Here is a 114,826-nt window from a genome sequence, read left to right as displayed (position 1 = left end):
CGGCGATCGCGAACGCACCCTGACCATCATGAAGGACCCGCGCAGCGGGCCGATCGCCGTGGTCACCCTCGGCCTGGTATTGCTGCTCAAGTTCACCGCCCTGGTGGCGCTGATCGAGCAGCACAACGGCGCGGCACTGATCCTCGCGCCGCTGATCGGGCGTGCGTCGATGCTCGCGCTGTTTCTCACCACGCGCTATGTGCGTGCCGGAGGATTGGGCCAGGCATTGTCGGACCACTTACCAAGGATTGTCGGCCAGCAGGTGCTGATCCTCAGCGGCCTGGCCTGCCTGCTGATCGGTGGTTTCAGCGGTGGGATCGCGGTCCTGCTCGCGGCGCTGTGTTTTATCGGCTTGCGTCAGTTGATGGTCAGGCGTCTCGGCGGCACCACCGGGGACACCGCTGGCGCCCTGCTGGAGCTGCTGGAAGTGGCGGTTGTGGTCGGATTGGCGCTGTAACACTTGCTTGCATTTCCTTAATCGCGGGTATATACACGTTCCATGCTTGCCTCCCAATGTTTATGCACCAACCTGCGACGTGCCGCCCGTGGCGTCAGCAGGCATTACGACGGCGCTCTCGACGGCTTCGGGATCAACGTCGCCCAGTATTCTCTGCTGTGCAATTTGCAGCGTCTCGATCAACCGAGCATTTCCAGCCTGGCCGACGCCATGGGCCTGGATCGCAGTACCTTGGGGCGCAACCTGCGCGTGCTGGAAGGCGAAGGCCTGGTGCGGTTGGTCGAAGGCGACGATCTGCGCAACCGCCTGGTGCTGTTGACCGAAGCCGGTGCCGAACGACTGGCCGCAGCGTTGCCAGCGTGGGAAGCGGCGCAGCAGAAATTGATTGATCGGCTGGGCGCGGAAAAACGCGAAACCCTGTTGGCCTTGCTGGATGAACTTGCCTGAGCGCGGGTTTGTCCGACTACAAGCGGGTATATACCCGTAAATGGAGAATAAGAAATGACTTCGATGTGGCGCACCAGTGGCTGGATTCTTGTGGGAAGTGCGCTGATCCTGGCGTTGTCGCTGGGTGTACGGCATGGCTTCGGTCTGTTCCTGGCACCGATGAGCGCCGAATTCGGCTGGGGCCGTGAGACGTTTGCCTTCGCTATCGCCCTGCAGAACCTGATCTGGGGCCTGGCGCAGCCGTTCACCGGCGCCCTGGCCGACCGTTTTGGGGCGAGCAAGGCCGTGCTGGTTGGCGGGGTGTTGTACGCCGTCGGCCTGGTATTGATGGGCATGTCCGACTCGGCCTGGTCACTGTCGTTGAGCGCCGGTTTGTTGATTGGTATCGGCCTGTCCGGCACTTCATTCTCGGTGATCCTGGGTGTGGTCGGCCGTGCGGTACCGCCGGAAAAACGCAGCATCGCCATGGGCATTGCCAGCGCTGCCGGTTCTTTCGGCCAGTTCGCCATGGTGCCGGGCACCCTGGGTTTGATCAGTTGGTTGGGCTGGTCGGCGGCGCTGCTGGCGTTGGGCTTGATGGTGGCGCTGATTCTGCCGCTGGTGAGCATGCTCAAGGATCGGCCGCTGCCCGTCATGGCCGGCCAGCAAACCTTGCGTGAAGCACTGAAGGAGGCCTGTTCTCACTCCGGGTTCTGGTTGCTGGCGTTCGGTTTTTTCGTCTGCGGTTTCCAAGTGGTGTTTATCGGCGTGCATCTGCCGGCCTACCTGGTCGATCAGCATTTGCCGGCGACTACCGGCACCACCGTATTGGCCTTGATTGGCCTGTTTAACATCGCCGGCACCTACACCGCCGGCTGGCTCGGCGGGCGCATGTCCAAGCCGCGCCTGCTGACCGCTTTGTATCTGTTGCGCGCGGTGGTGATCGTGCTGTTCCTGTGGGCGCCGGTGACTGAAGTCACGGCCTACCTGTTCGGTATGGCGATGGGCTTCCTGTGGCTGTCCACCGTGCCGCTGACCAACGGCACGGTCGCCACGCTGTTTGGTGTGCGAAACCTCTCGATGCTCGGTGGGATCGTGTTCCTGTTCCATCAGCTCGGTTCGTTCCTCGGTGGCTGGTTGGGCGGGGTGGTCTATGATCGAACCGGCAACTACGATTTGATCTGGCAAGTGGCGATTCTCTTGAGCCTGCTCGCCGCCGCTCTGAACTGGCCGGTGCGCGAGCGGCCGGTGGCGCGGTTGCAGACGCAGATGGAGGCGGCATGAGTTCCAATGGGTATTGGTTCGTTGGGGCAGCGGCGGCAACGCTGCTGCTGCTTCTGGCATGGTGGGGCTGGCAGCGCGGTGGGCTGGCGTTGATGCAACTGGGTATGTCGATCTGTTAAGTTCGTGGTCTGACTATTTTGAAGGACACACGACATGCAGATGCGCTGGCTTGCAGTACCCGTCCTGATGGCTGCTTTTAGCGGTGCGGCGATGGCCGCCAGTTGCCCGCCGTTGCTGGAGGGGCAGTTGCCCAAGTTGCGCGCCAAGGAATCCATCGACCTGTGCCAACGCTTTGCCGGCAAGCCTTTGGTGATCGTCAATACCGCCAGTTTCTGCGGCTTTGCGCCGCAATTCAAAGGCCTTGAGGCTCTGTACCAGCGCTATAAGGACCAGGGGCTGGAAGTGATTGGTGTGCCGTCCGATGACTTCAAGCAGGAAGCCAAGACCGGCGAGGAAACCGCCAAGGTCTGCTACGTGAATTATGGCGTCACCTTCACCATGACCGAGCCGCAGGCGGTCAAGGGGCCGGACGCAGTGCATCTGTTCAAGGTGCTGGCGCAGCAGAGCAGCGCGCCAAAGTGGAATTTCTACAAGTACGTGGTGGATCGCCAGGGCAAGGTGATCGCCAATTTTTCCAGCCTGACCAAGCCGGACAGTCCGGACTTGCTCAAGGCGGTAGAGGCAGCGTTGGCGTCGAAACCCTGATCGTTACCCATTGAAAAGCCCCGCCTCCTTTACCGGAGAGCGGGGCTTTTTATGCGCAAGCAGGTCAGAACTTGTAAGTCACGCCCAGGCCGAAACCGTTGGCACTGTTTTCGTATTTGGAGCTGTAGGAACCCAGTGCGTTGGATTTGTTGACTTTGACCGGCTCTTCCTTGAGGTAGGAGTAAGCCACGTCAACGGTCAGGTCTTCCGTCACTGCGTAACCCATACCAACACTGAAGATGGTCCGGTCACCGGTAGGAATGCGCGGCGAACGATCGGTGTTGTTGGTTGGCGACTGGTCGAAGGACAGGCCGGTACGCAGTACCACCTGCTTGGTGACCTGATACGAGGTACCCAAGGCGTAAGCCCAGGTGTCGTGCCAGTTCTGCGGTTCAGTGATAGTGCCGACAAGCGCAGGTGCCAATGCGCCTCCGCTAGCCGCTGTCACACCTTCGTTTTTGATGGTGATGTCTTTCAAGCGACTCCAACGAGTCCAGGTCGCACCCGCATACAGTTTCCAGGCGTCGCTGAGGTCTTGAGTCACCGACAGGTCCCAGGATTCAGGCGTGTCGACTTTCAATGAGGCGTCGTAGCGGTTATTGGCCAGCACTCCCGATGGAACCGTGGACGCTTTGGTGACGTCGGTGTGGCCTTCGAGTTTGTACTTCACTGCCGAGTGGTAGGTCAGGCCGACGCGAGTGGTATCGGTGGCTTGAACCAGGATACCGGCGTTAAAGCCCAGGGCGGTGTCGTCGCCTTTGACTTTGACTTTGTTGTCGCCTGGCATCCCCAGGCCAGCCAGGCTCGGCCGCGATTCCAGGGTGCCGTCGATACGGTTGATGGTCGGACCAAAACCGATGGACACGCGATCATTGAACGCGTAGCTGACAGTCGGTTGGAAGGTGATGACCGATACTTCGCTCTTGCTACCAAACCCGCGACCTTGGAAACCACTTTCGTAGTCGGTTTTCAGGCCGAACGGTGCATAAACACCGAAGCCGATAGACCATTGATCGTTGAGTTTGTTGGTGTAGAAACCGAAAGGTACGCCAGTGAAAGGCACCATGTCGCCTTTGTTGGTCCCGCTGGAACGGCCGCCGGCATCTTTGATATCGGTGGAGGCATCGATCACCGCGAAACCACCGGTAATTTGTTGGCCTTCCAGGCGAGCCATACCAGCAGGGTTACCGTAGACAGTGCTTGCGTTTTCGGCGGTAGAAGAGCGTCCTGCGAAGCCCGTACCCATCCCGGCGACGTCTTGTTCGTTAAGGGCAAAGCCACTTGCGAAGACGTGGGAAGAGGCCATGGCAACGGCGAGGCTAAGTGTGGTCTTGAGCATTACTTTTTTCATTATTAGAACTCCGTGTGATCACCGCAGCGGAAAGTATCAACAAATTACACATCGCGCTATAGGCTGTAACACAGGAGATAGAGCCGTTTTGTAGGACAATCCTACCAAAATCGCCGCATTTTACCGGATTTTGTAAATTGCCCGATCAGCAGGTCACCTGATTCATGGATGAAACACAGGTTTTCCAGGCGTGGGTGAAATCGCGAAGACGGCCTTGAGGGTGAAATATTTCTTTCCAGATACGCGCCATGGCCAATATGTCACCCGGTTCGGGCAAGGCGGGGCGCTGTTGTTCCACCAGTAACCAGGCGATGGCGGTGGCATAACGCAGGTTGACGGTCAGCTCAAGCTGGGGCGCGCCAAGGAAGGCGTGCTGGCTGGCCAAGCCGCGTACCAGGCTGGCGCGTTCGGGGTCCAGCGCCAGGTAGGTGTCCCATAAGGCGCGGTGACGCTGGTCGGAGATGCTGTAGAGGCCGTGGCCGCGACGGTCGTGCAAGGCGGAGCCAAGTTCCGACTGGCTGGCGGCAATACCCAGCAGCAGGGATTCAGCGGTCTGGTCGTGGCGCCCGAGGTAAACAAGCGTCGGCCTGATCACATAACGACACAATTCGCTGGCAGCGATACCCATACTCGCCTCTGTCCGTGAAAGTGGTCGACGAAGCCTGAGCGGGTGGGGGCTTGGCAGCGGTGGATCGGATCTCAGGCCCGTCGGAAGCGGATCATGCCGCTTGAGTTGAAGTGTAGTGTCATATTCGTGGTGTAAAGGACTGTTTTAAAAACATCTTCTTTATTCAGTTATAACGTTTATATCTATTCGTGCTGAGTGCAAATATTCAAAACCTGAATACCGGGCAATAAAAAACCCTGCTTGTTAAACAGGGTTTTTGGGTTTCAGCGACTTCGGTCGATCAGGCAATCAGTGCCTGACGGGTACGCTCGATCACGGCCTGCAGCGGCTCTGCGCTGGAGTATTGATCGGGGTACAGGCGTTCGCTGTGACGAGCGATGCCGTGTTCGTTGACCAGGGTGAAGCTGAAGCAGCCTTTGCGAGCGGCCATGATCAGGCAGTTCATTGGTGCAAAAGCGTTGGTGAGGGCGCGAATGGCGTCCTGAGTATGGATTTGAGTGGACATATTATGGGTGTTCCTACAAATGACACGGTTAAGAACCGCGCAACGTTAAAACGTTCCAGTGACGTCGATCACTATTGATCGAACGAAGAACCCGACTGGAACAAAGCAGCCAGTTTGAAGCGCTAATAGTTTAGGCGCGCTTGGGCTGGCAGGTAGGTACTTAGGAGGGCAGGCAACACAACAGGGGCTAAGGTTCTGGGCCCGGGGTGAAGATCCTGATCAATTGGCAGGTTGGTTCGGTCAGAGTATTGAGACTTCGCGACACCCTTTGCTTGTTCAAAGGCTGTGTCGTCGCAAGTGATACCTGGAAACCATCAAGGTGGTCGATCCCGTGTTGTTCAGGGGAGTTGTTCGACCAGAATTGACTTTCAGCTTGGTACTAACGCCGCGGATAGTAACGGATCGAAGCGGGGAATGGAAGCGTATCGGTAAAAAAACTTCAGTCAGCCCTCCAGCACCCCGTGATACACCAGCACCGTGACGGCTGCCGCCAGCGAGCAGCCCAGCGCATACGCGGCCAGGGTCAGGCGCAGGGACTGGCCGGTCTCGATCATTTTCATGACATCGCCCATGTCATTGATCCGGCCCTCGCCCAACTCGATGCACAGGCTGGCGGCGGTGAACGCGGCGGAGAGCAGGATCGCGATCGCAAACAATGCGCCGTCCGGCGAAGGCAGAGCGGCGTTGATTCCCAGGGAGGTCGCGCAAATGGCCAGCAGCAACACGGTGAATAACAGAATTCCTTTCATCGACCCGTACATGGTTGCGTTGTAGGTGCGGCAGTGTGGCGACCCGCATTGAATTTGAAAAGTCCCTGCCTGGCCGTGCCAGTAACATATTCAAGCCATGTCGGATCAAAAAACCTTGGCGATATAACCGGAGCAAAGGGACTTGTACACATTGTTCACGGTATGTGTCACCGTTCTGTCAAGTGTTTCCATCGGGCCCCATTTGCCTGTAATGAAAATTTAAGTCAATGAAAAATATCGCTTTTTTTTATTGGTGAAAAAATCGTCAGTTTGACTGCGGCCCCCATTCCATGGGGCTTTGCGCGAGTTAAAGGTGGGTTGTCCACTGAGTTATCCACAGCTTCTGTGGATTGTCCCGAGCGCTTGCTCTAGCACGGGCGTGCAGGGTTTTTTCGGCTTTACCTGTACGAAAAAAAGAGTAGAGTGGCGCGCCTTCCGTTCTGTCCCGCAGTGCTTTATGAAGTTTCGCTCAGTATCATCTTCTGTTACCGACACCCCTCCGGTTGTTACCCCACCCAAACGTTTCTCCTTGAAAGTGGCCTTGTGGTTGCTCGACAGCCCGCGTCTTGGTCACAGCACCAACATCAAACATTTTGCCGGGCGCTTGCTCAAACAGCCGGCCCGTGATGGCGTGGTCGCAGCGCAAAGCCGGCTCGGCCAATTGATGTGCCGCGAATGCGACAATGCCCGCGACCGCCGCATCGGCCACGACCTGCTGCGCCTGGCTGCCCGTGCCGGTGACCGCCGCGCCCAGCGTGAATTGGGCCAGGTCGAAGACTGAGCTGTCCTCAACCCCCTTGCTTGGTTAACCTTGCTCTTTTTCGGTGATGGCAGACATGGCTATGGCTTTTGACTGGACCAGTATTGCCCTGGGACTTGCTGGCGCGGCAGTGCCGTTATTGGCCGTGTGCTGGCAGCTTCAGCGCCGTCTGGCCGCGCGCATGGCCGGCTGGGAATTGCTTGAAGAGCGCCTGACCACCGCGCAACTGGCCCAGGAAGGGTTGGCGGCCCAACTGGACGCCAGCCGTGACGAAATCAGCGACCTCAGCCAGGCCAACGCCGCCAAGCAGGCAGACCTGGCCGCCGTGCGCCGCGAAGTCGAATTGCTGCAGATCGATCGCGACAATGCCCGCGACGCCGCCCACGCCTGGAACCTCGACCGCAGCGCCAAGGAAGCCGAACTGCGTCGCCTTGACGCGTTGTCGGCGGCCTTGCGTGCGGAGCTGCGCGAGCAACAGGACAGCCATCAGCAACGCCTCGCCGACCTGCAGGGCTCGCGGGACGAATTGCGGGCGCAGTTCGCCGAGCTGGCCGGGAAGATTTTCGACGAGCGCGAACAGCGCTTCGCCGAAACCAGTCAGGAGCGCCTCGGACAGTTGCTCGATCCCTTGAAAGAACGCATCCAGTCCTTCGAAAAGCGTGTCGAAGAAAGCTATCAGAATGAAGCCCGCGAACGCTTTTCCCTGGGCAAGGAGCTTGAACGCCTGCAGCAACTGAACCTGCGTCTGTCGGACGAAGCCACGAATTTGACCCGTGCGCTGAAAGGCCAGAAAACCCAGGGCAACTGGGGTGAACTGATCCTTGAGCGCGTGCTGGAACACGCCGGCCTGGAGAAGGGCCGCGAGTACCAGACCCAGGTCAGCCTGAAAGGTCCGGACGGTGAGCGCTTCCAGCCGGACGTGCTGATCATGTTGCCCGGTGACAAACAGGTGGTGGTGGACTCCAAGGTCAGCCTGACGGCCTATCAGCAGTACGTGGCGGCGGACGACGAGGTGATCGGCCAGGCGGCGCTCAAACAGCATGTGCTGTCTCTGCGCAATCACGTCAAAGGCTTGGCCGGTAAAGACTACAAACGCCTGGAGGGCTTGCACAGCCTGGATTTCGTGTTGCTGTTCGTGCCGATTGAAGCCGCTTTTTCGGCGGCCTTGCAGGCTGAGCCCAACCTGTTCCAGGAAGCCTTCGACCGTCATATCGTCATCGTCAGCCCCACCACCTTGCTCGCCACCCTGCGGGTCATCGACAGCCTGTGGAAGCAGGAACGCCAGAGCCAGAACGCCCGGGAAATCGCGGAGCGCGCCGGCTGGCTGTACGACAAGTTCGTGCTGTTTATCCAGGACCTGGATGAAGTGGGTAACCGTCTGCAGCAATTGGATAAGGCTTACAGCGCAGCGCGGAATAAGCTGACAGATGGTCGCGGTAATCTGGTCAGCCGCACCGAACAGTTAAGGTTGCTCGGCGCCCGCGCCAGCAAAAGCTTGCCCGCCGACCTGCTGGAGCGGGCAATGACCGACTCCGACGGGGTGGCGCACCTGCCCGAATAGGTGGCTGATCAAAGGGGCAGATGCCGGCTGAGCAAGGCGCGCAACGCCGCCGGCTTCACCGGTTTGGCCAGATAATCCAGCCCCGCCGCATGCACTTGCGCCACCATCTCCGGACGACCGTCGGCGCTGATGACCACGCCGGGAATCGGCTCCGCCAACTGTGTGCGTAGCCAGCCCATCAACTCCGTGCCGGTTTCGCCGTGGTCCAGGTGGTAATCCACCAGCGCCAGTTGTGGGCGCACGCCGTCGGCCAGCAGCGCCGCGCATTGTGCCTGGTCGGTGGCGGTCCATACTTCGCAGCCCCAGCGCGTCAGCAGGCTGCGCATGCCTATCAGGATGCTTTCTTCGTTATCCACACACAGCACCCGCGCGCCGCTCAGGGGCAGACCGGTTTCCTGCGCGGTCTTGACCGGTGTGCTGGTCTGGTTGCGAGCCAGCGGCACGCGCACGCTGAATACGCTGCCCTTGCCCGGCCATGAGCGCACGCTCAGGCGATGGTCCAATACGCGACACAGGCCATCGGCAATCGCCAGGCCCAGGCCGAGGCCCTTTTCGGCGCGAGTCTGGTGGCTGTCCAGACGTTTGAACTCCTCGAAAATCACCTTCTGTTTATCCTGCGGAATGCCGGGGCCGCGATCCCAGACTTCCAGGCTCAACTCGCCCTGGTGTCGGCGTACACCCAGCAGCACTGGGCCGTCGGCATAGCGGAAAGCATTCGTCAGAAAGTTCTGCAAAATCCGGCGCAGCAACTTGATGTCACTGTCCACGCGCAAATGACTGCCGCGCAAGCGGAAGCGCAGGCCTTGTTCCTGGGCGAGCGCCTTGAATTCGGCGCCGAGGGTGTCGAACAGTTCGTTGAGCACGAACGGCTGGCGTTGCGGATTGATCTTGCCGTTTTCCAGGCGCGAGATGTCCAGCAGGTCGCTGATCAGGTCTTCGGCGGAACGTAGCGAGCTGTCGAGGTGTTGCACCAGTTGCCGGGCTTCGTTCGACAGGCCGTCGTTCTGGTGGGAGAGGGCGGCGGAGAACAGGCGTGCAGCGTTCAGCGGTTGCATCAGGTCATGGCTGACCGCTGCGAGAAAGCGCGTCTTCGATTGGTTCGCGGACTCGGCCACGCCCTTGGCATCGGTGAGCGCCACGTTGAGCTGCGACAGCTCGTGTGTCCGCTCGGTGACCCGTCGTTCCAAGCCCTCGTTCGCCTCGGTCAGTGCGTGTTCGGCCTCGCGGAACGCGGTGATGTCGGTGAAGCTCATGACGAAACCGCCGCCGGGCATCGGGTTGCCGATCAGTTCAATCACCCGTCCATTCGGGAACAGGCGTTCGGAGGTGTGCGCGCGGCCTTGGCGCATCCAGTGCAGGCGTCGCGCCACATGCACTTCGGCCTCACCCGGTCCGCACAAGCCGCGCTCGGCGTTATAGCGAATGATGTCGGCAATCGGCCGGCCGACGCTGATCAATCCCTCGGGGTAGTTGAACAGCTCCAGGTAACGGCGGTTCCACGCCACCAGCTTGAGGGACTGATCCACCACGCTGATGCCCTGGGTGATGTTTTCGATGGCGCCTTGCAGCAGGGCCCGATTGAATTGCAGCACTTCGGAGGCTTCGTCGGCGATCCGTACTACGTCCTCCAGCAGCATGTCCCGACCTTCAATCGCGGCCTTTACGACTGCGCGAGTCGAAGAGGCGCCGAGTACACCCGCCAGCAGGCGTTCGGTATGCGCGATCCAATCGTTATCGGCATTCTGGTTGGGGTTGAAGCCTTTGCCCTGGCGATAGGCGAAGCGGATAAAGCTCTGCTGCGCGCGTTCTTCGCCGACAAAGCGCGCGGCCAGGCTCAGCAGGTCGCTGATCTGGACCGACAACATGGAGCGAGTGCTGGCGCGTTGGCTGGTTTCCTGGCCGATGAAGCGCCCGGCCTGCCAGTGTTCGGACACCCGGGTACGCGAAAGCATCGAGACCCAGACGAACAGTGTGAAGTTGCCCGCCAGGGAGAACACGGTGCCCAGGGTCAGCGACGTGAGGGGCAAGCCGAGCGGGTGGGAATGCAACCAGGTCAGGCCGGGGAAAAGGCTGAGCGACCAGCCCAGGCTTTTCGCGGTAACCGGTAGGACCAAGGTGTAGAACCACAGGAACGTGCCTGCCGCCAAGCCGGCAAACACGCCGCGTCGATTCGCCTGTTTCCAATACAGCGCGCCGAGCATGGCAGGTGCCAGTTGGGTCACCGCGGCGAAGGCAATCTGGCCGATCGTCGCCAGGCTCGCGCTGGAGCCGAGCAATCGGTAGCTGACATACGCCAGCAGCAGGATGAGCACAATGCTGACGCGGCGTACCGAGAGCATCCAGTGGCGGAACACTTCAAACGGCCGTTCTGCGCTGGAGCGGCGCAACAGCCAAGGCAGCAGCATGTCGTTGGACACCATGGTCGACAACGCGATGCTCGCCACAATCACCATGCCGGTGGCGGCCGACGCGCCGCCAATGAACGCCAGCAGGGCGAGGACTGGATGGGCTTCGGCCAAGGGCAGGCTGATCACGTAGGAATCGGGTAGCACCGAGCCGGGCAAGAGCATTTTGCCGCCGAGGGCGATCGGTACGACAAACAGCGCGGCGAGGATCAAGTACGCAGGGAAAACCCATTTGGCCAGGCGCAAATCCTGGGGGTCGATGTTTTCCACGACGGTGACGTGAAACTGCCGGGGCAGGCAGATGATCGCCATCATCGCGACGCCGGTCTGTACCACCATCGTGGGCCAGTTGACGGTTTCGTTCCAGTATTCCTCCAGGCGTGGTGCCAGCATCGCCTGGCTGAACAAGTCGTCGAAACCGTCGTAGAGGCCGTAGGTCACAAACACGCCGACCGCGAGAAACGCGAACAGCTTGACCAGCGACTCGAAGGCAATCGCCAGCACCATGCCGCGGTGGTGTTCGGTGGCGTCGAGGTTGCGCGTACCGAAGACAATGGTGAACAGCGCCAGCACCAGCGATACGATCAGCGCCGTGTCCTGGGCGCGGGTGCCGGTGGCATCCGCGCCGGCACCGATCAGCAGGTTCACCCCGAGTACGATGCCCTTCAGTTGCAGGGCGATGTAAGGCAACACGCCGACCATGCAGATCAGCGCGACCACCACCGCCAACGACTGGGATTTGCCGTAGCGTGCGGCGATAAAGTCAGCGATGGAGGTGATGTTTTCCTGCTTGCTGATCAGAATCATCTTTTGCAGGACCCAGGGGGCGAATACCAGTAACAGCACCGGTCCCAGGTAGATAGGTATAAACGCCCACAGTTGTTCGGCCGCCTGGCCTACGGCGCCGAAGAAGGTCCAACTGGTGCAATAAACGGCCAGCGACAGGCTGTACACCCAGGCACGCATGCGCGGCGGCAACGGCGCATGGCGGCGGTCACCGTAAAAGGCGATGGAAAACATAATGGCCATATAGGCCAAGGCAACGGCGGCGATCAGCCCGCTGGACAGCGTCATGGTAACTCCGGACAGAAACACGCCCAGGCATTTCGGGCCCGGTTGGACAGTCTCGCATGATGCCTGGGGATTAGTCAGTGTCGACCAAGGTCTTGTGAGCACTAATGTCGCAGGGCACGGTGTTAAAGAGGCTCAGCGCGGCGGCAGGGTTTTCTGGCGCAGGATGTAGATCGTCACCAGCACCGCGCTGGTCAGCATGAAGCCGCGGGCCCACGGCAGAGGCACCAGGTAGCAGGAAAAACCGATACTCAGCCACATCAGGCCGATAGCGTAGACCTTACCCTTGAGCGGGATGCCATTGCCGTCCAGGTAGTCGCGAATCCATGGGCCCAGGCGCGGGTGTTCCACCAGCCAGGCGTAGAAACGCGGGGAGCTGCGCGCGAAGCAGGCGGCGGCAAGAAGCAGGAAGGGGGTGGTGGGCAATACCGGCAGGAAGATGCCGATCACCCCCAGCGCTACGCTCAGCCAGCCGATGGCCAGCAGTGCGTAACGCAGGAGCGGCGAGCGCTTGCCCATGGCGATCACGGGCGTGCGACTCAGTGGTGACGTGGCTTGAGGAGCGCCGGTTTTTCGTCGGGGGCGTTGCACAGCAGGTACAGGGCGGTCAGGGCTTCCGGGATCTGTACGATCATGTCGTCCATCAGATTGGCGTCGGCGGCGATGTCGGAGAACTCCGGCTGGTCGTCGAACAGGCCCGAACCGACCATGATCGGCAGCAGCATTTCGCTGACTTCTTCTTCGGCGGTTTCGAACCAGGCGGCTTCGCGCAGGAACACGCCTTCCATGAAGCCGATGCACCAGCCGCGCAGGTCGGAGTCGTCCGGCTCTTCGCCCAGGTCGAGGTCGCACGGCAGCTCGAATTCCTCGTCGGAGGCCAGTTGGCGACCGATGTGGGCCTTGAGGGCGAGCAGGGTGGCTTCGATCTCTTCGCGCTGGGCGGCGTCAGCGTAATGAGGCTCTTCGGCGAACAAGGCGTCGATCCACTCACGGTCCGGCACGATGTCGGAAGAAATCGACAGGGCGGTCAGGTAGCCGTGGGCGGCCACGTAGTCCAGCGCCTCGTCATGCAGCTCATCGGCGTCGAGGAAGGCTTGCAGGCGGGTTAGTTGCTCAGCGAAGGACATTGAAGGACTACCTTGGGAATAAACGATGCTGAATTCTAGGCTTTCTTGAGCGCCCAGGCCAGCCACACTGCATATTTGGCCGGTTTTAGATAGCGGCCGCTGTTCGTCAGCCGCGCCCTTTGCCGGCCGACGCTCGGGTATACTGCCGCGTTTTGTGATGCCCCCTGCAGGCCAGCGCCAACCCGAGAAAACTTCGCTTACGGATTATTTTCCGTAGATACGCGCTTTTTCGGCCAGCCTGTATGGAGGGATTTCGGCGATATTTGGAGTTTTACATGCTCGAGCAGGCTCAACGCGTCCTCAAGGACATCTTCGGCTACGACAGTTTTCGTGGCCGCCAGGGTGCGATCATTGAGCGCGTGGCCAATGGCGGTGATGCCCTCGTCCTGATGCCGACCGGCGGTGGCAAGTCGTTGTGTTTCCAGGTGCCGGCGTTGCTGCGTAACGGCCTTGCCGTGGTGGTGTCGCCGTTGATCGCGCTGATGGACGATCAGGTGGCGACCCTTGAGGAACTCGGCGTTGCTGCCGCCGCATTGAACTCCACGCTCAGCGCCGAACAGCAGCGCGACCTGGCCGCGCGTATCAAGCGCGGCGAAGTGAAAATGCTTTACCTGGCCCCCGAGCGCCTGGTGCAGCCGCGCATGCTGGCCTTCTTGCAGAGCCTGGAAATCGCCCTGTTCGCCATCGATGAAGCGCACTGCGTATCGCAATGGGGGCATGATTTCCGTCGCGAATATTTGCAGTTGGGGCAGTTGGCGGAACTGTTCCCCGACGTCCCGCGTATCGCCCTGACCGCCACCGCCGACAAGCGCACTCGCGAAGAAATCGTCGAGCGTCTGCATTTGCAGAACGCCGAGCGCTTCCTGTCGAGCTTTGACCGGCCGAATATTTTCTATCGCATCGTGCCCAAGGAGCAGCCGCGCAAGCAGTTGCTGGCGTTCCTGTCCGAGCGGCGCAGCGATGCGGGCATCGTCTATTGCCTGTCGCGCAAGAAGGTCGACGAAGTGGCCGCCTTCCTGTGCGAGCAGGGTTATCCGGCGCTGCCCTACCATGCAGGCTTGCCCAACGACTTGCGTGCCTATCATCAGAAGCGCTTCCTCAACGAGGAAGGCCTGATCATGGTGGCAACCATCGCGTTCGGCATGGGCATCGACAAGTCCAACGTGCGCTTCGTGGCCCATATGGATCTACCCAAGTCCCTCGAGGCGTATTACCAGGAAACCGGGCGCGCCGGGCGTGATGGCCTGCCGGCCGATGCGTGGATGGTCTACGGCCTGCAAGACGTGGTGATGCTCAAGCAAATGCTGCAGAACTCCGAAGGTGACGAGCGCCACAAACGCCTGGAACAGCACAAGCTCGACGCCATGCTGTCACTCTGCGAAGAGACGCGTTGCCGCCGCCAGACCTTGCTGGCGTATTTCGACGAAGACATGCCCGAACCCTGCGGCCATTGCGACAACTGTGTCGACGGCGTGCAAACCTGGGATGCCACTGAACCGGCGCGCCAGGGTTTGTCTGCCATCTACCGCACCGGCCAGCGTTATGGCGTCGGCCATCTGGTGGATGTGTTGCTGGGCAAGGACAACGAGAAGGTGCGCAGCTTCGGCCACGAGAAACTCTCGGTCTACGGCGTCGGCAAGGCCCGTGCCGAAGGCGAATGGCGATCGCTGTTCCGCCAGATGGTCGCGCGCGGCCTGGTGGACATCGACATCGAAGGCTACGGCGGCCTGCGCCTGAACGACAGTTGCCGGCCGTTGCTCAAGGGGGAAGTGAGCCTGGAACTGCGCCGCGACCTCAAGCCGCAGACCACCGCCAAGAGCAGTACCAGCCAGGCCAGCCAACTGGTGCGCTTCGAGGAGCGTGAACAGTGGGAAGCCTTGCGCGCCCTGCGGCGCAAACTGGCGCAGGAACACAGCGTGCCGCCTTACGTTATTTTCCCCGACTCGACCTTGCTGGAGATGTTGCGCGAGCAGCCGACCACCCTGGCCGAAATGGGCCGGGTCAGTGGCGTGGGCGCACGCAAGCTGGAACGTTATGGCCAGGCCTTCCTCGAAGTGCTCGGCGGCCAGGCCGAAGCGCCGAAGGAAATTGCCGATATTCGCCACGAATTGATCAGCCTGGCGCGGGCCGGCATGACCCCGATCCAGATCGCTGGCCAGTTGCAATGCTCGGAAAAAAACGTCTACACGCTGCTGGCCGAATCCATCGGTAAGCAACAGTTGTCGTTAGAGCAGGCCCTTGATTTGCCAGAAGATTTGCTCGGTGAAATCCAGGATGCCTTCCTGGACGGTGAAGGCGAACTGCCACCAGTTGCGGAGATTGCACCGCTGTTCACGGGGCGGGTTCCCGAGGGTGTTTTGTACTGTGTGCGTGCCGCGTTGCAGTCTGAGTTCGAAATTTAGTGTGCCAATTGCGACGATGAAACGAATCAGTACAGACGAGCGCTTGCCTACTGACATGGCTCATGCTTAGCTGACTAATAATTAGTCATACTTTGTTTTCAGTCTAAACCATGAGTTTTTTATGCCGTTAACCGATCAACACCGTTTTGGCATGCAGTTGGCGCAAATGTCCCGAGGTTGGCGCGCCGAACTGGATCGCCGTTTGGCGGGGCTGGGCTTGTCTCAGGCACGCTGGCTGGTGCTGCTGCACTTGGCGCGTTTCGAAGAAGCGCCGACGCAGCGTGAGTTGGCACAAAGTGTCGGCGTCGAAGGGCCGACACTGGCACGCTTGCTCGACAGCCTGGAAAGCCAAGGGCTGGTGCAGCGCCAGGCGGTGGTGGAAGACCGGCGCGCCAAGCGCATCCTGCTGTGTGACAGCGCCCGACCGTTGATCGAGCAGATTGAAACCATCGCCACTGCATTACGCCATGAGTTGTTCGTGGGCGTGAATGAAGAGGACCTGCGGGTGTGCATGCGCGTGCACGGGCACATTCTGGCGAATCTGGAAAAGTCCTGACGTCAGGCGCAACAGAGATCGAATAGGTGGGAGTTGGCTTGCCTGCGATAACGGACATTCAGTCAATTGATCTGGCGACTGAAATACCGCCATCGCAAGCCAGCCAGCTCCCATCTTGGTTTTTACGGTCAGCGTTTCAGAAGGTCTGGCCGAGGTTCAGGTACACCGCCTGCTGATTGTCATCGTTGAACCCGTAGCTGAAATTCAGCGGCCCCAACGGTGTGTCGAAGCCCAGGAAAATACTCGCGGCGTTGATATAACCGCTGTCGAACTCATTGTCGTTGTTCCACGCTCTTCCGCGTTCCAGCGACGCGCCCAGGTACAGCGGGAAATCCAACGGCAAGTATGAGCGCGGCGTCAGGCGGCGGTAGTACACGGCGCGCATCAAGCTGACGTTCTGCCCCGAGATCGCGTCCTGGCGGAAGCCCGACAGCTGCCGTGCGCCGCCCAGTAGGAAGCTGGATATCACCACGTCCGTATTGTCCATGGTGCGTCCGTAGCGGCCGCCCAGTACGAGTGTGTCCGGGCCGTGGCTCATGGCCTTGTCCAGCTTGAATTCCCATTGCCGGTAGCGTTGATCGGACCCCAGCCCCGGTTCGAATTCGCGCCAAGCCAGGCCGATGTCTTCGCCGGTGTGGGGGAAGTACACGTTGTCCAGGGAGTCGAAGGAGTACTTCAGTTCGTAGAAGCCTTCGCTGAAGCTCACGCTTGGCAGGTCGCGGTCGCCGATGCGTACATCCGCCTTGCCCCAGGCTTCGCCGACGCCGAAACGCAGCTCGCCACTGTTGCCGATCTGGCGCCCGACGTTCAGGCCGAAACCGTAGCGTTCCAGGCGGTATTCGGAGATGGGGTCGTTGTCCAGAATCAGTTCGACATTCTGCGCCTGGGCCTTGAGGTAAGGGGCGACGAAATAGCGCGAGCCGGTGTCCATCGGTTGGTAGAACTCGCTGTACAGCTCTTGCCGATCGCCGATCTGCACCCGCGTCAGCCATTCCGCGCCGAGGCGGTTGATGCCATTCATGCGGTAGCTGGCGCCGAGGTTGAAGGCGCTGTCGCCACGCATGTCGTCCGACAGGTTCAGGCCCAGGCGCAGGTAGTCGGTGCCGCTGCGTTTGCCGCGTGCGCTGATCACCAGGGTGTTGTCGTGGCCTTTTTTCACCACGCGGTATTGCACCTGTTCAAAGTAATCCAGGCCATACAAGGTGCCCATGTCCACTTGCAGGCGGCTCAGGTTCAGCGGCTCGCCGAGGGCTTGGTGGATGTAATAGCGGATCACGTCGTCGCTGACTTTCGAGTCGTTCTCCACGCTGATCGCAGTGATGATCGGAGTCCGTTCGCCCGGCGCGCGCGCGGCCACCAGTTCCGGGTCGATCGGCTCGGCGGGACGCAGGTGGGCCAGGCGCACATCGAGGGCGCGGGTGGCGCGGTAGCCGGCGTCGATCATGTCCTTGGCGCGGCCGAAGTCGGTGACGCCGTAGGCGGCCAGAGGCGGCTGGATCAGCACATCCTTGGGGTGCAGGGCCTTGAGTTGTTCTTCGGAATTGCGCCGGGTCATCAGGGTGATGGACTGGTTGAGCACGTCCACCACCGTGGCCAGTTGCTTGCGCGAGCGCAGCGGCGTGCCGATGTCCACCACGATGGCGATGTCGACGCCCATCTCCCGCGCCACGTCCAGCGGGATGTTATCGGTCATGCCGCCGTCCACCAGCAGTCGGCCGTCGAGTTCCACTGGCGCGAACACGGCCGGGATCGACATGCTGGCGCGGATCACCTGGGGCAGATGGCCTTTGCTGAACACCACTTTTTCGCCGGTGGTGATATCGGTTGCGACGGCGCGAAAGGGGATCGGCAGCTTGTCGAAATTTCGCGTGTTGCTGCTGTGGGCAAACATGCTTTCCAGCAGCAGCGCGAGGTTCTGGCCCTGGATGACGCCCAGCGGCAGGCCGAGGCTGCCATCGTCGCGGAAACTGAGTTTCTGCTTGACCAGGAAGTCCCGGTCGTCCTGCTTGCGGCGAAACGGCACGTCCTCCCGGGGTGGCGCATCGGAGAGTGCCTGCTGCCAATCGATACCCAGTGCGAGCTTTTCCAGCTCATCAATCTTGTAGCCCGACGCGTACAACCCGCCGATCACCGCGCCCATGCTGGTGCCGGCAATTGCATCGATATGAATCCCTTGTTCCTCCAGGGCCTTGAGCACGCCGATGTGGGCCAGCCCGCGCGCGGCGCCGCCGGACAGCACCAGGCCGATTTTCGGGCGTGGGGTTTCAACCGCCTCGGCAAGAAGGGGCAGCAGGCACAGCAACAGGCAGGACAACAGGCGGCGCATCATGAATCTCGGGGCTGGACGATAAAGGCCGGTATTATAGCCACCCGACCCTCCCAGCCCGTTACGCCAGGAACCTGTCAAATTATGTCGCCGAATAAACCCGAGATCGTCATCACCTATTGCACCCAGTGCCAGTGGCTGTTGCGCGCCGCATGGTTGGCCCAGGAACTGTTGAGTACCTTTGCCGACGACCTGGGCAAAGTGGCGCTGGAACCGGCTACCGGCGGCGCTTTTCGCATCACCTGCGACGGTGTGCAGATCTGGGAGCGCAAGGCCGATGGCGGCTTTCCGGAGGCCAAGGTGCTCAAGCAGCGCGTGCGCGACCAGATCGACCCGCAGCGCGACCTGGGGCACAACGATCGCAAGGCGTGAAGGTCACCGCCGCACAGGGGCGGTGACCGGGCGATGCGCCCCTACTTGGCGGCCATCTTGCTCTTGATGAAACCGACGACCCACGTCAGCACCAGGCCGCCGACGCCACCGCCGACGATGTTGCTGCCGACCGTCGCCACATCCATGGCTTCGCCGCCGGATGTGCCCGTCAGCGCCGAGACGAGCTGGCCCAGCACCAGGCCGCCGACACCGCCGAGGAAGGTATTGAGCCCGGTGCCCAGGCTCTGCTTGGTCATCCCCGCCAGATTACCGCCGACGGCACCGCTGATGATCTGAACCAGCAAGCTGATAAGTGTTTCCATGATGCAACTCCTGCATAGCGTTAATGGCGTGACCACTCGCTTGCAGCACCGTTAAACACCCTGGCTGTCGTCGAGAAGTCTTTATCCGTCGACGACGACACACTGTTGCGGATGGGCAGAGTATAGATCAGGCCGTTGCAGCCGGCTGTTTGGCCTGGCTGGCGCTGCCCAGCAGGCCGGAAAGCACGATGGCGACGATGATCAGCGCGCCGCCCAGCAGCATGCGCAAGGTCGGGGTTTCGGCAAACAGCAGCCAGGCGACGGTGATGCCGTAGACCGGTTCCATGGCGAACACCACCGAGGCGGTGCGGGCCTTGATCACCGCGAGGCTGGCGACAAACAGGCTGTGGGCCAGGCCGGTACAGAACACACCGAGCAGGCCGATCCACAGCCAGTCGAGCGCGCGCACATCCGCCAGCCCCGGCGCCGCCACGGGCAGCAGGCACAGCGCGACCACCACGTTCTGGCACAGCGCCGCCTGTACCGCTGGAACCCGCCCGGAGCTGGCGCGGTTATTCAGTGACAGCAGGGAGAACAGCAACCCCGAGGCGATGCCCCAGAGCAGGCCGCCCGTGGCTTGGCTGGCGAGGTTGAAGTCCGGTGTCACCAGCACCAGGCCCACCGTGACCAGGGCCACCAGCAGCACTTCGTTGGCGCGGATGCGCTCGCGGAAGATCAAGCCTTCGAGGATCACGGTAAACGCCGGGAACGCGGTAAACCCCAGGGTGGCGACGGCCACGCCGGCGACTTTGACCGCGATGAAGAACGTTACCCAGTGCGCCGCCAGCAATACACCGCTGATCATCAGTCGGCGCCAGTCGCGCATCTGCAGCTGTTTCCACGGCGCATTGCTGGCGAACCGCGCAAAGATCGCCAGGGCAATCACCGCAAACGCGGCACGGCCGAACACGATGATGGTCGGCGAGGCGGCCGCCAGTTTGCCGAATACGCCGGTGAGGCCAAACATCAATGCGCCGATATGCAGGGCGCCGAGGGCTGAGCGGGGAGTCATTGGGATCCTTGAACCAACGGGGTGACAGGCGCGCAGTCTAGAGGTTGGGGGCGTGAGTGTCTGTCGCCCGACTGGCGATTTTTAGCGCAGGACTCGCTATTTTGTGGTGCGCCGCAGCGCGCTGGGCGCGGCGCCGAATTCGCGCAGCATCGCTGCCGCAAACGCGCTTTGCGAGGCATAGCCGACGCGCTCGGCAATTTCGCCGATGGGCAACGGCGTTTCCCTTAACAGGCCCAAGGCCTTATGCAGGCGGCGACTGCGGATGAAGTCCATGGGCGTCTGCCCGCACTCGGCGATGAAACGGGCATGCAGGCGCGCTACCGACAGGTCGGCGAGGCGTGCCAGGTCCGCGACTTGCAGAGGATGGGCGGCGTGCCGTTCGATATGTGCATTGAACGCGGCATAGGGCAGGCGGCGGCCCGGCACGCTGGGGGGCAGCGGATGATTGAGGCTGGCCAGCAGCAGTACCGCGCCTTGCTGGACGATCAGCGGGTCGTCCACCGGGCTGTGCGCCAGCCATTGCACCAACTGGCTTTGCCGCGAATCCAGGGCCAGACGCGCCGGTTGGTCGAGCAGGCGGCGGCTGGCATCGGCATGCTCGCCCAACGATTGCAGCACCCAGTGTTCGGTGGGCACGTCCAGCACCAGGCATCGGCTGCCATCGCGACTGCCGCAGGTGTGGTGGGCCGAGAAGGGCAACACCATCACGCTGCTCTCGCGGACCTGGCTGCCGCGCCCCTCCACTTCAAGGTCCAGGTGCCCGGACAGGCCGAAGACCAACTGCGCATGGTCATGGCTGTGGGCAATGGGTGCTTCGATGTAGTGGCGTAGCGTGAGGGACGCTCTCATCGCGCTCTCCTGGGCAGCAGGTTGCCAGTCTACAACGCTTCGCCGTCGGCGGGCGCTGTCATCAGACTGACGCACAGCTGTCATGGGCTATTAATCGCCAGGGCGCAAGCTCGCGAAAACACCGTCGAGGGATGCCCATGACCCGTGCCGAATTCGCTACACCCAGCCGCAAGCAACGGGTTCGTACCCTGTGGATTTCCGATGTACATCTGGGCACTCGGGATTGCCAGGCCGAACACTTGGCGCAATTTCTCAAGGGCTACCACGCCGACAAGGTGTACCTGGTGGGCGATATCATCGACGGCTGGAAACTGCGCGGCGGCATGTATTGGCCCCAGGCCCATACCAACGTGATCCGCCGCCTGTTGACCATGGCCAAGCGCGGTACCGAGGTGATCTATGTCACCGGCAATCACGACGAGTTCCTGCGTCGCTACTCCAAGCTGATCCTGGGCAACATCCAGTTGGTGGACGAAGCCATCCATGTCACCGCCGATGGCCGCCATCTCCTGGTGATCCACGGCGACCAGTTCGATGTGATCACGCGCTATCACCGCTGGCTGGCGTTCCTCGGCGACTCGGCCTACGAGTTCACCCTGACGTTGAACCGTTGGTTGAATCACTGGCGTGCGCGGTATGGCTACGGTTACTGGTCGCTGTCGGCGTATCTGAAGCACAAGGTGAAGACGGCGGTGAGCTTTATCAGCGATTTCGAAGAAGCCATCGCCCATGAAGTGACCCGGCGCGAATTGCATGGGGTGGTGTGCGGGCATATTCACCATGCGGAGATTCGCAAGGTGGGCGAGGTGGATTACCTCAACTGCGGGGATTGGGTGGAGTCGTGCTCGGCGTTGATCGAGCACTGGGACGGGCATATCGAGTTGTATCGGTTGGCGGATGCGCAGGCTAAAGAGGCGCAGCTGAAATCGGAGATGGTCGCGGGTTAAGGCCTGGCTCGGCCCAACAAGTGGGAGCGGGCTTGCTCGCGATCGCGCAGTGTCAGTCACTGTATTTGGCGACTGATCCATTGCTATCGGGAGCAAGCCCCCTCCCACATTGGGCTTTGCATTTCTTCGGTTAAGTGTGCGAAACGTCTGCAATGGCTTGCGCCAGCAGCGTCAATCGCGTCGCATCGATCCCCGCGACGTTGGCTCGCCCCGAACTGACCATATACACGCTGTGTTTCTCGCGCAGTTGCTTGACCTGTTCGGCGCTCAAGCCGGTATAGGAAAACATCCCACGTTGTGCGCCGATATGTGCAAAGCGTTCGGCCAGCCCGTGTGGCGCGAGCGCCTCCACCAGCCCGGCGCGTAACTGTGCGATGCGCGAGCGCATGGCTTCTACTTCGTCGCTCCACTGTGCCTTCAGCTTGGCATCGCCGAGGATCGTCGCGACGACTGCCGCGCCGTGATCCGGCGGAGTCGACCACAGGTTGCGCGCGATATTCGCCAACTGGCTGCGCACATCCGTCAGCTTTTCGGCATCCGCCGCACACACGATCAGCGCGCCGACACGGTCGCTATACAGGCCGAAGTTCTTCGAGCAGGAGCTGGTGATCAACACTTCCGGCAGCTCGCTCGCGAACAGGCGAACCGCCCAGGCATCCTGCTCCAGGCCGTCGCCAAAGCCCTGGTAGGCGAAGTCGATCAGCGGCAGCAGGTGGCGTTCGCGCACGATCTGCAGGACCTGGCGCCAGTCAGCCTGGGACAGGTCGAAACCGGTCGGGTTATGGCAGCAGGCGTGCAGCAGCACCACGTCGCCCTCGGGCACCGTGGATAAGGTCGCCAGCATCGCGCTCACATCCAGGTGATTGTCCGCGCCGACGTAAGGGTAGTGACTGACCTTGATCCCGGCCTTGGCGAAGATGCTTTCGTGGATCGGCCAGGTCGGGTTGCTCAGCCATACGCCGCGGCCGGGCAGGCTGTGGGCGATAAAGTCGGCGCTCAGGCGCAGGGCGCCGGTGCCGCCTGGAGTCTGGGTCGCACCGGCACAGTGTGCGCGCAGCAGCGTGGACTCGGCGCCGAGCACCAGTTCGCTGATCAATCTGCCGAACGCAGCGTCGCCGTGGCCGCCAATGTAGGTCTTGGTGGTTTGCTGCTCCACCAGGCGCTGCTCGGCGAGTTTCACGGAAGGGAGGATCGGTGTCAGCCCCTGGTCGTCCTTGTACACGCCCACGCCGAGGTCGAACTTGTTCGGGTTGGCATCCTGGGCATACAGGTCCATCAGCCCGAGGATCGGGTCGCCGGGCACGCGGCCAATCGCATCGAAGTGCATTATTTGCGGCCCTCGGCATCCTTGGCCACTTCGTCGGTGCGCGCGGCCATGATGAAGTCGTTGCGGTGCAGGCCTTTGATGGAGTGGCTCCACCAGGTCACCGTGACCTTGCCCCACTCGGTGAGCAGGCCAGGGTGGTGACCTTCGGCTTCGGAAATGGCGCCCATGGCGTTGGTAAAGGCCAGGGCGAACTTGAAGTTCTTGAACAGGAAAACCTTTTCCAGTTGCATGACGCCATCGCGGACTTCGATGTTCCAGTCGGGGATCTGCTTGAGCAGCACCGGCAGTTCTTCATCGCTGACTTGCGGGGCATCGGCGCGGCAGGCTTCGCAGTGGGCTTGGTTCAAGGTGGTCATGTGGGGTGTCCTGAATTCGAGTGTCTGGAAAACGGTCGTCAGTGGCGTCACCCTAAAGCAACGCGGAGCCAGGGAACAGATTCACCTGGTATCAAAACCTACGGTTCACGCCGCTTTGGGTTTGGGTGGGAACTTCGGTGCGTGCAGACCCAACTGCATGCCGCGCTCGACCATGCCCATGATGTCTTCCTGGGCGACATCGAACAGGCGCTTGAGCTCGGGCAAGACAAAATATAGCGGTTGCAGGATGTCGATGCGATACGGTGTACGCATCGCCTCCAGCGGGTCGAAGGCCTGGTGCTCGGGTTCGGACGACAGGCTGTACACCGTTTCCTTGGGCGACGACAAAATACCGCCACCGTAGATGCGCCGGCCTGCGGGCGTATCCACCAGGCCAAACTCGATGGTCATCCAGTACAGGCGCGCCAGGTACACGCGCTGCTCTTTGGTGGCCGCGAGGCCGAGCTTGCCGTAGGTGTGGGTGAATTCGGCGAACCAGGGATTGGTCAGCAGCGGGCAGTGGCCGAAGATCTCGTGGAAAATATCCGGCTCTTGCAGGTAGTCCAGTTCTTCGCGGGTGCGAATAAAAGTCGCCACCGGAAACTGCTTGTTGGCGAGTAACTCAAAGAACGTCTGGAAGGGGATCAGCGCCGGCACGCGGGCGACTTGCCAGCCGGTGGTCTCGGCCAGCACCGTGTTGATTTCGCTCAGTTGCGGGATGCGGTCCAGGGGCAGGCCGAGCTTGTCGATGCCGTCCAGGTATTCCTGGCAGGCCCGGCCCTCGATCACCTTCAACTGGCGTGTGATCAGGGTGTTCCACACCGCGTGTTCTTCCGGCGGGTAGTGGATAAAACCTTGCGCATCGGGCTCGCGGGCCACGTAGTGCGTCTGCTTCATACGGCTCTCCTGCTAGGCATTCGTTCTTGTTATGTCCTGCGATGTACGTATTGATAACCCGATTGGGGTGAGATTCCAGCGGCCTGCGCAAGGGGACCGTAGGAAAATTTACCGATATTCGTAAAGTATTCGTTACGGAATGGCCGTTCATTGATGTGTTGGGCTGTGAAAAGACGGCTGACTGTCACATAATCTTGACGACTATCTGCGCCCAGCGACAAAAAGACGCGGCGCCTACCCTTCTTCGGGCCTTTTCATGCGTATCAAAGTGCATTGCCAGAACCGCATCGGCATCCTGCGGGACATTCTCAACCTGTTGGTGGAGTACGGCGTCAACGTCGCCAAGGGCGAGGTCGGCGGTGAGCATGGCAATGCCATCTACCTGTTCTGTCCGAATCTGGTGAACATGCAATTCCAGGCGTTGCGCCCGCAGTTCGAGGCGATTGCCGGGGTGTTTGGCGTAAAGCGTGTGGGGCTCATGCCCAGCGAACGTCGGCACATGGAGCTCAATGCGTTGCTCGGGGCCCTGGAGTTTCCGGTGCTGTCCATCGACATGGGCGGCTCGATCGTCGCCGCTAACCGCGCGGCCGCGCAGTTGCTCGGGGTGCGGGTGGACGAGGTGCCGGGCATCCCGCTGTCGCGTTACGCCGAGGATTTCGACTTGCCGGAACTGGTGCGCGCGAGCAAATCGCGGATCAATGGCCTGCGGGTCAAGGTCAAGGGTGACGTATTCCTGGCGGACATCGCGCCGTTGCAATCCGCCGAACACGACGACAGCGAAGCCATGGCCGGCGCAGTGTTGACCCTGCACCGTGCCGACCGCGTCGGTGAGCGCATCTACAATGTGCGCAAGCAGGAGCTGCGTGGCTTCGACAGCATCTTCCAGAGTTCCAAGGTCATGGCTGCCGTGGTCCGTGAGGCCCGACGCATGGCGCCGCTGGATGCGCCGCTACTAATAGAAGGCGAAACCGGCACCGGCAAGGAGCTGCTTGCCCGCGCCTGTCACTTGGCCAGCCCTCGTGGCCAATCGCCGTTGATGGCGCTCAATTGTGCCGGTTTGCCGGAGTCGATGGCCGAGACCGAGCTGTTCGGCTACGGCCCCGGCGCTTTTGAAGGGGCACGGGCCGAGGGCAAGCTGGGGCTGCTGGAGCTGACGGCGGGCGGTACGCTATTTCTTGATGGCGTCGGGGAAATGAGCGCACGCCTGCAGGTGAAGTTGCTGCGGTTCCTGCAGGACGGTTGCTTTCGCCGAGTCGGCAGCGATGAAGAGGTGTACCTGGATGTGCGGGTGATCTGCGCAACCCAGGTGGACCTCTCGGAACTCTGCGCGCGGGGCGAATTCCGTCAGGACCTTTATCACCGCCTGAACGTGCTGTCGCTGCATATCCCGCCGCTGCGCGAATGCCTCGATGGCCTGGTGCCGCTGGTGGAACACTTCCTCGATCAAGCCAGCCGGCAGATCGGCTGCCCGTTGCCCAAACTGGCTTCGGCGGCCATGGAGCGACTCAGCCATTACCACTGGCCGGGCAATGTACGGCAGCTGGAAAACGTCCTGTTCCAGGCGGTGTCGCTGTGTGAGGGCGGGACGGTCAAGGCTGAACACATTCGTCTGCCGGACTATGGCGTGCGTCAGCCGCTTGGCGATTTCTCTCTGGAGGGCGGCCTGGAAGCCATCGTCGGCCGGTTTGAAAAGGCCGTGCTGGAAAGTCTGTATGCCGAACATCCCAGCAGTCGGCAGTTGGGCAAGCGCTTGGGCGTCTCCCATACAACGATTGCCAACAAGTTGCGAGATTATGGTTTGGGCAAGGAGGGCAAAACCCCTGAACACGCTGCTCGATAGACGCCATGTCCAGGGTTTTCTGCGAGGGGTGACACGGCGGCGTCAATACATCGCGTAGCTTGGATCTTGATGGATGAGCACGGTGTCATCTGTTTCTTTCTCAACCCAGGCCATGTAAGGCGCTTCATTGGGTGGGGGGGAAAAGAGTGTGGTCAGTGCGTAGTCTTTATGGTTCTGCAGTTTTTCAAGGCTCTGATTGATCTCCGGAGGAAGACGCCCGTACTTTCCGGATCTCAGTTCGTTGGCAGAAATCCCTTCGTTGTTATAGGTGGGTATAAGCATTGATAAGTCGATATGTTCAAGCAACGCTGAGCCATTGGGCGGAAATACCGTCCCCTCTGTAGAACTTTCGATTTCAATGGGGCTGCCGCCGTTTTCAGGGAACCATGCCAATGATCCGCTTATTGAGTCATTCTCCTCTTTAACGCGAGAGACCAATTGGTAGTTTTGGTTCTTATCCAGTTTTTCCAGTTCCCTGAGTGCGCTGTGCGATAACGCTCCAAACTTGCCGCTGCGTACATCGTTGGCGGACACGCCCAGGCCGGTCTCGATGGTCCTGCCGGGGATGTTGTCCAGCAGCTCCAGGAACGCCGAGGTCGTCGGGTCTAGGTCGCAACAGGGCGGCAGTGTCCCGGCATCGTATTCCCCAGCTCGGCTTTCCCAGTATTCTTTATTGTTAGGATTCAGCTCCGGGTGTATCTCCAACTCGCGCCGTTGTTCGGGTGATAGGCTGCTTAATGGCTCGAACCGGTCTAGAATTTCGTTATAAGAAAATTGTTTTTGCCAAGTTGTCGTCATGTGCGTATGGGGTGCATTATCAATACCAGGCATTTCAGTATCCTTGGAAAATAATAAGTTGATAAGGTGCGAATGATCGGAAAGTAGTCGTGACCGCTTTGCGTCGCACCGAAGTTACGGGTGCTGTATTTGAACGCCAAGTGGGTTTTGATCAGTAAATGTAAAAAGCTATCGGACTATTCTTGTTTGGAGTTGGCTTTGTCGGGGTTTTATAAAAAACAAGCCAGCTACATATGTACTCACGCATTTACGGGGCCGTCAGGCATATGGTTTTTTTGGCGCTTGTAATGGTCGGACAACAAAACCTCGGCCCCGTCGTTTCGAGGTGGCCAACGGGGAGGGCAAGTGCCCAGTGGCTTGCCAAGTGTTTCAGCGGTTCGGCGTGCTCCGCGCTCCACCCATGCGTAGCGCTTGAGCGCCGGGAAAAGCCTGCGGGACACCAAGCGTTGCCGTCTGCGGCATAACTCCGCCGTTTTTTCGACTCCGCCTGGGCCTGCCTTTTTTCACGCCTTGCCGCAAACCCTTGCCCCGCCTGGGCTTTCTGCACTTTTTGAAAGTTGGTTCGCAAATTGCTTAAGCCTCATCAGTACAGCGGTGGGCGGCAAGCGTCCGTCAGAAAGAGGATAGAGCGTGGACAAGTACCTTTACGTGGCAATGACCGGCGCCAGCCAGAATGCTCTGGCGCAGAAGGCCCATGCCAACAATCTGGCGAACATTTCCACCAACGGCTTCCAGCGTGACCTTGAGCAGGCGCGCTCGATGCCGGTGTTCGGTGACAGCTTTCCGGCGCGGGCGTTTGCCATGACCGAGCGGCCTGCCACCGACTTCTCTCCGGGTGCCATGATCGAAACCGGTCGTGACCTCGATGTGGCGGTCAGCGGTGACGGTTGGATGGCCGTGCAAACCCCCGATGGCGGCGAAGCCTACGTGCGCAGCGCCAGCATGAATGTGGATGCGCTCGGCGTGCTGCGGGCCGGCAATGGCATGCCGATCATGGGCAACGGTGGTCCGATCGCCGTGCCGCCGCAGCAGAAGATCGAAGTAGGTGCCGACGGCACCGTCAGCATCCGCGCAATGGGTGAAGGCCCGCGGGTGATGGCTGAAGTGGACCGGATCAAGCTGGTCCAGCCCGACCTCAAGAACATGACCAAAGGCCTGGACGGCACCATCCACACCAAGGACGGCCAGCCGGCCCAGGCCGACGCGAACGTCAAGCTGACCTCGGGGTTCCTGCAGGCGAGCAACGTCAATGCGGTGGAAGAAATGACCGCGGTGCTGGCGCTTTCCAAGCAGTTCGAGCTGCACATCAAGATGATGAACAGCGCTAAAGAAGACGACCAGGCCATGACCCGCGTTCTGGCGATGAGCTGATAGCGGTTTCACTGAATACTAATTTTGCGGCGCAGCGCCAACAAACAGGCGCACGAAGGAGAACAGCATGCTTCCGGCTCTATGGGTTGCCAAAACAGGTCTGTCCGCCCAGGACACCAACCTGACCACCATCTCCAACAACCTGGCGAACGTTTCGACCACGGGCTTCAAACGTGATCGCGCCGAGTTCCAGGACCTGCTCTATCAGATCAAGCGCCAGCCAGGCGCCCAGTCGACCCAGGACAGCGAACTGCCGTCGGGCCTGCAATTGGGTACCGGTGTGAAGATCGTCGGCACCCAGAAGAACTTCACGGCCGGTAACCTGCAGCAAACCGGTCAGCCTCTGGATATGGCGATCAACGGCAAAGGGTTCTTCCAGATCCTGCAACCAGACGGAACGACGTCCTACTCTCGTGATGGTTCTTTCCACCTGGACTCCAACGGCCAGATCGTCACGTCCAACGGTTTCGCCCTGGAACCGGCCATTATCGTGCCGGCCAATGCCCAGACCTTCACCGTCGGCAACGATGGCACCGTGTCCATCACCGTGGCGGGCAACCCGGCGTCGCAAGTGATCGGCAACCTGCAAACCGCCGACTTCATCAACCCGGCCGGCCTGCAAGCCATCGGCGGCAACCTGTTCCTGGAAACCGCCTCCAGTGGCGCGCCGCAAATCGGCACCCCGGGCTTGAACGGCTTCGGCACCACGCTGCAAAGCACCCTGGAAACCTCCAACGTCAGCACGGTGGAAGAGATGGTCAACATGATCACCACTCAACGCGCCTACGAGATGAACTCCAAGGTGATTTCCACCGCCGACCAGATGCTTTCGTTCGTTACGCAGAATCTGTAATCAAGTCTATGGGGCGCTCCTGAGGGCGCCTGCAACACCGTGAGGTTAGGGTCATGAATCGCTATGTTTCCGTTCTGGCATTGAGTGGGATTGCCGTGCTCGCGGGCTGTGTCGCCCCGACGCCAAAACCCAATGACCCGTACTACGCGCCGGTGTTGCCACGCACACCGCTGCCGGCGGCGGCCAATAACGGCTCGATCTACCAGGCCGGTTTCGAACAGAACCTGTACGGCGACCGCAAGGCGTTCCGGGTCGGTGACATCATCACCATCACCCTCAACGAGAAGACCACGGCCAGCAAGAACGCCAACTCGCAGGTGGGCAAGACCAGCAAGACCGGTATTGGCCTGACCTCGTTGTTTGGTGCCGTGCCGAACACCAACAACCCCTTGGGCAGTGGCGACTTGAGTTTGAGCGCCGGCTACAGCGGTGACCGCGCCACCAACGGCAAAAGCTCCGCTGGGCAGAACAACAGCCTGACCGGTTCGATCACCGTGACAGTGGCCGATGTATTGCCCAACGGCATCATCGCCGTGCGCGGTGAGAAGTGGATGACCCTCAACAGTGGTGACGAGCTGGTACGCATCGCCGGCATGGTCCGTGCCGATGACATTGCCACCGACAACACGGTGCCTTCGACGCGTATTGCCGATGCGCGCATTACCTACTCGGGTACGGGTTCGTTTGCTGATGCGAGTCAGCCGGGCTGGTTCGACCGTTTCTTCCTTAGCCCGCTGTTCCCTTTCTAGGTGGCCACTTTGAAATTCAAACAGCTGATGGCGGCGGCACTGTTGCTGTCGCTGAGCGCAGTCGCCCAGGCTGAACGCCTGAAAGACATCGCCAGCATTTCCGGCGTGCGTTCTAACCAGTTGATCGGCTACGGCCTGGTGGTCGGGCTTAACGGTACGGGTGACCAGACCACCCAGACCCCGTTCACCCTGCAGACCTTCAACAACATGCTCTCGCAGTTCGGCATCAAGGTGCCGTCGGGCTCGGGCACCGTGCAACTGAAAAACGTCGCGGCCGTGTCCATCAGTGCCGACTTGCCGGCGTTCTCCAAGCCGGGTCAGGTGGTGGACATTACCGTGTCGTCCATCGGTAACTCGAAAAGCCTGCGCGGCGGTACCCTGTTGATGACGCCGCTCAAAGGTATCGACGGCAACGTCTACGCCATCGCCCAGGGCAACCTGGTGGTGGGCGGGTTTGACGCCGAAGGTCGCGACGGTTCGAAGATTACGGTGAACGTGCCATCAGCCGGGCGCATCCCTGGCGGCGCCACGGTTGAACGCACCGTGCCCAGCGGCTTCAACCAGGGCAACAGCCTGACCCTGAACCTCAACCGTTCCGACTTCACCACCGCCAAGCGCGTGGTCGACAAGATCAACGACATGCTCGGCCCTGGCGTCGCCCAGGCCATCGACGGCGGCTCGATCCGGGTCACTGCGCCGCTGGACCCAAGCCAGCGCGTGGATTACCTGTCGATCCTGGAAAACCTCGAGGTCGACCCCGGTCAGGCAGTGGCCAAGGTCATTATCAACTCGCGCACCGGCACTATCGTGATCGGCCAGAACGTCAAAGTGTCGCCGGCCGCGGTGACCCACGGCAGCCTGACCGTGACCATTACCGAAGACCCGATCGTCAGCCAGCCTGGGCCGTTGTCCAATGGCCAGACCGCCGTGGTACCGCGCTCGCGGGTGAACGCCCAGCAAGAAGCCAAGCCAATGTTCAAGTTCGGCCCCGGCACCACCCTGGACGAGATTGTCCGCGCGGTGAACCAGGTGGGCGCGGCGCCCGGCGACTTGATGGCGATCCTCGAAGCATTGAAACAGGCCGGCGCCTTGCAAGCCGACCTGATTGTGATCTGAGGCCATGGCCATGGATATGCGCAACAGCGGGATCAGCAGCACGGCGGACTCGGGGTCTTATTCCGACCTGAACCGGCTTAACCAGCTCAAGGTCGGCGCCGACAAGAACAGCGACGGCAACATGCGCAAAGTGGCGCAGGAGTTCGAGTCGCTGTTCCTCAGCGAGATGCTCAAGTCGATGCGCTCGGCCACCGACGCCCTGGGCAAGGACAATCCGCTGAACACTCCGGCCGCCAAGCAGTACCAGGAAATGTACGACCAGCAGTTGGCTGTCTCGATGTCCCGCGAAGGCGGTGGTATCGGCCTGGCCGACGTGCTGATGCGTCAGATGCAGAAGAACAAGCCGGTGGACGCCCAGGCGGCCACCTTGCAGGGCCCGGCGGCGGCTGAGCCGGTGAAGAAAGTCGACGTACCGACGGAAATCGCCGCCGGCACCCAGGCGACCGGGCCGCTGGGCCGCTCCAATGGCCAGCGCCCACTGTGGGCCTACCGCGTGGCTGTCCCCGAAGGCGCCAGCGCTCACACCAACGACGTGGCTCTGATGAACCAGCGCCGCCTCGCCTTGCCGAGCAAACTGACCGATCGACTGCTCGCCGGCATCGTGCCGAGCGCGCCGGTCGCGATCGATGCCAACCGCGCGCCACTGCGTAACAGCGTCGCCGATGACAACGTGATCAACAGCAGCGCACGCAGTTTTGCCGTGCCCAGCGGCCGCATGCAGGTCTACGGCCGCGCCGTGGCCCAGCCGCCGTTGGCCCCGGCGAAGAAAGCCTTCAGTTCCCAGGACGAATTTGTCGCCACCATGTTGCCGATGGCCAAGGCTGCCGCGGCGCGTATCGGTGTCGATCCGAAGTACCTGGTGGCCCAGGCCGCCCTGGAAACCGGTTGGGGCAAGTCGGTGATGCGCGCCGACGACGGCAGCAGCAGCCACAACCTGTTCGGTATCAAGGCCGGCCAGAGCTGGCAGGGCGGCCAGGCCCGCGCGATCACCAGCGAGTTTCGCGATGGCGCGATGGTCAAGGAAACGGCGCAGTTCCGTTCCTACGATTCCTACCAGGACAGCTTCCATGACCTAGTGACGTTGTTGCAAAGCAATGATCGCTATAAAGAAGTTGTGAAGTCAGCCGACAACCCGGAACAGTTTGTGCGCGAGTTGCAAAAAGCCGGCTATGCCACCGATCCGGATTACGCCAGCAAGATTTCGCAGATTGCCAAAACGATGAACAGCTACCAGAACTACGCTGCCGCGGGCGCGACCACTCATTTATAAGGTCTGAATCATGAGTTTGCTCAATATCGGGATGTCGGGGCTAAACGCCGCTCAAGGATCGTTGTCGGTCTTAAGTAACAACATCGCCAACGCCAATACCGCAGGCTACTCGCGTCAGCAGACCACTCAGAGCGCCAGCGCTTCGAACCAGTACGGCGGTGTGTTCATCGGCAGTGGCACGACGTTGGCGGATGTGCGCCGGGTTTATAACGAATTCCTGGACGCGGCCTACCAGAACAGCACGTCGCTCAACAGCGATGCTAAGGCTTATGCCGATCAGGTCAGTGCTGTCGACAAGACCTTGTCGGACAAGACCACCGGCATGTCCTCGGTACTCAGTGCATTCTTCTCCGCGGTGCAGACCGCGGCCGCCAACCCCAGTGACACGGCCGCCCGGCAGGTGCTGCTGACCAGCGCGCAGACCCTGAGCAACCGGTTCAACTCGATCTCCTCCCAGTTGAACCAGCAGAAAGAGTCGATCAACGGCCAGTTGAGCACCATGAGTGATCAGGTCAATCAGTTGACCTCCTCGATTGCCTCGCTCAACAAGCAGATCAGTCAGGTCCAGGGCTCGACCAACACTGCGCCGGCCAATTTGCTGGATGCGCGTAATGAAGCCGTGCGCTCGCTCAATGAGCTGGTGGGGGTGACCACCAGTGAAAAGAACGGTGTGTTCAGTGTCAGCACCGGCTCGGGCCAGTCCCTGGTGCTGGGCGACCAGTCCAACAGCATTTCCGCCGTGCCGAGCAAGAGCGACACCAGCCAGTACACCATTGAGTTGAACGTGGGCGGCGGGACCTCTGTGGACCTGGGCAACGTGCTGTCCGGCGGCAGCATCGGCGGGTTGCTGCGTTATCGCAGTGATGCGCTGATGCCGGCCATCAATGATCTGGGGCGTATCGCTCTGGCGACGGCCGATACGGTCAACAATCAGTTGGGCCAAGGCCTGGACCTGAATGGCGACTTCGGCACCTCGCTGTTCAAGGACATCAACAGCGCGACAGCGATTGCCCAGCGCAGCCAGGGCGCCGTTGGTAACAGCAGTGCTGGCAACCTGAATGTGAGCATCGCCGATACCAGCAAGCTGTCGACCTATGACTATAAGGTCACCTTCAGCAGCGCCAACAATTACACCGTGGTGCGTTCCGACGGCAAGGCCATGGGCGCGTTCGACGTCACCACCACGCCGCCGCCGGTGATCGATGGGTTCACCTTGGCGTTGGATGGCAAGGGGGCGATGGCGGCGGGCGATAGCTTCAAGGTCAGCCCCACCGCGACTGGCGCCACCAATATCGGCACCGATATGACGGACTCCAATAAAATCGCGTTTGCCGGGCCTTTACTGGGCGAAAGCAGTAAAACCAATCAGGGGACTGGCACTTTCACACCACCGAGCCTGACGCTGCCGATCGACATTCATGGCGGTGCGACTACCGCTCAACTGCGCGCCGGGATTGAACACTCAATGCCGGTGAAGATGGTCTTCGGCAAGCCGGCAGCCGACGGTACCCAGGCCTACACGCTCAACGATGCTCAGGGCAACTCGATAGGCAGCGGCACGATTGTGCCGGGCCAGGGTAACAAGATCACCGTCAACGTACCGATGCGCGATGCCAGTGGTGCGCTCGTCGTACCGGCCGCGAGCTTCGGTTTCGATACGACCGTCGGCGGCTCGCCGACCGATGGCGACAGCACCACGTTCTCGTTCAATGCCTCCGGCAGGTCGGACAACCGAAATGCCCAGGAACTGCTCAATCTGCAGACCAAGGCCTCGGTCGGTCTGGCCGATGGCAGCGGGGGCGGGGTGAGCCTGGTCGCGGCCAACAGCCGCCTGGTGTCCACCGTGGGGGCCAAGGCCGCCTCGGCCACTACTGACACCACGGCCACCGGCGCGTTGTTGACGGCCAACAAAAACGCACGCAACTCGGTGTCCCAGGTCAACCTGGATGAAGAGGCGGGCGACATGATCAAGTTCCAGCAGTACTACACCGCGTCGTCGCAGATCATCAAGGCTGCGCAAGAAACCTTCACTACGCTGATCAATAGTCTTTAAGGGAGTCTGGGACGATGCGAATTTCTACACAGCAGTATTTCGAAACCAGCTCCGCCAAGTATACGGATAACTATTCCAGTGTGGTGAAGGCCCAGGATCAGGCCAGTTCCGGTGTGCGTGTGCAAACCGCCGCGGATGATCCGGTGGCGGCCGCCCGTTTGTTGTTGTTGCAACAGCAGAAAGACATGCTGGGTCAGTTCAATGGCAATATCACCAGCCTGAAAAACTCCCTGACCAACGAAGAAAGCGTGCTCAGCTCGATCAACGATGCCTTGCAGCGCGCCACTCAGTTGGCCCTGCGTGCCGGCGGCTCGATCAGCGATGCCGATCGCCGCTCGATTGCCAGTGAAGTCGGGGCGATCGAGGATCAGGTCCTGGGCATGCTCAACAGCAAGGACTCTTCCGGCAACTACTTGTTTTCCGGTTCCAAGACCCAGACCCCGCCCTACAGCCGCAACAATGACGGCACTTACAGTTATCAAGGCGATGAAACGCCGCTGACCCTGCAAGTCTCCAATACGTTGAAGATCAGCGCCGGTGATACCGGCAAGACCATTCTGGAGGGCGCCGCCAACACCAGTCGCACCCAGGCCACATGGCTTGCCCCTGTGCCTCAGACGGTGCCGCCGACGGTCAATGACAACAAGGTTGCGCTGTCGGCCGGCTTGGTGACTTCAAGCGCCGACTACTCCAACAAGTTCGCCGACGGCCAGCCGTACAAGCTGACCTTTACCAGCAGCACCCAATACAAGGTGTCCGATAAGAACGGCACTGACGTGACCTCGGAGATTGCGGGTAACGGCACCTTCGATGCCACCAAGGAAGGCAGCACCAGCGTGGCACTGCGTGGGGTGAAGTTCGACATCACCATGGGCCTCGGGGATGTTGCCCCGGGCGCCAACTCCGATGCGCTGGTCAAGGATCGCTCGTTCAGCCTGGAAGCCAAGCCGGATACGTTCAGTATCTCGCGCACGCCAAGCAACACGTCTACTGCGCAATTGAACGGTGCCACCGTGTCCAACCAGACGGACTATGCCAGCACGTTCCCGAGCAACAGCGGGGCGCTGATCAAGTTCACCAGCGCGACCGCCTACGAGGTGTACGCCCAACCCTACACGGCCGCTAGCAAAACCATTGCCACCGGTGATACCGGTGGTGGTACGACCTTGACGGCGGCCGGGGTGACGTTTGACATCAGCGGCGGTACGCCACAAGCGGGCGATCAGTTTTCCGTCGGTGCCAATACCCAGAAAACGCAGAATGCGCTGGACACCCTCGGCCAATTGCGCAAGGCACTGGAGCTGCCGGCCGACGGTAATCCGGCGGCGACGGTCAAGCTCAAGGACGTGCTGGATGCCTCCATCAGCAACTTGGCCAACTCAATGTCCCAGATCACTAACGTGCGCGGTGACATCGGTGCGCGGGGGAACGCCCTGGATATTCAGTCCGGCGAAAACACCAGCGTCGGTCTGGCCAACACCAGCACCATGAGTGACCTGGCTAACGTCGACATGGGAGAGGCGGCGATCAATCTGACGCTGCAGCAGACCATGTTGCAGGCTTCACAGCTGGCCTTCGTTAAAATTTCCCAGTTGAGCCTGTTCAGCAAAATGTGATTTCAGCGTGACAACACCGCGGCCCGCTCTGGAAACAGGGTGGGCCGTTGTCGTTTTTACGGCTCAATTGTTCAAAGGTTTTGCATAAACCGCACAAAATTGAGTGACCTGTGAGTCATAAAGCGCATCTTCACTGTATCGTATGAAAAGGATAAGTCGTCACAGGGTCCTTGCGGGACGGCTTTCAGCGAAATTGTCATGGGGTTATCCCCTTTATTGTCAGCACTCCAGGCGTCGTCCGAGGGGTGTTCTCCAGCTATTTAGTATTGGGAAGCCACAATGATTGGCATAAAAAGCATCGCCAGTTACGTGCCGGCCGACGGGATCGATAATTACGCCCAGGGTGCCAAATTCGCCAAGGATGAAGAGTTCATCATTGGCAAGATCGGGTCGGCATTCCTGCCGCGCAAGGAAGCTGGGCAGGAGACCTCCGACCTGTGTGTCGAAGCGGTCAATGCATTGTTTGCCAACAACCCGCAGTTGAAGCGTGAGTCCATCGACGCGCTGATCGTCGTCACCCAGAACGGCGACGAAGAGGGCTTGCCCCACACCGCCGCCATCGTCCAGGACAAGCTCGGCCTGCCGACTCACGTCGCTGCCTTTGACCTTTCCCTGGGTTGCTCCGGCTACGTCTATGGCATCTACGCGATGAAGGGCTTCATGGAGGCCACCGGCCTGAAGAACGGCCTGCTGATCACCGCCGATCCGTATTCGAAGATCGTCGACCCGGAAGACCGCAACACCACCATGCTGTTCGGCGATGCCGCCACCGCGACCTGGATGGGTGAAGATGCCTCGTGGTTGCTCGGCAAGGCCAAGTTCGGCACCGACGGCTCCGGCGCACCGCACTTGAAAGTCAGCGACGGCGTGTTCTTCATGAATGGCCGCCAGGTGTTCAACTTCGCCTTGCTCAAAGTGCCGGCGCACTTGCACGCGCTGCTCGATGAGTCGGACCTCAAGGCCGACGACATCGATGCCTTCTGCATTCACCAGGGCAGTGCGGCGATTGTCGACGCCGTGGCGCGGCGTTTCGAAGATGCGCCAGTGGAAAAATTCATCAAGGACATGGTCGAGACCGGCAACACCGTGTCGTCGAGCATTCCGTTGCTGCTGGAAAAGCACGCGATGGACTCCACCTGGAAACGCGTGGCAATCAGCGGATTTGGGGTGGGCCTGTCCTGGGGCTCGGCGATTCTCTATCGTCCGTGACGCTTAAATAGGTTGCACGCGCTTCAAGCATGAAGACGCCGATGATCGAACGATCATCGGCGTTTTTTATTTGGCGCCAGAAAAACCAATGAAATCAGGCCTTTTTGCCGGACTAAGCCCTTGAATTACAAGGGGTGGCACGGTGCTAGTAAAAAAAATCAAAAAACTCCTCAAGCAACCGGCTACCACGACGATAACTATTACGTAGGTTCTCTAGGCCACACCCGGCGGTTGCCAGGGCCGGAAGCCGCAGTATCCATCCAACGAGGATTTCGTCATGGCTTTAACAGTAAACACCAACATTGCTTCCATCACTACCCAGGGCAACCTGAACAAAGCTGGCAGCTCCCTGGCCACTTCCATGCAGCGCCTGTCTTCCGGCCTGCGTATCAACAGCGCTAAAGACGACGCTGCCGGCTTGGGTATTGCTACCCGCATGACTAGCCAAATCAACGGCCTGGGTCAAGCAGTCAAGAACGCCAACGATGGTATCTCCATCGCGCAAACCGCTGAAGGCGCAATGCAGGCTTCGACCGACATTCTGCAAAAAATGCGTACCCTGGCTCTGTCTTCGGCTACTGGCTCCCTGAGCACCGACGACCGTAAGTCGAACAACGACGAATACCAGGCTCTGACTTCGGAACTGACCCGTATCTCGCAAACCACCACTTTCGGCGGCCAGAAACTGCTGGACGGTTCGTACGGTACTAAAGCTATCCAAGTTGGCGCCAACGCTAACGAAACCATCAACGTAAGCCTGGACAACGTTGCTGCCAACAACATCGGTTCGCAGCAGATCAACAGCCTGGGCATCACCCCTGGTGCTGGTGTTGCTGGTGGCGCAATCGCTGTGACTGGTAACGGTCAGTCTACCAGCGTAACCGTAGCTGCCGCTGCTTCCGCTAAAACCATCGCTGCCCAACTGAGTGGCGCCGTCGGTGGCCTGAGCGCTACTGCCAGCACTGAAGCTCAGTTCGTTGTCGGCGCGGGTGCTGCTGCTGCTCCGGCTTCGTTCACCATGACCGTTGGCGGCCAAGCCACCACGTTCGTCGGTGTGAAAGATACCGCCAGCCTGGCTGACCAACTGAAGTCGAACTCCGCCAAACTGGGTATCAGCGTTAACTACGATGAATCCAAAGGCACTCTGTCGGTTAAATCCGACACTGGTGAAAACCTGGCCTTCAGCGCTTCGACCGCTGCCGGTACCATCACTGTTGCGACCAAAGACGGTTCCGGTACCTACGGTACTGCTACTGCCCTGGCTGACGGCATCATCGCTACCGGTGCTGTGAACATGAACTCCTCCAAGGGTTACTCCCTGGAAGGTGCTGGTGTGACCGGTCTCTTCGGTGCCGCGACTTCCGCTGCCTCGGCCAAGACCTCCGTATCGCAGACCGACGTGACTGACGCCACCAAGGCTCAGAACGCTGTGTCCGTGATCGACCAGGCTATCGCTACCATCTCCAGCTCCCGTTCGGGCCTGGGTGCTGTTCAGAACCGTCTGACCAGCACTGTGGATAACCTGACCAACATCCAGAAAAACACTACATCTGCCCGTAGTACTGTTCAGGACGTCGACTTCGCTTCCGAAGCCGCTGAACTGACCAAGCAGCAAACCCTGCAGTCGGCTTCCACCGCGATCCTGTCGCAGGCTAACCAACTGCCATCCGCTGTACTGAAGCTGCTTCAGTAATCACGGCACTGGGTAAATGATGGGGGGGCGCGTTTACGTGCCCTTTCGTCTTTTCCAATCAGAGGAGATTGGGCATGGACATGAATGTAAAACTGAACTTGTCTTATCCGCCACAGGCCCCTCAAGGCCCCGTGGCACCTGTGGTTGCTGACAAAGACAAGACTAAGGTTGAGCCGGCCGCGCCAACCACGGATAAGCCCCAAAAGGGCGATCTGGAAAAAGCGGTCACCGATATTAAAGAATTCGTACAAGCGGCCCAGCGTAATCTGGATTTTTCCATTGATGATTCCACCCATAGGGTTGTGGTCAAGGTCATTGCCACCGACACCGGTGAAGTGATCCGCCAGATTCCCTCGGAAACGGCCTTGAAGCTGGCGCAAAGTTTGTCCAGCGCCAGTCACGTATTGTTTGACGACAAGGCTTGAGCTGGCATGAAAATTGTTGCTGTTACGGCTTGAAGTGTTCTTCGTCAAGATAACGGCAGCCACCGTAAAGGAGAAAGATGATGGCGGGTACAACGATTACTGGCGTGGGGTCGGGCTTCGACACCCAGGCAATTGTGAAATCCCTGGTGGATGCCGAGCGAGCGCCGAAACAGGCGCAGATCAACACCCAATCGCAAAAGGCAACTACCCAGCTGTCGTCGATCGGCAAGATCCAGGCAGCCCTGGACGCCTTTCGTGGTGCGCTGACCAGCATGGGCACCGATAACAGCTTCAGCGGCTTGACCGGTACCTCTTCGGACGAAAAGGTCGCCACCATGACGGCCAACCAAGGTGCGGCGAACGGCAGCTTCTCGCTGATCGTCAACCAGCTGGCCACGCCTTCGAAGCTATCGACCAAAACGTTTGCCGGTGGCCAGTCGACAGTCGTCAACGCCGGCACCACGCCGACAACGCTGACAATCACGCAGTCGGGCAAGAACTTTGATTTGAGTGTGCCGGCAGGCGCGACACTGCAACAGGTGCGTGATTCGATCAACTCCACGTTCGGCACCGCCGGCCTGAGTGCCAACATCCTCACCGACTCCACCGGTTCGCGTCTGATCCTGACCTCCACCAATGGCGGGGTCGGTTCGGACCTGACGATGTCGGGCAACTCTGGGATTGATACCGGCTACACGGTAGTCAGCCCGCCTCAGAACGCCAAGTACACTATCGATGGCATTGCGGCGGAGTCCAAGTCCAACAGCATCACGGATGCGGTGAGTGGGGTAAGCATCAAGTTGCTGTCGCTGTCGCCTACGGTCACGGCCAACGATCCGAATACAACCAACCCGCTTCGTACCGCCATGACCATCTCGGTCAGCACCAGCGCCACCGCGCTGAAGTCCGGGGTCAAGGGCTTCGTCGATACCTACAACGCTCTGCTCAAGGCCATGAACGCCGAGACCAAGGTCACCAAGGATGCTGCCGGTAACTCCATCGCCGCAACCCTGACTGGCGACTCGACCATGCGTACCTTGCAGTCGGCGATCCGCAACGAGTTCAACGCACTGTCCGGCAACGGCACCTTGAAGTCCCTGGCGCAGTTCGGCGTCACGACCGACCAGGACACCGGGGCGCTGAGTATCGACAGCAAGCAGTGGGATAAGGCTGTCGCCACCAATGCTGCCGACATCAACAGTATTTTCAGCGGCAAGACCGGCTTGCTGGCGCGCCTGACGGCGGCTACCGATGGCTACGCCAAGGCCTCCACCGGGATTCTGGCGACGCGCACGACTTCGTTGGCCGACAGCCTGAAAGACCTGACCAAGCAGCAAACCGATCTGGATGATCGTCTCACGACGATGCAGGACTCCTTGACCCGCAAGTACACGGCCATGGACACGCTGGTGGCGCAGTTGCGGCAACAGAGCAGCAGCATCCTTGGCACGCTCAGTGCGCTGAGCAACTCCAAAAGCAGCAGCTGATTGAATGTGCGTGAAAAAGCCCGGGTCCGTTGACCTGGGCTTTGTTCTTTATAGCGCCGGCGGGTTAAAGTTTTTTGCGATCCAGTCGACATAATGGTTACTGCAACCCATCTAGCTGTTGCCTGTCACGAGGTAGAAACATGAATCCCATGAGAGCCCTTCGCCAATATCAGAAGGTCAATTCCCATGCTCAGATCTCCGAAGCCAGCCCGCATCGCCTGGTGCAAATGCTGATGGAGGGCGGTCTGGACCGTATGGCGCAAGCCAAAGGGGCGCTGGCGCGTGGCGATATCGCTCAGAAGGGCCTGATGCTCGGCAAGGCTTCTGACATCCTCATTGGCCTTCGTGATGGCCTGGATGCGGAAAAAAGCGACAACAAGGAATACGTCCAGCAATTGGACGGTCTATATGTCTATATGACCAACCGTCTGATGGAAGCCAATTTGCACAACGATGTCGACATGATCGACGAAGTCGCTCGTCTGTTGATTACCGTCAAAGAAGGCTGGGATGCCATTGCCGCACCACAAGGTGCCGCACAGTAAGGCCTCGGCCTTGAGGAACTGATCATGAGCCAAGCACTGCAACGCATCGATGAAACCCGCGAAGCCCTGATCGGCGCGCTGGCGGAGCGCAACTGGGAAGCCGTTGGCGAACTGGACCTGGGCTGTCGCGCGGTGATTGATCAGGTACTCAGCGAAGCGCCGGTGGACGAGGACGCCCTGCGGGAAAAGCTGGAGAGCTTGCTGGCGGTGTATCAGCAGTTGCTTGAGGTGACGACCGGTGAGCGCCAGGCGATTTTCGAAGAGATGTCGCAGATCAACCGAGCGGAAAGTGCGTCAAAGGTTTACCATTTGTTCGGCTGAATGGGCTCAGTTAATCCGAACGGTGCGTCATATATTTGACTGTGCCAGCATTTTTGACTTAACTAGTGCTGTTTTCAGATTTCAGACGTCTAGTAAGGTAAGAAATCTTACAAACGTCTAGATTGCCCTCACTCTGGGGCAGAGCGTTTTACTAGGGAAGTTGCTATTGCATGTGGCGTGAAACCAAAATTCTGCTGATTGATGACGATAGCGTCCGCCGCCGCGATTTAGCGGTGATTTTAAATTTTCTTGGCGAAGAAAATCTGCCCTGCGGTAGCCATGATTGGCAGCAGGCGGTCAGCTCGTTGTCCTCGAGCCGTGAAATCATTTGTGTACTGATCGGGACGGTAAACGCTCCTGGCGCAGTTCTGGGCTTGTTAAAGACACTGTCAACCTGGGATGAGTTCCTTCCGGTGTTGCTGATGGGCGATATTTCTTCGCTCGACCTGCCGGAAGACCAGCGCCGCCGGGTGTTGTCCGCCCTGGAAATGCCGCCCAGCTACAGCAAATTGCTCGACTCCCTGCACCGCGCCCAGGTCTATCGCGAGATGTACGACCAGGCCCGTGAGCGCGGTCGTCACCGCGAACCCAACCTGTTCCGCAGTCTCGTCGGCACCAGCCGGGCGATCCAGCACGTGCGCCAGATGATGCAGCAAGTGGCCGATACCGACGCCAGTGTGCTGATCCTCGGCGAGTCGGGCACCGGCAAGGAAGTGGTCGCGCGCAACCTGCACTATCACTCCAAGCGCCGCGACGGGCCCTTTGTGCCGGTCAATTGCGGGGCGATCCCGGCAGAGCTGCTCGAAAGCGAACTGTTCGGCCACGAGAAGGGCGCCTTTACCGGGGCGATCACCAGCCGTGCCGGGCGTTTCGAGCTGGCCAACGGCGGCACGCTGTTCCTCGACGAAATCGGCGACATGCCGCTGCCGATGCAGGTCAAGCTGTTGCGCGTGTTGCAGGAGCGCACCTTCGAACGTGTGGGCAGCAACAAGACCCAGAGCGTCGACGTGCGGATCATTGCGGCTACCCACAAGAACCTCGAAAGCATGATCGAGGTCGGCAGCTTCCGCGAAGACCTCTATTACCGCCTCAACGTGTTCCCGATCGAGATGGCCCCGCTGCGTGAGCGCGTGGAAGACATCCCGTTGCTGATGAACGAACTGATCTCGCGCATGGAGCACGAAAAGCGCGGTTCGATCCGCTTCAATTCGGCAGCGATCATGTCCCTGTGCCGCCATGGCTGGCCGGGCAACGTCCGCGAGCTGGCCAACCTGGTGGAGCGCATGGCGATCATGCATCCCTACGGTGTGATCGGCGTGGTCGAGCTGCCGAAGAAATTCCGCTACGTCGACGAAGAAGACGAGCATCTGGTGGACAGCCTGCGCAGCGACATGGAAGAGCGGATCGCCATCAACGGTCATACCCCGGACTTCGGTGCCACCGCGATGCTGCCGCCGGAAGGCCTTGACCTCAAAGACTACCTCGGCAACCTTGAGCAAGGGTTGATCCAGCAGGCCCTGGACGACGCCAACGGCATCGTCGCGCGTGCCGCCGAGCGCCTGCGCATCCGTCGAACCACCCTGGTGGAAAAGATGCGCAAGTACGGGATGAGCCGTCGAGACGGTGATGAACAGGCAGATGATTGACGCCTGTTTTTCAAGCAACTGAAAACTAAGCGCATTTTTTTAGGCACGGGTATTGCTACAGCCCTCGCAACGTTCCGTTTAACTGACGGTCAGCCAAGCGAGAGAGCATGATGCCCCACGCCGCCCAACTACCTTCGGCCCCTGAACTCCAGGGGCCTGTCCCGTCCGCCGAACAGCTCAGCCGGCATGGCCTTGAGCAGGCGTTCTCGCTGTTCAGTCAGATGTCCAGCCAGTTGACCGACTCCTACAGCCTGCTGGAAGCGCGGGTCTCCGAACTCAAGGGCGAGTTGGCGGTGGTCAGTGCCCAGCGCATGGAAGAGCTGGCCGAGAAAGAGCGCCTGGCCAACCGTCTGCAGAACCTGCTCGATCTGTTGCCTGGCGGTGTGATCGTCATCGACGACCAGGGCCGTGTGCGCGAAGCCAACCCGGCCGCCTGCGACCTGCTCGGACTGCCGTTGGAGGGCGAACTGTGGCGCCATGTCATCAGCCGCTGCTTCGCGCCGCGTGAAGATGACGGCCATGAAATCTCCCTCAAGGATGGGCGCCGCTTGTCCATCGCCACTCGCTCCTTGGACGCGGAGCCCGGTCAACTGGTGCTGCTCAACGACCTGACTGAAACCCGTCACCTGCAAGACCAACTGGCGCGCCATGAGCGCTTGTCGTCGCTGGGTAGGATGGTCGCTTCTTTGGCGCATCAGATCCGCACGCCGTTGTCGGCGGCGTTGATCTACGCCAGTCATTTGACTGATGAGCAATTGCCCGCCGACACCCACCAGCGTTTTGCCGGACGCCTCAAGGAGCGCTTGCATGAGTTGGAGCACCAGGTGCGCGACATGCTGGTGTTTGCCCGCGGCGAATTGCCGCTGACCGACCGCATCACGCCGTCCGGCCTGATGCAGGCGTTGCAAGCGGCGGCCGCCACCCATGTGCAGGACGCCAATGTGCGCTGGCAGTGCGACAGCCACCAAGGCGAATTGCTGTGCAACCGCGACACCCTGGTGGGCGCGCTGCTCAACCTGATCGAAAACGCGACCCAGGCCAGCGGCCCCGGTGCGCGGCTCAAGGTGCATGTGTACGCCCGTGCGCAAACCCTGCGCCTGTGCATCAGCGACAGCGGTAGCGGTATCGAGCCGCAGGTGCTGCAGCGCCTGGGCGAACCGTTTTTCACCACCAAGACCAACGGTACGGGCCTCGGCCTGACGGTGGTCAAGGCTGTGGCGCGCGCCCATCAGGGAGAATTGCAGCTGCGTTCCCACTTGGGGCGTGGCACTTGTGCATTGATGACCTTGCCGCTGTTTTCATGCGCGGCAAGCGCGGAGTAAAAGGCTATGGCTATCAAGGTTCTGTTGGTGGAAGACGATCGTGCCCTGCGTGAGGCATTGGCTGACACGCTGCTGCTGGCGGGCCATGACTATCGGGCGGTCGGTTCTGCCGAGGACGCCTTGGCGGCGGTGGAGCAAGAGGCCTTCAGCCTGGTGGTCAGCGACGTGAACATGCCTGGCATGGACGGCCATCAGTTGCTCGCGCTGCTGCGCGCACGCCAGCCGCAGTTGCCGGTGCTGCTGATGACCGCCCATGGCGCCGTCGAGCGCGCAGTGGATGCCATGCGCCAGGGCGCGGCGGATTACCTGGTCAAGCCGTTCGAGCCCAAGGCGTTGATCGAGCTGGTGGCGCGGCATGCCCTGGGGGTGATTCCTGTCGGCGAGGCAGACGGCCCGATTGCTTTTGAGCCGGCCAGCGCACAATTGCTGGAGCTCGCGGCCCGCGTGGCGCGCAGTGATTCCACCGTGTTGATTTCCGGCGAGTCGGGCACCGGCAAGGAAGTGCTGGCGCGCTATATCCACCAGCAATCGGGGCGCGCCCAGCAGCCCTTTATCGCGATCAATTGCGCGGCGATCCCCGACAACATGCTCGAAGCCACGCTGTTCGGCCACGAAAAGGGCTCCTTCACCGGCGCCATCGCGGCCCAGGCGGGCAAGTTCGAGCAGGCCGACGGCGGTACCATCCTGCTCGACGAAATTTCGGAAATGCCCCTGGGTTTGCAAGCCAAACTGCTGCGGGTGCTGCAGGAGCGTGAAGTGGAGCGGGTCGGTGCGCGCAAGCCGATCCAGCTGGATATCCGCGTGGTCGCCACCACCAACCGAGACCTGGCGGGTGAAGTGGCGGCGGGGCGCTTTCGTGAAGACTTGTTCTACCGCCTCTCGGTATTCCCCCTGGCCTGGCGCCCGCTGCGCGAGCGCCCGGCGGACATCATCCCGCTGGCCGAGCGCCTGCTGAACAACCACGTCAAAAAAATGAAGCACGCTCAGGCGCGGCTGTCGGCCGAAGCCCAGGCATGCCTGATCGGCTACCCCTGGCCCGGCAACGTGCGGGAGCTGGATAACGCCATTCAGCGCGCGTTGATTCTGCAACAGGGCGGCTTGATCCAACCCCAGGACTTCTGCCTGGCCATGGGCAGCGGCGCCGCGCCGTTACCGAGCCTGGCGCCCGCGCCGCTGGTCGCCGAAGCCGAATCCGCCGGGGCCCTGGGCGACGATCTGCGCCGCCGTGAATTCCAGATGATCATCGACACCCTGCGCGCCGAACGCGGCCGCCGTAAAGAAGCGGCCGAGCGCCTGGGCATCAGCCCACGCACCCTGCGCTACAAGTTGGCGCAGATGCGGGATGCGGGAATGGACGTGGAAGCTTATCTGTTTGCTATCTGAGCGGTAACAAGGTCGACAAGTTTTGTCGCCTTTTCTTACAGGTTGATACAGAGCTGGCACCCTTGTTGCTACCACCCCTAGTAACCGCTGCGTAGTGTCAAAAAATTGCGGGTCGTCGGAGAGAGAAGGTCATGAGCCAGGGTATTGAGTTCAATCGGTTGATGTTGGATATGCGCTCCATGCAAATGGACGCCATGGCTCAACCGAAATCCGTCGCACAAGCGCCGGAATTGGGCCAAAGCAGTTTCGCCGATATGCTCGGCCAGGCCATCAACAAAGTCAGTGACACCCAGCAAGCCTCCAACCAGTTGGCGACCGCGTTCGAGATCGGCAAGAGCGGCGTGGACCTGACCGACGTGATGGTCGCTTCGCAGAAAGCCAGTGTGTCCTTTCAAGCCTTGACCCAGGTGCGCAACAAACTGGTCCAGGCTTATCAAGACATCATGCAGATGCCGGTTTAAGGACGAGATTTAAGTCATGGCAGAAGCAGTCGTGGACAACGTACCCGCCAAGACAGACGGCAAGCCGCCGCTGTTTGGCCTGTCGTTCCTGGAAAACCTCTCGGAAATGACCATGCTGCGTCAGGTGGGCCTGATGGTCGGCCTGGCGGCCAGCGTGGCGATTGGTTTTGCTGTGGTGCTGTGGTCGCAGCAACCCGATTACCGGCCGCTGTACGGCAGCCTGGCCGGTATGGACTCCAAGCAGATCATGGAAACCCTGGCCGCCGCCGACATCGCCTACACCGTGGAGCCCAACTCCGGGGCGCTGCTGGTCAAGGCCGATGACGTCGCCCGGGCGCGCATGAAGCTGGCCGCCGCCGGCGTGACCCCGTCCGACAGCAACATCGGTTTCGAGATCCTCGACAAGGACCAGGGCCTGGGCACCAGCCAGTTCATGGAAGCCACCCGCTACCGTCGTGGCCTGGAAGGCGAACTGGCGCGCACCATCTCCAGCCTCAATAACGTCAAGGGCGCGCGGGTCCACCTGGCGATTCCGAAGAGTTCGGTGTTTGTGCGCGACGAGCGCAAGCCAAGTGCCTCGGTATTGGTCGAACTGTTTTCCGGCCGCTCCCTGGAGCCTGGCCAGGTGTTGGCGATCATCAACCTGGTGGCCACCAGCGTTCCCGAATTGAGCAAGTCGCAAATCACCGTGGTCGACCAGAAGGGCAACCTGTTGTCCGACATGGCCGAAAACTCTGCGCTGACCCAGGCCGGCAAGCAGTTCGACTACAGCCGCCGCATGGAAAGCATGCTCACCCAGCGTGTCCACAACATCCTGCAACCGGTGCTGGGCAACGACCGCTACAAGGCTGAAGTGTCCGCCGACGTGGATTTCAGTGCCGTCGAGTCGACCTCCGAGCAATTCAACCCGGACCAGCCGGCCCTGCGCAGCGAGCAGTCCACCAGCGAACAACGCACCGCCAGCAACGGCCCGCAAGGCGTACCGGGTGCCCTGAGCAACCAGCCGCCGGCCCCGGCCTCGGCACCGCAAACCACCGGCGGCGCTGCCGCGACCGCGGGCGCCATCGCTCCCGGCCAGCCACTGTTGGACGCCAACGGCCAACAGATCATGGACCCGGCCACCGGCCAGCCGATGCTCGCTCCGTACCCGGCGGACAAGCGTAACCAGTCGACCAAGAACTTCGAACTCGACCGTTCCATCAGCCACACCAAGCAGCAACAGGGCCGGATCAACCGCCTGTCGGTGTCGGTGGTGGTCGATGACCAGGTCAAGGTCAACGCCGCTGACGGCGCCGTCACCCGCGCACCGTGGAGCGCCGACGAATTGGCGCGCTTCACCCGCCTGGTGCAGGATGCCGTCGGTTTCGACGCCAGCCGTGGCGACAGCGTCAGCGTGATCAACATGCCGTTCTCCGCCGAGCGTGGCGAAGTGATCGCCGAAGCGGCGTTCTACACCCAGCCGTGGTTCTGGGACATCGTCAAGCAAGTGCTGGGCGTGTTGTTCATCCTGGTGCTGGTGTTCGGCGTACTGCGTCCGGTGCTCAACAACATCACCGGCAATGGCAAGAAACAACTGGCGGCCTTCGCTGGCGGCGACGTCGAGTTGGGTGGCATGGGCGGCCTGGACGGCGAACTGGCCAACGACCGCGTCAGCCTCGGCGGCCCGCAAAGCATCCTGTTGCCAAGCCCGAGCGAAGGCTATGACGCTCAGTTGAACGCAATCAAGAGTCTGGTGGCAGAAGACCCGGGCCGTGTGGCCCAGGTCGTGAAAGAGTGGATTAACGCAGATGAGTGATAATCGAGCCGCTGTTGCCAAACTCACCAAGGTCGACAAAGCCGCAGTCCTGCTGCTGTCCCTGGGTGAAACCGACGCCGCCCAAGTGCTGCGCCACATGGGCCCTAAAGAGGTTCAACGGGTCGGCGTGGCCATGGCGCAAATGCGCAACGTTCACCGTGAGCAGGTCGAACAGGTGATGAGCGAGTTCGTCGAGATCGTCGGCGACCAGACCAGCCTGGGCGTCGGCTCCGACAGCTACATCCGCAAGATGCTCACCTCGGCCCTCGGCGAAGACAAAGCCAACGGCCTGATCGACCGCATCCTGCTGGGTGGCAACACCAGCGGCCTCGATAGCCTCAAATGGATGGAACCGCGCGCCGTCGCCGACGTGATCCGCTACGAACACCCGCAGATCCAGGCGATCGTGGTGGCGTACCTCGACCCGGACCAGGCCGGCGAAGTGCTCGGCCACTTCGACCATAAAGTGCGCCTGGACATCATCCTGCGCGTATCGTCGTTGAACACCGTGCAGCCGGCGGCCCTGAAAGAACTCAACACGATTCTCGAGAAGCAGTTCTCGGGCAACTCGAATGCTTCGCGCACCACCTTGGGTGGTATCAAGCGCGCCGCCGACATCATGAACTTCCTCGACAGCTCGGTCGAAGGCCAGTTGATGGACTCGATCCGCGAGATCGACGACACCCTGTCCGGCCAGATCGAAGACCTCATGTTCGTGTTCAACAACCTCTCCGATGTCGACGACCGCGGCATCCAGGCGCTGTTGCGCGAAGTCTCCTCCGACGTGCTGGTACTGGCCCTCAAGGGCTCGGACGAAGGCGTCAAGGAGAAGATCTTCAAGAACATGTCCAAGCGCGCCTCGGAACTGTTGCGCGACGACCTGGAAGCCAAAGGCCCGGTGCGCGTCAGCGACGTGGAAACCGCCCAGAAGGAAATCCTCACCATTGCCCGCCGTATGGCCGAAGCCGGAGAAATCGTTCTCGGCGGGAAGGGCGGCGAAGAAATGATCTAAGGCGCCTCGCATGTCGAACAAAGATGAGACGCCCAGCGATCTGATTCGCGCGCGGGACGTGGGCGGGTTCGACATCTGGTCGTTGCCCAGCTTCGATCCGCATGTGCCGGAGCCCGAACCCGAGCCTGTGGAAGAACTGCCGGCGGAAATGGAAGAAGTGCCGCTGGAGGAAGTCCAGCCGCTGACCCTGGAAGAGTTGGAAAGCATCCGCCAGGAGGCCTACAACGAAGGCTTCGCCGCTGGCGAAAAAGATGGTTTTCGCAGCGCCACGCTCAAGGTCCGCCAGGAAGCCGAGGTCGCCTTGAGCGTCAAGCTGGCCAGCCTCGAACGCCTGATGGGCAGCCTGTTCGAGCCCATCGCCGAGCAGGATTCGCAGATCGAAAAAGCCATGGTCGGGCTGGTCGAGCACATCGCCCGTCAGGTGATCCAGCGCGAGCTGGTGCTGGACTCCAGCCAGATCGAAAGCGTCATGCGCGAAGCCCTCAAGCTGCTGCCCCTGGGCGTCGGCAATGTGCGGCTGCACATCAACCCGCAGGATTTCGAACAGGTCAAAGCCCTGCGCGAGCGCCATGAAGAAACCTGGCGCATCGTCGAAGACGCCGATCTGCAGCCCGGTGGTTGCCGCGTCGAGACCGAATACAGCCGCATCGACGCCACTGTGGAAACGCGCATCAGCCAGATCATGGCCCAACTGCTGGATCAGGTCCACGAGCAGCTCCTGAACCCGGCCGAACCGGACATGAGCGTGGACCTGGACGCCGCCGATGCGCCTTGATCGCACCAGCTTCGCCAAACGCCTGGGTGGTTATATCGAGGCCACTGGGTTGCCCGGCCAGCCGATTCTCGAAGGGCGCCTGCTGCGCATGGTCGGCCTGACCCTCGAAGCCGAAGGCCTGCGTGCCGCCATGGGCAGCCGCTGCTTGGTGATCAACGACGACAGCTACCACCCGGTACAGGTCGAAGCCGAAGTCATGGGCTTTTCCGGCAGCAAGATTTTCCTCATGCCCGTCGGCAGCCTGGCGGGCATCGCCCCCGGTGCCCGCGTGGTGCCGCTGGCCGATACCGGCCGCCTGCCGATGGGCATGAGCATGCTCGGCCGCGTGCTGGACGGCGCCGGTCGCGCGCTGGACGGCAAGGGCGGCATGAAGGCCGAAGACTGGGTGCCGATGGACGGCCCCACCATCAACCCGCTCAAGCGCAACCCGATCAGCCAGCCGCTGGACGTGGGCATTCGCAGCATCAACGGTTTATTGACGGTCGGTCGCGGCCAGCGCCTGGGCCTGTTCGCCGGTACCGGCGTGGGTAAGTCGGTGTTGCTCGGCATGATGACCCGCTTTACCGAGGCCGACATCATCGTGGTGGGGCTGATCGGCGAACGGGGCCGGGAAGTGAAGGAGTTCATCGAGCACAGCCTCGGTGAAGAAGGCCTCAAGCGTTCGGTGGTGGTTGCCTCCCCGGCCGACGATGCGCCGCTGATGCGTTTGCGCGCGGCCATGTACTGCACGCGCATCGCCGAATATTTTCGCGACAAGGGCAAGAACGTCCTGTTGCTGATGGATTCCCTCACGCGTTTCGCCCAGGCCCAGCGGGAAATCGCCCTGGCCATCGGCGAGCCGCCGGCCACCAAGGGGTATCCGCCGTCGGTGTTCGCCAAGCTGCCCAAGCTGGTCGAGCGCGCCGGTAATGCCGAGGCGGGCGGGGGCTCGATCACCGCGTTCTACACCGTGTTGTCTGAAGGCGATGACCAGCAGGACCCGATCGCCGACTCGGCGCGCGGCGTGCTCGACGGTCACATCGTGCTGTCGCGGCGCCTGGCGGAAGAGGGGCACTACCCGGCGATCGACATCGAAGCCTCCATCAGCCGGGTGATGCCGTCGGTGGTCACGCCCGAGCACATGGCCCGCGCCCAGCAGTTCAAGCAGCTGTGGTCGCGCTATCAGCAGAGTCGCGACCTGATCAGCGTCGGCGCCTATGTGGCCGGTGGCGATCGTGAGACCGACCTGGCGATTGCCCTGCAACCGCAATTGGTCACCTACCTGCGCCAGGGTCTCAACGACAACATCAGCATGGGCGAAAGCGAAGCGCACTTGCAGTCCATCTTCGCCCCCGCGCCAGGCGGCTAAGCCATGGCCAGCAGCCGCTCCTCACGCCTGGCCCCGGTGGTGGACATGGCCGAAAAGGCCGAAAAAACCGCGGTCCAGCGCCTGGGTTACTTCCAGGGCCAGGTGCGCCTGGCAGAAAGCAAGCTCGGCGACCTGGAGCGCTTTCGCGGCGAGTACCAGCAGCAGTGGATCGAGCGCGGCACCAAAGGCGTGTCCGGCCAGTGGCTGATGGGCTACCAGGGCTTTCTCAACCAACTTGAGACCGCCGTCGGCCAGCAGCGCCAGAGCCTGGCCTGGCACCAGAACAACCTCGACAAGGCCCGCGAGAGCTGGCAGCAGGCGTATGCCCGGGTCGAAGGCTTGCGCAAGCTGGTGCAGCGCTATATCGACGAAGCGCGGGCGATCGAGGATAAGCGCGAGCAGAAGCTGCTCGACGAGCTGTCCCAGCGCCTGCCGCGGCAGAATCCCTACTAGCGCCAGGCCCGCTGTTCAATGTGGGAAGGGGCTTGTCTCCCATATTTGATTCGCCGTGTTGCCCATAGCCCATTCGCCTGCTACACCTTCTATCTAGACCCATGACAAGGAAGCAGTCACATGTCAGTCGTGTCAGAAGTATCCCTGGATGGGACAAAGTTGACGATTGCAATCAAAGGCCGGTTCGATTTCGGCAGCCACCAGATCTTTCGTGAGGCCTACGAGCGTTTCTACAAGGTGCCGGACGTGTACGTGGTCGACCTGAAGGAAACCACCTACATGGACAGTTCCGCCCTGGGCATGCTCCTGCTGCTGCGCGATCATGCCGGGGGCGATGATGCGGAAGTCCAGGTGATCAACATCAGCTCCGACGTGCGCAAGATCCTCGCGATATCCAACTTCGATAAACTGTTCGATATCAATTGAGCGCTCTGGCTCCGGTCCTCGAACCGCTGACCGTCCTGATCGCTGAAGACAGCGCCACCGACTTGCTGTTGCTGTCGACCATTATCCGGCGCCAGGGCCACCACGTGCTCACCGCCAGCAACGGTGTGGAAGCGGTCGACCTGTTCGCCCGCGAACGCCCGCAACTGGTGCTGATGGACGCCCTGATGCCGGTGATGGATGGCTTTGAGGCTGCGCGCCGGATCAAGCAACTGGCGGGCGAAGCCCTGGTGCCGATCATCTTCCTCACCTCCCTGCGCCAAAGCGAAGCCCTGGCCGAATGCCTGGATGCCGGTGGCGATGACTTCTTGCCCAAGCCCTACAACCCGCTGATCCTCGCGGCCAAGATCAATGCGATGGACCGCCTGCGCCGCCTGCAGGCCACGGTATTGCAGCAGCGCGACCTGATCGCCAAGCACCACGACTACCTGCTGCATGAGCAACGCGTGGCCAAGGCGGTGTTCGACAAGGTTGCCCATTCCGGCTGTATCAACGCGGCGCCGAACATTCGCTACCTGCAATCGCCGTATGCGCTGTTCAACGGTGACTTGTTGTTGGCGGCCTACACGCCGGCGGGTGATATGCATGTGCTGCTCGGCGATTTCACCGGGCATGGCCTGCCAGCGGCGGTCGGCGCGATGCCGTTGGCGGAAGTGTTCTACGGCATGACGGCCAAGGGCTACGGGCTGACGCAGATCCTGCGGGAGATGAACGCCAAGCTCAAACGCATCCTGCCGGTGGACATGTTCTGCTGCGCCGCGCTGTTGTGCCTGAGCACGCAGCGGCGCGTGGTGGAGGTCTGGAATGGCGGCATGCCTGATGGCTATGTACACGAAGTCGCCACCGGCAAGCGGACACCGTTGGTGTCACGGCATTTGCCGTTGGGCGTGCTGTCGGCGCAGGCGTTCGAGGATCGTACCGAAGTCTGGCCGATGGCCCTGGGCGACCGCGTGTTTCTGCTCTCCGACGGCGTGCTGGACACCGCCGACGCCAACGAACAGTTGTTCGGCGCCGAGCGCTTGCAGCAGGTGTTTGCCGCCAATCGCGAGCCCGACCGCCTGTTCGAGGATATCGAGCAGGCTCTGGCGGCGTTTTGCGGTGAGGTGCGGGATGATGTGAGCATGGTCGAAATCACCCTGCAGGCCGGCCAGTCGATGCGTGCGACGGGGCCGTTGTACGCCGACAGCGGCCAGTCGTGCCCGTTGGATTGGTCGGTGGGTTTTGAATTCCGCGCCGAGACCCTCAAGCGTTACAACCCGTTGCCCTATCTGTTGCAACTGCTGCTCGAGATCCACGGCCTGCGCGAGCAGAGCGGGGCGCTCTACAGCGTGATGGCCGAACTGTATTCCAACGCTCTGGAGCATGGCGTGCTGGGCCTGGACTCGCGGCTCAAGCGCGATGCCAAAGGGTTCGCGCAGTATTACCGCGAGCGCAACGAACGGCTGATGCGGCTCAACAGCGGTTATGTGCGCGTGCAGGTGCAGGTGGCGCCCACCGTTACCGGCGGCAGGATGAGCTTGCGCATCGAAGACAGCGGCCCCGGGTTCGATGTGGAACAGGTACTGGCGCGCCCGCTGGATGTCGACCGCCTGTCCGGTCGCGGCTTGAGCCTGGTACGGCAACTGAGCAGCGATGTACGCTGGTCCGACGGCGGGCGTAGCGTCTGCGTGGAGTTTTGCTGGGAGGCTCTGGCATAATCCGCCGATTCTTGATCAAGGAGCGAACAAGTGGTTGAGGTTCATCTGGACCCGGACGTGTTATCGGGTTTGCAGGAAGTCATGGAAGGCGAGTACCCCAAGTTGCTCGATACCTTTCTTGATGATTCGCAAAAGCGCGTCGAAGCGCTGCGCAAGGCGCGCGACGATGCCAAGGCATTGGCGCTTATCGCCCATAGTTTCAAGGGCAGCAGTGGCAACCTCGGGGCGGTGCGGTTGGCGCACTTGTGCCAGCGCCTGGAGGTTGAGTCCGTCGAGGCGGCGGCGGACCTGGGGGCCTTGGTCGATCAGATCGATCATGAGTTTGCGCTGGTCAAGCCGCTGTATGAGTCGGAGCGCCAGCGCTTCCAGCTTTAATTTCAGGCGCGGGACGGCTTTTCGATAGGAGCTGGCCCGACTCTTGCTCTATCTCCTGATACTGCATCCCCGATCCCATGCAGTGGAGACCTTACCTATGCCAGTCGCCCCTAATTCGCTCCTTCAGGCTGCCTCCGCGGCCAAGCCTCAAGCGCCTGCCGCCAATCCACCGGCGGCGGCTGCGGAGCCACGGGATAAGGGCCCTGGCTTTGCTCAGGTGTTCGCCAGCCAAGGTTCGAAGCCCTCGGCCAAGGCCGACGACAACTCGGCCAAACCCACGCGCGACAAGCCGGCCGACGCGAGTGCCAAACCGGTTGCCGGCAACGATAAGCCTGTCGCGAACAACGATAAACCTGCCGCCGGTACGCCAGCGGTTGCCGATAGCGGCAAACCCTTGCCTGCCGACCCGCCGGCCAAGCCGGCCGACAGCGCCAGCAGTGATCAAACTCCGCCTGCCGACCCCGCCCTGGCGCAGCAGCCTGCGGCAGACCCGACGGTTGCGCCGGTGGTTGACCCCGCGTTGATTGTCACGGTCACGCCAGTTGCGGTGCCGGTGCCGGTGCCAGTGCCGGTGGAAACGCCAGCCCCGGCCGCCGCCAAGGATGACAAGGCCCAGCCGCTGGTCACGACGCCGTTGGCAGCGACCGATGCGGCCAAGCCAGCCTTCGATCCCACGGCAGACCCTCTGGACGCCCTGCCGGCGGTACGCCTGGCGATGGAGCAGGGCGGCCATGTGTCGGCCAGCAGCCAGACGCCGCAGAAAGCCGCGCCGACGTCCCAGGACCAGCCGACTGTCGCGCAGAACTTCGCCACGGGCCTGGCTAACATGGTGGATCAGCAAGCCAGCAAGGACAGCACCGACCAGGGCGGCGACAAAGCCTTTGGCGGGTTGATCGAGGAAGGCCTCAAGGATTTGAAGGGCGCCAGCAGCGACACCCGTGTCGATGACTTCGCCAACCGCCTGGCCGCGCTGACCCAGGCCGCCACGCCGAAAACCGCCAACGCGTTGCCGCCGGTGACCAACGCACCGCTGGCCATGCACCAGAGCGGCTGGACCGAGGAAATCGTCAACCGCGTGATGTACCTGTCCAGCGCCAACCTCAAGTCGGCGGAGATCCAGCTGCAACCGGCCGAACTCGGGCGCCTGGATATCAAGGTCAACATGACAGCGGACCAGCAGGCCCAGGTCACGTTCATGAGCGGTCACGCCGTGGTGCGTGACGCGCTGGAAAGCCAGTCCGGCCGGTTGCGCGAGATGTTCGCCCAGCAGGGCATGGGGCAGGTCGACGTCAACGTGTCCGACCAATCCCGCGGCTGGCAGGGCCAGGGTCAGAGCCAACAGCAACAGAACCAGGCGAACGGTGTCAGTGGCCGTGGCGGTCGGGGTGACAACGGCGACGTTGCCGATCACGCCGAAGTGGCAGCGGCCGTCGCGCCGGTGACGTCCACCGTGATCGGCTCCAGCGCCGTCGACTACTACGCCTGATTCAGGGCCAACACCGGCCTGAGTGTGGGAGGGGGCTTGCCCCTGATGATCACGACCATTAAGCCTGACCTGAGTCGATCGCAATCCAAAGGTGGGAGGGGGCTTGCCCCCGATGGCGGTGTGCCCGTCAACGGATCGGTCGACTGGAACTCCGCCATCGGGGGCAAGCCCCCTCCCACAATGGATCTGTGGCGTGGCCGCTGTCCTGCTCTGCCTGACAACTCTGGCATAACACTTGCTCTTGCCTTTCCGTAGATCTATGAATCCCCGAATAGTGACGGATTATTGGCATGGCGAAGAGCGACGACGCAGCAAAAGCACCTGCAGGCAAGGGTAAGCTCAAGCTTATCCTGTTGATTGTCCTGGCCCTGGTCCTGGCCATCGGCGCCTCCGTGGGCGGCACTTGGTACATCATGCACAGCAGTGCGAGCAAACCGGCGCCCGCCGCCGAAACTGCCAGTAACGTCAAGCAACCGGCAATCTTCGAACCGATGCTTCCGGCCTTTGTCGCCAACTTCAACCAGAACGGTCGTCAACGCTACCTGCAGGTGAGCATCACCTTGCTGGCGCGCAACCAGGCGGACCTTGATGCGCTCAAGGTGCATATGCCGGTGATCCGCAACAACCTGGTGATGTTGTTTTCCGCGCAAAGCTTCGACAACCTGGCCACCCCGGTGGGCCAGGAAATGCTGCGCCAGAAGGTCACTGCCAGCGTGCAGGAAGTGGCCCAGAAAGAGCTCGGCAAAGTGGTGGTCGAGCAGGCGCTCTTCACTAATTTCGTATTGCAGTAGGATCACCACATGGCCGTGCAAGACCTGCTGTCCCAGGATGAAATCGATGCGCTGCTGCATGGCGTGGACGATGGTCTGGTACAGACCGAAACGGCTGCCGAACCCGGCAGCGTCAAAAGTTATGACCTGACCAGCCAGGATCGCATCGTCCGTGGACGCATGCCGACCCTGGAAATGATCAACGAGCGTTTCGCCCGTTACACCCGCATCAGCATGTTCAACATGCTGCGCCGCTCGGCGGACGTGGCGGTGGGCGGCGTGCAGGTGATGAAGTTCGGTGAATACGTACACTCGCTGTACGTGCCTACCAGCCTCAACCTGGTCAAGATCAAGCCATTGCGCGGCACGGCGTTGTTCATCCTCGACGCCAAACTGGTGTTCAAGCTGGTGGACAACTTCTTCGGCGGCGACGGCCGTCACGCCAAGATCGAAGGCCGGGAATTCACCCCCACGGAACTGCGGGTGGTGCGGATGGTGCTGGAGCAGGCCTTCATCGACTTGAAGGAAGCCTGGCAGGCGATCATGGAAGTCAACTTCGAGTACATCAACTCGGAAGTGAACCCGGCCATGGCCAACATCGTCGGCCCCAGCGAAGCGATTGTGGTGTCGACGTTCCACATCGAACTCGATGGCGGTGGCGGTGACCTGCACGTGACCATGCCGTACTCGATGATCGAGCCGGTGCGCGAAATGCTCGATGCCGGCTTCCAGTCCGACCTCGACGATCAGGATGAACGCTGGGTCAAGGCCCTGCGCGAAGACCTGCTGGACGTCGACGTGCCGCTGAGCGCCACCGTGGCGCGTCGTCAGTTGCGCCTGCGGGATATCTTGCACATGCAACCGGGCGACGTGATTCCCGTCGAGTTGCCGGAAGAACTGATCATGCGCGCCAACGGCGTGCCGTCGTTCAAGGTCAAGCTCGGTTCCCACAAGGGCAACCTGGCGCTGCAAGTGGTGGAGCCGATCAACCGGCGTTGAGTCACCCGTATTGATGCACCCCTATTTATGAATGTTTGCTCCGCCGAGGACATGTAATGGCTACCGAACACGAAAACACTTCCGCCGAAGACCAGGCCCTGGCCGACGAATGGGCTGCGGCCCTGGAAGAAACCGGCGATGTCGGCCAGGACGATATCGACGCGCTGCTGGCGGCCGATGCCTCTACTGCGCCGGCCAGTAACCGCCTGCCCATGGAAGAATTCGGCAGCGTGCCGAAGAACAACGACCCGGTGAGCCTCGACGGCCCGAACCTGGACGTGATTCTCGACATCCCGGTGTCGATCTCCATGGAAGTCGGCAGCACCGACATCAACATCCGCAACCTGCTGCAGCTCAACCAGGGTTCGGTGATCGAGCTTGACCGCTTGGCCGGCGAGCCGCTGGACGTGCTGGTCAACGGCACGCTGATCGCCCATGGCGAAGTGGTGGTGGTCAACGAAAAGTTCGGCATTCGCCTGACCGACGTGATCAGCCCGAGCGAACGCATCAAGAAGCTGCGCTGACATGAAGTATTCGATGGCGGGACTGTTGCTGGCGCTGCCATTGAGCGCCCTCGCGGCCGAGCCGGTCGCGCAAGCGGCCGCGGCGGCGGCACCGGTGGTGAGCAGCGGTATCGGCGGTCAGTTGACCCAACTGGTACTGGGCCTGCTGCTGGTGGTCGGGCTGATTTTCGTGCTGGCCTGGCTGATGCGTCGGGTGCAGAACATTGGCCCGGGCAACGCCCAGGTCATCGAGATGATCGGCTCGCGCGCCCTCGGCCCGCGTGATCGGCTGGTGCTGGTGCAGGTGGGCGAGGAACAGATCCTGCTGGGCCTCACCCCCGGCCGCATCACCCCGCTGCATGTGCTCAAGACCCCGGTCAACGTCGCCCCGACCCAAGCCGCCACGCCAGAATTCGCCCAACGCCTGATGGAGTTGCTGGGCAAGGATCAGAAGGATAAGAAGTAATGCGCGTTTTATTGACGCTCATGCTGTGGCTGGCCGCGCCATTGGCGTTCGCCGCCGACCCGTTGTCGATCCCGGCGATTACGCTTGGCACCAACGCGGCCGGGGCCCAGGAGTATTCGGTCAGCCTGCAGATCCTGCTGATCATGACGGCGCTGAGTTTTATCCCGGCGTTTGTCATGCTGATGACCAGCTTCACCCGCATCATTATCGTGTTCTCGATCCTGCGTCAGGCCCTGGGCCTGCAACAGACGCCATCGAACCAGATCCTCACGGGCATGGCGCTGTTCTTGACGATGTTCATCATGGCGCCGGTCTTCGACAAGGTGAACCAGCAAGCCCTGCAGCCTTACCTCGCGGAAAAGCTCACGGCGCAAGACGCCATCGACAAGGCCCAAGGCCCGATCAAAGACTTCATGCTGTCGCAGACCCGCTCCAGCGACCTTGAGCTGTTCATGCGCCTGTCCAAGCGCACCGACATCGCCACGCCGGACCAGGCGCCGCTGACGATCCTGGTGCCGGCGTTCGTCACCTCGGAACTGAAGACGGCGTTCCAGATCGGTTTCATGATCTTTATCCCGTTCCTGATCATCGACCTGGTGGTGGCGAGCGTGCTGATGGCCATGGGGATGATGATGCTGTCGCCGCTGATCATCTCGTTGCCGTTCAAGATCATGCTGTTTGTGCTGGTGGATGGCTGGGCACTGATCATCGGCACGTTGGCCAGCAGTTTCGGCGGAGTGTAGGGCTATGACCCCAGAAGTTGCCGTCGACCTGTTCCGTGAAGCGTTGTGGCTGACCACGATGATGGTTGCCGTGCTGGTGGTGCCGAGCCTGTTGGTCGGCCTGCTGGTGGCGATGTTCCAGGCCGCGACTCAGATCAACGAACAAACCCTGAGCTTCCTGCCGCGCCTGCTGGTGATGCTGGTCACGTTGATTGTCGCTGGCCCGTGGCTGGTGCAAACCTTCATGGAATATATCCTGCAGCTGTACGGCAGTATTCCGCAGTTGATCGGCTGACCGCATGCAATCGCTGCTGGCGTTGACCGACACCCAGATCAGCACCTGGGTCGCGTCGTTTATCTTGCCGCTGTTCCGGGTCACGGCGGTGCTGATGAGCATGCCGGTGTTCGGCACCACCCTGGTACCGCGCCGTATCCGCCTGTACTTCGCGGTGGCGACCACCGTGGTGCTGGTGCCGGGCTTGCCGCCGATGCCTGCGGTCAATGCGCTGGACCTCAGTGCGCTGATGCTGATTGCCGAGCAGATCCTGATCGGCTCGCTGCTGGGTTTCTCTCTGCAACTGTTCTTCCAGGCATTCGTGATCGCCGGGCAAATCATCTCGATCCAGATGGGTATGGGTTTTGCGTCGATGGTCGACCCCACCAACGGCGTGTCGGCGGCGGTGATCGGGCAGTTCCTGACCATGTTGGTGACCTTGATGTTCCTGGCCATGAACGGCCACCTGGTGGTGTTCGAGGTGCTGACCGAAAGTTTCACCACCTTGCCGGTCGGCTCGGGGTTGGTGGTCAATCACTTCTGGGAACTGGTGGGGCGCCTCAGTTGGGTGTTGGGCGCTTCGCTGTTGCTGGTGCTACCGGCGATCACCGCGCTGCTGGTGGTCAACATCGCGTTTGGGGTGATGACCCGCGCGGCGCCGCAGCTGAATATCTTCTCTATCGGTTTCCCGTTGACCCTGGTGTTGGGCATGGGGATTTTCTGGATCGGCATGGCCGACATTCTCAATCAGTATCAACCGCTGGCGAGCGACGCCTTGCAGTTCTTACGTGATCTGGCACGGGCGCGCTGAGCCATGGCCGAGAGCGAGAGTGGTCAGGACAAAACAGAAGACCCCACGGAGAAACGAAAAAAGGACTCCCGGGAAAAGGGCGAGATTGCCCGCTCCAAAGAGCTCAACACCGTCGCGACGATGATGGCCGGTGCCGGCGCCTTGCTGATCTACGGCGGCGGCCTGGCGCTCGACCTGATGGAGTTGATGAAACTCAACTTCAGCTTGCCCCGTGAAGTGCTGCTCAGCCCCGGCGCCATGGGGCAGTACCTGCTGCATTCGGGGAAAATCGCGATCCTGGCGGTGCAGCCGATTTTGATCACCTTGCTCCTGGCCGCGCTGATCGGCCCCGTCGCCCTTGGCGGCTGGCTGTTCGCCGCGAGCAGCATGGCACCAAAATTCAGCCGCATGAACCCGGCGGCGGGGCTCAAGCGCATGTTTTCCACCAAGGCGTTGGTGGAACTGCTCAAGGCCCTGGCCAAGTTCATCCTGATTCTGTTCGTGGCCTTGGTGGTATTGTCCTCCGACATCGATGACCTGCTGCGCATCGCCCATGAGCCGCTGGAGTCGGCGATCATCCACAGCGTGCAAGTGGTGGGCTGGAGTGCGTTGTGGATGGCCGCCGGGCTGATCCTGATCGCCGCCGTGGATGCGCCGATCCAGCTGTGGGAAAGCCACAAGAAACTGCTGATGACCAAGCAGGAAGTGCGCGACGAACACAAGGACCAGGAGGGTCGCCCCGAGGTCAAGCAGCGCATTCGCCAACTGCAGCGCGAAATGTCCCAGCGCAAGATGATGGCTTCGGTGCCCGACGCCGACGTGGTGATCACTAACCCGACCCACTACGCCGTGGCCCTCAAGTACGACCCGGAGAAGGGCGGCGCGCCGATGCTGCTGGCCAAGGGCAGCGACTTCACGGCGCTGAAAATCCGCGAAATCGCCGTGGCCAACGACATCCTGTTGCTGGAGTCGCCGGAACTGGCGCGGTCGATCTTCTACTCCACCGACCTCGACCAGGAAATCCCCGCCGGGCTGTACCTGGCCGTGGCCCAGGTATTGGCCTACGTCTACCAGATCCGCCAGTATCGTGCGGGCAAAGGCAAGCGCCCCGATCCGCTCAAGGACCTGCCGATTCCGCCGGATTTGCGGCGCGATTCCTGACGTGCAGCCAAGGTGTCCTCTGGGGCAAGCGGGCTCGCCACATCACTTCTACCGCTTGTCGTTAATTGCCGTCTACCTGTCAACTTTGACAGTAGTCAGCATCGCCTTTTCACGGTTCCATTGCCTCAGGTACTGCGCAGCAAGAGGTCGGAAGTGGGGCAATGCAGCTATTCACAGGTACGGTTAAGTCTTATGACCCGCAGAACGGAAAAGGTTTGATTGCGCTGGACAGCGGGGGAGACGACGTGTCGGTAGATCTGCGCAGTTCGGATGGATGCAAGCTTTCGGAGGGCCAGAACGTGGCGTTTCAGATGATCCATCGACCGGATGGTGTCTATGCATGCGACATCACGCTGATCTGATGTCAGCTGTACAAGTCCTTAATTGAAGTGTGCGGAGAACGACAATGGCAACGGGCACTGTGAAATGGTTTAACGCGGAGAAGGGGTTTGGTTTTATTTCTCCCGACGACGGCAGCACGGACGTGTTTGTCCACTATTCAGCAATCACCGGCACCGGTTTCAAAAGTTTGGAAGAAAATCAAAAAGTGGAATACGACGTGACGCAGGGCCAAAAAGGCCCGCAGGCCGAGAATGTGCGTCCTGTATAAAGATCGCTACTGATAGCATCCCTTCGCCGCGCCCATCAGCGCTCTGTCCCCTTGAAGCAAAAGTTGATCGTTCCCATCGGCGGGAACGATCACTGGGTTGGACGCTTGTCTAGGGTTTACCCAGTTCTGTCTCGGCTGATGGCTCGATGTCATCCAGTACTCGCTCGGCCAATAACCGCGCTACCTCAACCAATTGCGCAATTCCCAGCGCCCCTTCTCACCGTGATCCTTCCAGATCAAAGGCGAAGTCGCAGGTCAGGGCGTGTGCGCAAGCCAGGGTTTCGGTGAGGTTGACCAGCAGGTCTTCGGTGCTGATGCCGTCGATGAGGGTGAACAGCACGGTGGGTGGGGTATTGGTGCCGCGCGGGGGATTTGGGGTTGGTTTAACCATTGTGACGCTCCTGATTTAAGTGGAGCTGCCACTGATCGCCGCGATGCGATGGGGTGGCAGCTGTACGCAGGTTCGCGGACCGGAATCAGGAAACCGGCATACCCGAAGGTATCCCGCGCACAGCCACCATAGCGCCGCACAGTAGACGATAAAAAGGCGTCAACTGAAAGCGGACAATGGCACTTTGCGCCTGAATTTACATGGGCCGCGACGCCCGCCCGCTGCGTTTGCAACGGTGTACGGAGACTAGAGAGCGAGTTTCCTAGGGGCAGCCTCAAACACTTATCGGAAGTTTCGCAACCTCTGCAGGCGAACACTTGTGGCGAGGGCGCTTGCTCCCTAGTCACTGATCCAACTCGGAGAACAGAAGTTGGAAGGCTTCTTGCAATAGCGCCTCCAGGACGCCTCCCGGCGTCAAAAGTTTGCTTCAAGGATGCGAGGAGTACCGGTGGTAGATCGCTCTCAAATGCTCAGCACGGCCCGCAGCACCCTGACTGACCTCTCGCGGGGCAATCTGGGTGTGCCGTTGTTGTTGCTGGTGATGCTGGCAATGATGATGTTGCCGATGCCGCCGTTCCTGCTCGACGTGTTCTTCACCTTCAACATCGCCTTGTCCGTCGTGGTCCTGCTGGTCTGCGTCTACGCGTTGCGGCCGCTGGATTTCGCGGTGTTTCCCACCATTCTGCTGATCGCCACGCTGTTGCGGCTGGCGTTGAACGTGGCGTCGACCCGCGTGGTCATGCTCCACGGCCAGGACGGGCATGCCGCCGCCGGTAAGGTGATCCAGGCCTTCGGCGAGGTGGTGATCGGCGGTAACTACGTGGTCGGTATCGTGGTGTTCGCGATCCTGATGATCATCAACTTCGTGGTGGTGACCAAGGGCGCCGGGCGGATTTCCGAGGTGAGCGCGCGTTTTACCCTCGACGCCATGCCCGGCAAACAGATGGCCATCGACGCCGACCTCAACGCCGGCCTGATCGACCAGAACCAGGCTAAATCGCGTCGCCTGGAAGTGGCCCAAGAAGCCGAGTTCTACGGTTCCATGGACGGTGCCAGCAAATTCGTGCGCGGTGACGCCATCGCCGGCCTGTTGATTCTGTTCATCAACCTGATCGGCGGCATGGCGGTCGGGATCTTCCAGCACGGCATGACCTTCGGCGATGCAGGCAAGGTCTACGCCCTGCTGACCATCGGTGACGGTTTAGTGGCGCAATTGCCATCACTGTTGTTATCTACAGCTGCGGCGATCATGGTGACCCGTGCGTCGGGCTCCGAAGACATGGGCAAGCAGATCAGCCGGCAGATGTTCGCCTCGCCCAAGGCGCTGGCCGTGGCGGCGGGCATCATGGCGATCATGGGCATTGTGCCCGGCATGCCTCATATCTCGTTCTTGAGCATGGCGGCCATGGCCGCCGGTGGCGCCTACCTGTTCTGGAGAAAGCAGAACTTGGTCAAGGTGAAGGCCCAGCAAGAAATCGCGCGCCAGCAGGAACTGCTGCCGTCGCCGGCCCGCGCCCAGGAAACCAAGGAGTTGGGCTGGGACGATGTGACCCCGATCGACATGATCGGCCTGGAAGTCGGCTACCGCCTGATCCCGTTGGTCGACCGCAACCAGGGCGGCCAATTGCTCGCGCGGATCAAGGGCGTGCGCAAGAAGCTGTCCCAGGACCTGGGCTTCCTGATGCCCACTGTGCATATCCGTGACAACCTCGACCTGGCCCCCAGCGCCTACCGCCTGACCCTGATGGGCGTGATCCTCGCCGAAGCGGAGATCTACCCCGACCGCGAGCTGGCGATCAACCCGGGCCAGGTGTTCGGCACGCTGAACGGTATAACCGCCAAAGATCCGGCTTTTGGTCTGGAAGCGGTCTGGATCGAAGTCAGCCAGCGCAGCCAGGCGCAGTCCCTCGGCTACACCGTGGTGGACGCCAGCACCGTGGTCGCCACGCACCTCAACCAGATTCTGTACAAGCACTCCCACGAGCTGATCGGCCACGAAGAAGTCCAGCAACTAATGGGTTTGCTGGCCAAAGCCTCGCCCAAGCTCGCCGAAGAGCTGGTGCCGGGCGTGCTGTCGCTGTCGCAATTGCTCAAGGTGCTGCAGGCGCTGCTGGCCGAACAGGTGCCGGTGCGCGACATTCGCAGCATCGCCGAGGCCATCGCCAACAATGCCGCCAAGAGTCAAGATACTGCCGCGTTGGTGGCCGCCGTGCGCGTTGGATTATCCCGCGCTATCGTACAAAGCATTGTAGGGATTGAGTCTGAGCTGCCTGTGATCACCTTGGAGCCAAGGTTGGAACAAATATTGCTCAATAGTATTCAGAAGGCAGGACAGGGCCAGGAAGAGGGCGTTCTGCTGGAGCCAAGCATGGCTGAAAAACTGCAGCGTTCGTTGATCGAAGCAGCGCAGCGTCAGGAAATGCAGGGCCAGCCGGTGATTCTGCTGGTGGCAGGCCCGGTCCGAGCGATGTTGTCGCGGTTTGGACGCCTGGCAGTGCCGAATTTGCACGTTTTGGCTTATCAGGAAATCCCTGACAACAAGCAAGTGACTATCGTCGCGACAGTAGGGCCCAACGGCTGAGGTAGTGGGTTATGCAAGTAAAGCGTTTTTTCGCCGCCGATATGCGTCAGGCCATGAAACTGGTACGTGACGAGCTGGGCGCCGACGCTGCGATTATCGGTAACCGTCGTATTGCCGGCGGTGTCGAGCTGACGGCTGCCCTGGATTACACCCCTTCGGCGCTGGCCCCGCGTGTCCCGAACATGGAGCTTGAAGACGAGCTGCGCAAGACGGCCTCGCGCATTGTCTCGGCCCAGGCCGAACTGAGCATGCGCGGCGACAGCGATGCGACCACCAATCGCCAGTTGTTCGCCGGCCTGCCGCTGACCGCCGCCGAGCCGCTGGTCGAGCCGACGTTCATCGAACCGCCGCGTCCTGCCGCGCCTGCCCCGGCCGCCGCAGTCGACCAGCGTGTGTTCGACTCGATGCGCTTTGAGCTCAACGGCCTGCGCGAGCTGCTGGAAGTGCAGCTCGGTTCGCTGGCCTGGACCCAACTGCAAGGCAGCAAGCCGCAACAGGCCAACCTGTGGCGTCGCCTGCAACGCATCGGCCTGTCCGGCCCGTTGTCCCGCGACCTGCTGGCGCTGACCAGCGAAATCGAAGAACCTCGCCAGGCCTGGCGCATGTTGCTGGCCCACCTGGCGCGGATGATCGTCACCCCGGAACTCGAACCCCTGGAAGAGGGCGGCGTGATCGCCATGGTCGGCCCTGCCGGCATGGGCAAGACCACCACGCTGGCCAAGCTGGCGGCGCGCTACGTGCTCAAGTACGGCGCCCAGAACATCGCGCTGGTAAGCATGGACAGCTACCGCATCGGTGCCCAGGAGCAACTCAAGACCCTGGGCCGCATCCTCAATGTGTCGGTGACCCACGTCGACCCGGGCCAGTCCCTGGCCAACGCCCTCGATCCGTTGCTGCGCAAACGTGTGGTGCTGATCGATACCGCCGGCCTGCAAGCCAGCGATCCGGCGTTGCGCATGCAGCTGGAGAGCCTGGCCGGGCGTGGCATCAAGGCAAAAAATTACCTGGTGCTTGCAACCACCAGCCAAAAACAAGTTCTTACCGCTGCGTACCATAGCTACAAGCGCTGCGGCCTGGCCGGATGCATCCTCACCAAGCTCGACGAAACCGCGAGCCTGGGCGAGGTGCTGAGCCTGGCTATCAGTCATGAACTTCCGGTCGCCTACCTGACCGACGGGCCGCGGATTCCGGATGATTTGCATCTGCCGCGCCGTCATCAGCTGGTCAGCCGTGCCGTCAGCGTGCAAATGCAAGAAGAGCCTAGCGAGGAAGCGATGGCCGATATGTTCGCTGACCTTTACCACAACCCGGCAAAGCGGGTGGGTTGAGGCAGCATGAACACCATGAAATGTATCTACATCGATGGTCTGCAAGCGATTCACGCGGCCAAGCCATGTAGCCTGCGTCTAAGCAAGACAAGGTAAAGAATTAAAATGGGCAGCATGCATCCCGTACAGGTGATCGCGGTGACCGGCGGCAAAGGTGGCGTCGGGAAAACTAACGTGTCAGTGAATTTGTCCCTGGCCCTGGCAGAGCTTGGCCGTCGTGTCATGCTGCTGGATGCTGACCTTGGGTTGGCGAACGTTGACGTTTTGCTGGGGCTCACGCCCAAACACACCCTCGCCGATGTGATCGAGGGTCGCTGCGAGCTGCGCGACGTGCTGCTGCAGGGCCCTGGAGGCATCCGCATCGTGCCGGCCGCCTCGGGCACCCAGAGCATGGTCCACTTGAGCCCTGCGCAGCATGCCGGCCTGATCCAGGCGTTCAGCGATATCGGCGACAACCTCGACGTGCTGGTGATCGACACCGCCGCCGGGATTGGCGAGTCCGTGGTCAGCTTCGTGCGCGCCGCGCAAGAAGTCCTGCTGGTGGTCTGCGATGAACCCACCTCGATCACCGACGCCTACGCCCTGATCAAACTGCTCAACCGCGACTACGGCATGAACCGCTTCCGCGTGCTGGCCAACATGGCCCAGAGCCCGCAGGAAGGACGCAACCTGTTCGCCAAGTTGACCAAGGTCACTGATCGCTTTCTCGATGTCGCCTTACAATACGTCGGCGCAGTTCCCTATGACGAGTGTGTACGCAAGGCCGTGCAAAAGCAGCGTGCGGTCTACGAAGCGTTCCCTCGTTCGAAATGCGCGTTGGCGTTCAAGGCTATTGCTCAGAAGGTCGATACCTGGCCGTTGCCCGCCAACCCTCGGGGGCATCTGGAGTTTTTCGTCGAGCGATTGGTGCATCAGACGAGCGCAGGACCGGTGCTATGACAGCCAGCGGCTATAACCTTTACAAAAATTCGGCACGTGACCGTCAGGGCGAATTGATCGAGCGCTATGCGCCGCTGGTCAAGCGCATTGCCTATCACTTGCTGGCACGCCTGCCCGCCAGTGTCCAGGTCGAAGACTTGATCCAGGCCGGCATGATCGGCCTGCTCGAAGTGTCGACCAAATACGACGCGAGCAAGGGTGCGAGTTTCGAGACGTATGCGGGTATCCGTATCCGTGGCGCGATGCTCGATGAAGTGCGTAAAGGGGATTGGGCGCCGCGTTCGGTACACCGCAATACGCGCATGGTCAGTGACGCAATTCGTGCAATTGAAGCAAAAACCGGTCGCGACGCTAAAGATCACGAAGTTGCGGCCGAACTCCAATTGAGTCTCGACGATTATTACGGGATTTTGAACGATACCTTGGGCAGCCGCCTGTTCAGTTTCGACGACCTGTTGCAGGACGGCGAACACGAAGGGCTGCACGAGGACGGCGCGAGTGCTCATCTCGAACCGTCGCGCGACCTGGAAGATGAACGCTTTCAGGGGGCGCTGGCGGACGCGATTGCCAATCTGCCGGAGCGTGAGCGACTGGTGTTGGCGCTGTACTACGACGAAGAGCTGAACCTCAAGGAAATCGGTGAGGTCCTGGGGGTCAGCGAATCGCGTGTCAGCCAGCTGCACAGCCAGTGCGCAGCCCGCTTGCGGGGACGCCTGGGAGAGTGGCGCGCGCGCTGACAGGCAGTGTGGGGACACTGCAGACACTACCGCGAGGCCCTTGGTTTTCGCGGGTGAGTTTCGTGGTGCCCTGGGCAGTCCTTTTTGTGTAACGCCTGTTGATTGAAATGGCGCGTCCAGGTGCTGGACGCGTTTTAAGACTGCTTGGAGGTCGAATTGGACAAGAACATGAAAATCCTCATCGTTGATGACTTCTCAACGATGCGGCGGATCATAAAAAACCTGTTGCGTGACCTGGGGTTCACCAACACGGTCGAGGCGGATGACGGCCTTACGGCGATTCCGATCCTCAACAGCGGGAGCATCGACTTTCTGGTAACCGACTGGAACATGCCCGGCATGACCGGTATCGACTTGCTGCGCCATGTGCGCGCCGATGAAAAACTGCGCAGCCTTCCCGTGTTGATGGTGACCGCCGAAGCCAAGCGTGAGCAGATCATCGAAGCCGCCCAGGCCGGGGTCAACGGCTACGTGGTCAAGCCATTCACTGCATTGGCCTTGAAAGAGAAGATCGAAAAAATCTTCGAACGCATCCACGGCTAATGCCATCGCGGGGGAGCTATGGAGCATAAAGAAACGTCACAGGGGGACTTTGAGTCGACCCTGAAAAAGCATGCTCACCAACTGGTCGAGAGCCTTGAAAAAGGCCAGTTCGGCGACGCGGTGCAGTTAATCCATGAGCTTAACCAGACCCGTGACCGCGGCCTGTATCAGGAAGTGGGCAAGCTCACGCGCGAGCTGCACAGTGCGATCGTCAATTTTCAGATTGACCCGCACATGCCCCAGGCTGAAGAAATTTCGCAAATCACCGATGCCACTGAACGCCTGTCCTATGTGGTCAGGCTGACTGAAGCGGCGGCCAACCGCACCATGGACCTGGTGGAAAACGCCACGCCCCTGGTCAACGGCATGGCCAACGAAGCCCAGGCCCTCAGCGTTGACTGGGGCCGCTTCATGCGTCGGGAAGTGGGGGCTGAGGAGTTTCGTGAGTTGGCCCGTCGGGTCGAGGGTTTCCTGTCGCGCAGCGAACAGGACAACCACACGGTGTCCAGCAACCTCAATGACATTCTGCTCGCCCAGGATTACCAGGACCTCACCGGTCAGGTGATCAAGCGTGTGACCCAATTGGTCACTGAAGTGGAAAGCAACTTGCTCAAATTGGTGCTTATGGCAGGCCAAGTCGATCGTTTTGCCGGCATCGAACATGACCGCGAAGCGATCCTCTCGGAAAAAGATCCACAAAAACATCTCGCCAAGGGTGAAGGTCCGCAGATTCATGCCGATAAACGTGAAGACGTTATGTCAGGTCAGGATGACGTAGATGACCTGTTATCCAGTTTAGGCTTCTAAGGAGCACACCCATGAGCTTCGGCGCCGATGAAGAAATCCTTCAGGATTTCCTTGTAGAGGCCGGCGAAATTTTAGAGCAACTGTCCGAACAACTGGTCGAGCTGGAAAGCCGACCGGATGATGCGAACCTGCTCAATGCAATTTTTCGCGGTTTTCACACTGTAAAAGGGGGCGCCGGCTTCCTCCAGCTCCATGAGCTGGTGGAGTGCTGCCACATCGCCGAGAACGTGTTCGACATCCTGCGCAAGGGTGAGCGTCACGTTGATTCGGAGCTGATGGACGTGATTCTCGAAGCGCTGGATGCGGTCAACGGCATGTTCAGCGAAGTTCGCGAACGTGCCCCGATCACCGCAGCCACCCCGGAACTGCTGGCCGCCCTGGCGCGTCTGGCGGAACCTGCCGACACCGCGGCCGCGCCGGTGGTGGAAGCGGCTCCGGAGCCTGTGGTCGAAGCCGAAGCGGATGTCACCGACAGCGAGTTCGAGCAACTGCTCGACTCCCTCAATGCGGTCAAGGCCGAAGCCGAAGCGCCGCAAGCGGTCGCTGCAGTGGCCGCGCCCGCCGCGCCGACCGGCGAAGACATTACCGACGCAGAATTCGAATCCCTGCTCGATCAGTTGCACGGCAAGGGCCAGTTCGCTGCCGACGCCGTTGCACCTGCGGCTGAGGCGCAAGCACCTGCGAGTACCTCGCAAGTTCCGGCAGCCACCGCCGCCGCCGGCACCGACATTACCGACGACGAATTCGAAGCGTTGCTCGACCAGTTGCATGGCAAGGGCTCCTTTGCTGCCGATGCCTTGCCGGAAGTCGCCGCAACGGCTGCCGCAACGGCTGCCGCACCAGCTGCTGCCGCTGCCGCTGCCGCACCTGCCGGCGACGGGCTGATTTCCGATCACGAATTCGAAGCCCTGCTCGACGAACTGCACGGCAAGGGCAAGTTCGCCGAAGTGGCCGCTGGCGCTGCGGCGACGGCAGCCCCGGTGGCGGCCAAACCGGCACCGGCCAAAGCCGCGGCCCCTGCTGCCGCCAAGCCGGCCCCGGCCCCGGCTGCCGCAGCTCCTGCCGCTGCCGCGCGTGCCCCGGCCGCCGCCGCGGCCGACAAGCCTGCCAGCGAAGCCGAAACCACGGTGCGTGTGGATACCGCGCGCCTGGACGACATCATGAACATGGTCGGCGAACTGGTGCTGGTGCGTAACCGCCTGGTGCGCCTGGGCCTGAACAGTGGCGACGAAGCCATGCAGAAGGCCGTGTCGAACCTCGACGTGGTCACTGCCGACCTGCAGACCGCGGTGATGAAGACGCGGATGCAGCCGATCAAGAAAGTCTTCGGTCGCTTCCCGCGCCTGGTTCGTGACCTGGCTCGCCAGCTCAAGAAAGAAATCAACCTGGAACTGGTGGGTGAAGAAACCGACCTCGACAAAAACCTTGTCGAGGCCCTGGCCGACCCGCTGGTCCACTTGGTGCGCAACGCCGTCGACCACGGCGTGGAAACCCCGGAAGAACGCGAAGCCGCGGGCAAGTCCCGTAACGGCAAGGTGATTCTGGCGGCGGAACAAGAGGGTGACCATATCCTGCTGTCGATCACCGATGACGGCAAAGGCATGGACCCGGCGATCCTGCGCGGTATCGCCGTCAAGCGTGGCGTGATGGACAAGGATGCCGCCGATCGCTTGACCGACACCGAGTGCTACAACCTGATTTTCGCGCCGGGCTTCTCGACCAAGACCGAGATTTCCGACGTGTCGGGCCGTGGCGTGGGCATGGACGTGGTGAAAACCAAGATCAGCCAGCTCAACGGTTCGATCAATATCTACTCGACCAAGGGCCTGGGCTCGAAGATCGTCATCAAGGTGCCGTTGACCCTGGCGATCATGCCGACCCTGATGGTGATGCTGGGCAACCAGGCCTTCGCTTTCCCGCTGGTCAACGTCAACGAGATCTTCCACCTCGACCTGTCGCGCACCAACGTGGTGGACGGCCAGGAAGTGGTGATCGTGCGCGACAAAGCGTTGCCACTGTTCTACCTCAAGCGCTGGCTGGTCGCCTCGGCCGCCCATGAAGAGCAGCGCGAAGGCCATGTGGTGATTCTCTCCGTGGGCACCCAGCGCATCGGCTTTGTCGTCGATCAACTGGTCGGCCAGGAAGAAGTGGTCATCAAGCCTTTGGGCAAAATGCTGCAGGGAACCCCGGGCATGTCGGGTGCGACCATCACCGGTGACGGTCGTATCGCGTTGATTCTCGATGTTCCGAGCATGCTCAAGCGTTACGCCGCACGGCGTATTTGATTCTGGTGGGGCAGGGCGGTATTGCCTGCCCCGCCTAACGGAGTGTTTATGGTAGTCAAGGTCCTGGTGGTGGACGATTCGGGTTTCTTCCGCCGCCGCGTCTCGGAAATTCTTTCCGCCGATCCAACGATCCAGGTGGTCGGCACGGCCACCAACGGTAAAGAGGCGATTGATCAAGCCATTGCGTTGAAGCCGGACGTGATCACCATGGACTACGAGATGCCGATGATGGATGGCATCACCGCAGTCCGACACATCATGCAGCGCTGTCCGACCCCGGTATTGATGTTCTCCTCGCTGACCCACGAAGGCGCCCGGGTCACCCTGGATGCGCTGGACGCCGGTGCGGTGGACTTCCTGCCGAAGAATTTCGAAGACATCTCGCGCAACCCCGAGAAGGTCAAACAGATGCTGTGCGAGAAGGTCCACAGCATTTCGCGCAGCAACCGTCGCAGCCTGTTCAGCGCCCCGGCGCCTGCGCCGGTCGCGGCTCCGGCGGCGCCCACCAGCACGGCGTTCGGTCGCCCGGCGCCGGCAGCGGTTGCCCGGCCTGCCGCGGCCCCCGCGCGGGCACCTGCGCCAAGCGCCCATTCGCCGGCGCCGAAACGCAAGGCCTACAAGCTGGTTGCCATTGGTACTTCGACCGGCGGCCCGGTTGCCCTGCAACGGGTCTTGACCCAACTGCCGGCCAACTTCCCGGCGCCGATCGTGCTGATCCAGCACATGCCCGCCGCGTTCACCAAGGCCTTCGCCGAGCGCCTGGACAAGCTGTGCCGCATCAGCGTCAAGGAAGCCGAGGATGGCGACATCCTGCGTCCTGGCCTGGCGCTGCTGGCGCCTGGGGGCAAGCAGATGATGGTCGATGGCCGTGGCGCGATCAAAATCCTGCCGGGCGATGAGCGCCTCAACTACAAACCCTGCGTGGATATCACCTTCGGTTCGGCAGCCAAGTCCTACGGCGACAAAGTTCTGGCGGTGGTGCTCACCGGCATGGGCGCCGACGGTCGCGAAGGCGCGCGCCTGCTCAAGCAGGGCGGCAGTGCGATCTGGGCCCAGGACGAAGCCAGTTGCGTGATTTATGGCATGCCGATGGCCATCGTCAAGGCTGAGCTGGCCGACGCGATCTACAGCCTGGACGATATCGGCAGGCATTTGGTGGAGGCCTGCCTCTGATGGATGTACTGAGTCTGATCGGTATCACCATGGCGTTTGTCGCGATCATCGGCGGCAACTACCTCGAAGGCGGGCACCTCGGCGCCCTGGCCAACGGCCCGGCGGCGCTGATCGTGATCGGTGGCACCGTGGGCGCGGCATTGCTGCAGTCGCCCTTGAGTTCGTTCAAGCGTGCCATGCAGATCCTGATCTGGATTATTTTCCCGCCGCGCGTCGATCTGGCCGGCGGCATCGACCGCGTGGTCAACTGGAGCCTCACCGCACGCAAGGAAGGCCTGCTGGGCCTGGAAGGCGTGGCCGATGCCGAGCCCGACAGCTACGCGCGCAAAGGCCTGCAATTGCTGGTGGACGGCGCCGAGCCGGAGGCGATCCGCAGCATCCTGGAAGTGGATTTCTACACCCAGGAAAGCCGCGATATCAACGCCGCCAAAGTCTTTGAAAGCATGGGCGGCTACGCGCCGACCATCGGCATCATCGGCGCGGTGATGGGCCTGATCCACGTGATGGGCAACCTCGCCGATCCGTCGCAACTGGGCAGCGGCATTGCCGTGGCGTTTGTCGCCACCATCTACGGTGTGGCGAGTGCCAACCTGGTGCTGTTGCCGGTGGCCAGCAAGCTCAAGTCGATTGCCCTGCGCCAGTCGCGTTACCGCGAAATGTTGCTCGAAGGCATCCTGTCGATTGCCGAGGGCGAGAACCCGCGCTCCATCGAATTGAAGCTCCAGGGCTTCATGGATTGATGTACATGAAACGTGTAGGAGCGACTTTGTTCGCGAAAATCGTCAACGATGACGCGGGCATTTTGGACGAACGCGTTGCTCTCGGATTTTTCGCGAGCAAGCTCGCTCCTGCAGGTGATTCGTTTTGCGGAGGTAATCGTCTGTGAGCCGTCGCCGTCGCGAGCCTGAAGAACACGTCAACCATGAACGCTGGCTGGTGTCCTACGCGGACTTCATCACCTTGCTGTTTGCGTTTTTCGTGGTGATGTACTCCATCTCGTCGATCAACGAAGGCAAGTACAAAGTCATTTCCCAAGCGCTGATCGGCGTGTTCAACGACGCCGATCGTTCGCTCAAGCCGATCCCGATCGGCGAAGAGCGGCCCAAGACCGTGACCCCGGCCAAGCCGCTGGTCAACGACAGCGATGAGACCTCCGCCGGCATGGGCGGCACCGGCGACCCGCTGAAAAGCATCGCCGACGATATCAGCGCCGCGTTCGGCGACTTGATCAGCTCCAACCAGATGACCGTGCGCGGCAATGAGTTGTGGGTGGAGATCGAGCTCAATTCGAGCCTGCTGTTCGCCAGCGCCGATGCCATGCCCAGCGACCAGGCGTTCACCATCATCGACAAGGTGGCGGCGATCCTCAAGCCGTTTGAAAACCCGATCCACGTCGAAGGCTTCACCGACAATATCCCCATCAGTACCGCGCAGTACCCGACCAACTGGGAGCTGTCGTCGGCCCGGGCGGCCAGCATCGTGCGGATGCTCGCGATGCAGGGCGTGAACCCCGGTCGCCTGGCGTCGGTCGGCTACGGCGAGTTCCAGCCGGTGGCCAATAACGCCACGGCGGAAGGCCGCGCCCGCAACCGCCGGGTGGTGCTGGTGGTCTCGCGCAACCTGGATGTGCGCCGCAGCCTGACCGGCACCGGCACGGCAAATGCAACCCCGGACGCGGCATTGAAGCGGGCTGGCACACAAACTGCACCGGCCCTTGCAAAGCCGCCGGTACGGCAAAGCTCCGTCAATTCTCCGTCACCGGCTCAATAACCTATGCACTGTCTCGGTCGCGCCTGTGCCCGCCGGGAGGAATCAACCGAATGAGAGTCTGGGCAGTTGCCAATCAAAAAGGTGGAGTCGGCAAGACCACCACCTCCATCGCCTTAGCCGGCTTGCTGGCCGAGGCGGGCAAGCGCGTGGTCGTGGTCGACCTGGACCCCCACGGCTCGATGACCAGCTATTTCGGCTACGACCCGGACGCGCTGGAGCACAGCTGCTACGACCTGTTCCTGCACAAGGGCAGCGTGCCGAGCGATCTGCCTGGGCAACTGCTGCTGCCCACCAGCAATGAAAGCATTTCCCTGCTGCCGTCGAGTACCGCCCTGGCCACCCTTGAGCGCCAGTCGCCGGGGCAGAGCGGCCTGGGCCTGGTGATCGCCAAGACCCTGGCGCAACTGTGGCAGGACTTCGACTACGCGATCATCGACAGCCCGCCGTTGCTCGGTGTGCTGATGGTCAACGCCCTGGCGGCCAGCCAGCAGTTGGTGATCCCGGTGCAGACCGAGCACCTCGCGGTCAAGGGCCTGGAACGCATGGTCAGCACCCTGGCGATGATCAACCGTTCACGCAAACAGGCGCTGCCGTTCAGCATCGTGCCGACGTTGTTCGACCGCCGCACCCAGGCGTCCCTCGGCACCTTGCGCGTACTGCGCGACGCCTACCCGGACACCATCTGGCAAGGCTATATCCCGGTGGACACGCGCCTGCGCGACGCCAGCCGCGCCGGCCTGACCCCTTCGCAGTTCGACGGTAAAAGTCGCGGCGTGCTGGCGTACCGCGCGCTGCTCAAGCACCTGCTGTCGCAACAGCTTGTGGCGCAGGTGGCGTGATGAACCGTCCTGTCGAACTCAAGGTCAAGACGCGGCCGCAACTGGCACTGGAATCCTACCTGGATGCCTTGCTGCAGGACGCGACCGAGGAAGAACTGCCGGAACCGCTGCTGGTCCTCGAACCCGCCGTAGACGCACAAAGCACACTGGATGAATTCCAGTTGGCGGTGCTGGAAGAACAGGCGCGTGATGCGCAGGTGATGGTGCCGAGTCCACCGGTCGTGGTTGCGCCTGTAGTGGTTGCGCCTGTGCCGGTCGCACCCGTGGTGGTCGAGCCGGTGGTTGAAGTCCACCTGCCGCCGAGCATCACACCGCCGCCGGTCACCGGCGACGGCCGCCCGGCGTGGGCCGCCGAGCCGTTCGAATGCCTGCTGTTCGACGTCGCCGGGTTGACCCTGGCGGTGCCGCTGGTGTGCCTGGGCTCGATCTATTCCCTGGAAGGCCAGGAGCTGACACCGCTGTTCGGGCAACCGGAGTGGTTCCTCGGCATCCTGCCCAGCCAGGCCGGCAACCTCAAGGTGCTGGACACCGCGCGCTGGGTGATGCCCGACCGCTACCGCGATGATTTCCGCCAGGGCTTGCAATACGTGATTTCGGTGCAAGGCTACGAGTGGGGGCTGGCCGTGCATCAAGTCAGCCGCTCGTTGCGCCTGGACCCGAATGAAATCAAATGGCGCAGCCAACGGGGCCAGCGCCCTTGGTTGGCGGGCACCGTGATCGAACACATGTGCGCGTTGCTCGACGTTGCCGAACTGGCCGAGTTGATCGCCAGCGGCGCGGTCAAGTCGATGCCGGGCCAGCAACGCAGTTAATTGAACAAGATCGGCCGCACGGTTGTGCGGCCAAAGAAGCACACACGCCGTGTCCAACGGCATTTGAAGGGGTCAGGGGTATGAATAAGTCAGCGTCCGCACAAGGTTTGGATGATCCGATCCTGCAATGGGTTACCTTCAAACTGGACAACGAGTCCTACGGCATCAACGTCATGCGCGTGCAGGAAGTGCTGCGCTACACCGAAATCGCTCCGGTTCCGGGTGCGCCAAGCTACGTGCTGGGCATCATCAACCTGCGCGGCAACGTGGTGACGGTGATCGACACCCGCCAGCGTTTCGGTCTGATACCGACCGAAGTCAACGACAACACCCGCATCGTCATCATCGAGGCAGACAAGCAGGTGGTCGGGATCATGGTCGACAGCGTGGCCGAAGTGGTTTACCTGCGCCAATCGGAAGTGGAAACCGCGCCGAACGTGGGTAACGAAGAGTCGGCCAAGTTCATCCAGGGCGTCTGCAACAAGAACGGCGAACTGCTGATTCTGGTCGAGCTGGACAAAATGATGAGCGAAGAAGAATGGTCGGATCTGGAGAACATCTGATTGTTCCTTGAAGCAGCGGTGATCGTCCTGGCCCTGTTGTGGGCCGGGACGTTGGCGTTTTTGCTGCGCTATGTGCGCCAGCAACGCGAGTGGGTGGTGCAACAGGCCGAACGCGATGCCGTGCGTGACCGGCGCGTGGTGGAGTTGGCCAAGCGCGTCGATCACTTCCAGCAAAGTGCGGTGCGGGTCGGGGATGAGGTGCATGAACTGCGCGCGATCCTCGGGCCGTTGCCGGACAAGCTGGCGCAGATTGAACAGCGCGATCCGTCCAGCCTGTCTTTTGCCCAGGCGGCGAAGCTGGTCGGCATGGGCGCGACCGTGGATGAGCTGACGCAGTCGTGCGGCTTGACCCAGGCTGAGGCGCAGTTGATGAGTAAGTTGCACAAAAGCTGATTGCGCGCTGATGGGTATCTAGCGATCCAACTGTAGGCGCTGGCTTGCCCGCGCTTACAGGAAAGCAGCCTGGCGTCGCCCCTGGCCAATTAAATTGCAAACCCGATGGCTTTTTTTATCTCCTCAAAGGTCAACATCCTTCAAGCACCTTTGACCCCAGGAGAGCTCCCCCCATGACCACCCACAAAGCCCTGTTGATCCTCCACGGCAAGCAAGCCCTCAACGAGGACGTGCGCGCTGCGGTGCTGGCTCGGCGTGAGCAGGGCTGGGAGCTGGCGGTGCGGGTGACGTGGGAGGGCGGCGACGCGCAGCGGCTGGTCAACGAGGCCCTGGACGGCGGGTACACGCACATCATTGCCGGCGGCGGTGACGGCACCTTGCGCGATGTGGCCGAGGCGATGGCCCAGGCCGGGACCGACGCGAGCCTGGTGCTGATGCCGTTGGGCACCGCCAATGATTTTGCCCGTGCCGCCGGTGTGCCGCTGCAGCCCGACCAGGCCCTGGCGTTGCTGGATGTGCCGGCCAGGGCGATCGACCTCGGCCGCGTCGGCGGGCAAGTATTCCTCAACATGGCCACTGGCGGCTTCGGCAGCCAGGTCACCGCCAATACCTCCGAAGAACTGAAGAAAGTGCTGGGCGGCGCGGCCTATCTGTTCACCGGCTTGTCGCGCTTCAGTGAGTTGAAGGCCGCGTATGGCGAGCTGGAAGGCCCGGATTTCCATTGGAAAGGCGAGCTGCTCGCGCTGGGCATCGGCAACGGCCGCCAGGCGGGCGGTGGGCATGTGCTGTGTCCCGACGCACTGGCGGACGATGGGCTGCTGGACATCAGCATTTTGCCGGCCCCCCAGGAAGTGGTCGGCACCCTGCGTGAACTGATGAACAATGGCTGGGGCCTGGACACCATGTTTGTCCGCGCGCGCCTGCCGTGGGTCAAGATCAAGGTGGCGCAAGGTTTGTATATCAACCTGGATGGCGAACCGCTGCAAGGCGATGACCTGCATTTCGAGGTCGTGCCCAAGGCCCTGCGCGTCCATCTGCCGCCGGGTTCGCCCTTAGTCGTCCAGGCTGATGATCTGCTCGCGCACGGCAAATAACACCAGGCCCGCCACATCGAAAATCTGCAGGCGCTTCATGATTTGCGAGCGGTGGGCTTCCACGGTCTTGATGCTCAACCCGAGGCCGTGGGCGATTTCCCGGGTGGATTTGCCACGCACGACCAGGCGCAGGATTTCCAACTGGCGAGCGGTGAGGTTGTGGTTGTGGGCGACCGGGGAGGACGGGGCCTGATTGCGTACCAGCGCCTGGCTGATCACGGTGTGGGCAATCGCCGGGCTCAGGTAGCGCTCGTCATTGCTCAGCGCCAGCAGTGCCTGCTCCAGTTCGTTGGCGCTGGTGTCCTTGAGCAGGTAGCCATGGGCGCCGGCCTCCAGGGCACGCATGATCAGCTCCGGGTCGGTGTGCATCGACAGGATCAGCACCTTGCTCTTGGGGTAGGCCGTCTTGAGCTGGTGCAACGCATCCAGGCCGCCGGTGTGTTTCATCGACAGGTCCAGCAGCACGATATCCGGCAGCAGGGCGCTGAATGTTTCCAGCACCTGCGCGCCATCGCTGGCTTCGCCAATCACCGTGTAGCCGGGAATGTCCAGGACCAGCGCGCGGACGCCGGCCCTGATCAGTGCGTGGTCATCCACCAGGAGTAAAGTGCGGGTCACTCGAGAACCTTCAGGGGACTGGCCCGTTCGAGGGCGCGCGGCGCCCAGGGGAAAAGTGCGTCGATCCGGGTGCCTTTGCCTGGCTGGCTGCTGACGGACAAGGTGCCCCCCAGTTGATCAATCCGCTCGGACATGCCCGCCATGCCCCGTTGGCCTTCCAGGCCTGGGTTGCTGGCGGGCGAAAAGCCCTGGCCGTCATCACTGATAAACAGCGACAGGCCCTGGGGCAGGCGTTGCAGGCGAACCAGCAGGTTTTGCGCCTGGGCATGGCGCAGCATGTTGGTCACCGCTTCCTGGGTGATGCGAAAAGCGGCCACGGCCATTTCTTCGGGAATGCCGGTCAGCCGTTGCTGGCATTCCAGGCTCCAATGAATCGAGGTGTTTCCCAGGGTCTTGAGCAGGTGCGCGCGCAGGCTGGCTTCCAGGCCCAGGCTGGCCAACTGACGCGGGTTGAGAATGGCGGACACGTCGCGCACCTTGGCCAAGGTCTCGTTCAGGGTGTTGCACAGCACTGTGCATTGGCCCTGCAGGTCTTCCGGCAGGCGGCGCTTGAGCCATTCGCTTTGCAGCTTGGCGGCGGTGAGCAATTGGCCGATATCGTCGTGCAGCTCTCGGCTGAGGCGGTGCCGCTCGTTTTCCTGGACTTGCAGCAGGCGATCGGCCAGTTCCTGGGGCTGGAACTTGATCGATTTACGTGAGTTCCACTGCCGCAGGCCCACCAGCACCAGGGTGGCCACGTTGATCAGCAACACCATCAATGGCAAGGGCGTGGAGCGAGCGTAGGCCCACAGCCCCAGCAGCAGTGAGCACAGGCACAACACGAGAACCAGTCGACGGGCATTGCTGCGGGAAGCGGATTTGACGAGGAGTGACTTGAGGCTGGCGTACATAGCGGATGCTTTTCACGTTTTATGCATCATGACGTTAGGTCACTTCGAGGGCGGCATGGTACCACTTTGCTTACCGTTGGTCGCCAGGCGTCATTTGCACGGTGTGGGGGCATGCCTATTAAGAATAGTTATATGTTGGCGGTTATTTGGTATGGATTGGCTTTATAGCGCGGGCAACTTAGTTGTCGCCACTTATTGCAGGGCACATTAGTTATTCTTGTCGTTTTTGGGCAAGACGCTGGGTGAAAGCGACACCTTAGTGCTTAACGGCGCAGTCATTCATGAAACGTGGTGCAGACGCTGTTGCGGCTTATTGGTGAAGTCCTTCTGCGGGATCTGGAGAGTGACCGTCGCAATCAGTGAGGTTTGTTCACTTTCATCCAGGCTCAACTCACCGGTGCGGGTGTCGATCAACTCCAGCTGCCACGCCAGTAACGTCAGGCAGTTGTTCAAGGCATCGAGGGCCTGATCGTGCAGTTGCAAAGGGCTCTGCGCGTTGGCAATCAGGTCCTGGATATGTCGCGAGAACTCGCTGATCGCCTGCAGAGCCAGATCATCGGCCTTTTCGGCGAGCGCCGTGAGGCTGAACTTCATGCAGTCGATGGCATCGCTGTCATTACGAATCAAATGCAGATGGCTCAAGCACTCTTCCGACTTTCTCAGCAGCTTTTCGGCCTCTAGCAGGAATTCGGGAAGTGTGGTTTGCCACTCGTTCGCGCTATTCATCATGCAAGTCTCCACAGCATACGGTCGGGCGATGAGATGTCGCACTGCGTGAATAGCGTAAAACTACCGCTGAAAGATGACTGAAATCTGTAGGGCGCTTCTGAGACTTTAGTAGGACGTTTATTTGAATGATCATGCGAGGCGCGCACTGCCCTCGTCATCGGGGCCGATTGCGCAACGTCGATTGCCGACAGGTGAGTGTCTGGAAGGCCCACGGGCCTTGGGCTTACGATGGCAAACAAAAGCCTGACTCCATTCATGCAATGAGAATGGCGTCACATTAATGGCAATTAGATATCGCGAATATCAGGTTGGGCCTGATTGTGCCTAGGGGAATCCCTTACGCAGCGGAACCTTGCGCCGATTTGAATGTCGCGCAATGTTGCGATTCTGCCCAATGAAGAGGCCTGTGCAGTAAAGCATGATGTCAGTGTGACATCAATGGATTTGCGTGGCATTTTACAGGGGTCAAGGTCTGGCGCTTGCCGCCGATAACAAGCTTAGCGAACCGCATAATCCCTTAGCGCGACCTGCGCGCATATCAGGAGCTTTTAATGGCCGGCATTCTCGACACGGTAGATCAACGCACACAATTGGTGGGTGAGAATCGCCTGGAGATTCTCATGTTTCGCCTGGCCGGGCGGCAGCTGTTCGCGATCAACGTGTTCAAGGTGCAGGAGGTCTTGCAACTGCCCAAGCTGACCCTGATGCCTCAGCGCCACCCGTTTGTGTGCGGCGTGGTCAACCTGCGGGGCCAGACCCTGCCGGTGATCGACCTGTCCCAGGCCATCGGCATGCGCCCGCTGGTGCCGGGGCCCAACAGCACCATCATCGTCACCGAGTACAACCGCTCGGTGCAGGCGTTCCTGGTGGGCGGCGTCGATCGCATCGTCAACATGAACTGGGAAGCCATCCTGCCGCCGCCGACCAGCGCCGGGCGCCAGCACTACCTCACGGCCATCAGCAAGGTCGATGACCAGTTGGTGGAAATCATCGACGTGGAAAAAGTCCTCGCCGAGATCGTGCCATACAACGCCAAGGTCTCCCGCGATAAACTCGATGACCCGATACTGGAGCGCGCCCGTGGCCGTGAAGTGCTGCTGGTGGACGACTCCAATGTCGCGCTGTCGCAGTTGCGCGACACCCTGGGCCAGTTGGGCGTGAAGATGCACATCGCCAGTGACGGCCTCAAGGCGCTGAACATGCTCAAGGCCTGGGCCGACAGCGGCCAGGTGATGACCGACAAATTGCTGATGATCTTCACCGACGCCGAAATGCCTGAGATGGACGGCTACCGCCTGACCACCGAGATCCGCAATGACCCACGCCTGCGTGAGCTGTACGTGGTGCTGCACACCTCGCTGTCGGGCAGTTTCAACGAGTCGATGGTGAAGAAGGTCGGGTGCGATAACTTCCTGTCCAAATTCCAGCCGGACAAGCTGGTGGATGTGGTGCGTCAGCGACTGATGCTGGACGAAGCGCCGGCTTGACCTTAGGGTGACGGTTTTGCCCCTCAGGAATGCAGGCTCATGCTCCGTCTCAGCGCGCTGTACCGTTACCCTTTGAAATCCGGCAAGGCCGAAACGTTGCAGCAGATCGGCCTGGACAAGCTCGGGTTGGATGGCGATCGACGCTGGATGCTGGTGGACGAAGCCAGCGGGCGTTTCTTGACGCAGCGCGCCGTGGCGACGATGAGCCAGCTGTCGGCGCTGTGGAACCGCAGCGGTGGCCTGACCCTCAGTTCGCCTGGCTACGCAGCGCTGGACGTGGCGTTGCCCGGCAGCGAGGCTGAACTGCGCGGTGTGACCATCTGGCGCGACACCTTGCGCGTGCCGGATGCGGGCGATGCCGCCGCCGCCTGGGTCAGCGACTTTATCGGCAAGCCAACGCGGCTGGTCCACATCCCGCTGGAGCGCGCGCGCACCACACAAGCCGGTTATGGCAAGGACGATGATCAGGTCGCGTTCGCCGACGGTTACCCGTTGCTGCTGATCGGCCAGGCCTCCCTGGACGACCTGTCCCGGCACGTCGGTCGGCCCATGGAAATGCTGCGCTTTCGCCCCAACCTGGTGATCGACGGTGGCGATGCGTTCGCCGAAGACGGCTGGAAACGCCTGCGCATCGGCGATGTCGAGTTTCGCGTGGTCAAGCCGTGCTCACGCTGCATTCTGACCACCATCGACCCGCAGACCGGCGAGCGCAGTGCCGACCGCGAACCCTTCGTGACGCTGGAGGCCTATCGCAAGACCGAAGACGGCGCGATGTTCGGCCAGAACCTGGTCAACGATGGCGTGGGCCGCCTGGAAGTGGGCATGCCGGTGACTGTCCTCGAATAATGCGTCCCCAAAAAAAATGCCCGTCTCCTGCGAGACGGGCATTTTTTTCGCGCGGGAATTGCTTAGCCGCGGTATTCGCACAGGTAAGCGGTGTCCACGGCGACCTTCAGCTGGAACTTGCTGTTGGCCGGAACGTGGAACAGGCTGCCGGCGGCGAAGGTTTCCCAGGTGCTGCTGTCGGGCAGCTTGACGGTCAGGGCGCCGGATACCACGTGCATGATTTCACGCTGGGCGGTGCCGAATTCGTATTCACCCGGGGCCATGACGCCGATGGTCGCCGGACCTTCTGCGGTGCCGAAAGCGATCGACTTGACGGTGCCGTCGAAGTACTCGTTGACTTTAAACATGGGCGAATCCTCGGAAAAAGGGTCTGGAAAGGTCGGCCAGTATGCCCAAGGGCAAGGGAGCTGCCTAGACCGGCAAAATCAGCGGTAACAGGCGTGCGGTGTTGCGCGCATCTTCCAGCGCCCGGTGTTGCTGGCCATTGAACTGCATTCCCGCCAATTGCAGGGCGCTATTGAGCCCCGTTGGCTTGTCCAGGCGCCTGGCCTTGGCAAAGCGTTGCTTGAGGTTGATATGGGGCGTTTGGGCCAGCGCGCTGCTCAGGCCATGGCGCTGCCACTCCAGCTCGAGCTGCTGGCGATCGTAGTCGCCCCAGCTGGCCCAACCTTCCAGGTGTGCCTGATGCCGGCCCAGCCAGCGCTCGAACAGCGCCCACACTTCGCCGAAAGGCGCGGCGCTGTCCATGTTCGCCTGGGTGATATGGGTCAGCTTGCGGCAGAAGGGAGTCAGCAATGGACGCCGCTGCGGTCGCACAAAACGCTGGAAATGATCCAACTCGCGGCCCTGGCGGTTGACCAGGCTTGCGCCGATCTCGATGACTTCCATCTCCGTCACGGGCCAGCCGCCGTCATCCGTTGTGGCTTCAAGGTCAATAATCAGCCAATGAGGCATCGTGCAGGTTCCCGTACTCTTCCCGTCCTGATGGGGATAGAGCGTAGCCCGGCCGCGTAGTTCCGCCCAGGCTTTATTCGATCTCCAGCAACACCTGGCGATTGCGCACCTGATCGCCAGCCATGACCTGCACGGCCTTGACCACACCGTCGATGCCGGCCTTCAGCGGATGCTCCATTTTCATCGCTTCGAGCACCAGCAGCAGTTGCCCCTGAGTGACGCGTTCACCGGCGCGCACGCGCACATCGACGATGGCGCCGTCCATCGGCGCCTCGACCCTGCCGCCGCCGGTTGGGGGCTGGCGGTTGGCAACGTGGTGGGTGCGGTTGGTCACGCTCACGCCCGGTAGCCACAGCTGGGCACCGTCGAGGTGGTAGGCACTGCGGCGGCGGATGCCGTTGATCACTGCGGTGGCCCAGCGGCCGTCGCTGCTGAGGTGGCGGATGTCGATGCCGTTGGCCTGCAGGTGATGGTCGGCGAGGACGCTGACCGTGATGTCCTGGACCGCATCGTCGACGGCCAACTGATAGCTCCACGGCACGTCAGCGCCGTTGCGCCACCCCGATAAGGCCGGGGCATGGGCCTGAGCGCTGTGTTGATAAAACAGCGCGGCGGCCAGGGCCAACTGTTCGGCGGATGCGCGGGGGCGACGGATCTCGCTGAAGTGTTCGGCGATCAACGCGGTGCTGAAGTCGCCGTGGATAAACTTCGGGTGCTTGAGCAGGTCGGTCAACAGCTGCTGGTTGCTCGCCACGCCCAGCAGCACCGTGTCCTCCACGGCGCGCAGCAGCTTGCGCCGCGCCTCCTCGCGGGTGGCGCCATGGGCGACGATCTTGCCGAGCAGCGGGTCATAGAACGGGCTGATGCGCTGGCCTTCGAGAACGCCGTGGTCGACCCGCACGCCCGCGGCCGGTTCCCAGCGCAACACCGCACCGGTTTGCGGCAGAAAGCCCTGGGCCGGGTCTTCGGCGTACAGGCGCACTTCCATGGCGTGGCCGCTGAGGCTGACCTGCGCTTGCTGTAACGGCAGCGGTTGGCCGGCGGCAATTTGCAGTTGCCAGTCGACCAGATCGAGGCCGCTGATCAGTTCGGTGACTGGGTGTTCGACTTGCAGGCGAGTGTTCATCTCCAGGAAGTAGAACCGGCCGTCGCGGTCGAGCAGGAACTCCACCGTGCCGGCGCCGACGTAATTCACCGCACGCCCGGCCTTCAGCGCCGCGTCGCCCATGGCCTGGCGCAGGGCCGGGGTCATCACCGGGCAGGGCGCCTCTTCAATGATTTTCTGATGGCGGCGCTGGACCGAGCAGTCGCGTTCGCCGAGGTGGATCAGGTTGCCGTGGCTGTCGCCGAACAGTTGGATTTCGACGTGGCGCGGTTCGATCAGCGCCTGTTCCAGGATCAGTTCGTCACTGCCGAATGCATTCAGGGCTTCGGAGCGGGCGCTGCGCAGTTGCTCTTGCAGGTGTTCGCGCTGATGCACCAGGCGCATACCTCGGCCGCCGCCGCCGGCACTGGCCTTGATCATCAGCGGGAAGCCGATGCGTTCAGCTTCTATTTGCAACGTGGCGTCGTCCTGGGCGCTGCCTTGGTAGCCGGCGATGCACGGGACACCGGCCTCGAGCATGGCGAGTTTGGACCGACGCTTGCTGCCCATCAGTTCGATGGCCTCGACGCTGGGGCCGATGAAGGTCAGCCCGGCGTTTATGCAGGCGCGGGCGAAATCGGGGTTTTCAGAGAGAAAGCCGTAGCCGGGGTGGACCGCGTCGGCACCCGTGCGTTGGGCTGCGCTGAGAATCGCCGGGATATTCAGGTAGGACTGCTGCACCGGCGCCGGGCCGATATTCACGGCTTCGTCGGCCATCTGCACGTGCGCGGCCTGGGCGTCGGCGTCGCTGTAGACCGCTACGGTGCGATAGCCCAAGGCCTGGGCGGTGCGCTGGATGCGGCAGGCGATTTCGCCGCGGTTGGCGATCAGGATCTTGTTCATTCGGCCCACCGTGGCTTGCGCTGTTGCACAAAGGCCTGGGTGCCTTCGATCCCTTCTTCGCCCGTCGCCGCCTCGGCGAACCACGCGGCGGCCTGATCCAGCAACGGTCCCAGCGGTTGCTCCGCGCTGGCCAGCAGCAAGGCCTTGGTCCGCCCATTCGCCCCCGGCGCGCAACGCAATACCTGGCCCAGCACTTCATCCAGGCGTTCGGCCAACGCCTGCGGATCGCGCTCGACAAAATGCACCACGCCCAAGCGCTCAGCCTCGACCCCGTCGAACCGCGCCGCCGTCAGCGCCAGCCGGCGCGCGTGCGTCAGACCGATGCGCTTGACCACAAACGGCGCGATCTGCGCCGGCAGCAAGCCCAGGCTGGTCTCGGGCAAGCCGAACTGCGCCTGGTGATCAGCCAGCGCAATATCACTGACGCACGCCAAACCAAAGCCACCGCCCAGCACCGCGCCTTGCAGCACCACGATCACCACTTGGGGCACGGCTTCAACTTCCTGCAGCAAGGTGCCGAACGCGCGGTTCAGCGCCTGCAATTGCGCCTTGTCGCTGGCGCCGAGCAGGTCTTTCACGTCCGCCCCGGCACAGAAATGCCCGGCCGCGCCGCTGATCACCAGCGCGCGCACCTGATCGTCCAACTGCGCCAGCACCGCGCGCAGTTCATTGACCATCTCCAGGCTCATCGCGTTGCGGCTTTGCGGACGGTTGAGGGTGATGTGCAGCACCCCGTTATGGGGTTCGAGCAGCAGGGTGTTCATGGTTTTTTCCCCGGCAGGGTGCCCATCAGTTTGCAGATGATGCCCAGCATGATTTCGTCGGCGCCGCCGCCAATCGACACCAGGCGCATATCGCGATAGGCGCGGGCCACCGGGTTGTCCCACATAAAGCCCATGCCGCCCCAGTATTGCAGGCAACTGTCGCTGACTTCGCGGCCCAGCCGCCCGGCCTTGAGCTTGGCCATGGAGGCCAGGCGCGTCACGTCCTGGCCTTTGATGTACTGCTCGGTGGCCTGGTAGACCAGGGCGCGCAGGCATTCGATTTCGGTGGCCAGTTCGGCCAGGCGAAAGTGAATCACCTGATTGTCGATCAGCGCTTTGCCGAAGGTCTGGCGCTCCTTGCAGTATTCGATCGTGCTGTCGATGCAGGACTCCAGGCCCTTGATCATATTGGCCGCGCCAAACAGGCGTTCTTCCTGGAATTGCAGCATCTGCATCATGAACCCCGCGCCTTCATGGCCGATGCGGTTGCGTTGCGGCACACGCACGCCGTCGAAGAACACCTGGGCGGTCTCGGAGCTGTGCATGCCGAGTTTTTCCAAGGGCGGGCTGACGCTGATCCCCGGTGTGTTCATCGGCACCATGATCAGCGACTTGTTGAGATGCGGCTTGTCGTCGGAGGTGTTGGCCAGCAGGCACATGAAGTCGGCGCTCGGCGAGTTGGTGATCCACATTTTGCTGCCGTCGATCACGTAGTCGTCGCCGTCCTTGCGTGCCTGGGTCTTCAGCCCGGCCACATCGGAACCGGCGCCGGCTTCCGAGACGCCGATGCAACCGACTTGCGCACCGCTGATCGCCGGGCGCAGGAATTCTTCGCGCAGTGCGTCGCAGCCGAAGCGGGCGAGGGCGGGGGTACACATGTCGGTCTGTACGCCGATGGACATGGGGATGCCGCCGCAGCGGATGCTGCCGAATTCTTCGGCGGCGACGATGGAGTAGCTGTAGTCCAGGCCCATGCCGCCGAATTGTTCGGGTTTGGATATGCCCAGCAGGCCGAGGTCGCCGGCCTTGCGCAAGATATCGTGGATGGGGAAGCGACCGGCTTTTTCCCATTCGTCGACGTGGGGGTTGATCTCGCGGTCGACGAAGGTGCGGACGGTGCGGCGCAGTGCCTGGTGTTCTTGGGTGAAGATCATTTTTTATTGTTCTCCGTGTGGGCGTTCTTCGGGTGTGCATGGCTCCATCTGTGGGAGCTGGTTTGCTGGCGGTCTTACAGCGGGTAGATATCCAATGGGCTCACCTCGCTCGAAATTGGGCTCACCTCGCTCCAAATGTGGGAGGGGGCTTGCCCCCGATGGCGGCCTCTGGGTCGACCATTTTTTTGGGTTGAGTACATATCCGTTTCTTTGGTAACGGCTGCTATGGGTTCCGCTCTTACAGCGGGTCACTTTTGGAAAAGAGCCCCAAAAGTAACCAAAAGGGCTCTTGCCCCACCACTCGGCACCTCGCCTAGGCTCGGTGTGCCCGAACGCAGGCTTGAATCCGTGGGCCGCCGTCATGGGCCATCCCTGGCCCAGGACGGCTAACCCGGCGTCCTGCCGGGTTACCCACGGATTCAAGCCTGCGTTCGGCCAGCGTGGTTTGACGGGGCGCCTAAGATCAAGATCAAGATCAAAAGCAGAGCAACAGCAGAGCAACAGCAGGGTTTTGTTGTCTTGATGACTTTAGAACCGTGCTACGCCAAAGCTGTTCGGTTGCAATGTCCGCATGTCGGCTTCATGGCAAATATCCAGCAGGAACCCCAGCAACGTGCGGGTATCCCTTGGGTCGATCAGGCCGTCATCCCATAGGTTTGCGCTGCCGTACAGTGCGGTGGATTGGCTGTCGAGTTTCTGTGCGGTGACTTGTTCCAGCATGTCGAGCATCTTGGGGTCGGGGGTCAGGCCGTCTTTCCGTTGTTTGGCTTCGGTGACGATGCGCAGCACTTTGCCGGCCTGGGCGCCGCCCATCACGGCGGTGCGGCTGTTGGGCCAGGCGAAGATGAAGCGCGGGTCGAGGCCGCGGCCGCACATGGCGTAGTTGCCGGCGCCGTAGGAGCCGCCGACCACCACGGTGAGTTTGGGCACACGTGCATTGGTCACCGCCTGGATCATCTTCGCGCCGTGCTTGATCACGCCTTGCTGTTCCGCCTCGGTGCCGACCATAAAGCCGGTGGTGTTGTGCAGGAACAGCAGCGGCGTGCGGCTCTGGTCGCACAGTTGGATGAATTGCGCGGCCTTGCTGGCGCCCTTGGGCGTGATCGGGCCGTTATTGCCGATCACGCCGACGGCGCGGCCCTGGATGTGCAGGTGGCCGCACACGGTATGTGCGTCGAACTCGCCCTTGAACTCGAGGAAGTTCGAACCATCGGCCAGGCGTGCGAGGATTTCGCGGACGTCGTAGGGTTTTTTCGGGTCGTCGGGGATCAGCCCGAGCAGTTCGTCGATGGGGTACAGCGGCTCGGCATACGTGCGTTTGGGCATCGACGGCAGGCGCTCGTTCCACGGCAGCAGGCTGACGATTTCGCGCACGATCCGCACCCCGTCGGCATCGTTTTCCGCCAGGTATTCCGCGGTGCCGGCGATTTGCGCGTGCATCTCGGCGCCGCCCAGTGCTTCATCGGTGGCGACTTCGCCGGTCGCGGCCTTGAGCAGCGGCGGGCCGGCCAGGAACAGCTTGGCCTTGCCGCGCACCACCACCACGTAATCCGACAGCCCCGGCTGATACGCGCCGCCCGCCGTGGCCGAGCCGTGGACCACGGTGATCTGCGGCAAGCCCATGGCCGACATGCGCGCCTGGTTGGCGAAGCTGCGCGCGCCTTCGACGAAAATCTCCGCCGCGTAGTTGAGGTTGGCGCCGCCGCTTTCGGCGAGGGTCACCACCGGCAGTTGGTTTTCCATCGCGATCTGTTGCAGGCGCAGGGATTTCTTCAGGCCCGTGGGGGAAATGGTGCCGCCCTTGATCGCGCTGTTATTCGCCACCACCAGCACGCGCACGCCGCTGACGTAACCGATGCCGGCGATCAACCCGCCGCCGGCGGCGCTGCCGTCCTTGTCGTCATGGAGTTTGTAGCCGGCCAGGCTGGCCAGTTCCAGGAACGGCGCGCCAGGGTCCAGCAGCAGGTTGAGGCGTTCACGCGGCAGCAATTGCCCGCGTTTGTCGAACTTGGGCTTGGCTTCCTGCGCCTTGCTCAACAGGTTCTGCTCCAACAGGCGCAGTTGCTGCAGGCTCGCTAGCAGCGCTTCGCGGTTGCGCACAAAGTCTGGGCTGTGGGCGTCGATCAGGGTTTCGATCACCGGCATGGTTTATGACTCCCCTTTGAGGACATCCGGCAGGTCGGCTTTGAAGATCGAGTCGAAGGCCACGGCAACGCTCCTTTACGTGAGTTGATCGGCGATGTGCTGCGGCACGGCGATGGGGATTTCCAGCAACTGCTGGGCAAACGCCTTGCCCTGCGGGTCGATGCGCAGGCTGGCGATGCCGCCGCCGCCCAAGGCGTTTTCCAGCAGGAAGTTGAGGCTGTGGCTGCCGGGCAGGTACCAGCGTTCGACGCGACCGTGGACCGGGTCGAGCACGTGGCCCATCCAGTCGACGACCACGGCCGGGGTCAGGGCTTCGGCGATCCACGGCAGGTACGCCGGGTCGCGGGCAATCACCCCGATGTTGCTGTGGTTGCCCTTGTCGCCGGAACGGGCCACCGCGAGTTTCACCAGGGGTACGCTGGCATCGGCGCGGCCTTGGGGTTTGGGCGGTTCGAGGGCGGCCGCCGGCGTGCCCAGTGCGTGGCTGGCCGGGAGCGCGCAAGCGTGGCGTTCACCCTGCAAATCAAGCGCCAGCTCACAGGACGATTTATCGATCAGGAACGAAAACAGTCGAATCAACGGATACACCGTCGGCCGCCCGCCGACGATGCCGGTCAGCCCCGGCGCCATGCCGGTGGCGGCCTGGGCGATTTCGCGGGCGAACAGCACCAGCGCCGGCTTGCTCGGGTGGCGCACCGCCAACTTCACCACCACCTCGCGGCAGTCCCGGCGTCGCGCATGCGCGCCGTAGGTGGCTTCGCTGCCGAGCAGTTCGATGTTCACCTCGGTGTAGGGCGCCCAACCGCGCTGGCTGAACAGCTCCGACGTCTTGTCGATAATCGCCTGGGCGACCCGCTCGGCCTTGGCCACCGCGTCGATCCCGGCGATCAGGCAACTGGCGGTGCAGCGAAAGCCATCCGGGTAAGTGGCGCTGACTTTGTATTGAGCGGTCGGCGGCAAACCCTTGGCACCGTGCAGACGCACACTGTGTTTGCCTTGCTGCTGCAATTTGACCTGGCTGAAATCGCAGATCACATCGGGCAGCAAGTAGGCGCGCGGGTCGCCGATTTCGTAGAGCAGTTGTTCGGCCACGCTCAGCTCGCTGATCAACCCGCCGCTGCCCGCGACTTTATTCACGGTGAACTGGCCGTCGGCGCTGACGTCGACGATGGGAAAACCGATGTGCTCGTAATCCGGCACGTCGCGCCAATCGGTGAAGTTGCCGCCGGTACACTGCGCGCCGCATTCGATGATATGCCCGGCCAGGGCGGCCTGGGCGAGGCGGTCGTAGTCCTGCCATGACCAGTTGAATTCATGCACCAACGCGGCGCTGACCACCGCGCTGTCGACCACCCGCCCGGTGATGACGATGTCCGCCCCCAGCTCAAGCGCGCGGACAATGCCCGGCGCGCCGAGGTAGGCATTGGCGGACACGCACAGCGGCGGCAGCGGCGCGCCGTTGAACATGTCGACGCTGCCGCGCAGGTGTTTGAGTTGGGGCTGCAGGTCATCGCCCAGCAGCACTGCGATTTTCAGCGGCAGTTGCGCCGCGTCGCAGGCCGCTTGCAGGGCGGCGGCGCAGGCCTGGGGGTGGATGCCCCCCGCGTTGCTGATCACGCGGATGCCCTGGCGTTGGATCTCGGCCAGCAGCGGCGACAGCACCTCGACAAAGTCCGTGGCGTAGCCGGCCTGGGGATCTTTGATCCGCGCAGCGGCGAGGATCGACATCGTGACTTCCGCCAGGTAGTCGAACACCAGATAGTCCAGCTTGCCGCCGTGTACCAACTGGGCGGCGGCGGTGCAGGTGTCGCCCCAGAAGGCGCTGGCGCAGCCGATGCGAACCGTCTTGCTCATGAGAAATCCTTCCTCGAATGGCTGGCGACGAGACTACCAAGCAAGCGCTTGGTTTGTAAACTCCGGGCACAAGTTTTCAGCCAAGCGCTTGCTTGGCTGGCAGGCACGGCCTAAATTGCCGGCCAAGATGTCAGCAGACGTAAAGGAGAGCAGCATGGATGAGCACAAAGCCCTGCGGGTGATGCGCGCCATGGTCGACGGCGGCCAATTGACCGACCCCGACAGTGCCCGGGGCAAGTTGCTGCAAACCGCGGCTCACCTGTTTCGCAACAAGGGTTTCGAGCGCACCACCGTGCGCGACCTGGCCGGTGCCGTGGGCATCCAGTCCGGCAGCATCTTTCATCACTTCAAGAGCAAGGACGAGATCCTGCGCGCGGTGATGGAAGAAACCATCCGCTACAACACTGCGCTGATGCGTGCGTCGCTGGAAGAGGCGAGCACGGTGCGCGAGCGCGTGCTGGCGCTGATTCGCTGCGAATTGCAGTCGATCATGGGCGGCAGCGGCGAAGCCATGGCGGTGTTGGTGTACGAGTGGCGTTCGCTGTCGGCCGAGGGCCAGGCCCAGGTGCTGGCTTTGCGTGATGTCTATGAAGCGATCTGGCTGCAGGTGCTGGGCGAGGCCAAGGCCGCCGGCTATATCAAGGGGGATGTGTTTATCGCCCGGCGCTTCCTCACCGGTGCCTTGTCCTGGACCACAACTTGGTTCCGCGCCGAGGGCAGCTTGACCCTCGAGCAGTTGGCCGAAGAGGCGTTGTTGATGGTTTTGAAGGCTGATTGAGGCGCAAGCTATTAATTTTCCGGTGGAAGTTGTCTCGCCAGACAAAAACGCCTAGCTTATTGCCATCAGCAGGTTAAACGGTGTGTGCCTTAATGTTTTCGCCATGGCGACTGGCTGCAGGACTTACTTTATGGGCACTGGGCACCGTTGCGTGGATGCCGGCTTCGGCTGCGCAATTGGTGAGGATCGGCGCTGCGCATTTTCCGCCGTACACCGTGCGCCCCGAGCAGGGCGCCGACACCGGATTACTGCCGCAGTTGGTCGAAGCCCTGAACGCCTCGCAAACCGATTATCAGTTCGTGTTGGTGCCGACCTCGATCCCGCGACGCTTTCGCGATTTCGAGCAGGGCCGGGTCGACGTGGCGATTTTCGAAAACCCCGACTGGGGCTGGCAGAAGATTCCTCACACCACGGTCGACATGGGCCTGGAAGATGCCGAAATCTTCGTCGCCCAGCGTGAGCCCGATCGCGACCAGAATTATTTCGCCAGCCTTGGCGGCAAGCGCCTGGCGGTATTCAGCGGTTATCACTACGCCTTCGCCAACTTCAATGCCGACCCCAAGTTCATGGCCGAGCACTTCAACGCGACGTTGACCTACTCCCATGACAGCAACCTGCTGATGGTCGCGCGCGGTCGCGCCGATATCGCCCTGGTGACCCGCTCGTACCTGAGTGATTTTCTGGCGCGCAACGTCGACATGGCCGCCCAGTTCCTGATCTCGGAGCGCGTCGACCAGGTGTACCACCACTACGCGTTGCTGCGGCCCAAAGCGCCGATCAGCAGCGCAGCGTTTGCCGGCCTGCTCAAACGTTTGCGCGATGACGGCGAGCTGTTGAAGATATTCGAGCCCTATCGCATCGATGTGACGGCGGTGCCCTGAGGTTTCGGGAGACCAGGCTTCGCGCCGGGGCGAGTTTCAGAGCCGCCGTGCAAATGTATCGCTGTGACTGCCCGACACCTTGCGGCAATGCACCAGCGCATCGCGAATCATGAAGTTGACCAGGGTCGGCGAGACGCCGAGTTCCTTGGCGATGTCCTTTTGCGGCACGCCGTGCAGACGGTACATCTCGAACGCATAGCGGGTGCGCTGGGGCAGTTCCGTCAGGGCGTCGGCGATGTTCTCCAGGGTGTTGAAATTGATGTGCGAAGTTTCCGGTGACGCGCCCTGAATCACCACATTCAAGCCTTCCTCTTCGGTCCCCGAATATTTGAGCTCCAGGGCCTGCTTGCGATAGTGATCGATCGCCAGGTTGCGCACGATCTGGAACAGATAACTCAATTGCGCCTTGAACGATGAGGTGATCGTCGGCGCCGATTGCAGCCGGAAGTAGGCATCCTGCACGACGTCTTCGGCCCGGGAGCGGCAGCCGGTAATACGTGCTGCGATCTTTACCAGAATCAGCCGATTATCGACGAATGCCTGGAGCAGCGGTGAGTCGCACCTGCCTGTGGATACTTGTTCCGTCATGGAAATCACCTTGATCGCAAAAGAGGTTAGGGGAGGGCGTCCGTGCTGAGGCCTCCTACACATCGGGCAACAAATTATGCTGAATGATAATTATTGTCAAATGAGAAGTCTGACTGATTTTGTCCGTGGGCTGAAGGTGTGAACCCCGTCTCGCTCGTCCTCGACGACTAATTATTTGGCAGCGCCGTCCGTTCTTCTGGGTGACAGGTTCGTTGGTAAAACGGCCAAGGATCAGCACCCGCAGGAGGGCGAGATGGGTTTTTATCGTGCATATGGCGCGTTTCAGGTGGGGGGCGTCGAGCGATGAGCGCGCCGACTCGACTGCGCCTGTTCTGCCTGCCTTATTCGGGGGCCAGCGCCATGGTGTACGTGCGTTGGCGGCGTGTTCTGCCGGACTGGTTGCAGGTGTGCCCGCTGGAGTTGCCGGGGCGCGGTATGCGGATGGACGAGCCGTTGCAATGCGACATCGGCGCCTTGGCCGCGCAGTTGGCGGATGAAATCAGTCGTGACCTGAACGGCCCCTACGCGTTGTTCGGCCACAGCCTTGGCGGCCTGCTGGCGTTCGAGCTGGCGCACGCGCTCAAAGCGCGCAACGTGCCTGCGCCGCTGGCGCTGTTTGCGTCCGGCACCGCCGGCCCGGCGCGGCGCGACGTCAGCGAGTACGCCCGCGAAAAGACCGATGAGCAACTGATCGCCCGCTTGCGCGACCTGCAAGGCACCGCCGAAGCAGCCCTGGCCAACCGCGAATTGATGCAGTTGATGCTGCCGATCCTGCGCGCCGACTTCCTGCTCTGCGGCAGCTTCGCCTACGGCCGACGCGAGCCGCTGGGCATGCCGATCCATGTGTTCGGCGGCAAGCAGGACAGCGTGCGCGCCGACCAGTTACTCGACTGGCAGGCAGACGCCGCCAGCGGGTTTTCCCTGGACCTGTTCGACGGCCACCACTTCTTTCTGGTGCAGCACGAAAGCGCGGTGCTGCGCTGTGTGCGGCGCTACGCCGAGGAACACCTGGCGCGCTGGCGCAATGGCGCGGCGCGGCGACTGACCGCCGGCTGAACCCTTCCCGATTTTCCCGTAAGCCGATTTCAGGCAGGAACCCCCATGATGGACGCCTTCGAACTTCCCCGCACCCTGGCCCAGTCCCTTCAACGCCGCGCCGCGCAGACTCCGGAGCGGATCGCTCTGCGTTTCCTCGCTGAGTCCGCCGAACACAACGTGGTCCTCAGCTACCGCGACCTCGACCGACGCGCCCGTGCCATCGCCGCCGCCCTGCAGGCCAACGCCGACCTGGGCGACCGTGCCGTGTTGTTGTTCCCCAGCGGGCCGGACTATGTGGCGGCGTTCTTCGGTTGCCTGTACGCCGGGGTGATCGCGGTGCCGGCCTATCCGCCGGAGTCCGCTCGTCACCATCACCAGGCGCGCTTGCTGTCGATCATCGCCGACGCCGAACCGCGCCTGTTGCTGACCATCGCCAGCCTCGGCGATGACTTGGCGCAAATCGAAAACGCGCCGCCGCTGTTGGCGGTCGACACCCTCGACAGCGCGCTTGCCGAGCGCTGGGTCGCCACCGATGTGCAAGCCGACGACATCGCCTTCCTGCAATACACCTCGGGCTCCACCGCCTTGCCCAAGGGCGTGCAGGTCAGCCACGGCAATCTGGTCGCCAATGAACTGCTGATCCGGCGCGGTTTCGGCATCGACCTGAACCCGGATGACGTGATCGTCAGCTGGCTGCCGCTGTACCACGACATGGGCCTGATCGGCGGCCTGCTGCAACCGATCTTCAGCGGCGTGCCCTGCGTATTGATGTCGCCGGCGTACTTCCTCGGCCGGCCCTTGCGCTGGCTGGAAGCGATCAGCGAATACGGCGGCACCATCAGCGGCGGCCCGGATTTCGCCTATCGCTTGTGCAGCGAACGGGTCAGCGAATCGGCCCTGGAACGCCTGGATTTGAAGCGCTGGCGCGTGGCGTATTCCGGCTCCGAACCGATCCGCCTCGACACCCTGGAACGCTTCGCCGAGAAGTTCGCCCCGTGCGGTTTCACCGCGAACAACTTCTTCGCCTCCTACGGCCTGGCCGAAGCAACCCTGTTTGTCGCCGGCGGCCGCCGTGGCCACGGCATCCCGGCCCTGCGCCTGGATGCTCAGGCGCTGGCCGCCAACCGCGCCGAGCCGGGGCCGGGCGCGGCGATCATGAGTTGCGGCACACATCAGCCGGACCACGCGGTGCTGATCGCCGATCCCCACACCTTGAGCGAACTGCCTGACAACTGCGTCGGCGAACTCTGGGCCAGCGGCCCGAGCATTGCCCACGGCTACTGGCGCAACCCCGAAGCCAGCGCCAAGACCTTCGTCCAGCACGCCGGCCGCACCTGGCTGCGCAGCGGCGACCTGGGCTTTATCCGCGAGGGCGAGGTGTACATCACCGGGCGCTTGAAAGACCTGCTGATCGTGCGCGGCCACAACCTCTACCCGCAGGACATCGAGCAGACCATCGAGCGCGAAGTGGAGGTGGTGCGCAAAGGCCGGGTTGCGGCGTTCGCGGTGAATGAGCAGGGCCAGGAAGGCATCGGTATCGCCGCTGAGATCAGCCGCAGCGTGCAGAAAATCCTCGCGCCGCAAGCGCTGATCACGGCGATCCGCCAAGCCGTGGCCGAAGCCTATCAAGAGGCGCCGTGCGTGGTGGTGTTGCTCAACCCCGGCGCGTTGCCGAAGACCTCCAGCGGCAAGCTGCAGCGCTCGGCATGTGCGTTGCGTTACGCCGATGGCAGCCTCGACAGCTATGCGCAGTTCCCCGGCCTGCAAGGCGCGGCCAGTGATGTCGCGCTGGCGTCCACCTTGCAGACCCAGATCGCGGCGATCTGGTGCGAGCAGTTGCAGGTGGCGACGGTAGCGGCGGATGACCACTTCTTCCTGCTCGGCGGCAATTCCATCAGCGCGACCCAAGTGGTTGCGCGCCTGCGCGAAACCCTGGGCCTGGAACTGAACCTGCGCCTGCTGTTCGAAGCGCCGACCTTGTCGGCCTTCGCTGCCGATGTGGCACAGTTGCAGCAGGATGGCGGCGTCGCCCAAGGCACGATCCAGTGCTTGTCGCATGAGGATGAACTGCCGCAATCCCTCGCACAGAATCGCCTGTGGATCACCTGGCAACTCGACCCGCAGAGCCACGCATACACCATCCCCGGTGCCCTGCGCCTGCGCGGCGAGCTGGATGCAGACGCGGTGCGCGCCAGCTTCGCGCACCTGATCCAGCGCCACCCAGCCCTGCGCACGCGCTTCTACGAACGGGATGGGCAAGCCTTCCAACGGGTGTTGGCCAGCAGCGCATTCGACTTGCACGTCATCGACCTTGGTGACCTGCCCGCCGCCGCGCGCGAAGCCCGGGCGCAGCAGATCCGCGAGGAGCAGGCGCACACCGCGTTCGACCTGGAAAACGGCCCGTTGCTGCGGGTGAGCCTGGTGCGCCTGGACGACGAAGATCATCAGTTGCTGGTGACGCTGCATCACATCATCGCCGACGGCTGGTCGCTGAATATCCTCATCGATGAGTTCTCGCGCCTGTACGCCGCGGCGTCCCAGGGCCAGCCCCTGCAACTGCCGCCACTGGCCGTGCAATACGCCGACTACGGCAACTGGCAGCGCCAATGGTTGGCCGAGGGCGAAGGCCAGCGGCAACTGGCGTACTGGAAGGCGCAGTTGGGAGACGAACACCCGGCCTTGAGCCTGGCCACCGATCACCCGCGTGCGGCGCGGCAACGCAACAGTGCTTCGCGCCACAGCGTGCGTCTGGGCGCAAGCCTCAGCGCGGCGATTCGCCAGACTGCCCAGGCCAACCAATCGACGCCGTTCATGCTGTTGCTCGCGGCGTTCCAGACCTTGCTCTACCGCTACAGCGGCCAGCGCGACATCCGCATCGGCGTGCCCAGCGCCAACCGCCCGCGCCAGGAAACCCAAGGCCTGGTCGGCTTCTTTATCAACACCCTGGTACTGCGCGCCGAGCTGGACGGGCGCCTGCCGTTCAACCAGCTGTTGGCGGCCACGCGCCAGGCGGCAGTGGGCGCCCAGGCTCATCAGGATCTGCCCTTCGAGCAACTGCTCGAAGCGTTCCCCCACGCCCGCGAACAGGGCCTGTTCCAGGTGATGTTCAACCATCAGCAGCGCGACCTCGGCGCTTTGCGTCGCCTGCCGGGCCTGCTCGCCGAAGAGCTGGCGTGGCACAGCCGCGAAGCCAAGTTCGACCTGCAATTGCACAGCGAAGAAGACCGCAACGGGCGCCTGAGCCTGGCGTTCGACTACGCCGACGAATTGTTCGAAAGCACCACCATCCAACGCCTGGCCGAGCACTTCATCAACCTGCTGCACGCCGTGTGCGAGCAACCGCAGCGGGCCCTCGGCGACCTCAAATTGATGCAACACGACGAACAGCGGCCCTGGAGCGAAGCGCCTTGCGCGCCGGCCCGGCAATGGTTGCCCGAACAGCTCAACCAACACACCTCGGACCGCACCGCGCTGGTCTGGCAGGGCGGCAGCCTGAGCTTTGCCCAACTGCACACCCAGGCCAACCGCCTGGCCCATTACCTGCGCGACAAGGGCGTCGGCCCCGACGTGTGCGTGGCCATCGCCGCCGAGCGTTCGCCGCAACTGTTGATCGGCCTGCTGGCGATCATCAAGGCCGGCGGCGCCTACGTGCCGCTGGACCCGGATTACCCCGCCGAGCGCCTGGCCTACATGCTCAAGGACAGCGGCGTCCACCTGCTGCTGACCCAGACCGCGTTGCTGGCGCAATTACCCACGGCCGAAGACGTGTGCGTGATCGCCATGGACAGCCTGCACCTCGACCGCTGGCCGACCCAGCCGCCGGGCCTGCATCTGGACGGCGAGCACCTCGCCTACGTGATCTACACCTCCGGCTCCACCGGCCAGCCCAAGGGCGTGGGCAACACTCATGCGGCCCTGGCCGAGCGCTTGCAGTGGATGCAGGCCACCTACGCGCTGAATGACAACGACGTGCTGCTGCAAAAAGCCCCGATCAGTTTCGACGTGTCGGTGTGGGAGTGCTTCTGGCCGCTGATCACCGGCTGCCGCCTGGTGTTGGCGGGGCCGGGCGAGCAGCGCGACCCGCAGCGCATCGCGCAACTGGTGCAGGCCCATGGCGTGACCACTCTGCACTTTGTGCCGCCGCTGTTGCAGCTGTTTATCGACGAGCCGTTGGCGGCCGAATGCACCAGCCTGCGCCGTCTGTTCTGCGGCGGCGAAGCCTTGCCCGCCGAGTTGCGTGACCGTGTGCTTGCGCGGTTGCCGGCGGTGCAGTTGCACAACCGTTATGGCCCGACCGAAACCGCGATCAACGTCACCCATTGGCACTGCCGCGCCGAGGATGGCGAGCGCTCGCCGATTGGCCGACCGCTGGGCAATGTGATCTGCCGCGTGCTCGACGAACAGCTCAACCCGTTGCCAGCGGGGGTGCCGGGCGAGCTGTGCATCGGCGGCATCGGCCTGGCACGCGGTTACCTCGGCCGCGCCGGGCTCACCGCCGAGCGTTTTGTCGCCGACCCCTTGGGCGCGCCGGGCAGCCGTCTGTATCGCAGCGGTGACCGCGCACGCTGGAGCGCTGACGGCGTGCTCGACTACCTCGGTCGTCTCGATCAGCAGGTCAAGTTGCGCGGCTTTCGCGTCGAACCGCAAGAAATCGAAGCGCGCCTGCTGGCCCTCGACGGTATCGCCCAGGCCGTGGTGCTGGTGCGCGATGATCAATTGATCGGCTATTACACCGCCACTGCCGCGCTCGACGCCCAAACCGTCAAAGCCGCCCTGGCCGCCGGGTTGCCGGAATACATGGTACCTGCGCACCTGATGCGCCTGGACGCCATGCCCCTGAGCCCGAGCGGCAAGCTGGACCGCCGTGCGCTGCCCGAGCCGGTGTGGCAAACCCGCGAACACGTTGACCCCGAGAGCCCGTTGCAGCAGCAGATTGCGGCGATCTGGCGCGAAGTGCTGGGCCTGCCGCGGATCGGCCTGCGCGATGATTTTTTCGCCCTCGGCGGCCATTCGTTGCTGGCCACGCAAATCATCTCGCGCACCCGCCAGGCGTGTGACGTCGAGCTGCCGTTGCGCACCCTGTTCGAAGCCAGCGAACTCGGCGCGTTTGCCGAGCAGGTCGGGCAGATCCAGGCCGCCGGCCAACGCAACCAACAGACCGCCATCGCCCAGGTCGACCGCAGCCGGCCGGTGCCGCTGTCCTATTCCCAGCAGCGGATGTGGTTCCTCTGGCAGTTGGAGCCGGACAGCCCGGCGTACAACGTCGGCGGCATGGCGCGTTTGCGCGGGGTGCTCGACGTGGGGCGTTTCGAGGCCGCGTTGCAGGCCTTGGTCATGCGTCACGAAACCCTGCGCACCACCTTCCCGAGCGTCGATGGCGTGGCCCAGCAGCAGGTGTCGGCGCAGACCGGCCTGCGCATGGGCTGGCAGGACTTCTCGGCGCTGAGCCACCTCGAATGCGAGCAACGCTTGCAGCAGCTGGCCGATGTCGAGGCGCACACGCCGTTCAACCTGGAAACCGGGCCGCTGTTGCGCGTGTGCCTGGTCAAGGCCGGCGCGCAGGAGCATTACCTGGTGCTGACCTTGCACCATATCGTCACCGAAGGCTGGGCCATGGACATCTTTGCCCGTGAACTCAGCGCGCTGTACGAAGCCTTCATCGATGAGCGCGACTCGCCGCTGGCGCCGCTGCCGGTGCAGTACCTCGACTACAGCGTGTGGCAGCGCCAGTGGCTGGAGTCCGGCGAGCGCCAGCGCCAGCTCGATTACTGGATCGCGCAATTGGGTTATGAGCATCCGCTGCTGGAACTGCCCGGCGACCGCCCGCGGCCGCCGGTGCAAAGCCACCGCGGCGGGCTGTACCGTTTTGATTTGAGCGACGAACTGGCCGCGCGCGTTCGGGCCTTCAATGCTGCGCACGGCCTGACCCTGTTCATGAGCATGACCGCCACCCTGGCGGTGTTGCTCTACCGCTACAGCGGCCAGACCGACCTGCGCATCGGCGCTCCGGTGGCCAATCGGATTCGCCCGGAAAGCGAAGGGCTGATCGGCGCTTTCCTCAACACCCAGGTACTGCGTTGCCGGCTCGACGGGCAGATGAGCGTCGGTGAGTTGTTCGAGCAAGTCCGTCACACCGTGATCGAGGGCCAGTCTCACCAGGACCTGCCGTTCGACCATCTGGTGGAAGCGCTGCAACCACCGCGCAGCGCGGCGTACAACCCGCTGTTCCAAGTGATGTGCAACGTGCAGCGTTGGGAATTCCAGCAGCGCCGCCAACTGGGCGGGATGAGCGTCGAGTACCTGGCCAACGATGCGCGTGCGACCAAGTTCGACCTCAACCTGGAAGTCACCGACCTCGACCATCGCCTGGGATGCTGCCTGACCTACAGCACCGATTTGTTCGATGAGCCGCGCGTTGCGCGCATGGCCGAACATTGGTGCAACCTGCTTGAAGCGCTGATCGCCGACCCGCAGCAACGCCTCAGCGAACTGCCGATGCTGGGTGCCGACGAGCAGCACGCATTGCAGCGCAGCCTGGGGAGCGACGCGGCTGAACAGCGCCTCGACCAGTGCCTTCACTCACTGTTCAACCAGCAGGCACTGGCTCGTTCCGACGCGCCGGCACTGACGTTTGCCGGTGAGACCCTCAGCTACCGCGAACTGAATGCCCGCGCCAACCGCCTGGCCTGGATGCTGCGCGAGCGTGGCGTCGGCCCGCAGGTGCGGGTCGGCCTGGCGTTGCCGCGCTCCCTGGAAATGGTCATCGGCCTGCTGGCGATTCTCAAGGCCGGCGGCGCCTATGTGCCGCTGGACCCGGAGTACCCGCTGGACCGCCTGCATTACATGATCGAAGACAGCGGCATCGGCTTGCTGCTCAGTGATGCGGCGATGTTCGCCGCCCTCGGTGAACTGCCGGCGACGCTGGCGTGCTGGTGCCTGGAAGACGACCTGCCGGTGCTGGCGAACTACCCGGCCAGTGAGCCGCCGTTTCTCAGCCTGCCGCAACACCCGGCGTACCTGATCTACACCTCCGGCTCCACCGGCAAGCCGAAAGGTGTGGTGGTGTGCCACGGCGAAATCGCCATGCACTGCCAGGCCGTGATCGAGCGTTTCGGCATGCGCCCGGATGACTGTGAGCTGCACTTCTATTCGATCAACTTCGACGCCGCCACCGAGCGTTTGCTGGTGCCGTTGCTCAGCGGCGCACAACTGGTATTGCGCGCCCAGGGCCAGTGGGATGCCGAGCAGATCTGCGGGCTGATCCGCACCCATCGCATCAATGTGCTGGGCTTCACCCCGAGCTACGGCAGCCAGTTGGCGCAATGGCTGGCAACCCAGCGGCAGACCTTGCCGGTGCGGTTGTGCATCACCGGCGGCGAGGCGCTGACCGGCGAACACCTGCAGCGCATCCGCGCCGCGTTCCAGCCGCAGGTGTTTTTCAACGCCTACGGCCCGACTGAAACCGTGGTGATGCCGCTGGCCGGCCTCGCACCGCAGCACTTGGCGGAGGGCGTCGGCAGCGTGCCGATCGGCAGCATCGTCGGCGCCCGCGTGGCCTATATTCTCGACGCCGACCTGGCCCTGGTGCCGCAAGGCGCGAGCGGCGAGTTGTACGTCGGCGGGGCAGGGCTGGCGCAGGGTTATCACCAGCGTCCGGGGATGACGGCGGAGCGTTTTGTCGCGGACCCCTTCGCGGCCCGTGGCGGTCGCCTGTACCGCACCGGCGATCTGGTGCGCCAACTGAGCGATGGCCAGGTGGAATACCTCGGGCGGATCGACCATCAGGTGAAGATCCGTGGTTTCCGCATCGAACTGGGCGAGATCGAAACGCGCCTGCTTGAACATCCCGCCGTGCGGGAAGCGGTGGTGCTGGCGCTGGATTCGCCGAGCGGCAAACAGCTGGTGGCCTATCTGGCCAGCGACGCCGAGCACGGCCCCTTGCGCGACGCCTTGAAGGCGCACCTCAAAGCGCAACTGCCGGACTACATGGTGCCCGCCCATTGGCTCGTGCTGGACAGCATGCCGCTGACCGCCAACGGCAAGCTCGACCGCCGCGCCTTGCCGCCGCCGGATGCCGAGGCGAATCGCCAACACTACGTGGCGCCGCGCAACGCGCTGGAGCAGGCGTTGGCGGCGATCTGGTGCGCGGTGTTGAACGTGCAGCAGGTCGGTCTCGACGATAACTTTTTTGAACTGGGCGGCGATTCGATCCTGTCGATCCAGGTGGTCAGCCGTGCGCGCCAGGCCGGGATTCACTTCAGCCCGCGGGATTTGTTCCAGCACCAGACCGTACAGACCCTGGCCGCCGTCGCCACGCGCGCCGAGCAGGTCAGCGCCGAGCAAGGCGTGCTGAGCGGCCGCTCGGGGCTCACGCCGATCCAGCAGTGGTTCTTCGAGACAGAGATTCCTGCGCGTCAACACTGGAACCAGGCGCTGGTGCTCAAACCGCTGCAACTGCTCGATCCCCATCGCCTGGAGCAAGCCCTGCTGGCGGTGCTGGAACAGCATGACGCGCTGCGCCTGAGCTTCACCCGGCGCAACGCGCAATGGCACGCCGAACACCTGGCCGTGCCGGAGGGCGGTGTGCTGATGCAGGCGCAAGTGTGTGATCTGCAACAGTGCAGCGCGTTGTTCAGCGACACCCAACGCAGCCTCGACCTGGCCCACGGCCCGCTGTTGCGCGCGTTGCTGGTGGACGGCCCGCAAGGCCAGCAGCGCCTGCTGATCGTGATCCATCACCTGGTGGTGGATGGTGTGTCGTGGCGTGTGTTGCTTGAGGATCTGCAAAACGGCTATCGCCAATTGAGCGACGGCCAATCCGTCAGCCTGCCGGCCAAGACCAGTGCCTTGCGCGACTGGGCCGCCCGCTTGCAGGCCTATGCCGGCAGCGAATCCCTGCGCGAAGAATTGTGCGTCTGGCAGGAGCGCTTGGCCGGTGCGGCGGTGCCCTTGCCGGTGGCGCGCCCGCACGGCGCATTGCGCCATCGCGATGCCGAGACGCTCAGTGTGCGCCTGGACGCCGAACGCACCCGCCAGTTACTGCAACAAGCCCCCAGCGCTTATCGCACCCAGGTCAACGACCTGCTGCTGACTGCCCTGGCCCGCGTACTGTGCCGCTGGAGCGGTCACGCCTCAGCGCTGATCCAACTGGAAGGCCACGGCCGCGAAACCCTGTTCGATGAGATCGACCTGACCCGCAGCGTCGGCTGGTTCACCAGCGCCTATCCGGTGCGCCTGACGCCGCTGGCGGAGCAGGGCGCATCGATCAAAGCCATCAAGGAGCAACTGCGCGGCGTGCCGCACAAAGGCCTGGGCTACGGCGTGCTGCGCTACCTGGCGGACGACCTGTGCAAACAGACGATGGCCGCACTGCCGAGTGCCGACATCACCTTCAACTACCTCGGCCAGTTCGACCAGAGCTTCGGCGCCGATGCACTGTTCCACCCGCTGGAGGAATCCGCCGGCCCCGCCCATGACCCGGATGCGCCGCTGCCCAACGAACTGAGTGTCGACAGCCAGGTGTACGGCGGCGAACTGGTGCTGCGCTGGACCTTCAGCCGCGCACGCCACGATCAGCAGACGATTGGCGAGTTGGCCGCGGCCTACCTGGACGAACTGCACAGCCTGATCGCCCATTGCCTCAAGGACGGTGCCGGCGGCCTCACGCCTTCCGACTTCCCCCTGGCGCGCCTGACCCAGGCGCAGTTGGACGCCTTGCCGGTGCCCGCCAGTGCGATCGAAGACGTGTACCCGCTGACCCCGATGCAGGAAGGCCTGCTGCTGCATACCCTGCTTGAACCGGGCACCGGCCTCTACTACATGCAGGACCGCTACCGCATCGACAGCGCCCTCGACCCCGAGCGTTTCGCCCAGGCCTGGCAAGCGGTGATCGCCCGTCACGAAGCCTTGCGCGCCTCGTTCTGCTGGAACGTTGGCGAGGACATGCTGCAAGTGATCCACAAACCCGGCAGTACGCCGATCGAGTACCTGGACTGGCGCGCCGTTGCCGAGGCCGAACAGGAACCGCGCCTGCAAGCGCTGCTCAAGGCCGAGCGCGAAGCCGGTTTCGATCTGCTCAACCAGGCGCCGTTCCACCTGCGTCTGATCCGCGTCGCTGAAGCGCGCTACTGGTTCATGATGAGCAACCACCACATCCTCATCGATGCCTGGTGCCGTTCGCTGTTGATGAATGATTTCTTCGACCTCTACACGGCCCTCGGCGCAGGCCACGACGCGCAACTGGCCACGCCGCCGCGTTATCGCGACTACATCGCCTGGCTGCAACGCCAGAACCTGAGTGCGGCGCGCCAGTGGTGGCAGCACAACCTGCGGGGCTTCGAGCGCACCACGCCGATCCCCAGCGACCGCCCGTTCCTGCGCGAACACGCCGGTGGCAGCGGCGGCATGGTAGTGGGCGATTGCTACACCCGCCTCGATGCCCGCGACGGTATACACCTGCGCGAACTGGCCCAGGCCCATCAACTGACCGTCAACACCTTTGCCCAGGCCGCATGGGCCCTGGTGCTGCGGCGCTTGAGCGGCGAGCGTGACGTGCTGTTCGGCGTCACCGTGGCCGGGCGTCCGGTGGACATGCCGGACATGCAACGGACCGTCGGCCTGTTCATCAACAGCATCGCGCTGCGTGTGAAGCTGCCCGAGGAGGGCCAACAGTGCAGCGTGCGCCACTGGTTGAATGGCCTGCTCGACAGCAATATGCAACTGCGCGAGTACGAATACCTGCCGCTGGTGACCCTTCAGGAACACAGCGAATTGCCCAAGGGCCAACCGCTGTTCGACAGCCTGTTCGTGTTCGAAAACGCCCCGGTGGAAGTCTCGGTGCTCGACCGTGCGCAAAGCCTGAATGCTACCTCGGACTCCGGCCGCACCCACACCAACTTCCCGCTGACGGCCGTGTGCTATCCGGGCGATGAGCTTGGTTTGCACCTGTCCTACGACCAGCGTTACTTCGATGAAAGCACCGTGCAGGGCATGTTGAGTGAGTTCAAGCGCCTGCTGCTGGCGCTGATGCAGGGTTTTCATGGCGACATGGCCGAGCTGCCATTGATGGGCGCGCAGGAGCGTGAATTCCTGGTACACGGCTGCAACCGGAGCGAGCACGCCTACCCGCTGGAGCGCAGCTATATCGAGCTGTTCGAAGCCCAGGTGGCGCAGCATCCGCAACGCATCGTCGCCACGTGCCTCGACCGACAGTGGACGTATGCCGAGTTGAACCGGCGCAGTAACGGCCTGGGCCACGCACTGATCGCCGCGGGTGTCGGCCTGGATCAGCCGGTGGCATTGCTGGCGGAGCGCAGTCTCGATTTGCTCGGCATGATCATCGGTAGCTTCAAGGCCGGTGCCGGTTACCTGCCGCTCGACCCGGGGCTGCCCGGTCAGCGTCTGAGCCGGATTATCGAGCTGAGCCGCACCCCGTTGCTGGTGTGTACCGAGGCGTGTCGCGAGCAGGCCATTGAGCTGCTGCAAGGCGTGGAATGCCAGTTGCTGGTGTGGGAGGAGGTGCCTGCTCGTGGGGCAAACCCCGGCATTTACAGTGGCCCGGACAACCTTGCCTATGTGATCTATACCTCGGGCTCCACCGGCCAGCCCAAAGGCGTGATGGTCGAACAGCGCGGCATGCTCAACAACCAGTTGAGCAAGGTGCCGTACCTGGACCTGAGCCCGGTGGATGTGATCGCGCAAACCGCCTCGCAGAGTTTCGATATTTCGGTGTGGCAGTTCCTTGCCGCGCCGCTGTTCGGCGCGCGGGTGGATATCGTGCCGAATGCCGTCGCCCACGATCCTCAGGGCTTGCTCGCCCATGTGCAGGCCCAGGGCATCAGCGTGTTGGAAAGCGTGCCGTCGCTGATCCAGGGCATGCTGGCCGAGGCACGCATCCGCCTGGACGGCCTGCGCTGGATGCTGCCGACCGGTGAAGCCATGCCGCCGGAGCTGGCGCAACAGTGGTTGCTGCGTTACCCCGAGATTGGCTTGGTCAACGCTTATGGTCCGGCGGAATGTTCGGATGATGTGGCGTTCTTCCGTGTCGACCTGGCCTCGACCCGGGGCACTTACCTGCCGATTGGTGCGCCGACCGACAACAACCGCTTGTACGTGTTGGACGCTGCACTGGCGTTGGTGCCGCAGGGCGCGGTGGGCGAGCTGTGCGTCGCCGGTACCGGCGTAGGGCGCGGTTACGTCAGCGACCCGCTGCGCACCGCCCAGGTGTTCGTGCCCAACCCGTTCGGCGCCGCGGGCGAGCGTCTGTACCGCAGCGGCGACCTGGCACGGCGACGCAGCGATGGGGTGCTGGAGTACGTCGGGCGTATCGACCATCAGGTGAAGATCCGCGGCTACCGCATCGAGCTGGGGGAAATCGAAGCGCGTCTGCATGAGCAAGCGGCAGTGCGCGACGCGGCGGTCGGGGTGCAGGAGGGCGTCAGTGGCAAGCATCTGGTCGGCTATCTAGTGGCCGCTGATGCTGCGTTCAACCCTGGCGAGTGCCTGGAGCGCATCAAGCAACACCTGCGTTCTGAACTGCCGGAATACATGGTGCCACTGCATTGGCTCTGGCTCGAGCGCCTGCCGCTCAACGCCAATGGCAAACTCGACCGTAACGCCCTGCCGGCCCTGGAGATCGGCCAGTTGCACAGCCAGGGCTACCTGGCGCCGCGCAATGAGCTGGAAACCACCTTGGCCGCAATCTGGGCCGAAGTGCTGAGAGTCGAAAGGGTGGGCGTGCAGGACAACTTCTTCGAACTTGGCGGGCACTCGTTGCTGGCCACGCAGATCGCCTCGCGCGTGCAAAAGACGTTGCAACGGGATGTGCCGTTGCGGGCGATGTTCGAGTGCAGCACGGTGGCGCAGTTGGCCGAGTACATCGATGGGCTGGCGGCGACAGCGATCAGTGCCGAGAAGGTGGATCGGTTGAGTGATTTGATGGCGGAGTTGGAGGGCCTGTAATTTTCGCTGCCTGCATGGGCCTCATCGGGGCAAGCCCCCTCCCACACTCGACCGGGCTCATGCCTTCAAATGTGGGAGGGGGCTTGCCCCCGATAGCGTCAGTCCAGACGCCGCCTATTTCGGCCCAAGGATCTTCACCAACTTATCCGGCGACGGCGCCCCTTGCTGTTGCTGCAAACCGCCCTTGTCATCGAGGTAGAAAATCGCTGGCGTCGCCGACAACTCCAGCTCATCCATCAACTTCATATTGGCCTCGAGCTTGGCTTCAATCGCCGCCGGGATTTTGTCCAGCGCCTGCAACTTGCTGCCCTTGCCGGCGGCTTCGTGTTCTTGCAGGGCTTTTTGCGGGTCTGGGCTGGCCAGCAGGGCGGCGGATTTGCCTGGGCTGTCTTGGCGGATGATGCCGACCATGATGTGACGCAACTGCACCTTGCCGGCCTTGACCCAGGGCCGCGCCTGTTCCCAGAACATGTTGCAGTACGGGCAGTTGGGGTCGCTGAACAGGTAGACCGTGCGCGGCGCGTTGGTGTCGCCGTCCTGGATCCAGCTGCTTTTTTCCATCTTCGCCCAGACTTCCTTGGCCATCGGCGCGTACACCAATTGTTCCAGGGGCGCGCTGCTCAGGTCATTGCCCTGGGCGTCGTACAGGGTGCCGGCGAGCACGCTTTTGCCGTCGGCGCTCAGGTACAGCGCCATGCCGCGGTTCTGGTACTGCGCGGCGTAGCCGGTGAGGCCGCTGGGGGCGTCGAACTTGCCGAGGATCTTGGCGCCCTTGGCTTCGATCTGTTTGATCGGGGCCGGCCAGTCTTCGGCCTGGGCCAGGGTGGCGGCCATGCTCAGTGATAACAGGGTCAGCAGGTGGCGGAGGCGGGGCATGTCGGTTTCCTTGTAGGGGGCGTGACGGCGGGGGCGGTGTCGAAGGGTTCCATGGCACGGGCCAGGCTGGCCTGGGACAGTTCACCGAGGTGGCTGTTGATCAGGCGTCCATCGGCTTGGTAGAACAGCGTGGTCGGCAAGGCCATGGAGCCCACGGCCTGGCCGAGGCGGCCGCTGGCGTCGAACAAGACGTTGTCCAGGGTCAGGCCCTGGGTCGCCAGGTAAGTGCTGACGCTTTGCATGCTTTCGGCCTGGTTGACGAACAGGAACGTCACGTCGGGGCGTTGGCGTTGGGCGCGTTCCAGTACTGGCATTTCCCGACGGCACGGCGGGCACCACGTGGCCCACAGGTTGATCACCAGCGGGCCGCCCTGGTAATCGCCCAGTTGCACCACCTCGCCGTTGGCGTTGCGCAGGGTGATGTCCGGCAGGCGCGAGCCCTTGTCATACAGGCTCAGCGACAGGCTGGTCATGCCCCAGAACAGCAGGCCGGTGATGACCCCGGCACTCAACGGTTTGCGCAGGGCCGGGCGGCGCCAGCCATACAGCAGCGCGCCGAGGATCAGTGCAATGACGCCGGGCCAGGCGAGAAAGCCGCCGTCGCGCAGGTCGACGATCTGCAGTGGATCGTTGCGGTAGTAACTCCAGTACATCAGCACAAAGCTGACGCGGGCCGTCAACATGCCCAGCAGGAACAGGCTGAACAGCACCGACTCCGGGTTCTCCCCGCCACGCTTGGCCACGCGCCAGCCCACCAGAGTGGCGAGAATCAGCGCGCCGATCAGCAGGATGTGATTCAGGGCGATGGCGAAGGTGCCGATGGTCAGGGTCAGCATCAGCGGGCATCCCGCGTCTGGGTCCAGCGTTGCAGGAACGTATCGGCATCGACTTCGCCGGTAATGCGTCGGGCGCGGCGTTCTTCACCGTCCGGGCCGATCCATACGAAGCTCGGTGGCCCCGGCACTTTGTAGCGATCGAGCAGTGCGCGGCTGGCGGCATTGTCGGCGGTGACGTCCAGGCGCAGCAGGCGCACGTCTTTCAAGGCGTCCATTACGTGGGGTTTGCCGAACACCTGTTTTTCCATGATCTTGCATGACACGCACCAGTCGGCGTAGTAATCCACCAGCACCCATTGGCCCTGGGCCTTGGCGCTGTCGAGCTGGCTTTGCAGCACGGCCGGGTCGTTGATCGTCATGAACGCATCGTGGGCACTCGGCGCGCCGCTGATCCGCGAGCCGCTGTAGACCTTCAGCGGTTGCCACACATCGTCGCTGCCACCTGCCGCACCGACCAGCAGCAAGCCGCCCCACAACCCGAGCACCACGGAAACGGCGCCGGACAGCATGGCGACCCGCCCGAAATCCTGGGCCAGGCGCCAGCCGCAATAGGCCATGGCCATGGCCAGCGCGCCCCACAGGCCGAGCCACAGGTTTTCCCCGACCACTGGGCGGATCATCAACACGGCGGTGGCCAGGAACAGGAAGCCGAACACGCCCTTGAGCACGTTCATCCAGGTGCCCGGCTTGGGCAGGAAGCGGTTGCCCACGGTCACCAGCAGCAACAGAGGCACGCCAATACCGATGCCCATGGCGAACAGGATCAGCCCGCCGTGCAGTGCATTACCGTTCTGGGCGATATAGAGCAGGGCGCCGGCCAGGGGCGCGGTCATGCAGGGACCGACCAGCAGGCCGGACAGCGCGCCGAGCACTCCGGCGCCGATCAGGCTGCCGCCGCTCTGGTTGCGGCTGACGTTGTCGAGGCGATCGCGCAGGGCCACCGGCAGTTGCAGTTCAAAAAAACCGAACATCGGCAGGGCCAGGATCACGAACAAGGCCGCGAAGCTGCCGAGTATCCACGGGGTTTGCAGCAGCGCCGCCAGGTTGCTGCCGAGCAGCGCGGCCAGTACGCCCAGCGCGGCATACACCAGCGCCATGCACACCACGTAGCTGCCGGCCAACGCAAAACCGCGACGCGGGTTGGCCCCGCTGCCGACCACCAGGCCGGCGAGGATCGGCAGCATCGGCAACGAACACGGGGCAAACGCCAGCAACAGGCCCAGGCCGAAGAACACCAGCAGGCTCCACCCCAGGCTGCGCTGCTGCAGGCCGCTGGCCAGGCTCTGGTCCTGGGCTTGTGCGGTGGCGGCGACGGCCGGGTTGCCGCCCAGGTCCACGGTCATCGACTGTGGCGGGTAACACAGGCCGGCATCGGCACAGCCCTGCCAGCCCAGCTTGACCTGGCCGGTCGTCCCCGCCGGAATCTTCACTTCGAGGCCTTGGCGGTATACTTGCTGTTCGCCGAAGAACTCATCGCTATGGGCTTCACCCTCGGGCAGCGCGGGTTTTTCGGCGAGGCCGTCGAACTTCATGCGTTGTTGGTACAGGTAATAACCATCGGCTATCTGCCAGAACAGCTGGGTTTCGCCGGACTCCAGGCGTTCGGACGTCAAGGTGAAGGCCTTGCCCACCGGGAGGAAGTCGGGTTTGGTCTCGAACGGGTTACCCGGCGCAGCCTGGGCGAATCCCGCGAACAACATCAGCAGTAAGGTAAATAGATGCCGCATGGTCAAGCCTTAGTTCGATGCAAGTGAGGCACACAATGTGTGGCGTTGATTAACCGATGATTAACCGGACGCTATTCTAGAGCGTAGGGATTATCTGATGTTGCGAACTTTGCCGGCATAATGCGCGCTTAATCGATCTGTCTTCTAATCCCCCGCATCTTTCATGAAGGGTTCAGCATGCACGTACTGGTCTGTGAAGACGACGAACTGATCGCCAGCGGCATCGTGGCCGGCCTCGGTGCCCAGGGCTTTACCGTCGAGCGCGTGGCCACCGCCGCCGCCGCGCGGGCGATGCTCAAGGCTGCCGAATTCGACATCATGGTGCTCGACCTCGGGCTGCCCGACGAAGACGGCCTCAAGTTGCTGCAACAACAGCGCAGCCAGGGCCTGGAAATTCCGGTGCTGATCCTCACCGCGCGGGATTCGGTGACCAACCGCGTCGACGGCCTGCAAGCCGGCGCCGATGATTACCTGCTCAAGCCCTTCGACCTGCGCGAACTCGCCGCGCGCCTGCAAACCTTGCTGCGGCGGGTGGCCGGGCGCAGCGTCAACCTGATCGAACATGGCCGCCTCAGTTACGACCCGAGCAGCCGCGAAACCCTGCTGGCCGGGCAGCCCGTGGACCTTTCCCGCCGTGAACAAGCGCTGTTGCAGGCGCTGCTGCACAACAAGGGCCGCGTGCTCTCCAGCGAACAGCTCAAAGACAGCGTCTACGGCTTCAACGACGAACTGGAAAGCAACGCCCTCAACGTGCATATCCACCATCTGCGGCGCAAATTGGGCAACGGCATCGTCGAAACGGTGCGTGGCCTGGGCTACCGCCTGGGGCCGGCGGATGGTGGAGAGAGCGCTTCGTGATGAGCCTGCGCCTGCGCCTGACCTTCAAGCTCGGCGCCGCTTTTGTGTTGATCTGGGCGCTGGCGGCGGCCTGGATGCTCAACGATCTGCGCAACCAGATGATGTTCTCCCTCGACCAGCGCCTGGTCGCGTCGGCGCGTATGGTCGCCGGTTTGATGGAGCAGATGCCGGGCCTGGCGAGCAGCGCCGAGGGCAAGCACTTCAGCGCCGAGCAACTGAACGTGCCGGGCGGCATGGCCTGTCAGGTCAGTTCCTTGCGCGGCGAAGTGTTGGCGCGCAGCCACACCACGCCGGACCAGGGGCTGGAATCCCATCGCAGCGGTTTTCGCGACCAGATCATCGACGGCGCGGCGTGGCGCAGCTTCACCCTGGCCCGTGGCGATCTGTTCATTACCACCGCCGACCGCCAGGTGGAGCGCGAGGCGTTGAACCTGTCGATCCTGCTGGCGGCCTCGGTGCCGGTCGGTGTGGCGTTGTTGGGCTGCCTGTGCCTGCTGTGGCTGGGGATCGGTCAAAGCCTGCAGCCGCTCAATCGCATGCGCGATGCATTGATGCGGCGCAGCGCCGATTCCCTCGAACCGTTGCAGATCCACCCGCTGCCCAGCGAGCTGAAACCGCTGCTCGACACCCAGAACCAACTGTTGCAGCGCATCGCCAAGACCATCGAGCGCGAACGTCGCCTCACCGGCGACGCCGCCCACGAACTGCGCAGCCCGCTGACTGCGATCAAGACCCACCTGCAAGTGGCGCGCATGACCGACGGCGCGGCCCGCGACCAGTCCCTGGCCCATGCCGAGGAGGGCGCCGACCGCCTGCACCGCACCCTCGAGCAATTGCTGTTGCTGGCACGGGTGGAGGGCAGCCTGTCGTTCGACGACGGCGTGCAGTCGAGTGCCGAGCAAGTTGCACGGCTGGCGATCCAGGATGCCAACGCCGGCGATAACCAGCGCATCGACCTGATCCTGCCGGACGACCTCAGCGATACCCCGCTGGAAATGCCGGTGGGCCTGGCCGTCGCGGCCCTGCGCAACCTGCTGGACAACGCCCTGCGCCACACCCCGGCCGATACCCGGGTGGAGCTGAGTGTGTTGATGGCCGGCGATCAGGTGGTGTTCCGCGTGCGCGACCACGGCAAACAGATCGCCAGCGAAGACCTGCAATACCTGACCCAGCGCTTCTGGCGCAACGGCAACAGCGAGGGCTGCGGCCTGGGCCTGGCGATTGTGCAGGCGATCGTCCAGCGCTGCTCCTGCTCGTTGACGTTCGACAGCCAGCCGGATGGCCTGCGGGTCGATCTGGGCATGCCGCTGCGGCGCTGACCCGCGTTCTTTCGTGTGCCAAATAGTTACCGCCCGCCTGACGTTCAACCCTTCAGGATGGCGGTCATTGTTTTGCGCTTGAACGGGCCGAATGACTCGGCCTGTACCGAAAAGGACGCTTCTTATGTTGGTCATCGATACCAGTTTTCCCGCCAAGGACTTCAACGCACGCAACGGCGAGCCCGTGGCGCAAGTGGTCCTGCATTACACCGCCGCGCCCTTTATGTCATCCCTGCACACCCTGACGCGACACGGCGTCAGCGCGCACTATCTGCTGCCTGATCCGGCCGAGCCCGGCTACCGCGCCGCCGGTTACGACGAGTTGCGCGTGTTCCGCTTGGTGGATGAGAGCCAGCGCGCCTGGCATGCCGGGGCGAGCCACTGGGGCGGACGGGACAACCTCAACAGCCGCGCGATCGGCATCGAGGTCGTCAACCTGGCGCGGGATGAGGGCGGGGTGTTTACCTTTCCTGCGTACCCTCGGGAGCAGGTGGAGGTATTGATTGAATTGCTGCGCGACATTCTCGCGCGTTACCCGCACATCGGCCCGAGCGACATCCTCGGGCATTCGGATGTGGCGTACTGGCGCAAGAGCGATCCGGGGCCGCGCTTGCCTTGGCGCGGCCTGTTCGAGGCGGGCGTAGGGGCCTGGTTCGATGAAGCAACGCGGGCGATGTATCAGCGCCGCTTTTGTGTCGGGTTACCGCCCGAGGTGGAAGTGGAGCGGGCGTTTCAGCGCTACGGGTATAAACCGGCGCAGAATCGCCAGGCGTTCGAACTGCGGACCCGCGCGTTTCAAATGCACTTTCGGCCCAGGGATTACGGCGGGGCCCTGGATGCTGAGACGTGTGCGATTTTGTATGCGCTGAATGACAAGTATCGGGGCCTTTGACAGCGAGCGCGGCTCAATTGGCGGCGCTTGATCCGTCCGTTAACCGCCACAACACCTAAATCCATTCGACGCTGGTGCGTTTCCACAACAGGCAATCCGCGCGCAGGCCCTTGGGCCAGACGCCAACGGATCGGCAGTTTGGTCACCATCACCCGC

At 62.2% G+C, this 114,826-nt stretch carries 101 protein-coding genes and 1 pseudogene (1 of these 102 cut by a window edge); 72 read left to right on the top strand and 30 right to left on the bottom strand.

The window, feature by feature from the left end:
* The 5 genes from LQ249_RS22755 to LQ249_RS22740 form a co-directional block, all read left to right on the top strand.
* Window positions 1-457, top strand: partial view of an adenosylcobinamide-GDP ribazoletransferase gene (locus LQ249_RS22755; RefSeq protein ID WP_017845334.1) — the 3' portion only. 272 nt of this gene lie to the left of the window's left edge; the window shows 457 of its 729 coding nt (coding positions 273-729); the start codon falls outside the window, past its left edge; it ends in the stop codon at window positions 455-457.
* 42 nt (window positions 458-499) lie between these two features.
* Window positions 500-904: a MarR family winged helix-turn-helix transcriptional regulator gene (locus tag LQ249_RS22750; protein ID WP_017845335.1), complete on the top strand. Its 405-nt coding sequence runs from the start codon at window positions 500-502 to the stop codon at window positions 902-904.
* Between the two features lie 63 nt (window positions 905-967).
* Window positions 968-2,167 carry an MFS transporter gene (locus tag LQ249_RS22745; protein ID WP_162231515.1) on the top strand — a complete coding sequence of 400 codons (1,200 nt, stop codon included), beginning with the start codon at window positions 968-970 and terminating at the stop codon, window positions 2,165-2,167.
* On the top strand, window positions 2,164-2,286 hold the full coding sequence (locus LQ249_RS31540; protein WP_017845337.1) for a hypothetical protein: 123 nt from the start codon (window positions 2,164-2,166) through the stop codon (window positions 2,284-2,286). Before LQ249_RS22745 ends, LQ249_RS31540 begins: the two co-directional genes overlap by 4 nt.
* Window positions 2,287-2,320: 34 nt before the next feature.
* Window positions 2,321-2,872, top strand: coding sequence for a glutathione peroxidase (locus tag LQ249_RS22740; RefSeq protein WP_017845338.1), 552 nt, complete (start codon window positions 2,321-2,323; stop codon window positions 2,870-2,872).
* Between the two features lie 64 nt (window positions 2,873-2,936).
* Here the strand turns inward: LQ249_RS22740 and LQ249_RS22735 are convergent, their stop codons facing one another.
* The 4 genes from LQ249_RS22735 to LQ249_RS22720 all read right to left on the bottom strand — a co-directional run bounded on the left by LQ249_RS22735 (window position 2,937) and on the right by LQ249_RS22720 (window position 6,105).
* Window positions 2,937-4,223, bottom strand: a complete 1,287-nt coding sequence (locus LQ249_RS22735; RefSeq protein WP_169881317.1) for an OmpP1/FadL family transporter — start codon at window positions 4,221-4,223, stop codon at window positions 2,937-2,939.
* A 145-nt stretch (window positions 4,224-4,368) separates the two neighbouring features.
* Window positions 4,369-4,851, bottom strand: coding sequence for a hypothetical protein (locus tag LQ249_RS22730; RefSeq protein WP_046382493.1), 483 nt, complete (start codon window positions 4,849-4,851; stop codon window positions 4,369-4,371).
* 280 nt (window positions 4,852-5,131) lie between these two features.
* Window positions 5,132-5,356, bottom strand: a complete 225-nt coding sequence (locus tag LQ249_RS22725; protein WP_017845341.1) for a hypothetical protein — start codon at window positions 5,354-5,356, stop codon at window positions 5,132-5,134.
* 443 nt (window positions 5,357-5,799) lie between these two features.
* A complete protein-coding gene (locus tag LQ249_RS22720; protein ID WP_057003853.1) occupies window positions 5,800-6,105 on the bottom strand; it encodes a hypothetical protein in 306 nt (101 codons plus the stop codon).
* 457 nt (window positions 6,106-6,562) lie between these two features.
* Here LQ249_RS22720 and LQ249_RS22715 point away from each other — a divergent pair, with 457 nt between their 5' ends.
* Together LQ249_RS22715 and rmuC are read left to right on the top strand one after the other, a co-directional pair.
* The gene (locus tag LQ249_RS22715) at window positions 6,563-6,886 is read left to right on the top strand and encodes a hypothetical protein (RefSeq protein WP_057003854.1); all 324 of its coding nucleotides are present in this window, start codon (window positions 6,563-6,565) and stop codon (window positions 6,884-6,886) included.
* 175 nt (window positions 6,887-7,061) lie between these two features.
* Complete coding sequence (gene rmuC / locus LQ249_RS22710) at window positions 7,062-8,426, top strand: DNA recombination protein RmuC (RefSeq protein ID WP_164887036.1); 1,365 nt, start codon at window positions 7,062-7,064, stop codon at window positions 8,424-8,426.
* A gap of 8 nt (window positions 8,427-8,434) precedes the next feature.
* On the opposite strand, the gene LQ249_RS22705 is transcribed toward rmuC, so the two are convergent.
* From LQ249_RS22705 to LQ249_RS22695, 3 genes are all read right to left on the bottom strand, one after another.
* Entirely contained in the window at window positions 8,435-11,905 is a 3,471-nt protein-coding gene (locus tag LQ249_RS22705; RefSeq protein WP_201021421.1) for a hybrid sensor histidine kinase/response regulator, read from the bottom strand.
* Between the two features lie 132 nt (window positions 11,906-12,037).
* Window positions 12,038-12,421, bottom strand: coding sequence for a YbaN family protein (locus tag LQ249_RS22700; RefSeq protein WP_026139819.1), 384 nt, complete (start codon window positions 12,419-12,421; stop codon window positions 12,038-12,040).
* A 20-nt stretch (window positions 12,422-12,441) separates the two neighbouring features.
* Entirely contained in the window at window positions 12,442-13,029 is a 588-nt protein-coding gene (locus LQ249_RS22695; RefSeq protein ID WP_017845347.1) for a UPF0149 family protein, read from the bottom strand.
* Window positions 13,030-13,304: 275 nt separating this feature from the next.
* Between LQ249_RS22695 and recQ the strand changes: the two genes are divergently transcribed.
* Together recQ and LQ249_RS22685 are read left to right on the top strand one after the other, a co-directional pair.
* Window positions 13,305-15,431, top strand: a complete 2,127-nt coding sequence (gene recQ / locus LQ249_RS22690; RefSeq protein WP_017845348.1) for a DNA helicase RecQ — start codon at window positions 13,305-13,307, stop codon at window positions 15,429-15,431.
* A 121-nt stretch (window positions 15,432-15,552) separates the two neighbouring features.
* Entirely contained in the window at window positions 15,553-15,987 is a 435-nt protein-coding gene (locus LQ249_RS22685; RefSeq protein ID WP_017845349.1) for a MarR family transcriptional regulator, read from the top strand.
* Between the two features lie 136 nt (window positions 15,988-16,123).
* Here LQ249_RS22685 and LQ249_RS22680 read toward each other — a convergent pair whose 3' ends face one another.
* The gene (locus tag LQ249_RS22680; protein WP_057003856.1) at window positions 16,124-18,313 is read right to left on the bottom strand and encodes a patatin-like phospholipase family protein; all 2,190 of its coding nucleotides are present in this window, start codon (window positions 18,311-18,313) and stop codon (window positions 16,124-16,126) included.
* An 84-nt stretch (window positions 18,314-18,397) separates the two neighbouring features.
* Here LQ249_RS22680 and LQ249_RS22675 point away from each other — a divergent pair, with 84 nt between their 5' ends.
* Complete coding sequence (locus LQ249_RS22675; RefSeq protein WP_017845351.1) at window positions 18,398-18,685, top strand: SelT/SelW/SelH family protein; 288 nt, start codon at window positions 18,398-18,400, stop codon at window positions 18,683-18,685.
* Window positions 18,686-18,726: 41 nt separating this feature from the next.
* Here LQ249_RS22675 and LQ249_RS22670 read toward each other — a convergent pair whose 3' ends face one another.
* From LQ249_RS22670 to LQ249_RS22660, 3 genes are all read right to left on the bottom strand, one after another.
* Complete coding sequence (locus LQ249_RS22670) at window positions 18,727-19,008, bottom strand: hypothetical protein (RefSeq protein ID WP_046488286.1); 282 nt, start codon at window positions 19,006-19,008, stop codon at window positions 18,727-18,729.
* A 127-nt stretch (window positions 19,009-19,135) separates the two neighbouring features.
* Window positions 19,136-20,020: a DMT family transporter gene (locus tag LQ249_RS22665; RefSeq protein WP_169881315.1), complete on the bottom strand. Its 885-nt coding sequence runs from the start codon at window positions 20,018-20,020 to the stop codon at window positions 19,136-19,138.
* 96 nt (window positions 20,021-20,116) lie between these two features.
* Complete coding sequence (locus tag LQ249_RS22660) at window positions 20,117-20,869, bottom strand: AraC family transcriptional regulator (RefSeq protein ID WP_057003857.1); 753 nt, start codon at window positions 20,867-20,869, stop codon at window positions 20,117-20,119.
* A 137-nt stretch (window positions 20,870-21,006) separates the two neighbouring features.
* On the opposite strand from LQ249_RS22660, the gene LQ249_RS22655 reads away from it, so the two are divergent.
* On the top strand, window positions 21,007-21,816 hold the full coding sequence (locus LQ249_RS22655; RefSeq protein ID WP_057003858.1) for a UDP-2,3-diacylglucosamine diphosphatase: 810 nt from the start codon (window positions 21,007-21,009) through the stop codon (window positions 21,814-21,816).
* Window positions 21,817-21,946: 130 nt separating this feature from the next.
* Here LQ249_RS22655 and LQ249_RS22650 read toward each other — a convergent pair whose 3' ends face one another.
* The 3 genes from LQ249_RS22650 to phhA all read right to left on the bottom strand — a co-directional run bounded on the left by LQ249_RS22650 (window position 21,947) and on the right by phhA (window position 24,396).
* Window positions 21,947-23,143 (bottom strand): amino acid aminotransferase, encoded by a 1,197-nt coding sequence (locus LQ249_RS22650; protein WP_442962246.1) that lies wholly within the window; start codon window positions 23,141-23,143, stop codon window positions 21,947-21,949.
* Complete coding sequence (locus tag LQ249_RS22645; protein ID WP_017845357.1) at window positions 23,143-23,499, bottom strand: 4a-hydroxytetrahydrobiopterin dehydratase; 357 nt, start codon at window positions 23,497-23,499, stop codon at window positions 23,143-23,145. The genes LQ249_RS22650 and LQ249_RS22645 overlap by 1 nt, the downstream gene beginning before the upstream one ends.
* Before the next feature lie 105 nt (window positions 23,500-23,604).
* Window positions 23,605-24,396: a phenylalanine 4-monooxygenase gene (phhA, locus tag LQ249_RS22640; protein WP_046382503.1), complete on the bottom strand. Its 792-nt coding sequence runs from the start codon at window positions 24,394-24,396 to the stop codon at window positions 23,605-23,607.
* Window positions 24,397-24,652: 256 nt separating this feature from the next.
* Between phhA and LQ249_RS22635 the strand changes: the two genes are divergently transcribed.
* On the top strand, window positions 24,653-26,236 hold the full coding sequence (locus tag LQ249_RS22635) for a sigma-54-dependent transcriptional regulator (protein WP_177030440.1): 1,584 nt from the start codon (window positions 24,653-24,655) through the stop codon (window positions 26,234-26,236).
* A 42-nt stretch (window positions 26,237-26,278) separates the two neighbouring features.
* On the opposite strand, the gene LQ249_RS22630 is transcribed toward LQ249_RS22635, so the two are convergent.
* On the bottom strand, window positions 26,279-27,067 hold the full coding sequence (locus LQ249_RS22630; protein WP_177030439.1) for a hypothetical protein: 789 nt from the start codon (window positions 27,065-27,067) through the stop codon (window positions 26,279-26,281).
* Window positions 27,068-27,664: 597 nt separating this feature from the next.
* Here LQ249_RS22630 and LQ249_RS22625 point away from each other — a divergent pair.
* The 36 genes from LQ249_RS22625 to cspE all read left to right on the top strand — a co-directional run bounded on the left by LQ249_RS22625 (window position 27,665) and on the right by cspE (window position 62,234).
* A complete protein-coding gene (locus LQ249_RS22625; protein WP_026139820.1) occupies window positions 27,665-28,405 on the top strand; it encodes a flagellar basal body rod protein FlgF in 741 nt (246 codons plus the stop codon).
* A gap of 67 nt (window positions 28,406-28,472) precedes the next feature.
* Window positions 28,473-29,258 carry a flagellar basal-body rod protein FlgG gene (gene flgG / locus LQ249_RS22620; RefSeq protein WP_046382506.1) on the top strand — a complete coding sequence of 262 codons (786 nt, stop codon included), beginning with the start codon at window positions 28,473-28,475 and terminating at the stop codon, window positions 29,256-29,258.
* A 53-nt stretch (window positions 29,259-29,311) separates the two neighbouring features.
* Window positions 29,312-30,007, top strand: coding sequence for a flagellar basal body L-ring protein FlgH (gene flgH / locus LQ249_RS22615; protein ID WP_046382507.1), 696 nt, complete (start codon window positions 29,312-29,314; stop codon window positions 30,005-30,007).
* Window positions 30,008-30,034: 27 nt separating this feature from the next.
* Window positions 30,035-31,123: a flagellar basal body P-ring protein FlgI gene (locus LQ249_RS22610; protein ID WP_164887039.1), complete on the top strand. Its 1,089-nt coding sequence runs from the start codon at window positions 30,035-30,037 to the stop codon at window positions 31,121-31,123.
* 4 nt (window positions 31,124-31,127) lie between these two features.
* Complete coding sequence (gene flgJ, locus LQ249_RS22605; RefSeq protein ID WP_046382509.1) at window positions 31,128-32,393, top strand: flagellar assembly peptidoglycan hydrolase FlgJ; 1,266 nt, start codon at window positions 31,128-31,130, stop codon at window positions 32,391-32,393.
* Between the two features lie 10 nt (window positions 32,394-32,403).
* Complete coding sequence (gene flgK, locus LQ249_RS22600) at window positions 32,404-34,446, top strand: flagellar hook-associated protein FlgK (protein WP_232565920.1); 2,043 nt, start codon at window positions 32,404-32,406, stop codon at window positions 34,444-34,446.
* A gap of 14 nt (window positions 34,447-34,460) precedes the next feature.
* Complete coding sequence (locus LQ249_RS22595) at window positions 34,461-36,062, top strand: flagellar hook-associated protein 3 (protein WP_108524695.1); 1,602 nt, start codon at window positions 34,461-34,463, stop codon at window positions 36,060-36,062.
* A 279-nt stretch (window positions 36,063-36,341) separates the two neighbouring features.
* On the top strand, window positions 36,342-37,271 hold the full coding sequence (locus LQ249_RS22590) for a ketoacyl-ACP synthase III (protein WP_057003862.1): 930 nt from the start codon (window positions 36,342-36,344) through the stop codon (window positions 37,269-37,271).
* A gap of 277 nt (window positions 37,272-37,548) precedes the next feature.
* Window positions 37,549-38,964: a flagellin N-terminal helical domain-containing protein gene (locus LQ249_RS22585; protein WP_057003863.1), complete on the top strand. Its 1,416-nt coding sequence runs from the start codon at window positions 37,549-37,551 to the stop codon at window positions 38,962-38,964.
* Window positions 38,965-39,038: 74 nt separating this feature from the next.
* A complete protein-coding gene (locus tag LQ249_RS22580) occupies window positions 39,039-39,389 on the top strand; it encodes a flagellar protein FlaG (protein WP_057003864.1) in 351 nt (116 codons plus the stop codon).
* Between the two features lie 80 nt (window positions 39,390-39,469).
* Window positions 39,470-40,876, top strand: coding sequence for a flagellar filament capping protein FliD (fliD, locus tag LQ249_RS22575; RefSeq protein WP_169881310.1), 1,407 nt, complete (start codon window positions 39,470-39,472; stop codon window positions 40,874-40,876).
* A 140-nt stretch (window positions 40,877-41,016) separates the two neighbouring features.
* Complete coding sequence (fliS, locus tag LQ249_RS22570) at window positions 41,017-41,421, top strand: flagellar export chaperone FliS (protein WP_057003866.1); 405 nt, start codon at window positions 41,017-41,019, stop codon at window positions 41,419-41,421.
* 24 nt (window positions 41,422-41,445) lie between these two features.
* Window positions 41,446-41,742: a hypothetical protein gene (locus LQ249_RS22565; protein ID WP_057003867.1), complete on the top strand. Its 297-nt coding sequence runs from the start codon at window positions 41,446-41,448 to the stop codon at window positions 41,740-41,742.
* Between the two features lie 170 nt (window positions 41,743-41,912).
* Entirely contained in the window at window positions 41,913-43,388 is a 1,476-nt protein-coding gene (locus LQ249_RS22560; RefSeq protein WP_046382517.1) for a sigma-54 dependent transcriptional regulator, read from the top strand.
* A 110-nt stretch (window positions 43,389-43,498) separates the two neighbouring features.
* Window positions 43,499-44,710 carry a sensor histidine kinase gene (locus LQ249_RS22555; protein WP_046385204.1) on the top strand — a complete coding sequence of 404 codons (1,212 nt, stop codon included), beginning with the start codon at window positions 43,499-43,501 and terminating at the stop codon, window positions 44,708-44,710.
* 6 nt (window positions 44,711-44,716) lie between these two features.
* Window positions 44,717-46,093, top strand: coding sequence for a sigma-54-dependent transcriptional regulator (locus LQ249_RS22550; protein WP_017845376.1), 1,377 nt, complete (start codon window positions 44,717-44,719; stop codon window positions 46,091-46,093).
* 131 nt (window positions 46,094-46,224) lie between these two features.
* Complete coding sequence (gene fliE, locus LQ249_RS22545) at window positions 46,225-46,554, top strand: flagellar hook-basal body complex protein FliE (RefSeq protein ID WP_046382518.1); 330 nt, start codon at window positions 46,225-46,227, stop codon at window positions 46,552-46,554.
* 16 nt (window positions 46,555-46,570) lie between these two features.
* Entirely contained in the window at window positions 46,571-48,349 is a 1,779-nt protein-coding gene (fliF, locus tag LQ249_RS22540) for a flagellar basal-body MS-ring/collar protein FliF (protein WP_017845378.1), read from the top strand.
* The gene (gene fliG / locus LQ249_RS22535; RefSeq protein ID WP_010563975.1) at window positions 48,342-49,361 is read left to right on the top strand and encodes a flagellar motor switch protein FliG; all 1,020 of its coding nucleotides are present in this window, start codon (window positions 48,342-48,344) and stop codon (window positions 49,359-49,361) included. The genes fliF and fliG overlap by 8 nt, the downstream gene beginning before the upstream one ends.
* A gap of 10 nt (window positions 49,362-49,371) precedes the next feature.
* Entirely contained in the window at window positions 49,372-50,136 is a 765-nt protein-coding gene (gene fliH / locus LQ249_RS22530) for a flagellar assembly protein FliH (protein WP_017845379.1), read from the top strand.
* A complete protein-coding gene (gene fliI, locus LQ249_RS22525) occupies window positions 50,126-51,484 on the top strand; it encodes a flagellar protein export ATPase FliI (RefSeq protein ID WP_017845380.1) in 1,359 nt (452 codons plus the stop codon). Before fliH ends, fliI begins: the two co-directional genes overlap by 11 nt.
* Before the next feature lie 3 nt (window positions 51,485-51,487).
* On the top strand, window positions 51,488-51,937 hold the full coding sequence (fliJ, locus tag LQ249_RS22520) for a flagellar export protein FliJ (protein ID WP_017845381.1): 450 nt from the start codon (window positions 51,488-51,490) through the stop codon (window positions 51,935-51,937).
* Window positions 51,938-52,057: 120 nt separating this feature from the next.
* Window positions 52,058-52,363 (top strand): STAS domain-containing protein, encoded by a 306-nt coding sequence (locus LQ249_RS22515; protein WP_017845382.1) that lies wholly within the window; start codon window positions 52,058-52,060, stop codon window positions 52,361-52,363.
* Window positions 52,360-54,078 carry an ATP-binding SpoIIE family protein phosphatase gene (locus LQ249_RS22510; RefSeq protein WP_108524691.1) on the top strand — a complete coding sequence of 573 codons (1,719 nt, stop codon included), beginning with the start codon at window positions 52,360-52,362 and terminating at the stop codon, window positions 54,076-54,078. Before LQ249_RS22515 ends, LQ249_RS22510 begins: the two co-directional genes overlap by 4 nt.
* 30 nt (window positions 54,079-54,108) lie before the next feature.
* Window positions 54,109-54,453 carry an Hpt domain-containing protein gene (locus LQ249_RS22505; protein WP_017845384.1) on the top strand — a complete coding sequence of 115 codons (345 nt, stop codon included), beginning with the start codon at window positions 54,109-54,111 and terminating at the stop codon, window positions 54,451-54,453.
* A gap of 97 nt (window positions 54,454-54,550) precedes the next feature.
* Window positions 54,551-55,939 (top strand): flagellar hook-length control protein FliK, encoded by a 1,389-nt coding sequence (locus LQ249_RS22500; protein WP_201021420.1) that lies wholly within the window; start codon window positions 54,551-54,553, stop codon window positions 55,937-55,939.
* Between the two features lie 290 nt (window positions 55,940-56,229).
* On the top strand, window positions 56,230-56,730 hold the full coding sequence (gene fliL / locus LQ249_RS22495) for a flagellar basal body-associated protein FliL (RefSeq protein WP_017845386.1): 501 nt from the start codon (window positions 56,230-56,232) through the stop codon (window positions 56,728-56,730).
* Between the two features lie 9 nt (window positions 56,731-56,739).
* Window positions 56,740-57,708, top strand: coding sequence for a flagellar motor switch protein FliM (fliM, locus tag LQ249_RS22490; protein WP_017845387.1), 969 nt, complete (start codon window positions 56,740-56,742; stop codon window positions 57,706-57,708).
* Between the two features lie 56 nt (window positions 57,709-57,764).
* On the top strand, window positions 57,765-58,232 hold the full coding sequence (gene fliN, locus LQ249_RS22485) for a flagellar motor switch protein FliN (RefSeq protein ID WP_017845388.1): 468 nt from the start codon (window positions 57,765-57,767) through the stop codon (window positions 58,230-58,232).
* A 1-nt stretch (window position 58,233) separates the two neighbouring features.
* Window positions 58,234-58,677 carry a flagellar biosynthetic protein FliO gene (gene fliO, locus LQ249_RS22480; protein WP_026139822.1) on the top strand — a complete coding sequence of 148 codons (444 nt, stop codon included), beginning with the start codon at window positions 58,234-58,236 and terminating at the stop codon, window positions 58,675-58,677.
* The gene (gene fliP, locus LQ249_RS22475) at window positions 58,677-59,420 is read left to right on the top strand and encodes a flagellar type III secretion system pore protein FliP (protein ID WP_046382522.1); all 744 of its coding nucleotides are present in this window, start codon (window positions 58,677-58,679) and stop codon (window positions 59,418-59,420) included. Before fliO ends, fliP begins: the two co-directional genes overlap by 1 nt.
* Before the next feature lie 4 nt (window positions 59,421-59,424).
* Entirely contained in the window at window positions 59,425-59,694 is a 270-nt protein-coding gene (gene fliQ, locus LQ249_RS22470; RefSeq protein WP_003175300.1) for a flagellar biosynthesis protein FliQ, read from the top strand.
* Window positions 59,695-59,698: 4 nt separating this feature from the next.
* Complete coding sequence (gene fliR, locus LQ249_RS22465) at window positions 59,699-60,484, top strand: flagellar biosynthetic protein FliR (protein ID WP_232565919.1); 786 nt, start codon at window positions 59,699-59,701, stop codon at window positions 60,482-60,484.
* A 3-nt stretch (window positions 60,485-60,487) separates the two neighbouring features.
* Window positions 60,488-61,624 (top strand): flagellar biosynthesis protein FlhB, encoded by a 1,137-nt coding sequence (flhB, locus tag LQ249_RS22460; RefSeq protein ID WP_017845392.1) that lies wholly within the window; start codon window positions 60,488-60,490, stop codon window positions 61,622-61,624.
* A gap of 161 nt (window positions 61,625-61,785) precedes the next feature.
* Window positions 61,786-61,986 (top strand): cold shock domain-containing protein, encoded by a 201-nt coding sequence (locus tag LQ249_RS22455; protein WP_057003871.1) that lies wholly within the window; start codon window positions 61,786-61,788, stop codon window positions 61,984-61,986.
* A 44-nt stretch (window positions 61,987-62,030) separates the two neighbouring features.
* Window positions 62,031-62,234 carry a transcription antiterminator/RNA stability regulator CspE gene (gene cspE, locus LQ249_RS22450; RefSeq protein ID WP_017845394.1) on the top strand — a complete coding sequence of 68 codons (204 nt, stop codon included), beginning with the start codon at window positions 62,031-62,033 and terminating at the stop codon, window positions 62,232-62,234.
* Between the two features lie 109 nt (window positions 62,235-62,343).
* On the opposite strand, the pseudogene LQ249_RS22445 reads toward cspE, so the two are convergent.
* Window positions 62,344-62,625, bottom strand: a pseudogene (locus tag LQ249_RS22445) (DUF6124 family protein).
* 466 nt (window positions 62,626-63,091) lie between these two features.
* On the opposite strand from LQ249_RS22445, the gene flhA reads away from it, so the two are divergent.
* From flhA to yegS, 15 genes are all read left to right on the top strand, one after another.
* Window positions 63,092-65,206 (top strand): flagellar biosynthesis protein FlhA, encoded by a 2,115-nt coding sequence (gene flhA / locus LQ249_RS22440; protein WP_057003874.1) that lies wholly within the window; start codon window positions 63,092-63,094, stop codon window positions 65,204-65,206.
* Window positions 65,207-65,217: 11 nt separating this feature from the next.
* Complete coding sequence (gene flhF, locus LQ249_RS22435) at window positions 65,218-66,534, top strand: flagellar biosynthesis protein FlhF (RefSeq protein ID WP_046382525.1); 1,317 nt, start codon at window positions 65,218-65,220, stop codon at window positions 66,532-66,534.
* Window positions 66,535-66,639: 105 nt separating this feature from the next.
* Window positions 66,640-67,473 (top strand): flagellar synthesis regulator FleN, encoded by an 834-nt coding sequence (gene fleN, locus LQ249_RS22430; protein ID WP_003192912.1) that lies wholly within the window; start codon window positions 66,640-66,642, stop codon window positions 67,471-67,473.
* Complete coding sequence (gene fliA / locus LQ249_RS22425) at window positions 67,470-68,210, top strand: RNA polymerase sigma factor FliA (protein WP_017845400.1); 741 nt, start codon at window positions 67,470-67,472, stop codon at window positions 68,208-68,210. Before fleN ends, fliA begins: the two co-directional genes overlap by 4 nt.
* Before the next feature lie 168 nt (window positions 68,211-68,378).
* Window positions 68,379-68,753 carry a chemotaxis response regulator CheY gene (locus LQ249_RS22420; protein ID WP_003192908.1) on the top strand — a complete coding sequence of 125 codons (375 nt, stop codon included), beginning with the start codon at window positions 68,379-68,381 and terminating at the stop codon, window positions 68,751-68,753.
* An 18-nt stretch (window positions 68,754-68,771) separates the two neighbouring features.
* On the top strand, window positions 68,772-69,560 hold the full coding sequence (locus LQ249_RS22415; protein ID WP_017845401.1) for a protein phosphatase CheZ: 789 nt from the start codon (window positions 68,772-68,774) through the stop codon (window positions 69,558-69,560).
* Window positions 69,561-69,571: 11 nt separating this feature from the next.
* On the top strand, window positions 69,572-71,845 hold the full coding sequence (locus tag LQ249_RS22410; RefSeq protein WP_232565918.1) for a chemotaxis protein CheA: 2,274 nt from the start codon (window positions 69,572-69,574) through the stop codon (window positions 71,843-71,845).
* Window positions 71,846-71,893: 48 nt separating this feature from the next.
* Window positions 71,894-73,018, top strand: coding sequence for a protein-glutamate methylesterase/protein-glutamine glutaminase (locus LQ249_RS22405; RefSeq protein WP_017849386.1), 1,125 nt, complete (start codon window positions 71,894-71,896; stop codon window positions 73,016-73,018).
* A complete protein-coding gene (locus tag LQ249_RS22400; protein ID WP_017849387.1) occupies window positions 73,018-73,758 on the top strand; it encodes a flagellar motor protein in 741 nt (246 codons plus the stop codon). The genes LQ249_RS22405 and LQ249_RS22400 overlap by 1 nt, the downstream gene beginning before the upstream one ends.
* A gap of 142 nt (window positions 73,759-73,900) precedes the next feature.
* Window positions 73,901-74,788 carry a flagellar motor protein MotD gene (gene motD, locus LQ249_RS22395; protein WP_017849389.1) on the top strand — a complete coding sequence of 296 codons (888 nt, stop codon included), beginning with the start codon at window positions 73,901-73,903 and terminating at the stop codon, window positions 74,786-74,788.
* A 50-nt stretch (window positions 74,789-74,838) separates the two neighbouring features.
* Window positions 74,839-75,627 (top strand): ParA family protein, encoded by a 789-nt coding sequence (locus tag LQ249_RS22390; protein WP_017849390.1) that lies wholly within the window; start codon window positions 74,839-74,841, stop codon window positions 75,625-75,627.
* Window positions 75,627-76,439, top strand: a complete 813-nt coding sequence (locus tag LQ249_RS22385; protein ID WP_017849391.1) for a CheW domain-containing protein — start codon at window positions 75,627-75,629, stop codon at window positions 76,437-76,439. Before LQ249_RS22390 ends, LQ249_RS22385 begins: the two co-directional genes overlap by 1 nt.
* 80 nt (window positions 76,440-76,519) lie before the next feature.
* A complete protein-coding gene (locus LQ249_RS22380; protein ID WP_017849392.1) occupies window positions 76,520-77,002 on the top strand; it encodes a chemotaxis protein CheW in 483 nt (160 codons plus the stop codon).
* Window positions 77,003-77,395, top strand: coding sequence for a DUF2802 domain-containing protein (locus tag LQ249_RS22375; RefSeq protein WP_046382529.1), 393 nt, complete (start codon window positions 77,003-77,005; stop codon window positions 77,393-77,395).
* 173 nt (window positions 77,396-77,568) lie between these two features.
* On the top strand, window positions 77,569-78,489 hold the full coding sequence (yegS, locus tag LQ249_RS22370; RefSeq protein ID WP_046382530.1) for a lipid kinase YegS: 921 nt from the start codon (window positions 77,569-77,571) through the stop codon (window positions 78,487-78,489).
* Here the strand turns inward: yegS and LQ249_RS22365 are convergent.
* From LQ249_RS22365 to LQ249_RS22355, 3 genes are all read right to left on the bottom strand, one after another.
* Window positions 78,448-79,107 carry a response regulator transcription factor gene (locus LQ249_RS22365; protein WP_057003876.1) on the bottom strand — a complete coding sequence of 220 codons (660 nt, stop codon included), beginning with the start codon at window positions 79,105-79,107 and terminating at the stop codon, window positions 78,448-78,450. The two genes, yegS and LQ249_RS22365, sit on opposite strands and share 42 nt — an antisense overlap.
* A complete protein-coding gene (locus LQ249_RS22360) occupies window positions 79,104-79,997 on the bottom strand; it encodes a sensor histidine kinase (RefSeq protein WP_046382531.1) in 894 nt (297 codons plus the stop codon). The genes LQ249_RS22365 and LQ249_RS22360 overlap by 4 nt, the downstream gene beginning before the upstream one ends.
* A 279-nt stretch (window positions 79,998-80,276) precedes the next feature.
* Window positions 80,277-80,726, bottom strand: a complete 450-nt coding sequence (locus tag LQ249_RS22355; RefSeq protein ID WP_169865368.1) for a hypothetical protein — start codon at window positions 80,724-80,726, stop codon at window positions 80,277-80,279.
* A 551-nt stretch (window positions 80,727-81,277) separates the two neighbouring features.
* Here LQ249_RS22355 and LQ249_RS22350 point away from each other — a divergent pair.
* A complete protein-coding gene (locus LQ249_RS22350; protein ID WP_046382532.1) occupies window positions 81,278-82,213 on the top strand; it encodes a chemotaxis protein CheV in 936 nt (311 codons plus the stop codon).
* A gap of 39 nt (window positions 82,214-82,252) precedes the next feature.
* Window positions 82,253-83,059, top strand: a complete 807-nt coding sequence (locus LQ249_RS22345) for an MOSC domain-containing protein (protein ID WP_046382533.1) — start codon at window positions 82,253-82,255, stop codon at window positions 83,057-83,059.
* Between the two features lie 62 nt (window positions 83,060-83,121).
* On the opposite strand, the gene ppnP is transcribed toward LQ249_RS22345, so the two are convergent.
* The 7 genes from ppnP to LQ249_RS22310 form a co-directional block, all read right to left on the bottom strand.
* Window positions 83,122-83,406: a pyrimidine/purine nucleoside phosphorylase gene (gene ppnP, locus LQ249_RS22340; protein WP_017849400.1), complete on the bottom strand. Its 285-nt coding sequence runs from the start codon at window positions 83,404-83,406 to the stop codon at window positions 83,122-83,124.
* A 64-nt stretch (window positions 83,407-83,470) separates the two neighbouring features.
* Window positions 83,471-84,013: an exonuclease domain-containing protein gene (locus tag LQ249_RS22335; protein ID WP_057003877.1), complete on the bottom strand. Its 543-nt coding sequence runs from the start codon at window positions 84,011-84,013 to the stop codon at window positions 83,471-83,473.
* A 73-nt stretch (window positions 84,014-84,086) separates the two neighbouring features.
* Entirely contained in the window at window positions 84,087-86,000 is a 1,914-nt protein-coding gene (locus LQ249_RS22330; RefSeq protein ID WP_442962245.1) for an acetyl/propionyl/methylcrotonyl-CoA carboxylase subunit alpha, read from the bottom strand.
* The gene (locus tag LQ249_RS22325; protein WP_046484819.1) at window positions 85,997-86,764 is read right to left on the bottom strand and encodes an enoyl-CoA hydratase/isomerase family protein; all 768 of its coding nucleotides are present in this window, start codon (window positions 86,762-86,764) and stop codon (window positions 85,997-85,999) included. Before LQ249_RS22325 ends, LQ249_RS22330 begins: the two co-directional genes overlap by 4 nt.
* The gene (gene atuD, locus LQ249_RS22320) at window positions 86,761-87,918 is read right to left on the bottom strand and encodes a citronellyl-CoA dehydrogenase (RefSeq protein ID WP_102619013.1); all 1,158 of its coding nucleotides are present in this window, start codon (window positions 87,916-87,918) and stop codon (window positions 86,761-86,763) included. The genes LQ249_RS22325 and atuD overlap by 4 nt, the downstream gene beginning before the upstream one ends.
* 528 nt (window positions 87,919-88,446) lie before the next feature.
* Window positions 88,447-90,063: an acyl-CoA carboxylase subunit beta gene (gene atuC, locus LQ249_RS22315; protein ID WP_232565916.1), complete on the bottom strand. Its 1,617-nt coding sequence runs from the start codon at window positions 90,061-90,063 to the stop codon at window positions 88,447-88,449.
* Window positions 90,064-90,138: 75 nt separating this feature from the next.
* Window positions 90,139-91,917 carry an acyclic terpene utilization AtuA family protein gene (locus LQ249_RS22310; RefSeq protein WP_177029975.1) on the bottom strand — a complete coding sequence of 593 codons (1,779 nt, stop codon included), beginning with the start codon at window positions 91,915-91,917 and terminating at the stop codon, window positions 90,139-90,141.
* Between the two features lie 154 nt (window positions 91,918-92,071).
* On the opposite strand from LQ249_RS22310, the gene LQ249_RS22305 reads away from it, so the two are divergent.
* Both LQ249_RS22305 and LQ249_RS22300 read left to right on the top strand, forming a co-directional pair.
* Window positions 92,072-92,695, top strand: a complete 624-nt coding sequence (locus LQ249_RS22305; protein ID WP_046382540.1) for a TetR/AcrR family transcriptional regulator — start codon at window positions 92,072-92,074, stop codon at window positions 92,693-92,695.
* Between the two features lie 92 nt (window positions 92,696-92,787).
* Entirely contained in the window at window positions 92,788-93,576 is a 789-nt protein-coding gene (locus LQ249_RS22300; protein WP_079444439.1) for a substrate-binding periplasmic protein, read from the top strand.
* 36 nt (window positions 93,577-93,612) lie between these two features.
* Here LQ249_RS22300 and LQ249_RS22295 read toward each other — a convergent pair whose 3' ends face one another.
* Window positions 93,613-94,164 carry an RNA polymerase factor sigma-70 gene (locus LQ249_RS22295; protein WP_017845800.1) on the bottom strand — a complete coding sequence of 184 codons (552 nt, stop codon included), beginning with the start codon at window positions 94,162-94,164 and terminating at the stop codon, window positions 93,613-93,615.
* Between the two features lie 303 nt (window positions 94,165-94,467).
* Here LQ249_RS22295 and LQ249_RS22290 point away from each other — a divergent pair, with 303 nt between their 5' ends.
* Window positions 94,468-95,220: a thioesterase II family protein gene (locus tag LQ249_RS22290; RefSeq protein ID WP_108524675.1), complete on the top strand. Its 753-nt coding sequence runs from the start codon at window positions 94,468-94,470 to the stop codon at window positions 95,218-95,220.
* 45 nt (window positions 95,221-95,265) lie between these two features.
* The gene (locus LQ249_RS22285) at window positions 95,266-108,162 is read left to right on the top strand and encodes a non-ribosomal peptide synthetase (protein ID WP_232565915.1); all 12,897 of its coding nucleotides are present in this window, start codon (window positions 95,266-95,268) and stop codon (window positions 108,160-108,162) included.
* 114 nt (window positions 108,163-108,276) lie between these two features.
* Here LQ249_RS22285 and dsbG read toward each other — a convergent pair whose 3' ends face one another.
* From dsbG to dsbD, 3 genes are read right to left on the bottom strand one after another with little or no spacing between them, the layout of a single operon-like run.
* Window positions 108,277-109,038: a thiol:disulfide interchange protein DsbG gene (dsbG, locus tag LQ249_RS22280; RefSeq protein WP_017845803.1), complete on the bottom strand. Its 762-nt coding sequence runs from the start codon at window positions 109,036-109,038 to the stop codon at window positions 108,277-108,279.
* The gene (locus tag LQ249_RS22275) at window positions 109,014-109,874 is read right to left on the bottom strand and encodes a TlpA disulfide reductase family protein (protein WP_046382546.1); all 861 of its coding nucleotides are present in this window, start codon (window positions 109,872-109,874) and stop codon (window positions 109,014-109,016) included. Before LQ249_RS22275 ends, dsbG begins: the two co-directional genes overlap by 25 nt.
* Window positions 109,874-111,601 carry a protein-disulfide reductase DsbD gene (gene dsbD / locus LQ249_RS22270; protein ID WP_232565914.1) on the bottom strand — a complete coding sequence of 576 codons (1,728 nt, stop codon included), beginning with the start codon at window positions 111,599-111,601 and terminating at the stop codon, window positions 109,874-109,876. Before dsbD ends, LQ249_RS22275 begins: the two co-directional genes overlap by 1 nt.
* A 177-nt stretch (window positions 111,602-111,778) precedes the next feature.
* On the opposite strand from dsbD, the gene LQ249_RS22265 reads away from it, so the two are divergent.
* The 3 genes from LQ249_RS22265 to LQ249_RS22255 all read left to right on the top strand — a co-directional run bounded on the left by LQ249_RS22265 (window position 111,779) and on the right by LQ249_RS22255 (window position 114,670).
* Entirely contained in the window at window positions 111,779-112,459 is a 681-nt protein-coding gene (locus tag LQ249_RS22265) for a response regulator (protein WP_046382548.1), read from the top strand.
* A complete protein-coding gene (locus tag LQ249_RS22260) occupies window positions 112,459-113,778 on the top strand; it encodes an ATP-binding protein (protein ID WP_046382549.1) in 1,320 nt (439 codons plus the stop codon). The genes LQ249_RS22265 and LQ249_RS22260 overlap by 1 nt, the downstream gene beginning before the upstream one ends.
* Before the next feature lie 124 nt (window positions 113,779-113,902).
* Window positions 113,903-114,670, top strand: coding sequence for an N-acetylmuramoyl-L-alanine amidase (locus LQ249_RS22255; RefSeq protein WP_046382550.1), 768 nt, complete (start codon window positions 113,903-113,905; stop codon window positions 114,668-114,670).
* Window positions 114,671-114,826: the final 156 nt, after the last annotated feature.

This window comes from Pseudomonas sp. 7-41 (assembly GCF_021233075.1).
Classification (GTDB): domain Bacteria; phylum Pseudomonadota; class Gammaproteobacteria; order Pseudomonadales; family Pseudomonadaceae; genus Aquipseudomonas; species Aquipseudomonas veronii.
The sequence above is the reverse complement of the archived record's forward strand: the minus strand, read 5'-3'. Positions and strand labels throughout refer to the sequence as shown.

Excerpts from the sequence above, each read along its gene's own strand:
- LQ249_RS22750 (WP_017845335.1), top strand. The coding sequence starts at position 500 with ATGCTTGCCTCCCAATGTTTATGCACCAACCTGCGACGTGCCGCCCGT.
- fliA (WP_017845400.1), top strand. The coding sequence starts at position 67,470 with ATGACAGCCAGCGGCTATAACCTTTACAAAAATTCGGCACGTGACCGT.
- LQ249_RS22350 (WP_046382532.1), top strand. The coding sequence starts at position 81,278 with ATGGCCGGCATTCTCGACACGGTAGATCAACGCACACAATTGGTGGGT.
- LQ249_RS22630 (WP_177030439.1), bottom strand. The coding sequence starts at position 27,067 with ATGCCTGGTATTGATAATGCACCCCATACGCACATGACGACAACTTGG.
- LQ249_RS22700 (WP_026139819.1), bottom strand. The coding sequence starts at position 12,421 with ATGGGCAAGCGCTCGCCGCTCCTGCGTTACGCACTGCTGGCCATCGGC.
- flgJ (WP_046382509.1), top strand. The coding sequence starts at position 31,128 with ATGGCCATGGATATGCGCAACAGCGGGATCAGCAGCACGGCGGACTCG.
- LQ249_RS22610 (WP_164887039.1), top strand. The coding sequence starts at position 30,035 with ATGGCGGCGGCACTGTTGCTGTCGCTGAGCGCAGTCGCCCAGGCTGAA.
- LQ249_RS22325 (WP_046484819.1), bottom strand. The coding sequence starts at position 86,764 with ATGAACACCCTGCTGCTCGAACCCCATAACGGGGTGCTGCACATCACC.
- LQ249_RS22360 (WP_046382531.1), bottom strand. The coding sequence starts at position 79,997 with ATGTACGCCAGCCTCAAGTCACTCCTCGTCAAATCCGCTTCCCGCAGC.
- fliS (WP_057003866.1), top strand. The coding sequence starts at position 41,017 with ATGAATCCCATGAGAGCCCTTCGCCAATATCAGAAGGTCAATTCCCAT.
- LQ249_RS22515 (WP_017845382.1), top strand. The coding sequence starts at position 52,058 with ATGTCAGTCGTGTCAGAAGTATCCCTGGATGGGACAAAGTTGACGATT.
- LQ249_RS22290 (WP_108524675.1), top strand. The coding sequence starts at position 94,468 with ATGAGCGCGCCGACTCGACTGCGCCTGTTCTGCCTGCCTTATTCGGGG.
- LQ249_RS22295 (WP_017845800.1), bottom strand. The coding sequence starts at position 94,164 with ATGACGGAACAAGTATCCACAGGCAGGTGCGACTCACCGCTGCTCCAG.
- LQ249_RS22725 (WP_017845341.1), bottom strand. The coding sequence starts at position 5,356 with ATGTCCACTCAAATCCATACTCAGGACGCCATTCGCGCCCTCACCAAC.
- LQ249_RS22585 (WP_057003863.1), top strand. The coding sequence starts at position 37,549 with ATGGCTTTAACAGTAAACACCAACATTGCTTCCATCACTACCCAGGGC.
- recQ (WP_017845348.1), top strand. The coding sequence starts at position 13,305 with ATGCTCGAGCAGGCTCAACGCGTCCTCAAGGACATCTTCGGCTACGAC.
- LQ249_RS22265 (WP_046382548.1), top strand. The coding sequence starts at position 111,779 with ATGCACGTACTGGTCTGTGAAGACGACGAACTGATCGCCAGCGGCATC.
- atuD (WP_102619013.1), bottom strand. The coding sequence starts at position 87,918 with ATGATCTTCACCCAAGAACACCAGGCACTGCGCCGCACCGTCCGCACC.
- LQ249_RS22310 (WP_177029975.1), bottom strand. The coding sequence starts at position 91,917 with ATGAGCAAGACGGTTCGCATCGGCTGCGCCAGCGCCTTCTGGGGCGAC.
- LQ249_RS22400 (WP_017849387.1), top strand. The coding sequence starts at position 73,018 with ATGGATGTACTGAGTCTGATCGGTATCACCATGGCGTTTGTCGCGATC.
- fliR (WP_232565919.1), top strand. The coding sequence starts at position 59,699 with ATGCAATCGCTGCTGGCGTTGACCGACACCCAGATCAGCACCTGGGTC.
- LQ249_RS22500 (WP_201021420.1), top strand. The coding sequence starts at position 54,551 with ATGCCAGTCGCCCCTAATTCGCTCCTTCAGGCTGCCTCCGCGGCCAAG.
- fliL (WP_017845386.1), top strand. The coding sequence starts at position 56,230 with ATGGCGAAGAGCGACGACGCAGCAAAAGCACCTGCAGGCAAGGGTAAG.
- fliH (WP_017845379.1), top strand. The coding sequence starts at position 49,372 with ATGTCGAACAAAGATGAGACGCCCAGCGATCTGATTCGCGCGCGGGAC.
- cspE (WP_017845394.1), top strand. The coding sequence starts at position 62,031 with ATGGCAACGGGCACTGTGAAATGGTTTAACGCGGAGAAGGGGTTTGGT.
- LQ249_RS22705 (WP_201021421.1), bottom strand. The coding sequence starts at position 11,905 with ATGACGCTGTCCAGCGGGCTGATCGCCGCCGTTGCCTTGGCCTATATG.
- LQ249_RS22685 (WP_017845349.1), top strand. The coding sequence starts at position 15,553 with ATGCCGTTAACCGATCAACACCGTTTTGGCATGCAGTTGGCGCAAATG.
- LQ249_RS22590 (WP_057003862.1), top strand. The coding sequence starts at position 36,342 with ATGATTGGCATAAAAAGCATCGCCAGTTACGTGCCGGCCGACGGGATC.
- LQ249_RS22595 (WP_108524695.1), top strand. The coding sequence starts at position 34,461 with ATGCGAATTTCTACACAGCAGTATTTCGAAACCAGCTCCGCCAAGTAT.
- fliO (WP_026139822.1), top strand. The coding sequence starts at position 58,234 with ATGAAGTATTCGATGGCGGGACTGTTGCTGGCGCTGCCATTGAGCGCC.
- LQ249_RS22330 (WP_442962245.1), bottom strand. The coding sequence starts at position 86,000 with ATGAACAAGATCCTGATCGCCAACCGCGGCGAAATCGCCTGCCGCATC.
- fliP (WP_046382522.1), top strand. The coding sequence starts at position 58,677 with ATGCGCGTTTTATTGACGCTCATGCTGTGGCTGGCCGCGCCATTGGCG.
- LQ249_RS22670 (WP_046488286.1), bottom strand. The coding sequence starts at position 19,008 with ATGGAAACACTTATCAGCTTGCTGGTTCAGATCATCAGCGGTGCCGTC.
- LQ249_RS22660 (WP_057003857.1), bottom strand. The coding sequence starts at position 20,869 with ATGAGAGCGTCCCTCACGCTACGCCACTACATCGAAGCACCCATTGCC.
- LQ249_RS22695 (WP_017845347.1), bottom strand. The coding sequence starts at position 13,029 with ATGTCCTTCGCTGAGCAACTAACCCGCCTGCAAGCCTTCCTCGACGCC.
- LQ249_RS22715 (WP_057003854.1), top strand. The coding sequence starts at position 6,563 with ATGAAGTTTCGCTCAGTATCATCTTCTGTTACCGACACCCCTCCGGTT.
- LQ249_RS31540 (WP_017845337.1), top strand. The coding sequence starts at position 2,164 with ATGAGTTCCAATGGGTATTGGTTCGTTGGGGCAGCGGCGGCAACGCTG.
- ppnP (WP_017849400.1), bottom strand. The coding sequence starts at position 83,406 with ATGTTTAAAGTCAACGAGTACTTCGACGGCACCGTCAAGTCGATCGCT.
- flhA (WP_057003874.1), top strand. The coding sequence starts at position 63,092 with ATGCTCAGCACGGCCCGCAGCACCCTGACTGACCTCTCGCGGGGCAAT.
- LQ249_RS22275 (WP_046382546.1), bottom strand. The coding sequence starts at position 109,874 with ATGCTGACCCTGACCATCGGCACCTTCGCCATCGCCCTGAATCACATC.
- LQ249_RS22455 (WP_057003871.1), top strand. The coding sequence starts at position 61,786 with ATGCAGCTATTCACAGGTACGGTTAAGTCTTATGACCCGCAGAACGGA.
- LQ249_RS22635 (WP_177030440.1), top strand. The coding sequence starts at position 24,653 with ATGCGTATCAAAGTGCATTGCCAGAACCGCATCGGCATCCTGCGGGAC.
- LQ249_RS22405 (WP_017849386.1), top strand. The coding sequence starts at position 71,894 with ATGGTAGTCAAGGTCCTGGTGGTGGACGATTCGGGTTTCTTCCGCCGC.
- LQ249_RS22745 (WP_162231515.1), top strand. The coding sequence starts at position 968 with ATGTGGCGCACCAGTGGCTGGATTCTTGTGGGAAGTGCGCTGATCCTG.
- dsbG (WP_017845803.1), bottom strand. The coding sequence starts at position 109,038 with ATGCCCCGCCTCCGCCACCTGCTGACCCTGTTATCACTGAGCATGGCC.
- LQ249_RS22555 (WP_046385204.1), top strand. The coding sequence starts at position 43,499 with ATGCCCCACGCCGCCCAACTACCTTCGGCCCCTGAACTCCAGGGGCCT.
- LQ249_RS22550 (WP_017845376.1), top strand. The coding sequence starts at position 44,717 with ATGGCTATCAAGGTTCTGTTGGTGGAAGACGATCGTGCCCTGCGTGAG.
- flhB (WP_017845392.1), top strand. The coding sequence starts at position 60,488 with ATGGCCGAGAGCGAGAGTGGTCAGGACAAAACAGAAGACCCCACGGAG.
- LQ249_RS22735 (WP_169881317.1), bottom strand. The coding sequence starts at position 4,223 with ATGAAAAAAGTAATGCTCAAGACCACACTTAGCCTCGCCGTTGCCATG.
- LQ249_RS22730 (WP_046382493.1), bottom strand. The coding sequence starts at position 4,851 with ATGGGTATCGCTGCCAGCGAATTGTGTCGTTATGTGATCAGGCCGACG.
- atuC (WP_232565916.1), bottom strand. The coding sequence starts at position 90,063 with ATGCCGGTGATCGAAACCCTGATCGACGCCCACAGCCCAGACTTTGTG.
- LQ249_RS22385 (WP_017849391.1), top strand. The coding sequence starts at position 75,627 with ATGAACCGTCCTGTCGAACTCAAGGTCAAGACGCGGCCGCAACTGGCA.
- fliD (WP_169881310.1), top strand. The coding sequence starts at position 39,470 with ATGGCGGGTACAACGATTACTGGCGTGGGGTCGGGCTTCGACACCCAG.
- LQ249_RS22285 (WP_232565915.1), top strand. The coding sequence starts at position 95,266 with ATGATGGACGCCTTCGAACTTCCCCGCACCCTGGCCCAGTCCCTTCAA.
- LQ249_RS22420 (WP_003192908.1), top strand. The coding sequence starts at position 68,379 with ATGAAAATCCTCATCGTTGATGACTTCTCAACGATGCGGCGGATCATA.
- LQ249_RS22740 (WP_017845338.1), top strand. The coding sequence starts at position 2,321 with ATGCAGATGCGCTGGCTTGCAGTACCCGTCCTGATGGCTGCTTTTAGC.
- LQ249_RS22655 (WP_057003858.1), top strand. The coding sequence starts at position 21,007 with ATGACCCGTGCCGAATTCGCTACACCCAGCCGCAAGCAACGGGTTCGT.
- fliJ (WP_017845381.1), top strand. The coding sequence starts at position 51,488 with ATGGCCAGCAGCCGCTCCTCACGCCTGGCCCCGGTGGTGGACATGGCC.
- LQ249_RS22390 (WP_017849390.1), top strand. The coding sequence starts at position 74,839 with ATGAGAGTCTGGGCAGTTGCCAATCAAAAAGGTGGAGTCGGCAAGACC.
- fliF (WP_017845378.1), top strand. The coding sequence starts at position 46,571 with ATGGCAGAAGCAGTCGTGGACAACGTACCCGCCAAGACAGACGGCAAG.
- LQ249_RS22645 (WP_017845357.1), bottom strand. The coding sequence starts at position 23,499 with ATGACCACCTTGAACCAAGCCCACTGCGAAGCCTGCCGCGCCGATGCC.
- dsbD (WP_232565914.1), bottom strand. The coding sequence starts at position 111,601 with ATGCGGCATCTATTTACCTTACTGCTGATGTTGTTCGCGGGATTCGCC.
- phhA (WP_046382503.1), bottom strand. The coding sequence starts at position 24,396 with ATGAAGCAGACGCACTACGTGGCCCGCGAGCCCGATGCGCAAGGTTTT.
- fliG (WP_010563975.1), top strand. The coding sequence starts at position 48,342 with ATGAGTGATAATCGAGCCGCTGTTGCCAAACTCACCAAGGTCGACAAA.
- fliM (WP_017845387.1), top strand. The coding sequence starts at position 56,740 with ATGGCCGTGCAAGACCTGCTGTCCCAGGATGAAATCGATGCGCTGCTG.
- LQ249_RS22665 (WP_169881315.1), bottom strand. The coding sequence starts at position 20,020 with ATGACTCCCCGCTCAGCCCTCGGCGCCCTGCATATCGGCGCATTGATG.
- flhF (WP_046382525.1), top strand. The coding sequence starts at position 65,218 with ATGCAAGTAAAGCGTTTTTTCGCCGCCGATATGCGTCAGGCCATGAAA.
- LQ249_RS22300 (WP_079444439.1), top strand. The coding sequence starts at position 92,788 with ATGTTTTCGCCATGGCGACTGGCTGCAGGACTTACTTTATGGGCACTG.
- flgG (WP_046382506.1), top strand. The coding sequence starts at position 28,473 with ATGCTTCCGGCTCTATGGGTTGCCAAAACAGGTCTGTCCGCCCAGGAC.
- yegS (WP_046382530.1), top strand. The coding sequence starts at position 77,569 with ATGACCACCCACAAAGCCCTGTTGATCCTCCACGGCAAGCAAGCCCTC.
- fleN (WP_003192912.1), top strand. The coding sequence starts at position 66,640 with ATGGGCAGCATGCATCCCGTACAGGTGATCGCGGTGACCGGCGGCAAA.
- LQ249_RS22580 (WP_057003864.1), top strand. The coding sequence starts at position 39,039 with ATGGACATGAATGTAAAACTGAACTTGTCTTATCCGCCACAGGCCCCT.
- LQ249_RS22560 (WP_046382517.1), top strand. The coding sequence starts at position 41,913 with ATGTGGCGTGAAACCAAAATTCTGCTGATTGATGACGATAGCGTCCGC.
- LQ249_RS22345 (WP_046382533.1), top strand. The coding sequence starts at position 82,253 with ATGCTCCGTCTCAGCGCGCTGTACCGTTACCCTTTGAAATCCGGCAAG.
- LQ249_RS22255 (WP_046382550.1), top strand. The coding sequence starts at position 113,903 with ATGTTGGTCATCGATACCAGTTTTCCCGCCAAGGACTTCAACGCACGC.
- fliE (WP_046382518.1), top strand. The coding sequence starts at position 46,225 with ATGAGCCAGGGTATTGAGTTCAATCGGTTGATGTTGGATATGCGCTCC.
- LQ249_RS22305 (WP_046382540.1), top strand. The coding sequence starts at position 92,072 with ATGGATGAGCACAAAGCCCTGCGGGTGATGCGCGCCATGGTCGACGGC.
- LQ249_RS22565 (WP_057003867.1), top strand. The coding sequence starts at position 41,446 with ATGAGCCAAGCACTGCAACGCATCGATGAAACCCGCGAAGCCCTGATC.
- LQ249_RS22680 (WP_057003856.1), bottom strand. The coding sequence starts at position 18,313 with ATGCGCCGCCTGTTGTCCTGCCTGTTGCTGTGCCTGCTGCCCCTTCTT.
- LQ249_RS22720 (WP_057003853.1), bottom strand. The coding sequence starts at position 6,105 with ATGAAAGGAATTCTGTTATTCACCGTGTTGCTGCTGGCCATTTGCGCG.
- fliI (WP_017845380.1), top strand. The coding sequence starts at position 50,126 with ATGCGCCTTGATCGCACCAGCTTCGCCAAACGCCTGGGTGGTTATATC.
- flgK (WP_232565920.1), top strand. The coding sequence starts at position 32,404 with ATGAGTTTGCTCAATATCGGGATGTCGGGGCTAAACGCCGCTCAAGGA.
- LQ249_RS22355 (WP_169865368.1), bottom strand. The coding sequence starts at position 80,726 with ATGATGAATAGCGCGAACGAGTGGCAAACCACACTTCCCGAATTCCTG.
- LQ249_RS22380 (WP_017849392.1), top strand. The coding sequence starts at position 76,520 with ATGAATAAGTCAGCGTCCGCACAAGGTTTGGATGATCCGATCCTGCAA.
- fliN (WP_017845388.1), top strand. The coding sequence starts at position 57,765 with ATGGCTACCGAACACGAAAACACTTCCGCCGAAGACCAGGCCCTGGCC.
- LQ249_RS22335 (WP_057003877.1), bottom strand. The coding sequence starts at position 84,013 with ATGCCTCATTGGCTGATTATTGACCTTGAAGCCACAACGGATGACGGC.
- LQ249_RS22415 (WP_017845401.1), top strand. The coding sequence starts at position 68,772 with ATGGAGCATAAAGAAACGTCACAGGGGGACTTTGAGTCGACCCTGAAA.
- LQ249_RS22410 (WP_232565918.1), top strand. The coding sequence starts at position 69,572 with ATGAGCTTCGGCGCCGATGAAGAAATCCTTCAGGATTTCCTTGTAGAG.
- LQ249_RS22650 (WP_442962246.1), bottom strand. The coding sequence starts at position 23,143 with ATGCACTTCGATGCGATTGGCCGCGTGCCCGGCGACCCGATCCTCGGG.
- flgH (WP_046382507.1), top strand. The coding sequence starts at position 29,312 with ATGAATCGCTATGTTTCCGTTCTGGCATTGAGTGGGATTGCCGTGCTC.
- LQ249_RS22675 (WP_017845351.1), top strand. The coding sequence starts at position 18,398 with ATGTCGCCGAATAAACCCGAGATCGTCATCACCTATTGCACCCAGTGC.
- LQ249_RS22260 (WP_046382549.1), top strand. The coding sequence starts at position 112,459 with ATGAGCCTGCGCCTGCGCCTGACCTTCAAGCTCGGCGCCGCTTTTGTG.
- fliQ (WP_003175300.1), top strand. The coding sequence starts at position 59,425 with ATGACCCCAGAAGTTGCCGTCGACCTGTTCCGTGAAGCGTTGTGGCTG.